We start from the raw sequence: 115,343 nt of genomic DNA on the forward strand, positions 1-115,343 counted from the left end.
CGAGGGCATGGTTCTATTCACTGGCGAAGATTTCGCATCGTCAAAAAATTGCAGGTCTACAATTCCCTGAGAATTTCCGGTTATTGGTTTTATCTCCGCTTTACGCTTCACAATAACTTCCTTCAAAAGCGTAGTTTGTGCTTCTAAATTGACTACAAACAACGGTTTTGAAAAATCGTTGTCCTGAATCACAATTTTTTTTGACTTGAAAGATGCGCTTGAAACTAACAAGGTGTCTTTGGCTTTCGCCAAAATATCAAAAAAGCCTTGGTCGCTTATAAAGGTTCTTGTTTTTGAATTCAAATTAAAAACATACCCGTTGTCTACCAAAGCAGATTCATTTACAAATTGACCGTGCAAAGACTTTCTGTTTCCATTTTGACCAAAAGAAAGTTGGCAAAAGAAAATCAAACAAAGGATTCTTATTTTAGTTTTCATCTTGGATTATTTTATAAGCATTATTTTTTTTCAATCTAGCAATTGGCTTTAACCATAATAAAAATTCTCCATCACTATTTGTAACGGCTGTTTTTTCATTTACTAAATTTAAGATATTTATTCCACTTATGTAAGCCGAATCGACTCTAATTTTACCATGAAGCAGCTTTTCAGCAGCAGTTTGTCCAAAAGAAATTTGGCACATTAAAAATAAAACTACCCGTAGAATTCTATTTATTTTCACCCGTAATAATTTCATTGTAATTTTCGGCAAGCCTTACAATTAAAAACATAACCATTGTCTTGTTTTTAGATCGCAATGCATTTGCAAAAGCAGCATCATCAATACAGTAATATTGAAAACCTCTAATATAATCTGTGGGAATTTTTAAGTTTTCGATATAATATTTATCTTCAAAAAGAACTTCGATTCTAGCTAATAATTGTTCTTTTTTCTCAATTACAATTTCCTTTTTCAGCATGGCTTTTCGTCCTGAAATGGTATTCAGCAATCCATCGATACCATTACCGGAAGTTGCCGTGTATAATTTCCTTTCGGCTGGTGTATATTTTTTTTGCCCATAAGGTATAATTCCTAAGCTCTCTGCCGTAATGGTAGATTCACTCACTATGACTTCTTTCAAAATAATACTTTTAGGAATCATCTTTACAGTAATAACTTCCTGCAGCATATCCTGCTTGTCAATTTTCATTCGGAGACCTTCTAAATTAACCGCAGTAAACACCAAAACATCACCTTCTTTTACAGCAATAGTAAAGAAACCGTTCACATCCGAAAAAGCAGTTTTATCCGTTGTTACATTCTCAATCGTAATGCGATCAACCGCAACAGAATCGGCGATAATTTTTCCTCGAAGCTCTTTTACGTTGCCCGTTTGAGCAAAAATGACTTGCACGAACAAAAAAACAATAAACTGTAGCGTAATTTTAATTTTCACCGGCGATTATTTCTTTATATTTAGTTGCTAACTCTCCAATTAAGAAAGTAGTCATCGTTACATTTTTAGATTTTAAAATAGTCACAAATCTTTCGTTGTCAACAATATAATATTCAAATCCCTTGACATATTCAGAAGGTATTTTTAATGTATTTACAAAATAATCAATCGTAAACATATTCTCTAATTGCCTCATATACGATTCTTTCTTTTCGACTTCAACTTCTTTTTTAAGCATTTTAGTCCTTCCTGAAAACCAATTCAATAATGGATCCGCTGAGATTGAACCACCCATCATCGAGCCTGCATTAGCAGTGGCATTAAGATTACTGGCAGTATATAACTTTCGTTCTGCTGGAGTGTATATTTTTTGTCCCTTTGGAATTATCCCCATTGACACTGCATTGATACCGCTTCTTACAATAACTTCGCGCAATTGATTTACTATCGGCATCATTTTCACAGAAAGCATTTCTTGTTCAAAATCCTTTTGGGTTAAGCTAATTCTAATCTCTTTGAACTGCCCTTCAGTAAATAGTAATGTGTCCCCTACTTTAGCCAATATCGAAAAATTTCCCTCTTTATCTGTGACTAAAGCTTGCTCGCTTTTTAAGTTTATCACATAAATTCCTTCTAAAACAGAAACATCAGAAGTCACTTTCCCTTTCAATCTTATTCTAGAAGTTTCCTGTGCTACAACATTCGTTGTTACAAAAGCCAAATACAAGTACACAATTCTAATCATCCCTTTTTAAATCCGTTATTCACACCTCGTAAAAGTATCTTAATGCGTTCCAAATTAATTACTAATGGGTTGGTAAAAAAATGTTAATTAAAAATGTGAAATCAAAAAGACTGATTTAATACCTTTAGCACAAATTATTCACTAAAAAATGAAAAATATACTAATCGCAAGCACTTCTACTCTTGCAAACCAGAATTATCTGGACTATTTATTACCTGAATTGCAATTGCATTTTAAAGACTGTAATACTATTCTTTTCATTCCTTACGCAAGACCCGGAGGTATTTCTCATGAGGAATACACTGCAATGGTTAGCTTGGCTTTTGCCAAAATAAATAAAAAAGTAATCGGAATCCATGAATTTGAAGACGCCACTCAAGCTTTGAAAAATGCCGAAGGAATTTTTACCGGAGGTGGAAGCACCTTTGTTTTGGTTTCCCAATTATACAAAAATAACAGTATAGAAATCCTCTCTGAAGTTCTAAAAAATGGAACTCCGTATTTAGGAACAAGCGCCGGAAGTAACATTTGTGGATTAACGATGCAAACGACAAATGACATGCCAATTGTTTATCCTCCAAGTTTTAAAACTCTGGGATTAATTCCTTTCAATTTGAACCCACATTATTTAGATCCCGAAATCAATTCAAAACACATGGGAGAAACTCGCGAAACCAGAATAAAAGAGTTTCATGCTTATAATTCAGTACCCGTTTTAGGATTAAGAGAAGGAAGTTGGCTGGATGTAAAAGGAGACAAAATAACTTTGAAAGGCGATTTGACTGCACGCCTGTTTAGACAAAATCAAGCACCTGAAGAACTGGAAAGTGGAACTGATTTAAGTTTTTTAAAGTAATCCTAAAATAAATTACAAAAAAAAGCCGAAACAATTAAGTTTCGGCTTTGAAGAGCGAAAGACGAGGCTTCCCGTATCTCTTCATTCACGGGATATCCCGAAGCTTCGGGACTCGCATAACCTTAAAATAAAAAACCTCAAACTTTTGTTTGAGGTTTTTGGAGCGAAAGACGAGGCTCGAACTCGCGACAACCAGCTTGGAAGGCTGGAGCTCTACCAACTGAGCTACTTTCGCATTAAAACAGTAAAATAAAAAACCTCAAACCTAAATTTGAGGCTTAGAGCGAAAGACGAGGCTCGAACTCGCGACAACCAGCTTGGAAGGCTGGAGCTCTACCAACTGAGCTACTTTCGCATTAACAACGGTGCAAATATAATTAATAAGTTTGCTTCAATGCAAGTTTTTTTCTTAAAAAATCACAAACTTACCCATGCGATCTTTTTTAATAAAGCATATAAAAATCATAAAGAATTTAATATGAAATTATTATACCTTTATTACGCTTAAAAAAACAATCTAAAATATCAAAAAAATTATCGTTTTTTGAAGTATTTTCAGTAAGACATCCCGTACTTCGGGCAGAAAACAGTTCCGAATTCAGGAAATAGCAGTCTTAAAACAGCATCAAAAAAGGGTTTTGGAGAAAAACTCATTCAAAATTCTGAAAAATTCGCACGAAAAGAAGCATTGGATTCCATGAAAAAATGGAATATCAAGTCAAAATATTACCTTTTAAAATAAAAGGAGTTGAAGAACACATTATCATGTTTAAAAAAACGAATAATGAAGACGTTGGTTCTAATATTGTTAATCTGTGTAACTATTAGTTGCAAAAAGGAAGTACTAAAAAGTGAGGTAATCTTGAAAAATGATATTTCAAACCCTCCTGTTTTACCTGAAGATAAATCCGTTAGAATTGACTCCATCCTACTAACTTCTTTTAACAACAAAACACTTTTCAATTTTTATAAAGCGACTAACTACAGAACAATTTGGCAATCTGAGGATAGTAGAAAAATAATTTTAACAGAACTCCTTAAATCTGATGAGGAGGGATTAAATCCGGAGGACTACAAAGTAAAAACATTAAGTGATTTTGAAAAAAAATCAGCAACACTAAACGATTTTGATTTAGCCAAATACGACATTTTACTGACCGAAAGTTTTCAAAAATACATTTCACATTTGACAAACGGAACATTAAACCCAAGAAAACTATATAAAAACTGGGATTTAAAAGAAAACTACATTGACCTAAACGAGACTTTGACAAATTTACTGGACAGCGATTCCTTAGCAGACAAAATAGAACAATTGAAACCCAATCATATTGTTTACAAAAGATTAAAAAAAGCATTAAAACTGATTAATACCTTTCCTAAAGATGATTTCAAAGCGTTAAAAATCGCAGAAATAATTGCTCCAAACGATACCAATCCTTCCATAATTGATATTAAAAAAAGATTGACTTACTGGAAAGAATTGCAACCGCAAGACAGCTTAACGACTATCTATGACCCAGAAACCATACTTGCAATAAAGAAATTTCAAAATCGTCATGGTTTAGCTATCGATGGAATAATTGGACCTGCAACAATTTCCTCACTCAATTTTTCCAAAAAACAACGAATGCAACAAATTATAGTAAATCTTGAGCGCTGGAAATGGTATCCTAAAGAAATGGGAAAAGAATATATAATCATTAATATTCCCGACTACAGATTGACGCTAATAAAAGAGAAAGACACGTTGAGAACGCACAGAGTAATAGTGGGAAGAGCGAAAAGAAAAACACCAATCTTATCGTCTAAATTAACTCAGGTTGTCTTTAACCCAACTTGGACTGTCCCTCCCACAATTTTGCGGGAAGATGTTATTCCTGCCATTTTAAAAAACCGCAGTTATTTATCGGAATCAAATATTAAGATCTATGATCGCAATGGGAAAATCGTAAGTCCTTACGAATGGCAATTATCGCAAGCCAAAAGTTATCGTTATGTGCAAAGTCCAGGAACTTTTAATTCGCTGGGAATGGTTAAAATTATTTTTCCAAACCGCTTCTCTGTTTATTTACACGATACCAATCACAGGGATTATTTCGACAAAATAGATCGTTCGTTGAGTTCGGGTTGTGTCAGAGTTGACAATCCATTAGAATTAACAGAATATTTATTGAACGATGCCGTCAATTGGAATCTGGAAAAAATTACAACAATCTTGCAAAATGAAAAAACAAAATTTGTAAAAATCAAAAAAGAAGTTTCATTTCACCTACTATATTGGACTGCTTGGAGCGAAAACAACAAACTGATTTTCAGAGATGATATTTACAATCTAGATAATGATTTATACACTAAATTAAGAAATTGATTCTGTTCCAAATTTAGAAGCCCTTGACGGATGGTAAATAAAAAAACATGACTTGTTTTTTATGGCACTGATGATATCTTTAGACAATTCTACCGGCACAGCAGGACAACCTTGGCTTCTGCCTAACCTGTGATTATTTTTGATAAATGAATTAGAAACATAGTCGGCTGCATGCATCACTACACCTCTTGCTCTCGCATTGTCATTAACTCCTTTTTCCAGACCATCCAGTTTAAGTGACATCCCATGTTTACCATTATAAATTTCACCTGTGGCATAAAAACCTAAACTGCTTTTATACGATTCAGCTGAATTTGAAAAATTAGAAGCAAATTCATTTCCTGTATTTCTGCCATGTGCCACAAGAGAATGAAACAATATATCTCCAGTTAGTAGGTCAATTACCCAAAGTCTTTTGGTATTCGAGGACAAGCTAAAATCAATTAAGGTGAGAATATCTTTCTTAATTAATCCTTTTTCTTTCAACGAATAATACCCTTTTAAAGCTTCAGCAAAACTTTCTAATTTTGGCAAAGCAAATTTATCAGAATGCAAATTATTGTAAGCCAATTCAATTTTAGCCTCAACACTAGATTCTACCGCTTTGGCATAAACTACTGGTTTAACATCACTTGGCTCTGAAAGGTTTGTTTTGCTTGTAGAGAAAGAAAACAGCATAAACAAAATAATAGGAAATAGATTATAAATCATTGATTATCTTTAAGTTATAAATAAATTCGGGATTGCAAACCTACGTTAAAAAATCAAAATCGAAACATTTTTAACAAAATTTTAGTCCATTAATAACGTATTACTTGGTGAAATATTGAGTGAAAAATCATAAAAAACACAATTTCTATGTTAATTTTGTTATTTTTGTTTAGAATCAATCCCAATTTATGTCAAAGTTACATTCGATAGCTATATTTTGTTTAATTTTCTTTAGTTATACTGCTTACAGCCAAAAAAAAACGCTTCAAGCAAAATCCATCACTGAAAACATAACAATTGATGGAAAGATAAATGAAGAAATTTGGGAATCTGCCTCAGTTGCTACCAATTTTGTAATGTTTGAACCTGACAACGGAAAACCAATAAGCAACGATAAAAGGACAGAAGTAAAAGTACTCTACGATAACAATGCCATCTACATAGCGGCATTACTTTATGACAATGAACCTGAAAAAATTCAACGTGAAATAACAAAACGAGATGTTTTTGGGGTTTCAGATCACTTTTCAGTTTACATCAACGGATTCAATGATGGCCAACAAGATTTTAGGTTTTTTGTAAGCGCTGCAGGAGTCCAAATGGATTGTTTAGCAATTGAAGATTCTGAAGATTTTACTTGGGATGCCATTTGGGACAGTGAAGTAACAGTAACGGAATTTGGTTGGGTTGTTGAAATGAAAATTCCTTATGCTGCCTTACGATTTTCAAAAGCTGATAAACAAACTTGGGGCTTGAACTTCATGCGTGAAATCAAACGCGATGTACAAAAATATACTTGGAACAGGATTGACACTAAAATTGGCGCTGTTATTCCACAAGCAGGAATTCTTCAAGGAATTGAAAGTATACAAACTCCTACCCGACTTTTCTTGATTCCATATTCATCCGCATACTATCAACAAAGTAATATTGGTTCTGACACTACTTTAAAAGCTGGGTTAGATATAAAATACGGCATAAACGACTCCTTTACATTAGATGCTATTTTGGTACCTGATTTTGGACAGACAAAATTTGACAATGCGATTTTGAATTTAGAACCTTTCGAACAACAGTTGGAAGAAAATAGACCTTTTTTTACCGAAGGAACTGATTTATTCAACAAAGGAGGTTTGTTTTATTCCCGAAGAATTGGTGGGGCTCCAAGCACTGAACCCGCTACGGCAGCAAATGAAGAAATAACCAATTATCCAAGCACGGTAGATTTACTGAATGCCGTAAAAATATCCGGCCGTACTGAAAAAGGATTCGGAATTGGATTCTTGAATGCCGTTACTGAGAGAACTAAAGCTACTATTTTAAATAATGAGACAGGCGAAGTTAGAAAAGAAGTAATCGAACCATTGACTAATTATAATATGTTAGTTTTGGATCAACGTTTTAACCAAAACTCATCTGTTTCTTTTGTAAATGCGAACACTACTAGAAATGGAGGTTTTAGAGATGCGAATGCTTCGGCATTATTGTTTGATTTGAATACAAAAGAAAATACGTATAATTTATATGGAGATTTCAAATACAGTTCCATCAATACAGTTGAAGATTACGATGGATTTAAGACCGAAATAGGATTTGCAAAAACAAGCGGGAAATATCGTTATGGATTTTCCGGAAAATATGTTTCAGAAAACTATGATGTAAATGATTTAGGGATTAATTTTTATTCCAATTATCACAATGCTTATGCGAATGGAAGCTACAGAATAGTAAATCCGACTAAAGTTTTTAATACTTTCAAAATCAATCAATATATTAATTTTGAGATTGACAACACCTCAAAAAAACTACAAACTGGTGCATTTGGAACAGAAATAAAAGCAACAACATTACAAAACGATTACTTAGAATTTGTAGTTGAATTTTCACCATTTAAAACTTTTGATTTTTATGAACCTCGTGAATATGGCAAATATGTGTTCCTTCCTGAAAAAGTTTTTACTGCAATAAATTTTGCCACTAACGACAATAACCCTTTTACATTAGTTGTGCAACCTTCATTGTCCAAATTCAATGAGAATGACCGAAATGTTTATGGTTTTTATATAAGTCCAAAATACCGATTTAACGACAGGCTTTCTATTGCATACGTATTAGATTATTTTAACGAAACTAATGATCGCGGCTGGGTTGATTCTGACAATACAGGGATAATTTTTGCTGAACGCAATAGGGAAACAGCTCAAAATGATTTTACCGGAAAATATGCCTTGAATAATAGAATGACAATAAACCTGACCGCACGTTATTACTGGTCCTATTCTAAAAATCATCAATTTTTCACCTTACAAAACAGCGGTTATTTAACTCCAAACAATACTTACTCACAAAACAAAGACAGGAATTTTAATTCTTGGAACTTCGATTTGTCTTATTCTTGGTGGTTTGCACCTGGAAGCGAAATATCCATTTTGTACCGTAACTATGGATTAGAAAGAGCGAGTATAGTCGAAAAAGATTTATCTAAAAATCTAAAAAGTATTTTTAATAGCGACTTAACCAATGTGCTTTCCATAAGCATTCGCTATTTCATTGATTACAATGCCGTGAAAAATAAATTTTAATTTTTCGATCAAACTGTAACATTCAATTGAAAAGGGAGTCTATTAATTCAAACTATTCAGTGGATTGGTGATTGTTGCCTTTGAAACTTTTTTGGTTTTTCTAAATTTTGCATCAATCACCAATCAATCAATCGTTTCATGAAAAATCAGTTATTACTTTGTTTTCTATTCCTATCTGCTTTTGGCTACAGCCAAAAAAAAGTCTTACAAACTAAATTCATTTCGGAAAAAATTGAAATCGATGGAAGATTAGACGAGAATACATGGCAGACAGCTGCAATAGCCAATGATTTCATCATGTTTGACCCAGACAATGGCAAAGCGATTCCAGAAAACAAGAGAACTGAAGTAAAAGTTTTATATGATAATGACGCCATATATATTGGAGCCATTATGTATGATGAAAATCCGGGGAAAATTTTAAGAGAAATTACCCAGCGGGATAATTTTGGTACTTCTGACCTTTTTGGTGTTTTTATAAATGGCTTTAACGATGGACAACAAGATTTTCAGTTTTTTGTCAACGCAGCAGATGGACAAGCCGATTGCATTACCACCGATACCAATGGTGAGGATTATTCTTGGGACGCCGTTTGGAAAAGCAAAGCCGTGATTACGGATAAAGGCTGGGTTGTAGAAATGAGAATTCCATACGCCGCATTGCGTTTTTCTGGCGAGAATAAACAAACCTGGGGACTTAATTTTTTCAGGGAAATTAGACGGGATCGTCATAAATACACTTGGAATTTCATTGATTCAAAATTGGGAACTTTCACCCAACAAACAGGGGTTTTAGAAGGAATTGAAAATATAAAACCTCCCACCCGACTCTTCCTTTTGCCGTATTCTTCTTTTTATGTTAATGCAAATGCGCAACAAAAAACGTACGGAACTCTCAAAGGCGGATTAGATTTGAAATACGGAATAAACGATGCTTTTACGCTGGATATGATTCTTATTCCTGATTTTGGACAAACAAAATACGATGATCAAATTCTGAATTTAGGACCATTTGAACAACAATTTAACGAGAACAGACCTTTTTTTACAGAGGGAACCGATTTATTTAGTAAAGGAAATTTAGTTTATTCGAGACGAATTGGAGGAAACCCAATCAATTATCCGACCGCTGAAGCCAATGAAGAAATTATTGACAACCCGGCAAGTGTCAATCTTATCAATGCATTAAAAGTTTCCGGAAGAACCAAAAATGGATTGGGAATAGGAATATTGAATGCCGTTACCGAAAAAACTTCAGCATCTATTCGAAATAATGACACACAAGAAGTAAGAAAAGAAGTAGTCGAACCTCTTGCAAACTACAATGTTTTGGTATTGGATCAACGCTTTCGCAAAAATTCCTCAGTTGCGTTTGTAAACACTAATGTGACTCGAAACGGAAGTTTTAGAGATGGAAACGTTACAGCTTTAGCTTGGGATTTGAATACTAAGAAAAACACCTACAACCTTTCGGGAGATTTTAAATACAGTTATATCAATGACGTTGAAAATAAAAAAGGAATTAATTCACAATTAAATTTCTCTGAAACCAGTGGAAAATACCGTTATGGTTTTGGTGGTAACATTGTTACCAAAGATTTCGACAACAATGATTTGGGAATCAATTTTGAAACTAATTATTACAGTTTATATGGTAATACGAGTTATAGAATCCTTAATCCAACTAAGGTGTTTAACAGCTTTAATGCCTACCTTAATCTTTACTCACAGTTTCAAAAAGAAACGGGTAAAATTCAATCCAGTAATATCAATCTTGAGATAAATTCTAAAAACAAAAAAAATCACTTTTTCGGACTTGGGATTGATGCCAATGCGGTAGAAACATATGATTATTATGAACCAAGAACGGCCGACAGATACGTAATAAAACCAACGAAAATTGGAGGTTATTTATATGTTTCGACCAATTATAATAATAGTTTTGCCATTGACGTAAATCCTTCTTATGCATTTTTTGATGAAGCAGGAAGAAATTCCTATGGTTTTTCTATAGGTCCAAGATATCGTTTTAATGATAAATTATCGCTGAATTACAACTTCAATTTTTTCAGACAAAACAATAATAAAGGATACATTGACAGCATTAATGATGACATGAATTCGGCAACGCCAAACACGATAGTTTTTGCCAATAGAAATGTAATTACCTATTCAAATACGCTTTCTGGGAAATATTCTCTGAACAGCCAAATGACGTTTAATATTTCGTTGCGTCAATATTGGTCGTACGCCGAAAATAAAAATACTTTATCATTAGAACAAAACGGAAGACTCGCTGATTTTGCAGGATATACAACTAATAAAAACTCGAGTTTCTATTCTTGGAATGCTGATTTGTCTTATTCTTGGTGGTTTGCTCCCGGAAGTCAAGTTTCTGTTTTATATCGTAATAATGCTGGTGCCTTTGGAAGAGACATCAATAAAGAGTTTAAGGACAATGTCACTAATCTTTTGAATAACGATGCATTGAGCCATGTTTTCTCAATAAGTGTGCGTTATTTTATAGATTACAATCAAGTTAAGAATAAATTCTAAATGCATTAATTTTAAAAAAGACAACTTTCCACAACAAAATAATCATTATTTGTTATTGTTAGCCTCCGAATGTATAATAGTGATTTCCATTCATTCGAACATTTTTAGAAATGCTTTATCTTTGCTTAAAATAAATTTGCAATGAACAAAAAAGTAATTCTTATGATTTTGGACGGTTGGGGAAAATCTCCTGACCCTAAAGTATCAGCAATTGATAATGCCAATGTGCCATTTATTAACAGTTTATATAGAAATTATCCAAGCGCCCAGCTTCGAACTGACGGATTAAATGTTGGACTTCCTGAGGGGCAAATGGGAAACAGCGAAGTAGGACACATGAATCTTGGTGCCGGTAGAATTGTCTATCAGGATTTAGCCAAAATTAACCTTGCCGTTGCACACGACACTTTGGCAAAGGAGCAAGTTTTAGTTGACGCCTTTACTTATGCCAGAATAAACAATAAAAAAGTACACTTTTTAGGTCTGGTTTCAGATGGAGGTGTACACTCTCATACTTCTCATCTACGCGGCTTGATTAACGCGACACAACAACACGGATTACAGAAAGTTTTCGTTCACGCTTTTACTGACGGTCGTGATGTAGATCCAAAATCTGGTAAACATTATATTCAGGATTTACAGGATTATATAGCTAATACTACCGTGAAACTGGCTTCGGTTGTGGGACGTTATTATGCAATGGACCGTGACAAACGTTGGGAAAGAGTAAAACTTGCTTACGATTTATTGGTAAACGGAATTGGAACTCATTCAACAAATGCAGTTACTTCCATCGAAGAAAGTTATGAGGTTAATGTAACCGATGAATTTATTCATCCAACGGTTATAGTAGATGAATATGACAAACCATTGGCCACAATTGAAGAAGACGATGTGGTTATCTTTTTCAATTTCAGAACAGACAGAGGAAGAGAATTAACCGAAGCACTCTCACAACAAGATTTTCATGAGGAGAACATGCACAAGTTAAACTTGTATTATGTAACCCTTACTAATTATGACGAAACTTACCAAAATGTAAAAGTCGTTTATAATAAAGATAATATTACTGAAACTCTTGGTGAGGTTTTAGAAAAAGCGCATAAAAAGCAAATTCGTATAGCCGAAACGGAGAAATATCCTCACGTTACTTTCTTCTTTTCCGGTGGAAGAGAACAACCGTTTATTGGCGAAAGCCGCATTTTGAAAAATTCTCCAAAGGTTGCCACTTATGACTTACAGCCAGAAATGAGTGCCTTTGAATTGACAGATGCTTTGGTTTCGGAATTGGAGAAAGAAGAAGTAGATTTTGTTTGTCTTAATTTTGCTAACGGTGACATGGTAGGTCATACCGGGATTATGAGTGCAGCGATACAAGCCTGTGAAGCAGTTGATAAATGCGTTGAAAAAGTAATCACAACTGCATTAGCGCACAATTACACAACTATTGTAATTGCAGATCACGGAAACTGTGAAACTATGATTAATCCTGACGGAAGCCCAAATACAGCACATACAACAAATCCAGTTCCAATTATTTTAGTGGACAAAGACTTAAGAGTGATTCATGATGGCGTTCTTGGCGATATTGCTCCTACTATCTTAGAATTAATGGGAGTAGAAAAACCTGAGGTAATGACTTGTCATTCTTTACTTTAAATAAAACTAACAACCAATATTTGAATTAAAAGCTACTCCATACAAGTAGCTTTTTTTTATAAATAAAAGTTAAAATCTCATTATTGATAGTAATACTATTATATTTGCATAAAATATTATCAATTATGAATACAATACTATCCAATTTAAAAATACAAGTCAACGAGAAAATCTATGTAAAGGATCCGGAAACGTCTCCTTTAGGTAAAAAAATTGTAGAACAAAGTATCCTTTTGATAGACGAAATTGGATTCGATAATTTTACATTCAAAAAGTTGGGAGAAAAAATTGGTTCTAATGAAAGTTCCATTTATCGCTACTTTGAAAACAAACATAAACTATTAGTTTATTTATCCTCTTGGTACTGGAGTTGGATGGAATATAAACTGGTTTTTGCCACGACAAATATTTTGGATCCAGCCGAAAAACTCAGTAAAGCAATCACTATCGTAACTGAAAAAGTTACTGATGACAAAAACACAGAGCACATCAATGAAGCTATTTTGAATAAAATCATCATTGCTGAATTCACAAAAACAGTGCAAACAAAAGAAGTAGATCAGGAAAACAAGGAAGGTTTTTTTCTGATTTACAAAAGAGTAATTAATCGAATTGTAGGCATAGTAAAAGAAGTCAATCCAGAATATCCTTTTGCAAAATCACTAGTTTCTACTATAGTTGAAGGAAATTTGCATCAGCATTTTCTAATGGAACATCTAAAAACGATTACCGATTGTAATGAATCCGTGAGTACCACTGAATTTTACTTGAATCTTGCCAAAAATGTCCTTCGATAAACTAAAAAAACTAACATGACTCCATTAAGACGTTTTTACAACTTACTTCAATTAGACAAAAAAGATGTCTATCAAATATTTTTTTATGCCATTTTTGCTGGATTAATCAGCTTGTCGTTACCGCTGGGAATTCAAGCAATCACGAATTTTATACAATCTGGAAGAGTTAGCGCTTCTTGGATAGTTTTAATTATTTTAGTAGTTTTTGGGGTTGCATTAGTTGGAATTTTATCTTTAATGCAACTCCGAATCACCGAAAATTTACAGCAAAAAATATTTGTTCGTTCCTCCTTTGAATTTGCTGCTCGCTTGCCAAAAATAAAAACAGATCAATTATACAATTCATATCCACCAGAATTAGCCAATCGTTTTTTTGATACGATGACCATCCAAAAAGGAACTTCAAAGCTATTAATCGATTTTTCGGCGGCTCTCTTACAAATTGCTTTCGGCTTGATTTTATTGTCTTTGTACCATCCGTATTTTATTGTATTTGGAGTTTTACTGTTTTTTCTTTTGTACTTTATATTCAAATTTTCCTATAAATCCGGACTGGAAACCAGCTTAAAAGAGTCTAAATTCAAATATAAAGTGGCTGGCTGGTTGCAAGAAATGGCTCGAAATAATTTCAGTTTCAAAAATGACCTCAACTATAATTATGGTTTACAAAAAAACAATAATTTGGTTAGTGATTATTTGAATTATCGCGAAAAACATTTTAAAATCATGCAAAGACAGTTCACACAACTGATTATTTTTAAAATCTTAATCACTGCAAGTTTATTGTCGATTGGAGGATTTTTAGTATTGTCCCAACAAATGAATATTGGGCAATTTGTAGCTGCAGAAATAATCATTTTATTAGTCATCAATTCGGTTGAAAAAATAATACTCGGACTCGAAACATTCTACGATGTACTGACTTCAGTTGAAAAAATTGGTCAAGTAACCGACTTGGAATTAGAGGAAGAAACCACGTTCAAAAGTGATACTTGTTATGCCAATATTTCATTAGAAACAGAAAATCTTAGTTTTAAATTCCCGGATTCAGACAAAGAAATACTGAGCAACATTTCCTTGAAAATTGAGCAAGGGGACAAAATTGCAATAGCAGGAGACAATGGTTCCGGAAAAACAACACTGATTCGAATATTGTCCGGTTTATTGCAGCCTACATCTGGTTCTTTTTTCATCAATGATGATACGTTCAGAAAAATCAACCTGAAACAATACCGCTCCCAAATAGGCAGCATTATTCAAGGCGAAACACCATTTGAAGGAACGCTGTTAGCTAACATCACGTTCAATGACAACTCGGTAAGTACTGAAGATTTAAGATGGGCCATTGAAGGCGTCCAACTTTCGTCATTCATCAAATCATTGCCAAAAGGTCTGGAGACACGCATTTTTCCGGAAGGAAAACAATTATCGTCTTCTAATGCACAAAAAGTGCTACTGGCCAGAAGCATCATCCATAAGCCAAAAGTGCTTTTTTATGAAGATCCAACAGACATGATGGATGAAGAAATAGCTAATGAAGTTATTGACTTCATCACTTCCGAAAAAAACAAATGGACGATTATCGTTTCTTCAAAAAATCCATATTGGAGAACCAAATGTAATAGACGAATCATTATGCAAAATGGGGTGATTCAACTTGATTTAAAAAATAATTAGTCATGCTAAATATATCTGATAACAAAACAAAACTGCAACCGTTAGACCGTTACGAGACCATTAAAAACTTGGCTAACAGACCGCATTACAGAATTTTAAATAAAATTATAGCTGGTGTTTCAATAGTAGCTTTAGTGGCACTTTTTCTCCCTTGGACACAAAACATTTCAGGAACTGGAAGTGTAACAACATTAAAACCGGACCAAAGACCACAATCTATTCAAAGTGTGATTTCTGGCCGACTTGAAAAATGGTATGTCCAAGAAGGTGATTTTGTCAATAAAGGCGATACAATCCTGTTTATCTCTGAAATAAAAGAGGATTATATGGATCCTAATTTAGTGGAAAACACTAGAAACCAAATGAATGCCAAGAAACAATCTTTACAATCGTATGGTTCTAAAGTAAGTACACTTTCCGGCCAAATTCAGAACATTGAAAGGGAAAAGGTCTTAAAACTGGAACAAGCACAAAATAAAATCAAACAATCTCTTTTGAAAATAAAGAGTGACAGTATGGATCTTGTTGCTGTAAAAACCCAGCTGAGAATAGCCAATACACAATATGATCGTTCCGTTCAGCTGAATAAAGAAGGACTAAAACCACTTACCGATATTGAAGAAAAAAGACTAAAATTACAAGAAGTAGAAGCTAAAATTATCACGCAGGAAAACAAATACTTAACAAGCAAAAACGAATTTATCAACGCCAAAGTGGAAATAAACAGAATAAGCGCAGAGTATGCGGAGAAAGTTTCGAAAGCCAATAGTGACAAATACACAGCACTCAGCAGTAAGTACGACACCGATGCACAGGTAAACAAACTCGAAAATCAATATGCAAACTACAGCATTCGCAATGGGATGTATTATATCAAAGCATCGCAAAACGGCTATATCAATAGGGCGCTACAATCCGGTATAGGCGAAACGATAAAAGAAGGAACACCAATTGCAACCATAATGCCTTCAGAATATGATATCGCAGTAGAAACTTTTGTAAACCCAATTGACCTGCCGTTATTAACCAAAGGAGAAAAAGTTCGGGTTTGGTTTGATGGATGGCCTACTATTGTATTTTCAGGATGGCCAAATATGTCTTATGGGACTTTTGGAGGCGAAATTGTAGCCATTGAAAATTTCATTAGTACCAATGGAAAATATCGTGTTTTGATTGCTCCGGATAAAAAAGCAGCCAAATGGCCTGTACAATTGAGCATTGGAGCCGGTGCGCAAACTGTCGCTTTATTAGAGACCGTTCCGGTATGGTTTGAATTATGGAGAACCCTGAATGGATTCCCTCCTAATTATTATAAACCTTCGGTTAAAACAACAACAGAGAAAAAATAATGAAAAAGATATTTTTAGCATTTCTATTTTTGAGTTTTGTTGCAACAGCCCAAGATATCGCATCAAAAGAACTTACCTACACCGAGTTTCTGGGGTATGTGAAAAAATACCATCCGCTGGTAAAGAATGCCAACTTGGAAATCAATAAAGCACAAGCTAATTTGATGATGGCCCGTGGTGGATTTGACCCAAAAGTTGAAGTAGATTTCAGCAAAAAACAATTCAAAGACAAGGAATATTATTCCATTTTAAACAGCAGTTTCAAAATCCCAACTTGGTATGGAATCGAGATTAAAGCAGGATTTGACAATAGTGAAGGTGTTTATTTGAATCCACAAAATACACTTCCTAATCAAGGCTTAACTTCGCTGGGCGTAACCGTTTCGCTAGGACAAGGTTTGTTTATCAATCAAAGGATGGCGGATGTTAGAAAAGCAAAAATGCAAATGCAACTAAGCCAATCCGAAAGAAAACTGCAGGCTATTACAGTTTTATATGATGCTTCTTTGGCTTATTTTAATTGGAAGAAAAACTTCAATGAAGTGCAATTGTATGAAGAATACAACAATAATGCACAAATTAGATTTAAAGGAATTCAGTCGTTAATTAAACAAGGAGATAAACCTGCAATAGACAGTGTGGAAGCAGGAATTATTGTAAAAAACAGGAAACTGAGCTTGGAAGACTCGTACCTAAAATTGGCTAAAGCCAAATTAGAACTTTCTAATTTTCTTTGGTTGGAAAACAACATTCCATTGGAAATATCCAATGAATTGATTCCCGAAACGCAATTGGAATTCACGATTCAGGAAAGTTTAAAAACGAATGATTTATTGAATACAGATTTCTCCATCACCAATCATCCAAAAATCAATGCGCTGCAAAGCAAGGTTGACATGCTCAATGTGGAGAGAAAACTGAAAGCCAACATGCTTTTGCCTAAAATTGATGTGGGTTACTCCTATATATCGGAACCCAGTTATATTGATAATTATCAGTTTGAGGATTATAAAATTGGATTGGATTTTTATTTTCCTTTGTTTCTTCGAAAAGAACGCGGTAGTCTGAAATTAGCAAAGTATAAAGTACAGGAAACCGAATTTATATTGGATTTAGAAAAAGTACAATTGACCAATAAAATCAATGCCCAAAGAATGGAAATTGAATCCTTGCTAAGACAAAAAGAGTTAATAAAAGGTTTAGTAGAAGATAATCTAACGATGCTAAATTCAGAGGAAAGATTGTTTTCTTTTGGTGAAAGTTCCTTGTTTTTAATCAATACTCGAGAGAATAATTTAGTCAGTGCACAGCTTTCTAAGATAGCTTTGGAGAACCGTTTTTACATTTCAAATTCAGAGCTTTTTAAAATAATGGCCAATCCGGATTAAATAATTTATAAAATTGTACTTTTGCAAACTGAAAATTAGAAATTATGATTATTATAAAATCACGTGAAGAAATAGAATTAATGCGTGAAAGTGCGTTAATCGTATCAAAAACATTAGGTATGATTGCTTCTGAAATCAAAGAAGGAGTTACTACTTTATATTTGGATAAATTAGCCGAAACATTCATTCGTGATCATGGAGCTGAACCAAGTTTTCTTGGATTATATGGTTTTCCAAATTCACTTTGCATGAGTCCAAACGCTCAAGTGGTTCATGGAATCCCAAACAACACGCCTTTAAAAAGCGGTGATGTAATCTCTGTAGATTGTGGCGCATATAAAAACGGATACCATGGCGATCATGCCTATTCTTTTGAAGTAGGTGAAGTCGCTCCTGAAACTAAAAAATTATTGCAGATAACAAAAGAATCCTTGTATGTTGGAATCCGCGAATTCAAATTAGGAAATCGTGTAGAAGACGTAGGAAATGCAATTCAAAAATACAATGAAGCACATGGTTATGGTGTAGTTCGTGAATTAGTAGGTCATGGCGTAGGACAAAAAATGCATGAGGCTCCTGAAATGCCTAATTATGGTAAAAAAGGAAGAGGAAAACTTTTTGCAGAAGGAATGGTTGTCGCTATTGAACCGATGATTAACATGGGAACCCGAAACATCAAACAACTAAAAGACGGCTGGACAATCCTTACTGCCGATGGAAAACCAAGTGCCCATTTTGAGCATGACGTTGCGATTATTGATGGGAAACCGGAAATTTTATCGACTTTTGGATACATCTACAAAGCGTTAGGAATTGTGAGTAATGAGGAAGATGAGTTTAGAAGAGAACCTTTAGTATTGTAATGAAAAAACTTTTTAAATTAATACTTAATACCATTCCTCGTCCTTTATTAATCAGGTTGAGTTATGTAGCCCGTCCTATTATCGCTTTTTCATTAAGAGGAACTAATTTCACAGATCCAATCGACGGGAAAAGCTTCAAATCGATGTTGCCTTATGGATACGAAACACAACGAAATAATGTGCTTTCGCCAAGTACCCTTTCCCTGGAAAGACATCGTTTATTATGGTTGTATTTGAATGAAGAAACTGATTTTTTTAAATCTGAACTAGTTTCAGATTCTTCTTTTACGAATACTAAAAGAATTAAATTAAGAGATGCTGAAACAAATTCAGCATTAAAAGTATTGCATTTTGCACCAGAACAAGCTTTTTATAAATTGTTTCGAAATCAAAAAAATCTGGACTACACCACAACCGATTTGTTTTCACCATTGGCGGATGTAAAAGCAGATATTTGTAATTTGCCTTTTGAAGACAATCAATATGATGTTATTCTCTGCAATCATGTTTTAGAACATATTCCGGATGATACGAAAGCCATGCAGGAATTGTATCGGGTTTTGAAACCTGGTGGAATGGCAATTTTACAAATTCCACAGGATTTATCAAGAGCAACAACTTTTGCAGATGATTCCATTACAGATCAAAAAGAACGCGCTAAAATCTTCGGTCAATACGATCATGTCCGTATTTATGGACGCGATTATTTTGATAAATTACGAAGTATCGGTTTTAGAGTAATTGAAGAGGATTACACTAATAAAATTGCACCCGAATTAGTAGAGAAATACTGTTTAGCCAAAGGGGAAATTATCCCTGTTTGTTTTAAATAATTTACACCATAAAAAAACCTGCTAAATTTAATTTTAGCAGGTTTTTAGTTTATAAATGAGTCCCTTTATTTTTTCTCTGGCATCAATATTCCAATTACTTTATCTTTTGTAAGATATTTTTTTGCAATATCTTGAATATCCTTAGCCGTTACTGCATTTACAGTTTCTTCAAATTTCAAGACTTCTTCAGCACTACTTCCATTGGTGTACGATCTAGTGAAATTAGACAACCAATATCTGTTTTCCTTGCTGTCTTTTCTGAAATCAGCTAATTCTCCTTCTTTAAATTTAGCCACATCTTTTTCATCTGGTCCTTTATCAATAATATTTTGAAGTTCTTTTAAGGCAGAAGCTGTTAATTTTTCAGCATTATCTGGTCCACATGGGAAACCAATCGTAAAGCTGTACGATCCATTTGGAACTTTATTCATGCTTCCTCTCGCAGAAACACCATAAACACCACTTTCATTTTCACGCAATTGCTCAATCAGTTTTATAGTCAAAACTTCTCCTAATGCTTGTATACTCATCGCATCTTTAGCAGAATATTTCGCATCTCCATAATACATGATCGTTACGTTACTTTTAGGATCTGTTCCTTTATTAACGACTTTTTTCAAATCTCCTTTTAGCATTCTATAGCCTAAATCTACAGCTTTCTCTTTTTTATCAGTCACAGGTAAAGAAGCTAAATATTTAACCGAATACGCTTCCATAGTTTTATCATCAATGTTTCCAACGAAATAAAACTCAAAATCAGCAGCATTGGCAAAACGCTCTTTGTATTTTTTGTACGCTAATGCATAATCCGTTTCTCCCCAAGTTTTTTCAGAAGGAATTAACCCATTAAATCTAGGATTTTCTTTATTCAAATACGTATAAAATTCTTGCTGAAAATAAAAACTAGGTTGTGAAGCCATATTGTTAAAGAAAGCCGATTGCTTTTGTTTATAGCCTTCAAAAGCGGTCACATCCATATTTAAATCTGTGAAATAAGCATGCGTCATTTGGAACAAATATTCAAGATCTTTAGGAGTAGCATTTCCTCTTAAACCTTCAGTACTTCCACCTATATATGGGTTTACTCTTGCTATTTTACCCGTCATAAATTTATTGATATCATTCAATTTCAATCCTGAGAATCCGGCTTCCGCCAAGGCTCCGTTAGCAAATTGAACTTTTTTCATATCTTCGTTAGAGTATAAATTAGTTCCTCCAAGACTCACTGCCTCAAAAAGAACCTCATCATTTTTGAAATCTGTATTCTTATACGTTACTTTCACACCATTAGACAATACTAATGTTTTTGTTCCAATTTTAGTATTGCTTTCACGACTAACAATTGTACCCGGTTTAACTTCGTTTCTTATCAAACTTGTCGCAACGGCAGCATCTTCGTAAGGCTTAATATCATCCGTATTAATTTTCAAAGCATCAAGAACTTGTTGTTCTGTAACTTTTTTCAAACCTTCTTTTTCAGGGCCAGTAAGGATAATAACACGATTGTCTTCTTTTACATAATCTTTAATTAAGCTATTCACATCCTTTAACTCAATCAAAGGCATCAATTGTTTCATCGTTTGATACGTCCATTCAATTCCGGGAACTGGCTCTTTTTCTAAGAAATTAGCTTGGTATTCTCCAACAAAATTTACTGAATTCGTTTTGTCTCTGTCGTTGTATGCTTTTTCAATAGAAGCAAGAAATTCTAATTTTGAACGATCTAATTCTCCTTGCGTAAATCCAAATTTCTTAGCTCTTTCATTTTCAGTTATCAATACTTTCAAAGCACTTAATTGCTTATCCTCTTGTGACATTGCCACAGACTGATAAGCTTTTTTATTTCTGGCAAAAGTTCCGCCATAATACGAATATCCATAAGTAAATGGAGGTGTAGCTGAATTTGTAAGTTCGTCCAATCGCGTATTTAAAAGCGTAGAGAACAATCCTTCAACAATGTAATTTTTGAAATCTCCAATATTTACGATAGGTTTTGGAGCTCCATAATCTTTGTAAATCAATTGTACTTGAGCACTTGAAGCTTCTTTATCACTTTCAACAGCTACAAAAGTTTCCTTGTGATTGGGAACATCATAAAATTTTCTAGGTTTTTCTTTGGCAGGATTTTTATAACTTGAAAAATGAGAAATGATTTTCTTCTCCATTTCTGCAACATCAATATCACCTACAACAATTACGCTCATCAAATTTGGACGATACCAATCTTTGTAGAAATTAATTAACGATTGGTGTTTGAATTTCTCTAAAATTTCTTTTTGACCAATTGGCAAACGCTCCGCATAATGTGACTCATGCATCATTTTTGAAATGTAGCGACCCAACATTCTTTTTTGAGCACCTAAACCCAATCTGTATTCTTCTAAAACTACGCCTCTTTCTTTATCAATTTCTTCTGGTGTCAAAACGGTATTAAAAGCCCAATCTTCAATAATTTGAAATCCTTTTTCTAATTTTTCAGGACTGTCAGATGGAATTGGTAAAAAATAAACCGTTTCATCAAAACTGGTATACGCATTTAAGTGTTGCCCAAACTTTACACCAATACTTTGCAAATAATCGACTAATTGATTTTTAGGAAAACGCTTGGTTCCGTTAAAACACATGTGCTCCATAAAGTGAGCTAATCCTTGTTGATCATTCTCCTCAAGGATAGAACCTGCATTAACAACCAGCCTAAGATCTACTTTTTTTTCTGGTTTGGCATTTTTCTTGATGTAATAGGTTAAGCCATTTTCAAGCTTGCCTGTTTTTACGCTAGGATCAAAAGGAATTGCTTTTGAGTAATCCATTTGCTGTGCAAAAGCAGCCAATGGAAACAGCATTAATCCAAATACTAAATTGTTGATTTTTTTCATAAGGTTAGATATATTTGAAGTAAAAATAATAAGATAACTCCTAACTTTTAAAAATATTGTATTTTAATTAACAGAAATTACATACAAAATATATTTACTCTTTGAATTACATTATCGGATGAAAACGGGGAGTATTCCTTATATTTACAAAATCTTAAGTGCTGCAAAATGACAAACCCTTTTTTTAAAATTATCACCTTTATTCTTTTGGTATTCACGGCCAATACTTCCTCTGCACAAGCAGAAAAAGAAGTAGCCGCGACTTACAATATCAAAACGATTTCTTTTTTACAGAGTGATCGAAATGTGATTCCAATTTTTAAATTAGGAGAAGGATTTCAATTGCAGTTTGATGACCTTTTTGGCAATGAAGCCAATTATTATTACGAAATAATTCATTGCGATTACAACTGGGTTCCTTCTGCAATTCCAAAAAACGAATACTTACAAGGTTTTGACAATCAAAGAATTCAAGATTACACGAATTCCTTCAATACATTACAAATCTATTCGCATTACAAATTATCAATTCCAAATCAGTTTACACAGCAGTTGCGAATCAGCGGGAATTATATCATTAAAGTTTTAGACGAAAATAAAGAAGTGGTATTTTCCAGAAAATTCATTTTATGTGAAGATCTTGTTACGGTTCCAATGCAAGTCAAGCGAGCACGAACAGTAAGCAATATAGAACTGAAACACAATTTAGAATTCTCAATAAAATCAAGCGTAATTACATTTCAAAATCCAATGAAAAATGTTAGAGTAGTCCTGCTTCAAAACGGACAATTTAACACTGCCATAAAAAACGTAGTTCCGCAATATACTATTGGAAATGATTTGATATACAAATATGACCCAGAAACACAATTTTGGGCAGGAAATGAGTTTTTGTTTTTTGAGAACAAAGACATCCGCTCTGCGAGTAACAATATAGCGCGCATAGATTCAAATACGGCAATTTATGGTTCTTATTTATACACCAATGGGGCACGAACAAATTTCCCTTATTCATTTACCCAAGATGTTAATGGTGATTTCGTTGTTAATAACATAAATGCCACTAATCCCGAAATAGAAGCGGATTATGTTTGGGTTTACTTTAGCCTTTCGGCTCCTACTTTTAGATTGAAAAAGAATATTTATGTTGGCGGAATGTTTAATAATTACAACCTGACCCCAGAATACAAAATGGAGTATAACTCCCAAAAGGCAATTTATGAAAAAGCAATTTTAGTCAAACAGGGATTTACAAACTATCAATATATTGTAGCTGATGACAAAGGTGTTATTGATTATGAAAATGCAATTGACGGGAATTTTTATCAAACAGAAAATGATTACACCGTACTCGTTTATTACAGAGAAAACACAGATCGATACGATAGAGTTGTTGGAAAAGGAATAGCAAATTCCTTAAATATCACCAACTAAAAAAACTTTTCAAAAATTTGGCAAAACGAGTTCAATTTTTTGTAAATTTGTCAATAATAAACACATATTCATCCATTTAATCATGGTTTCTCAAATAACAAGAGGTATAAAAATTTCAGTTTTGACTAGTTTTGAAGGAACCTACTTCAAAAACTACAAGATTCACTTTGCCTTTAGTTATGTAATCACAATTGAGAACCACAGTAAAGATTCCGTTCAGTTGATTTCTCGTCATTGGGAAATTTTTGATTCTCTAAATGCAATAGAAATAGTTGATGGAGAAGGCGTAATTGGGAAAAAACCAGTCTTAAAACCTGGTGAATTTCATACCTACAGTTCTGGCTGTTTACTTTCTTCGCCTTATGGCGCCATGAAAGGATATTTCAACATGATTAACTTCACCTCTACAAAAAACTTCAAAGTTATCGTACCTACTTTTAGGTTATGTGCGCCTTTTGCTTTGAATTAAATTACAACTCTTTTATTAGAATTTTAACTTCCAATCAGATTCTCTGATTGATGAATTATTGTTACCTTTACAGCTCAATTTTTGATTATAATTAAAATCTATTTAATATGCCAAAAGGAATTTACAACGTCCCAAAAGCGTTTAACGAAACCGTTAAGTCCTACGCTCCAGGAAGTCCGGAAAGAGAAGAAGTTCTAGCCACTTTCAATAAAATGTATAATGAAACAGTTGATGTTCCTTTATACATTGGAGGAGAAGAAATCCGTACAGGAAAAACTCAATCAATAAATCCTCCTTTCGACCACAAACACACTGTAGGACAGTATCACGAAGCTGATAAAGAACATATAGAAAAAGCCATTTCAACAGCTCTGGAAGCTAAAAAGAAATGGGCTAATTTAGCTTGGGAACACAGAGCTTCCATCTTTTTAAAAGCTGCTGAATTGCTTGCCGGACCATACCGTGCCAAAATAAATGCAGCAACTATGATTGCTCAGGCAAAAACAGTACACCAAGCTGAAATTGATGCAGCTTGCGAATTTATAGACTTTTTGCGTTATAACGTACAGTTCATGACTCAAATTTATGCCGAACAACCCGCTTCATCAGAAGGTGTTTGGAACAGATTAGAACACAGACCTCTTGAAGGATTTATATATGCCATCACTCCGTTTAACTTTACAGCAATTGCAGGTAATTTACCTGCAGCTCCAGCATTAATGGGGAATGTTGTAGTTTGGAAACCAAGTGCTACACAAATTTACTCTGCAAATGTAATCGTAGAAGTATTCAAACAAGCAGGATTACCAGACGGTGTAATCAATGTAGTTTATGGAGACTCTGCCATGATTTCTGAAACGTTATTAGGAAGTCGTGATTTTGCAGGAATTCACTTTACCGGTTCAACTCGTGTTTTCAATGACATTTGGGGAAAAATTGGACAAAACATCAGCAACTACAAAACATATCCAAGAATCGTAGGAGAAACTGGAGGTAAAGATTTTGTTGTAGCGCATTCATCCGCTATTCCGGCTCAAGTTGCTACGGCACTTTCCAGAGGAGCTTTCGAATACCAAGGTCAAAAATGTTCAGCAGCTTCAAGAGCGTATGTACCAAAATCAATATGGCCAGAAGTAAAAAAATTATTAGTTGCTGATTTAGCTTCCATGAAAATGGGATCGCCAGGAGACACCAATAATTTTGTTTCATCTGTAATTTCAGAAGGTTCATTTGACAAATTAGCCGGTTTTATTGACCAAGCTAAAAAAGACGCTGATGCTGAAATTATTGCAGGAGGAAATTACGACAAGTCTGTTGGTTATTTTATTGAGCCAACCATTATCGTAACTACAAATCCAAAATATAGTACAATGGAAACCGAATTATTCGGACCAGTATTGACAATTTACGTTTACGAAGATGCAAAATGGGAAGAAACTCTTGTATTAGTAGATTCGACTTCTGAGTATGCATTGACAGGAGCTATCTTAAGCCAAGACCGTTATGCCATTGAATATGCGATGAAAGTTTTAGAAAATGCTGCAGGTAATTTCTACATCAACGACAAACCAACAGGTGCTGTTGTAGGACAACAACCATTTGGAGGAGCAAGAGGGTCAGGAACTAATGACAAAGCAGGTTCAGTATTGAATTTATTGCGTTGGGTTTCTCCAAGAACCATCAAAGAAACTTTTGTTACTCCTGAGAATTACAGATATCCGTTTTTAGGATAATAATTTAGTCGTAAAGTTTGAAAGTCGAAAGTCGTAAAGAACACACAAATAGTAAAAAAGCCGAATCTAAAATTTAGATTCGGCTTTTTTTTATATTTTTTCTAATCACTTTTATCTTTCGACCTTATGACTACGATTGAAACTTCAACGGCAAATGCACCACTTTCTTCGTTTCAAAGAATTCATCTTCGAAGAAATCAGCTAAATTATATTCAGTGGCTTTTGGAAAGTCTTTCAACTCTTCAGTCAAATCACCACCTTTAAGGTACAGAATTCCGTTTTTCAATTCGTGTTTGTTGTTCTTTTTGATTTTGGTTTTTACCCAAGAAACAAAATCCGGCATATTCGTCACGGCACGACTCACGATAAAATCGAAATCTCCTTTCACATTTTCGGCACGCATTTGCTCCGCTTTTACATTTTTCAGTTCTAATCCTTCGGCAACAGCCTGAACTACTTTTATTTTCTTGGCAATAACATCAATCAAATAAAAACGCGTTTCAGGAAAAAGAATCGCCAATGGAATTCCAGGAAATCCTCCGCCAGTTCCAACATCCAGAACATACGTTCCTGGTTCAAATTTTATGATTTTGGCAATTCCCAACGAATGTAAAATATGTTTGGTGTACAAAGCATCAATATCTTTTCTCGAAATAACATTGATTTTTTCATTCCAATCATGGTATAAAAAATCCAATTTTTCGAACTGTTCTTTCTGAATATCAGTTAAATTAGGAAAATACTTAAGAATCTCGTCCATCTATTAATTTTTTAACAAAAGTAATACTTTAGAGTTAAAATATTTATCTCAATTTTGTATATCCAAAAATTTATAATAATTACCTTTGAACTTTATTAAAATTATATGAATAATAATGCTCCAACATTTGCTAAGCAAGATAGCCTAAAGTTTTTTAGAACACTTAACTCACGGGTTAACAATTACTTCAAAGAAAACAACATCCAAAAGACCGGCAATTGGAAACTATATTTGAAAACCATAATTCTGTTTTCTGTTTTTCTTGCGCCTTATTTTTTAATTCTGACTCTTGGCATGCCATTTTGGGCACATCTTCTGTTAACAATAGTGATGGGAATTGGAATGGCTGGAGTGGGAATGAATGTGATGCACGATGGAAATCATGGTTCTTATTCCAATAAAACTTGGGTCAACAAATTCATGGGTGGAACTATTTATGTTTTGGCAGGAAATGTATACAACTGGCAAGTGCAACATAATGTTTTACACCACACCTACACAAACATTCCGGGTCACGATGAGGATTTAGATGCCGGACGTGTTATCCGTTTTACTAAAGAAGCAAAATGGTATAATTTCCACCGTTTTCAGCAATATTATTCTGTATTCTTATACGGATTATTAACATTCAACTGGGCTATCACAACTGACTTCAAACAGATGAGAAGCTACTTGAAAAGAAAATTATCTTACGGAGAAGCGAAAAGCCCAAAAATACTTTGGACTACTTTAATTATCACCAAAGTAATTTATGTTTCTATCTGGATCGTATTACCAATCGTTATTGGAATCACTTGGTGGAAAGTATTAATTGGTTTCTTCGTGATGCATTACACTGCTGGATTAATTCTAAGTGTTGTGTTCCAATTGGCACACGTTGTTGAAGAAACGACTAATCCATCTCCAAATGAATTAGGTGAAATGGACAATACTTGGGCTATTCATCAATTGTTTACCACAACTAATTTTGCTCCAAAAAACAAAATCGTTAACTGGTACACAGGCGGATTGAATCACCAAATTGAGCACCATATTTTTCCAAATATCAGCCACATCCATTATGGTAAAATTGCAAAAATTGTGAAAGAAACTGCGCAAGAATGCAACTTGCCGTATTATGAATACAAAACAATGCGAAGCGCTGTTATTGCACATTTTAAGCATTTGAAAGATTTGGGACAAAACCCTGCTCTTACTGTATAATCATAAAAAAACAACGTGTAAAGATGCTGCAGTGCATCTCTACCAACAGAATGAATTTAATAAAAACTAACTACAACCTATTAAAAAATGAATCCATTATCAGATAGAATAAACAATTTATCTACGTCTCAAACATTAGCAATGGCAGCTTTGGCCAGAGAATTAAAATCACAAGGAAAAGACATCATCAGTTTAAGCTTAGGCGAACCTGATTTCAATACGCCTGACTTTATCAAAGAAGCGGCTAAAAAAGCAATTGACGAAAATTACAGCACTTATTCTCCAGTAGAAGGATATTTAGAATTAAAAGAAGCCATCTGTAGAAAATTCAAAAGAGACAATGATTTAGAGTACAAACCGTCTCAAATTGTAGTTTCAACAGGAGCAAAACAATCGTTATACAACATTGCACAAGTAATGCTAAACGATGGTGACGAGGTAATTTTACCGGCTCCTTACTGGGTTTCTTATTTCGAAATCGTAAAATTATCAGGTGGAATTCCTGTAGAAGTTCCTACATCTGTAGATACTGATTTCAAAATCACACCTGAACAATTAGAAGCAGCGATTACACCAAAAACAAAAATGATGTGGTTCAGTTCTCCTTGTAACCCAAGTGGATCTGTATACAGCAGAGAAGAATTAACGGCTCTTGCAAAAGTGCTAGAAAAATACCCTCACGTATATGTTGTTGCTGACGAAATCTACGAGCACATCAATTTCTCAGGGACTTTTTGCAGCATCGCATCTATCCCAGGAATGTTAGAAAGAACAATTACCGTTAACGGAGTTGCCAAAGCTTTTGCCATGACAGGATGGAGAATTGGATATATTGGCGCACCAGAATTCATTGCAAAAGCATGTACAAAAATTCAAGGACAAGTAACAAGTGGTGCTAACAGTATTGCACAACGTGCTACAATTACTGCTGTTGATGCTGATCCAAGTGTTTTAAAACACATGGTTGATGCTTTCCATAGCCGTCGAGATTTAGTGGTTGGATTATTAAAAGACATTCCTGGAATCAAAATCAACGTTCCAGAAGGTGCTTTTTATGTATTCCCTGACGTTTCATCTTTCTTCGGAAAAACATTAAAAGGAACTTTTATCAAAGATGCCAATGATTTCTCTATGTACCTTTTGGGCGAAGCAAATGTAGCAACCGTAACCGGTGACGCATTTGGAAACCCGGACTGTATTCGTTTTTCTTACGCAACAAGCGAAGAATTATTGAAAGAAGCATTACGCAGAATCAAAGAAGCGGTAGCTTTATAGTCAAAAGTCATAAAGACGAAAGTTGGAAAGTCAAAAATCCAATTTCCAATATACAAACAAAGCCTCAAGATTTTCTTGGGGCTTTTTGTATTTGGGCGTGACCACAAGGGTTGGGCTTTACGCTACAATCTTTTTATTTCTCCGTTGTCACTTCAAAAATAAAAAGGATTTTCACTTTAATCCCTCACGCAAAAAAACACTATTTTTGTTTCCGTTTTAAATTGCATTCCTAATCTTACGCAACTTTAAACTTCAAACATTAAACTTTTTTTCATGAAAATACTACTTCTCGGCTCAGGCGAATTAGGAAAAGAATTTACAATCGCAGCACAACGCATCGGACAAACCGTAATTGCGGTTGACAGTTACGAAAATGCGCCCGCCATGCAAGTTGCCCATGATTTTGAAGTTATCAATATGCTGGATGGTGACGCTTTAGATAGAATCGTTGCCAAACACAAACCTGATTTTATTGTTCCGGAAATTGAAGCAATACGTACCGAGCGTTTTTATGATTACGAAAAGCAAGGAATTACCGTAGTTCCCTCTGCGAAAGCGGCAAACTTCACCATGAATAGAAAAGCGATTCGGGATTTGGCTGCCAAAGAATTAGGTTTAAAAACTGCCAATTATCGCTACGCCACAACTGCCGAGGAATTACAAAAAGGTGTTGAGACAGTTGGAATGCCCTGCGTGGTAAAACCATTAATGTCATCGTCCGGAAAAGGACAATCTACCATAAAAACTGAAGCCGATATTGAAAAAGCATGGAATTATGCCGTTGAAGGTTCCCGTGGCGATGTGGTAGAAGTTATTGTAGAAGCATTTGTCAAATTCAATTCGGAGATTACTTTATTAACGGTTGTTCAAAACAATAATCCGACACTTTTTTGCGCGCCAATTGGCCATAGACAAGAACGTGGCGATTATCAAGAAAGCTGGCAACCCGCCAGAATATCCGACAAGGATTTATACGAAGCACAAGACATGGCCGAAAAAGTAACTGAAGCTTTGGGTGGCGCAGGACTTTTTGGAGTAGAATTTTTCTTGGCTAATGACGGCGTTTATTTCTCGGAACTATCACCTCGTCCGCATGATACTGGAATGGTAACATTAGCTGGAACACAAAACTTCAATGAATTCGAATTGCATTTAAGAGCCATTTTGAGTTTGCCCATTTTCGAAATTACATTAGAAAAAGTGGGAGCAAGTGCCGTAATTTTAGCTTCGGAAAACTCAACAAACCCAACGTATTCCGGCATCGAAAACATTGCTTCCTTCCCTAAAACTGATTTCAGAATCTTTGGAAAACCAACTTCAAGACCATATAGACGAATGGGAGTGGCTTTAGTCAGTGATACATTAGAAACTCCAATTGAGGAAGTGGTAGAAAAAGCGAAAAAAGCAGCCAGTTTAGTTACCGTAAATTCGTAATTTACTATCTATAGTATTGTCAAGTCGAGCGCAGTCGAGACTAACCGTTGAGTCTCGACTGCGCTCGACTTGACAAACGTCTTAAGGAAATGACATTGATTCCCCATTACTTTTTAGAAATACGAAAATCTTTTGGAGTCATTCGGGTATGTTTTTTAAACAATCGTGTAAAATAAGAATAATCATCATAGCCTAATTCCGTTGCAATTTCATTAACGGTAAACTTTTTATCCATCAGCATGCGTTTCGCTTCGAGTATAATTCTATCTGTAATTACCTCGGTTGTGGTTTTTTGCAACATTTCATTGCAAATCCTGTTCAAATGTTTTAAAGTAATAGCAAGTTGCGAGGCATAGAAAGAAGGTGCTTTTTCTTTTTTAAAATTATGTTCTAAAACCAATTCAAATGTTTTGATTTTCACATTATACGAATGGGCTTCGTGGAGATGTGTTTCACTATATTTTCTGGCAATTTCAATGTGAATAATGTCTAACAGATTCATGATTTTATCCTGTTTCAACAGCTGATTTGCCTGAGTTTCTAAAATTAAACTCTCAAAATAAGGGAGAATAGCTTTCGATTCGGCTGTATCAAAAACCATTTCTGGCTTATTGTCCACCGAAGAATAAAAAGGATAATCGCCAATGGTTTTTTGTCCAAAATAAAGATTATACATTTCCTGCGAATAGAAAATCACAAAACCTTCTACATCATCGGATAAATTCCAATGGTGCATCTGTCCGGGTTGCAAGAAAAACATACTTCCCGGCTGAATCGTAAATACATCAAAATCGATTTCATGCGTTCCGGAACCTTTGGTAAAAAAAACCAGAACATACGAATTATGGCGGTGTGGTTCCTCAACAAAACTATGGTCGATTAAGTGATTTTTAAAAGTATTAATATACAAATCACTATTCACTGAATTACAGTTAAACCGCTGGATGTTATAAATCGGATATTTTTTCATCTCGCTCTAAATGTCTTTATTGTGCTATAATAAGCGAATATAGAAAACATCCATGACATGAATAAGAAATACCTTTGATAAAAATAATAACGATGTCAAATTCTATTGTACACATCCTGAATAATGATTGCCCTCACTGTCTTAAAGGCAAAGTTTTCAATGAAAAGAATATTTTCTTAAACATTGGATTTCCTAAAATGAACCAGTATTGCTCGAATTGCCAGTTTAAATTCGAAAAAGAACCTGGCTATTTCTTTGGCGCCATGTATGTCAATTATGGCTTAACTGTAGCGCAAGGTATAGCGACTTATGCTGTAGCCCAATTCTTCTTTATCGAAAATTTTGATTTGAGAATCATTCCAATTATTGCTGTTGTCATTATTGCAATGTCTTCGTTTAACATTCGTTTTTCCAGATTATTGTGGATTTATATGTTTAAAAATTATTCGATATAAAAAAACGAGTATCTTAGCTGAAGTAAAAAATTTAATCATTTATGAAAAAGTTACTATACTTAGCTATTTTGTTCTCTGCAACACTTGCAAGCGCTCAGGATAAGAAAGAAGAACCAAAAAAACCTCAAATTGTAGAAGCTTCATGCGGACAATGCCAATTTGGGATGGAAGGACACGGTTGCGAATTAGCCGTTCGCATTGACGGAAAATCCTATTTTGTTGACGGAAGTTCTATCGACTCTCATGGTGATGCGCATGCCAGCGATGGTTTTTGTTCTGCCATTAGAAAAGCGGAAGTGGTTGGTAAAGTGGTTGACAATAAATTCAAAGTCACCTCATTCAAATTACTGCCAAAAAAATAAAAAAAGGGCCTAAAGAAATTTCTTTAGGCCCTTTTTAATTATTTCGTTTTCATGCTCATTTTCAGATTGATATTGTCAAAACTCGAAACATCAATTACTTCTTCTAAGTCTACATCAAAAGAAATTTTTATACTGTCACCCACCATTGTTACTGGCAATTGATTGGATATTTGTGAAGAACCCACAAAAATATTAGGATAATCTTTTACTTTAAAATAATAAAAACTATTCCCATTTTTCACATCTTTCTGGATTCGGGTCACCACTGATTTCAGCGATTTTTTATTGGAAACACTGTTCGGATTTATTTTATTATCAGCCATATTATAGACGTTTTTAAATGAAGTCAACGTTTCTCGCATCGTATTGCCTACGCCCACAATCGTATAATCTGAGATGGCAACCATCGCAAACATTTTAACTAATCCACCGTCATCTTTAAGTGTCATTACATACGTGGGAATGTTATTGATATTATACGGAATAGGCAACGAAGCCTTATAGCCTTTTTCCTGAACTTTCCCTTGTGCGGAGCTTTGAGCAGCAAATTCTGTTGCGCCACCTTGCTTATAAAAGGTAGTTTCTTTGGTTCTGGTATCTACCAATACAAAACCTACTGCTGATTCTTCTTTCCCCACCGAAGTCAATCCCGTATACCAATAGGATTTATTGTCTTTTCCGTACACCAGCGTCAATCCTTCCGTGATTTGAAGTTTATCCGCATTAGAAAAATTCCAATACCCGTGAACATATTCTCCCCAATCGTTCAATTGATCTTCTATGAAATCCAAAGGCTGAATTCGATCTACCCATTTTGGTGTTTCAGCAATCGAATATTCTTTTATAGCTCCAGATTGCGCATCAACAACAATAACACCAGTCGCTTCTTTTCCTGAGAAACCAATTTTTTTCACATATTTAGTGACAATCCAAAATGGATTTCCAGCATCATCAATTTCAAAACTAAAATCAGCCAGACCAACCGTAGCGTTTCCATTAAAATAAACATGTCTGTGAATATCACTTTGAAAATAAGCCCCTTGCTGGTACTTAATCTTAATAGCTTTCCCTCCCACACTCTGAACTAATTTCACATCGCGTTCATTGGTTGCAGAAACCATAACATATCCCGCAGTTCCTTCTTGATTGTTAAACCATTTTAAAAAACCAGAATGCAATAATGGCGCTACCCAGTACAAGTTGTTATTTACTTTTTGGATACAAAAATCACCTAATTCTACTTGACTTCCCAAAGCTGGTTGTGAACCTAAAATTTTCTCTCCTAAAAGATGGGCTAGTTCCTCATCAACCACACGGATTTTATCAATAGAAATTGGAGCAATATGATTGGTTATTTTTTGGCCGTTTTTAACCTCGCCTATTAATTTTTGATACGAATCGCTTCTGAACATTTTTAAGCTTGTTACAAAAGGAAGCGCGATACAATACACTAAAAGTATTCCTGCCAGAATATACAAAACCTTGCTCGGTCTGGAAACAATCTTGACTTGCTTGGTTTGCTGTGAGACTGTGAGCCCAAGAGAAAATAATGTCCCAAGAATAACTAACAATAATAAAATTATTGCAAAACCCGTAAATCCATAATTAATAACCGGTAGGTTGATATAAAAAAGTAAAAACCCAAAAAGGAGTAAGAAAACAATGGAGAATATTTTTTTCATAAAGCTGTTTTTTATACTGCATTAGTAACCAAGAAACAAAAAATGTTACAAAACAAAATCGCAATAAATTAATAATGAACGCTAAAACAATTCTATGATTTGGAAATAATAACACAAAATAAAACTTTCAACAGATTATAAGATTTTGTTAATATTAGTTTAGCTACAGTTTTTTGGAGAAAAAATAAAAGTTTAAACATTAGATTTGTAGAAATAGTATTCTTAATGAAGTTATTAATCGTTGAAGATGAACCCAATCTTTCGTCAATAATCCGCAAAGGGTTTTCAGAAAAAAATCATGAAGTAAGTGTTGCACTTGATGGTACCACAGCGTTAGATTTACTCTCTAATCATAATTTTGATGTGGTGATTCTAGACGTAATGCTACCTGACATCAATGGTATTGAAATTTGCAGACGTTTGAGAGCTGCTAAAAACTTTGTTCCCATTTTGTTATTAACCGCATTGGGAAGTACTGAAAATATAATAAACGGATTGAATTCCGGAGCAGATGACTACTTATTAAAACCGTTCAAATTCCTTGAACTTGACGCAAGAGTCAATGCCCTTTCCAGAAGAGCCGGTCAAATACAAAAACCAAATGAAATCATCACTATTGCCGATCTTCAAATTAATTCAAAAACAAAATCGGTAACCAGAAATGGAGATGCCATTGTTTTAACAGCCAAAGAATTTAAACTCTTACATTATTTAGCCATCAACTCTGAGACTATTTTATCCCGCGAACAACTTTTAGACAATGTTTGGGATATTAATTTTGACATGAATACAAATGTAATTGATGTCTACATTAACTATTTGAGAAAAAAAATTGACAAACCGTACGACACTAAATTAATTCACACCATGAAAGGCTTGGGTTATGTACTGAAACCATAAAAAATGCAGATTAAGAAAAAAATTACCTTTACCTATATTGCACTTTCAACCCTCAGCACCCTTTTATTGAGTTTGGTGGTTTTCTTTTTGTTCAAACAAAATAATCAATATCATTTTTTGAAACGATTACAAGATAGGGCTAAAATTGTAGCATCTATTCATTATCAAAACGACCCTGTAAAAACCCGTTATTTCAAAGAATTTAAAGCTAATGGACTGGAAGAACTGATTGATGAACAAGATTTTGTTCTTAAAGTTAGCGGAAAAAACACATTTGAATACAATACCGATCTTAATTTACCAGCTGATTTTTATACAAAAGTAATGGCTAATGGTTCTAATTGGATAGAAAACAGCAATCGTTATTTTTATGCCCAGACTTTTACGGAATCCAATCAAAAATATATCGTAATCATCACCGCAATAGACCGAAGGGGAAATGTCAGTAGCATTTACATTATTCAAATTCTCTTTTTCGGAGGATTGGCTTTTGTATTATTGGCTTATTTTCTTGGTAGATTTTTGGCAAGAAGAGTGATCAATCCAGTAGCCCGAATTACGGATGAAGTAAAAATAATAAGCGCATCAAACCTTCACAATAGACTTCCCGAGACCAACAGCACTGATGAAATTGCCGATTTGACAAAGACATTTAATAACATGCTGGACCGTCTGGAAACCTCCTTTGAAATTCAGGCAAACTTCATCAATAATGCTTCTCATGAGCTAAAAACACCCGTGACAACTATTATTGCCGAAGCAGAAATCATGCTTTTAAAAGAACGAAATGTTTCGGAATATATCTCTTCATTAGAAAACATTCACAGTCAGGCATCAAGATTAGGAGATCTTACGGAAAGTCTTTTAAAACTGACACAAACCGGTTATGACGGCAAAAAACAATTATTAGATATTGTCAGGATTGATGAACTTCTAATGGATGTAAAATCAGATGTTGATAAAATTTACCCTAATAACAGAGTAACAATCAAAATCAAGAAAATCCCAACTGACCCAAGTTTTCTGGAAATCCCTTGTAACAAATCCTTACTGGAACTTTCATTGAATAATATTATCGCTAATGGTGTCAAATATTCTGATAACGAGACTGTTTTTGTTACTTTATTCGTAAACAGTTCAAGCATCAAAATTTCTATTACTGATATTGGCATTGGTATTCCGGCAGAAGATATTCCACATCTTTATGAGCCGTTTTTTCGAGGCAAAAAAGCATCAAAATACAATGGCTATGGATTAGGGCTTCCTCTAGCCATGAAAATAATCAGGATGCACAATGGAGAACTTCAAATACAATCTGAACCTGACAAAGGCACTATTGTAAATATTACTTTTAATACCGCCAAGATTAGAAATTCTAATGTGAATTCTTAGAATATTCTAATTTTAATTTAAGGTTGCTATAAACTGGGTACTGTTATTTTGTATGTATAAATAAATCAAATTTAATACATATGAAAAATATTCTTATCCCATCGACATTACAAAGTGACACCATCAATGCGGTAAAAACTGCTATAAACTCATCTCATGGCACTCAATGCCAGCTCGTATTGATGTTACTTGCAGATATTCCTGACACCTTTTCTTCTGCCAGTTTATTACGAAACATCCATAAAGGTTTAAGCACTTCGCAAGAAAATGTTTTGCAGATGTGCCGACAAATTATTTCAGAATCTAAAAATTGCAGCTTAAAAATTCACCATCAATATGGTATTTCTTCTCCTGTTTTTAAAAATCTAATGGAGCATTTTACAATTGGACTAACAATTATTACTCCTTCTTTTAAAGCTTCAAAAAAGAAAATCAACACTTATTGTGTCCAAATTATCTCTAACAGCAAATGCCCCATTTTACATACAAACGCAAACTTTGAAGAAGAAATCTTAAGCCAAGCATTGTATATTAAAAATTCAGATTCAAACCTTCATGCAGAAGATCTGCAAACGTACATTAATACAATTCTTTCCTTGAAAATTGTAGGTGAAACCAAAACAAACGAAAACAAACCTTTTTTGACGGATACGATATCAAAAAACAACATTGATATTTTGATTGAAACCAGAAAACCTAAAAAATTAAAATTACTTAAAACAGAAAAAAAAGCACTTAACGAAACCTTAGGCCTGCCGGTTCTTTCTCTGTACGAAGAGATTTCTTAGTAAAACAAATAATTGTTTAAAATTTAAACCTAAAACATATGTTACTAAAAAAGAAAATTCCCATGAAATATGTACTGGGTAAGATAAAAACTGAATTGACATTGGTCATTTTGTTTTGTTTTGCATTCCAAATTTTTCATTACTCTTTCGAAACGATATCAATCAACATTCCTATAGCGATTCCTACAATAATTGGTACTATTATTTCATTATTACTAGCATTCAAATCCAACCAAGCTTATGACCGTTGGTGGGAAGCAAGAATAATATGGGGCGCAATTGTAAATGATTCCAGAACACTATTACGCCAAATTATTATTTTTTATAACGACCCTAATTTCTCCGTAGAGGCAAACGATTTCAAGGAAAAGTTTGCAAAAAGACAAGCTGCCTGGTGTTACAGTCTTGGACAAGCACTTCGAGAAAAAGATCCTATTAAACCAATAAGAGATTTACTAGACGAAGATGAGTTACGCTTTGTGAAAAAACACAAACATGTACCAAATGCCATTTTAATGCTGCACGCCAAAGATTTAAAAAAAGCACTTAATGCGGATAAAATTAATGTTTACCAACAAGTAGAAATAGACAATACATTATCGCGACTGTGTGATTCAATGGGCAAATGTGAGCGTATAAAAAACACCATTTTCCCAACAACATATAGCATGTACATTAGATTTGCGCTGTGTTTATTTATAATTCTATTGCCTTTTGGATTAATTAATATTATTGGCTGGCTTCAAATTCCATTGGTGACAACCATTGCCGCCGCTTTTTTCTTAATCGAAAAAATGGCCATTCATTTGCAAGATCCATTTGAAAACAGACCTACAGATACTCCTGTAAGTGCGATTTCGAATACAATTGAAAAAAACCTTATGCAAATGGTTAACGAATATCGAGATGAATTTGATGAAGAACTACCAGTTTATGGAGCAAAAGCACATCATATACAACCTTTAAACAATGCTTATTTCGTTCTTTAGTTTTTGATTTTGGTGAAAATCCACTCATTAATTTGAGTGGATTTTTTTTTGGATTGAATCTACTATTTTATAAATGGACCATCCCTTCAATAGAAAAAGGAACCCTAACAGATAGTTTCAAATACCGCAAAAAATAGTATTTTTGCATTCCGATTGAAACTAATATTTCAATCCTTACATTTTTCAATCTTTAAATTAGACACATGAAAGCATACGTATTTCCAGGTCAAGGCGCACAATTCACAGGAATGGGTAAAGACTTATATGAAAATTCTGCTCTTGCAAAAGAATTATTCGAGAAAGCAAACGAAATTTTAGGTTTCCGCATCACAGACATCATGTTTGAAGGAACTGCCGAGGAATTGAAAGAAACCAAAGTGACACAACCGGCAGTTTTCTTGCATTCTGTGATTTTGGCAAAAACGCTTGGTAAAGATTTCAAACCAGAAATGGTAGCGGGACATTCATTGGGTGAATTTTCAGCTTTAGTAGCAAATGGTGCTTTGTCTTTTGAAGACGGATTAAAACTGGTTTCACAAAGAGCCTTGGCAATGCAAAAAGCCTGCGAAATAAAACCATCTACAATGGCAGCAGTTTTAGGGTTGGCTGACAATATCGTAGAAGAAGTTTGCGCTTCTATCGACGGAATTGTAGTAGCTGCAAATTACAACTGCCCAGGACAATTAGTAATTTCAGGAGAAACATCAGCAGTAGAAAAAGCATGTGAAGCGATGAAAGCCGCTGGTGCAAAACGTGCTTTATTGTTACCTGTTGGAGGTGCTTTTCACTCTCCAATGATGGAGCCGGCTCGTGAAGAACTGGCTGCAGCTATTGAAGCAACTACGTTTTCTGCTCCTATTTGTCCGGTATATCAAAATGTAACGGCTAGCGCAGTTTCAAATCCGGCCGAAATCAAGAAAAACCTAATCATTCAATTGACAGCTCCAGTAAAATGGACACAATCTGTACAACAAATGATAAAAGACGGAGCAACTTTATTTACTGAAGTTGGTCCTGGAAAAGTATTAGCAGGATTGATTGGAAAAATTGATAAAGAAGCGGTTACTGCAAATGCATAATTAGCATTTAGTGTTCAAAATAGTATCCTCATAAACTCTTGTTTATGAGGATTTTTTTTATCTTTATAAAATGAGTTAAAATCAATTTTAATTTTTAAAATGAAAAAAATGAAAAAAGCACTTTTAGGATTAGCATGTATTGCAACTTTAATGACTTCTTGCAAAAAAGAAACAAAAGACGAAGTAAAAGAGGCTACCGAAGCCGTTGGTAATGAAATGGAAGAAGCTATAGACACAGCAGCTGTAAAAGTGGATGCTGCAGCTGATTCTACCAAGGTTAAAGCAGGAGAAGTTCTTGAAAAAGGAGCTGACAAAATGAATCAAGCCGCTGAAAAATTGAAAGAAGCAGCAAAAAAATAATTTTAAAAAAAAGGGCTATCAATGACAGCCCTTTTTTTATTTTCTAATTTTCTGTTCCCATTTCCAGGCACTAGCCATTGCTTCTTCAAGCGTGGATTGTGCTTTCCATCCCAGAACAGTATTGGCTTTATCCGTATTGGCGTAAGCCGAAGTAATATCTCCTTCTCTACGTCCTACAATTTTGTAAGGCAATTTTTTACCGCTTACCTTTTCGAAAGTATGTATCACTTCTAAAACAGAACTTCCGGTTCCCGTTCCCAAATTAAATGTTTCTACTTTGGCAGTATTTTTTTTGTTCAATAAGCGTTGCAAAGCGATTACATGGGCTTTCGCCAAATCTACTACGTGAATATAATCGCGTACCGCTGTCCCATCTGGAGTTGGGTAATCATCTCCATAAACTGCTAATTCTTTACGCAATCCAAAACCAGTCTGCGTAATAAACGGCACTAAATTCTGAGGAACTCCAATAGGCAATTCTCCAATTTCAGTGGATGGATGCGCCCCAATTGGATTAAAATAACGCAATAAAATTGCATTGACATTGGTTACTTTGGCAGTATCAGTAATGATTTCTTCTCCTATTTGTTTTGTGTTTCCATAAGGAGACATAGCTGTTTGAATTGAAGCATTTTCAGTAATTGGCATTGTTTCAGCTTGACCATAAACCGTACAAGAGGAACTGAAAATAAAATTCGCTTCTGGTTTTTGCTGTAATTCCTGCAAAATATAAACTAACGCATTGATGTTATTTTCATAATACAACAACGGATTTTCTACGCTTTCACCCACTGCTTTTGAAGCTGCAAAATGTATAACACCAGAAATATCATGATGTCTTTTAAAAAAGTCTTGAACCTTATCCTTTTCGCGCAAATCTAGCTTTTCGAAAGCGGGAATTTTTCCGGTAATATTCTGAATTCCATCCAACACACTCAATGATGTATTCGATAAATTATCTACAATTACTACTTCAAAACCCTCATTTTGTAATTCGACAACAGTATGCGAACCAATAAAACCCAAACCTCCTGTAACTAATATTTTCATGATTACTTTTTTGTACAGACGCGATTTATAGCATCTCTTAATATTTATACCACATAAAAAAGACGCAATAAATTGCGTCTTTCTATTATTTTAAAAACTCTAAAACGCTATCCGTAATGAATTTAATTTGTTCATCATCTAATTCTGTATGCATCGGTAACGAAATCACTTCTTTAACCAACTGATTGGTAACTGGGAAATCTTCCTCTTTATATCTGGAATCCAAATATGCTTTTTGCGAATGCAATGGAATTGGATAATAAATAGCACATGGAATTCCTTTGTCCAACAAATGTTGCATTAAACCATTTCTGTCGGCATCAACAATTCGCAATGTATATTGATGAAAAACGTGACAATCACAGATATCACAAATACTTGGTGCAATTATATTTTTATGTCCTTCAAAAGCAGTTGAATATTTTCTGGCTGCATCTTGTCTGGCTTTACTATACTCGTCTAACAAAGGCAATTTAGCATTCAAAACTGCTGCTTGAATACTGTCTAAACGTGAATTTACACCTACGACATCATGATGATATCGTTCGTACATTCCGTGGTTTACAATCCCGCGAAGTTTGTGGGCCAATGCATCGTCATTTGTAAAAATGGCTCCACCGTCTCCGTAACATCCAAGGTTTTTGGAAGGAAAAAAGGATGTAGCCCCTACATGTCCAATCGTTCCTGCTTTCTTTTTTGTTCCGTCAGAAAATTTACAATTGGCACCAATCGCTTGCGCATTATCTTCAATAACGTATAAATTATATTCTTTGGCGATAGCCATAATAGCTTCCATATTGGCGGCACGGCCAAACAAATGTACTGGAACTATTGCTTTTGTTTTTGGCGTAATCGCTTTTTTAATTCCTTCAATAGAAATATTCATGTTATACATATCCACATCGACTAAAACTGGTGTCAATTGCAGTAAAGCAATAACTTCTACTGTCGCTGCAAAAGTAAAATCGGCAGTAATTACCTCATCTCCTGGTTTTAAATCCAATCCCATCATAGCAATTTGCAATGCATCGGTTCCATTAGCACATGGAATTACGTGTTTTACGTCAAGATATTCTTCTAAAGATTTTTGAAACTGATGAACTTGAGGCCCATTAATGTAAGTATTTGTGTCCAGAACCTGCTGAATAGAAGCATTTACAGTGGTTGCAATTTTATCATATTGACTTTTCAAGTCAACCATTTGGATTTTTTTCATTGAAATTTTTGTTAAAGTTCGAAAGTTTATGGTTTCCAGAAACCACAAACACTTTCTTAAAACGAAGAACAAAAATAGTTATTTATGAGTTTAAACCAATGCAACCCACATTAAAAAACGATATTATTCCAATGAAATAAAAAGTGGATTCCTGACAACCAAAATTTATATATTACTGCCGAAACAAAAAACCTAAAGAAAACGTATTTTAGCCCAAAATTTCAACGATGCTTTTTCTCTATAATCTAATTGTTCAAATAGCTGGTTTTTTATTAAAAATCGCAGCTGTTTTCAGCCCAAAAATGAAACTTTTTGTAGAAGGCCGCAAACTGGTTTTTCCTTTTTTGGAACAAAAAATAAAACCTGCCGATAAAACAATCTGGTTTCATGCTGCTTCCTTAGGCGAGTATGAGCAAGGCTTGCCCGTAATTGAAAAAATAAAAGAGCAATTCCCTTCTCACAAAATTGTACTTACTTTTTTTTCGCCTTCGGGTTATGAAGTTCGTAAAAACAATACCGTTGCTGATGTTACGGTTTATTTACCTTTGGACACCCAGAAAAATGCTCAGAACTTTTTAAAAATCGTTCATCCGGATTTGGTATTTTTTATTAAATATGAATACTGGCCCAATTATTTATACGAACTCAAAAAACGGAACACCAAAACCTATTTAATTTCTGGAATTCTTAGAAAAAATCAACTGTTTTTCAAATGGTACGGCGGCTTTTACAGAGAAGCATTAAATACATTCACTTACTTTTTTGTACAAAATGAAACTTCAAAAAAATTACTGCAAGAAGTAGGCAAAACGAATGTTTCGGTTTCTGGAGACACTCGATTTGACCGAGTTGCCGCAATTTTAGAAAAAGACAATTCCTTGGATTTTATTACTCAGTTTAAAAACAACACATTAACGATTGTCGTGGGAAGTTCGTGGCCGAAAGACGAAAATTTATTAGTGGATTTCATTAATTCGAATACCTTAAATGTCAAGTTTATAATTGCGCCACACAATATCAAAGAAGAACAAATTCAACAATTAAAAAATAGTATTGCCAAAAAAACCGTTTTATTCTCTGAAAAAGAAGGACAAAATCTCGCAGATTTCGATGTTTTTATCATTGACACAATTGGGATTCTGACAAAAATCTACAGTTATGCGGATATTGCATATGTGGGCGGTGGTTTTGGGAATCCCGGAGTTCATAATTTACTGGAACCGGCAACTTTTGGCGTTCCAATACTCATTGGCCCCAACTATTCACATTTTGCAGAAGCAACGGCATTGGTAAATATGGAAGCGTGTATTTCTATCAACAATAACAAAGAGCTAGACGAAGCATTTAAAAACCTCATCCAGAACGATGACATCAGGCACGAAAAAGGACATATGTGCAGCACTTTTGTACAAATGAATAAAGGAGCTACAGCCATTATTCTGAAACACATCTTGAATGATTCAATTTAAATCGTTAGTAATTTCTGATATCGAAACGATTGTGTCCATGATGCAAGAGTTTTATGCGATTGATAATTATCCTATTGACATTGAAATTTCCAAAGCTTTATTTCGGGAATTTATTTCCAATGAAAATTTAGGGAAATCATGGCTCCTTTTATCCGATAATGAAATTGTAGGCTATGTTATCCTAACCTTTGTTTTTAGTTTTGAATACCAAGGAAAAATTGCTTTTTTAGACGAATTGTATTTGACCGAAAAAACTAGAGGTAAAGGAATTGGTAGTAAAACCATTGCATTCATTCAAAATGAAAGTCATAAACTATCGTTAAAACTTATTTATCTGGAAGTGGAACAACACAACGAAAAAGCACAAAAATTGTACCTTGCGCACGATTTTGAGATGCACAACAGAAAATTGATGCGATACAAAATCAAATAAAATTACACCCTAAATTTAATACCATGAAATTTTTAAAACTATTCTTATTATTATTTGTCATCCAGATGCAAGCGCAGCAGGGCGGCATGTGGATTCCTTCACTTTTGAAAGGAATGAATGAAACAGAAATGAAAAATTTAGGCATGAAAATGTCTGCGAAAGAGATTTACGATGTGAATCAATCGAGCATGAAAGATGCCGTTCCGCATTTTAATGGCGGTTGTACCTCTGAAGTTATTTCTCCAAAAGGATTGATTTTAACGAATCATCATTGCGGATTTTCACAAATTCAATCGCACTCTACGGTAGATCATGATTACCTGACTGATGGATTTTGGGCTTACAAAATGGAAGACGAATTGCCTAATAAAAACTTAACCGTCGCTTTTATTGTAAAAATCGAAGATGTGACCACATTAGTTTTAGAGGGAACTGCTGCTCTAACCAGCGAATCAGAAAAACAAAACAAAATTCAAGAAAACATTACGGCACTTACTAATTCTTTACCAAAAGAAAATTGGCAGGAAAATAAAATCCGTACGTTTTACGAAGGCAATCAATACATGCTTTTTGTAACAGAAACTTTTACCGATGTACGATTGGTAGGTGCTCCGCCTTCCTCAATAGGGAAATTTGGTTCTGATACTGATAATTGGGTTTGGCCGCGTCATACGGGAGATTTTTCCTTGTTTAGAATTTATGCTGACAAGAACAATCGTCCAGCTGCGTATTCAAAAGACAATGTTCCTTACACCCCTAAACACTTCTTGCCGATTTCACTTGACGGCGTAGCCGAAGATGATTTCACATTGGTTTTTGGTTATCCAGGAAAAACAAATGAATATTTACCTTCTGTTGCGATTGAGCAAATTGTAAACGAATTAAATCCGGCAAAAATCGAAATCAGAGACAAAGCCTTGAAAGTGGCTGATGGCTTCATGAGAAAAGACAATACCATTAAAATTCAATACGCCTCTAAATATGCCAGAATTGCTAATAATTGGAAAAAATGGATTGGTGAAACCCAAGGATTAAAAAAATCAAATGCCGTTGCTATTAAAAGAGAATCTGAAAAAGCCTTTCAGCAAAAAATAACAAAAGCAGGCAAAGAAAAAGAATACGGAACACTTTTAGTCGATTTCGAAAAAAACTACGCAGAAATAGCCCCATACACTTCCGCAAGAGATTATTTTACAGAAGTTGTGCAACTTAACACCGAATTATTAAGTGTTGGTTACAAATTGTATCAGCTGGAGCAAGTTTACAAAACCAAAGGAGAGCAATCTTTTACTGACCGAAAAAACAATTTGTTAACTGGTCAGGAAGCTTTTTACAAAGATTTTAATGCAACTGTTGATGAAAAAATTTTTGAACAATTGATTGAATTGTATGCTGCCAAATCTCCAAAACAATTTTTACCCCAAAGTTTAATGAATATAAACGCTAAAAATTTAGCTTCGGAAATTTACAGTAAATCCAGACTTAAAAATTATACTGGTCTGAAAGAATTATTAACTGGCGATACGCGAACCGTTTTAACGAGTTTAAACAATGATCCAGGTTTTCTGTTGGTAAAAGAATTAGCTGATAAATATTTGAAAGAAGTCGCGCCAAAATACGACGAAATCAATTTAAAGATTACTGCGCTGCAACGCACGTACATGAAAGCGCAATTGGAATTGAACAAAGACAGCCGAATTTTTCCAGATGCCAATAGCACATTACGAGTTACTTATGGAAAAGTAAAAGGATACGAACCTAAAGACGCTACTCTTTATACGCCAATAACTTATTTAGATGGGGTAATGGAGAAATACATTCCCGGAGATTATGAATTTGATGTTCCAGCTAAATTGTTAGACTTATATAAAACTAAAGATTACGGTCCATATGGTGAAAACGGAAAAATGCCAGTTAACTTTATTGGCACAAATCACACCACAGGAGGCAATTCAGGTAGCCCGGTGATAGACGCAAACGGAAACTTAATAGGGCTTAATTTTGACAGGGTTTGGGAAGGAACCATGAGTGATATCTATTATGACCCAAGTATTTGTAGAAATATTATGGTTGACATACGCTACGTCCTGTTTATTATGGATAAATATGCTGGTGCAAAAAACTTGATAAGTGAGCTAAAACTGGTTCACCCCAAGAAAAGCAAACCTCTGAAAAAGAAAAACTTAAAGTAAAACCAAGGACTCAACAACGATATAAAGCATTTATTAATTATTTAGCTGTATTGGCACAATAATTGTTATTTGTTTCGGCGTTGACAAAAAATATTATTTTTTAAAAAAAAAATAAAAAAATATTTTACATATTAAAAAATTTATATCTTTGCCACGAATTAATAATTAACCTTTTATATTAAATTAAGATGAAAAAAGTATTTTTAAGTTTAGCTGCTGTTGCTGTTTTGACTGTTGTATCATGTAAAAAAGCTGACGCTCCTGCTGAGGACGCTGCTGCTGTTGTTGATTCTGCTGCTGCTGTAGTTGATTCTGCTGCTGCTGTAGTTGATTCTGCTGCTGTTGTTGTTGATTCTGCTGCTGCTGTTGCTACTGAAGCTGCTGCAACTGCTACTGAAGCTGCAAAAAAATAATTAGAACTCAAATTCTAAAAATTTTAAAGCCATCCGCTATGCGAGATGGCTTTTTTAATTTATGACATTTCCATTCCTTTAAGAATAGATATACAAATAAAAAAGAGAGTCGCGAAAATTTAATTTTCGCGACTCTCTTTTTTATTTACGAATTAATTCAAAAAACTTTAATCAGAAAAAATAAAATCATTTCCTGAGAAATCCAACACCTCTGAATTTGATCCATACCGAACAATTTCATCGATTCCTTTTTGCAAACGCAACGAAGTGGTATATTTTCTACTTGTAGCAAAATGATTCCCTTCCAGCATTAATTTAAAATAAAATTTCCCGCCGGAAGATTTAAATTTTAAAAAGTCAGCGGTTTCAATTGTCGCTTTAAACTTTTCAATATCTTCTTCGCACTCAAACTTGAGCTCATAACTTAAACTCGTAAAAACAACTTTCCCTTTTCTGGAAGTAAAAACAAATTTATACTCATCATTATACCTTTTACTAATTACGAAAGCGCCCATTGTTTATTAAAATAACAAAAATTAAAATTACAAATCACAAAAAAAGTTGATATTGGTTTAGACAGATTTAGTTTTATACAAAAACCATAAAAACAAAAAAAGCCTCTTCAATTGAAGAGGCTTTAGTACTCAGAGCGGGACTTGAACCCGCACGAACATTGCTGTTCACTGGATTTTAAGTCCAGCGTGTCTACCAATTTCACCATCCGAGCATTATGTGGTGTGGAGCGAAAAACGGGGCTCGAACCCGCGACCTCGACCTTGGCAAGGTCGCGCTCTACCAACTGAGCTATTTTCGCATTTTCAATTCTTAGAAAGAACCGCGATACTTGTTCTGTATTGCGGATGCAAATTTAGGACATTTATTGAATTACACAAGCCTTTTTCATAAAAAAATCACACATCAGGGTTAACATTCTGATAACGTAATCTTTAAAATAAAATAAATTATTTTCTGGTCAACATTCTTTTAATTTCATTGAGTTTCATCAGCGCTTCCATAGGCGTAATGGTATTTATATCCAGACTTATAATCTCTTCTTTGATTTCTTCCAATAAAGGATCATCCAGATTAAAGAAACTCATTTGCATTTCGTCTTTAGCGGCTTTAATTCCGTTCAGCGCATCGCTGGAATGATTTTTTTCTAATTTCTTCAAAAGCTTTTGCGCTTTCAAAATTACAATTTGGGGCATTCCGGCCATCTTCGCCACATGTATTCCAAAACTATGCGCACTTCCTCCTTTTACTAATTTTCGAATAAAAAGCACGGTATCTTTCAATTCTTTGACGGCCACATTATAATTCTGAATTCTAGGCAATGATTCACTCATTTCATTCAACTCATGGTAATGCGTAGCAAATAATGTCTTTGGTTGCGAAGGATGTTCATGCAAAAACTCTGCAATTGCCCATGCGATGGAAATCCCATCATAGGTGCTCGTCCCTCTTCCAATTTCATCCAAAAGCACTAAACTTCTATCGGAAATATTATTCAAGATAGAAGCCGTTTCATTCATTTCGACCATAAAAGTAGATTCACCCATCGAAATATTATCGCTGGCTCCTACTCTAGTGAATATTTTATCTACAATTCCCATTCTCACGCTGTCTGCAGGGACAAAACTCCCCATTTGAGACAAGAGTACAATCAGCGCCGTTTGACGCAAAATAGCGGACTTTCCAGACATATTTGGACCCGTAATCATAATCAACTGCTGTGTTTCTCTATCCAAGAAAACATCATTGGCTATATAAGGCATTCCAACAGGCAATTGTTTTTCGATAACAGGATGCCTTCCGTTTTTAATTTCCAGTTCGAATGTTTCGTCTAGTTCCGGACAGATATATTTATTTTCGATAGCCAATTGCGTAAAAGAACACAAACAATCGAGTTGCGCCACCAAATTAGCATTCATTTGAACCGGCTTGATATACGTAGCAATCCAACTCACTAATTGCTCGAATAATTCTACTTCAATTTTATGAATTTTTTCTTCGGCACCCAGAATTTTAGTTTCATATTCTTTTAATTCCTCCGTAATATAACGTTCCGCATTAACCAAAGTTTGTTTTCGAATCCATTCCGCAGGAACTTTATCCTTGTGCATATTCCTAACTTCGATGTAATATCCAAAAACGTTATTAAAGGATATTTTCAATGATGAAATTCCCGTCAGTTGTGATTCTCTTTTTTCAATTCCTTCTAGAAATTCTTTCCCAGAATTGGATATCGCACGTAAATCATCTAGCTCAGCATTGATTCCTTTGGCAATAGCATTTCCTTTGGCAATAGCCACAGGAGCATCTTGATTTAAAACCGTTTTGATTTTTTCACGCAACAATTCGCAACTATGCAAACTATCACCAATTACTTTTACTGCTTCTTGCGGACTTTCTAAAGCCAAGGTTTTTATTGGAATAATAGCATCCAATGATTCTTTCAGATAAACCACTTCGCGAGGCGATACTTTCCCGGCTGCAATTTTTGAAATCAAACGTTCCAAGTCGGAAATTTGCTTGATTTGATTCTGAATATTTTTCAGCACAACCTGATTTTCTTTTAAATAAGAAACCACTTGGTGACGGCCTTTTATTTTAGCACTGTCTTTCAACGGCAATGCCAACCATCTTTTTAACAAACGACCACCCATTGGCGAAAGCGTTTTATCAATAACATCAAGAAGCGTCACCGCGTTTGGATTGTAACTGTGATACAATTCCAGATTGCGAATGGTGAATCTATCCATCCACACATAAGCATCTTCAGCAATACGCTGAATCGCTGTTATATGCTGTACTTTATTGTGTTGTGTTTCGGATAAATAATACAAAATTGCTCCCGAAGCAATGATTCCTTCTTTCAATTCTTCGATTCCAAATCCTTTCAAAGAAACCGTCTGAAAATGCTTGGTTAAGGTTTCGAATGCGTAATCTTCTTTGTAAATCCAATCTTCCAAGTAAAAACTATGATAATCCTCTCCGAAAATTTCCCTGAAATCATTTTTATTATTTTTTGGAATTAGAACCTCACTTGGATTAAAATTCTGTAACAGTTTATCAATATATTCTGCATTGCCTTGCGCCGTTAAAAACTCTCCTGTAGAAACGTCCAAAAATGAAATTCCTATGGATTTATTGGCAAAGAAAATGGATGCTAGAAAGTTATTGGTTTTTGATTGTAAAACCTCATCATTCATAGAAACACCAGGAGTCACCAGTTCAGTAACACCGCGTTTAACAATAGTCTTAGTCATTTTTGGATCTTCGAGCTGGTCACAAATTGCTACACGAAGTCCTGCTTTGACTAATTTTGGTAAATATGTGTTCAAGGAATGATGCGGAAAACCAGCCAGTGCCGTTTCGGTTTCAGAACCTGCTCCACGCTTCGTTAAGACAATTCCTAATATTTTTGAAGCACGAACTGCGTCCTCTCCAAATGTCTCATAAAAATCTCCAACGCGAAATAAAAGACAAGCATCAGGATACTTTCTTTTTATCTCATTGTATTGCTTCATTAACGGAGTTTCCTTAACTACTTTATCTTTAGATGCCAATTGTATTTATGTTTAAAAAATGAAAAAATATCAGCGAATTTATATATTTTAAAACAAATAAATAAGGAGTTCAAAAAATTAAACTATTTTAAGAAAGATTTAAGGCATAATTTCTATTTTTTATTTAGATTTGTAAATACTTTTAAATTGAAATAGATATGAAAAAAATAATTACCCTAGCTATGCTAGTTGTTTTAGGAGTTGCTACTTCTACTGCACAAGAAACTTCAAAAAAACTGAAAGCAACAAATACTAAAGTAGCTACTGCAAAAGTAAATGGTGCAGGAATGGTTTTCGTAAGTGAAACTATTGACTACGGTACAGTTGCCTATAACTCTGATGGTAAACGCGAATTTGTTTTCACGAATAACGGTAACAAACCTTTAATCATTACTAATGCTCAAGGATCTTGTGGTTGCACAGTTCCTACTTATCCTAAAGAACCAATTGCTCCAGGAGCAAAAGGAGTTATTGGAGTAAAATATGACACTTCAAGAGGTGGTCAAGCTTTTACTAAAACAGTAACATTGACAACTAATGCTGTTGTTCCTACCAAAACACTTACAATAAAAGGAAATGTTTTAGCCGCCGAATCATCAAAAAGCTAAATTTTAACTCAATACACAAAAAAAGCTTCCATTAACTTCGGAAGCTTTTTTTTTGAATAATTTATAAAATATGAGAAAGCTAGAAAACAGCGAACTGGATCGAAAATCTATTGAAGCATTTAAACAATCTGAAAAAACACCGCTTATTTTAGTATTAGATGACATCCGCAGTTTACATAATATTGGCTCCGTATTTAGAACAGCAGATGCGTTTCTAATTGAAAAAATATATTTATGTGGTATTACCGCCACTCCACCAAACAAAGAAATTCACAAAACAGCACTTGGCGCAACCGAAACGGTAACTTGGGAACATCACGAAAATGTTCTTGCCGTTATTGAAAAATTAAAAGCCGAAAATGTAATGACGCTTGCCATAGAACAGGTAGAAAGCGCCGTTTTTCTTCAAAATTTTGAAGTTCAAAAGGGAGAAAAATATGCTTTAGTTTTTGGAAACGAAGTATATGGTGTTTCACAAGAAGCAGTTGCGTTATGCGATGGTTGTATTGAAATCCCACAATTAGGCACCAAACATTCTTTGAATATATCCGTGAGCGCAGGAATTGTAGTTTGGGATTTATTTCAAAAACTGAACTGGCCAAAATGATTTTTTTAATAAAATTAAGAATTAAGTAATACTTTTATCATATGAGAATTTATAACTTTTTGAAATTATCTTTAGCTTTTTTATCGCTCGTTCCAATGGCTGAATGTTCCGCCACTTCATTTTATTCGATAAAGAAAAATACTGCCATAATCTCAAAAGGTCCGATAAATCCATCATCTCTTAATTTTATTACAAGTCCAAATCCATTATCTATTGCAGATAATGCGCCACGAATTACAGCAACAGGAAATCAAAGCTATTGCCCCGGAACTTCATTAAAAATTGTAACCGATGTAAGCATCACTAACTCTGACATTACAGATACAGGCACAGAGGCTATTTACATTCAGATTTCTTCGGGTTATGTAAACGGGCAGGATTTAATCCAATTAGCCAACCCTACGTTACACCCAACAATTATTTCTAGTTGGGATGCTCCCTCAGGAAAATTAAAATTATCCAGCCCAACCGGAGCAGATGTTTTATACAGCGACTTTATAAAAGCAATAAAAGACATTGAATTTAGCAATTCATCCGCTTCTCCCTCAGGGATTCGAAATTTCTCAATCACCATAGGACAAGCAAATTATTTACCCAGAAACGGACATTATTATCTATATGTTCCAAACCTTGGGATTAACTGGACAGCAGCCAAAACAGCAGCTGAAACAAGCACTTATTATGGATTGCAAGGCTACTTAGCCACAATCACAGCTGCTGATGAAGCAAAAATATCTGGAGAACAAGCCGCAGGTACCGGATGGATTGGAGGCAGTGATGCCGAAACAGAAGGTATTTGGAAATGGGTAACAGGTCCAGAAAACGGTACTGTTTTTTGGAATGGAGCCGTGAATGGATCAAGCCCTAATTTTGCTTTTTGGAATTCAAACGAACCAAACAATCTTAACAATGAAGACTATGCACATATTACAGCTCCAGGTATTGGAACACCAGGATCATGGAATGATTTACAATTAAATGGCGATCCAACTGGAAACTACCAACCCAAAGGATATATTGTAGAATATGGGGGAATGCCTGGAGACCCAACACTTGAAATTGCAACTAGCACGACCATAACAATATTACAAATAACAGGAACAACTCCAGCATCAAGATGTGATTCAGGCACCGTAACACTTCAAGCAACCGCTTCTAACGGAACCGTAAACTGGTATGATGCCGACAGTGGAGGAACTTTATTAGCAACAGGCAACACTTATACAACACCATTTTTAACAGCCACAACAACTTATTATGTAGATGCCGGATGTGCAACATCTAGAACAGCAGTTACAGCCACTATAAATACAATCCCTACTATTACGGCTACCAATTCTCCTGTTTCCAGATGTGGAGCTGGAACTGTAACGCTAGAAGCAACAGCTTCAACTGGAAGTATAAACTGGTATTCAACTCTAACCGGAAGCACTATCATAGGGACCGGAACAAGCCTGACTATACCCAATGTTACTCAAAACACAACCTATTATACAGAAGCCATCAATAACGGATGCAGTAATGGGAACAGAGTTTCGGTTGAAGTTACTATTTACAACCCACCAGTTGTTACGGATCAAGAATTAACATTATGCAAATCCAGCACTCTTACTCTTGATGCACAAATTCCTAATATGAGGTATCTATGGTCAACAGGAGAAACGACCGAAACAATTACCGTTTCTACTTCTGGTATTTATACCGTTGATATAACAAGTCCTACACCTGAAAATTGTACCAGCAGAAAAAAAATTACTGTTATAGAGCACAATATTCCTGAAATAGACCACGTTGACGTAAACGGAACTACAGTAGTGATTTATTTATTAAAATCCGAGGACTATTTTGAATATTCTGTTGACGGAATCAATTATCAAAGTTCGAACGTATTTTTCAATGTACCCAGCGGCTTGCAAACGGCGTATGCAAGAGAAGTTAATTCTTGCGGGGCAGACAGTAAAACATTTGTGATTTTAATCGCTCCAAAATTCTTTACCCCAAACAACGACTCTTATAATGACGTATGGGAAATAAAAGGATTAATTAATTATCCTGAAGCAGAGGTGACTATTTTTGATCGGTATGGAAAACTGATTACTAAACTAAGCGCAACCAACCAATCATGGAATGGAACATTTAACAAAAATCTGATGCCTGCCTCCGATTATTGGTATGTCTTGAAAATTGACAACACAAGACCTGTAATGAAAGGACATTTTTCTCTAAAAAGATAACGATCATTAACTTAATCGTTTAAAACAGCAGCTTATTTATTGATTAATTTTCTTTTGAATTTCTTCCAGAATATAGAGATAATCTTCTTGATTTTTCACAAAATCTTTATCTGAAACATCAATGATGAGAACATTCAAATCGGTTTGGGATTTAATATAATCCAAATAACCGCTATTGATTTTATCCAAATATTCAGCCGGTATTTTTTGTTCGTAACTTCTGCCTCGTTTCTTTATATTTTGCAACAGCCTTTCTGAATTTTGATACAAATAAATGTACAAATCCGGTTTTGGCATTTCTCTGTAAATGATATCAAAGAGATTGCGATACAAACGATATTCATCTTCAGCCAGTGTGATTTTGGCAAAAATCAAAGATTTAAAAATATGATAATCAGCAACTAGAAAGTCTTTGAACAAATCAAACTGCGCTAAATCATCTGATAATTGTTGGTATCTATCAGCCAGAAACGACATTTCAAGCGGAAATGCATATCGGTTTTGATCTTTATAAAATTTGGGTAAAAAAGGATTATCAGCAAAACGTTCTAATACTGTTTTTGCATTAAAATCCTCAGAAATTTTCATGGCCAAAGTGGTTTTTCCTGCTCCGATATTCCCTTCAAAAGCAACATAATTAAATTGCTCCAAAGAAATATTCTGCAAAGGATTAACTAAATTCTGAACTACTTTACAAACACTGTCATCTGGCGATATTGCCAATAATTCTGAAATATTTTTTTGAAGAATGGGATGTTCCCAATCTAAATTCAAATCCTGAATGGGTAACAAAACAAAATTTCTGTTTTGCATCAAAGGATGTGGAATCTGCAGTTTTTCGGTAGTAATAATTTCTGAATCGAAAGCAATCAAATCAATATCAATCGTACGTGATTGGTATTCTTGAGTTTTGCTTCGCAAACGACCCAATCGTTTTTCGATTTTTAAAACCTGAGTCAGAATTTTATGTGCAGAGGAAAAAGTATGCAAAACCAAAGCGCAATTATAAAAAGCATCACTTTCAAAACCCCAGGCTGGTGTTTCATATAATCTGGAAACTTTGATTACAGTACCAATTTCTTGATGTATCAACTCCAAGCAACGCTCGATATTTTCCAAACGATTGCCTTGATTACTGCCTATAGATAAAATGACCTGATGTTGTGATTTCATAATTAGGTGCAAATTAACTAAAACAATTTTAGAATTAGCAATATATTTGTATCCTGTGTTGATAATTAAACTCGGAAATACGAAACAATTGTTTGTAACATTTCTATCTTTTTTGCGACATATTAAAAAAATATAATTATGAGATTTTTAGGAAATGTATTAGCGACCATTATAGGTGTTTTTGTTTTTTTCATGTTGTTCTTTTTTGGAATCATCCTCATCGGAGCCATTTTTGGTGGTGAATCTGAAGGCGTTACGGTGAAAAACAATTCTGTTATTGAATTGAATTTGGAAGACATCAGAAACGATTATGCCGGAAAATATAAAGATCCTTGGGTAACGATTTTTTCAGAAAACAAAAAAGTAGGTTTATCAGACATTATCAACGCCATTGAAGAAGCAAAAACGGATACTGACATTAAAGGTATTTCTATTCTAAACAACGATTCCTCACTGGGAATGGCACAAAGCAAGGCATTGAGAGATGCTTTGGAAAGCTTTAAAAAATCAGGGAAATTCGTCATGGCTTATGCCAATTCGTATTCACAAAAAGAATATTACCTAAATTCTGTTGCCAGCCCAATTTACTTAAATCCTGTTGGAGATATGGATTTCAAAGGACTTTCTGCTGAACTTATGTTTTTTAAAGATTTTCAGGAAAAATCAGGGTTGAAAATGGAAGTAATCCGTCACGGAAAATACAAAAGTGCTGTTGAGCCATTTTTAGAAAATAAAATGAGTGATGCCAACAGAGAACAAACTACTGCATTATTAAATTCAGTTTGGAATTCTATTACTGCTGATATTTCTAAAAGCCGAAATATATCTGTAGCTAAATTGAATGAAATTGCCAATGGACTACTTGCTCGAACTCCAGAAATGGCAAAATCACAAAAATTAGTTGACATTATTGCCTATGAAGATGTGTATCACAATGCCATCCGAAAAGCACTTAAAGTAGCCAATGACGAAGATTACAACAAAGTATCTGTTGTAGATTATGCTCAAAAAATTGCTACGACTTCACAAAATTTTGACAGTAATGACGAAATCGCCATTATTTATGCCCAAGGAGAAATTATGGGCGGTGAAGGCGATGTGAACGTTATTGGCGAAGGTTCTATGCGTCGTTCCTTTCAAGAGGCTCGAAAAAACAAAAATGTAAAAGCCATTGTACTTCGAATTGATAGTCCAGGCGGAAGTGCTTTGACTTCTGATTTAATTTGGAGAGAAATTGAATTGACTAAAAAAGTAAAACCAGTAGTTGTTTCTATGGGTAATTATGCGGCTTCTGGTGGGTATTACATTGCGTGTAACGCCAACACCATTTTTGCCGAAGAAAACACAATCACGGGTTCTATCGGTGTTTTTGGAATACTACCTAATTTCACACCATTGGCCACTAAAATTGGAATTCATACCGAGCAAGTTAAAACACATCAAAACTCAGCAAATTACAGTCCTTTTGTTCCAATCGATGAAAATTTCAAAGCAGTTACCTTAGAAGGTGTTGAACACATTTACAAAACATTTGTTACACATGTAGCACAAGGTCGCAAAATGACATTTGCACAAGTAGATGCCATTGCACAAGGAAGAGTCTGGACCGGTTCCGAAGCATTGAAAATTGGACTTGTAGATAAAATTGGAGGTTTAGATGATGCTATTGCAAAAGCGGCTTCTTTGGCAAAAATAAAAAGCTACAGTACCCAAAATTACCCGGAATACGAAAAAAACTTCGATGATCTTTTAGCTAATCTTCCTTTTGCAAAATCTAAAGAAGACTTTATAAAAGAGGAAATAGGAGAAGAAAACTATAGAATTATGCAACAAATAAAAAAATTGCAAGCACAAAAAGGAGTTCAGGCCCTAATGCCTTTTGAAATTAATATTCATTAAAACTTTTATAACCCATCAAAAAATCCGTTTTAGAAATTGCTAAAACGGATTTTTTTATACTATAAAGTTAAATTATTGTTTATAAAAAACGTCAAAAAAATCACTCTGTCCTAAAAATACTATTTTTGTAAAAGAATAGAAGGCATTATTTTTGTTACACTAATAGAATCTAAAGAAATTAAATTATGGTAAAGAAAGTTTTAAAAATCATTGGAGTTCTGATTGTCCTGCTCGTCGTGACTTTATTTGCTGCGCCTTATCTATTTAAAGATCAAATAAAAGCTAAAATTTCTGAAGCCATCAATGCCAAAGTAGATGCCAAAGTCTCTTTTGCAGAAGCAGATTTAAGCTTATTCAAAAATTTTCCAAATGCGAATGTGACATTGGAAAAATTAGTCATTATAAACAAAGCTCCTTTTGAAGGCGATACTTTGATTTCACTGGGAGAATTGAATTTAAAAATGTCTATCAAGGAACTTTTTAAAGGTAAAGACGAAGCGATGTCTATTGACGGAATCACTTCGAAAAATGGATTAATCAATATCATTTTTAATAAAGACGGAATCGGGAATTACGACATTGCATTGAAAGATGACAAAGCCAAAGACGATGGAAAAAGCAGTCCGTTATCCTTAAAAATCCAAGAGTATAAAATCGAGAATTTCAAGTTTCGCTATTTTGACGAAAGTTCAAAAATAAAAATGGTAATCGACAGTCTAAACCATGAAGGAACAGGAGATTTTGCAGCCCAAAAATTAGATTTGGTTACCAAATCAACTGCAAAAGTATCGCTGGACATGGACAAAGTCAATTACATGAATAATGTCGCCTTGACGCTGGACGCGGTTTTGGGAATCGATTTAGAAAAAAGCAAATACACCTTCAAAGAAAATAAAGCATTAATCAATCAGTTGCCGCTGGAATTTGATGGTTTTATTCAAATGGTGGAAACGGGCCAACAATATGATTTGAAATTTAAAACCCCAACTTCATCTTTCAAAAATTTCTTGGGAATTATTCCCGCAGCGTATGCATCGAGTTTGGACAACGTAAAAACCACCGGAGATTTTACTGTAGTGGGTTTTGCAAAAGGCTTGTATTCAGACACAACGGTGCCAAAATTTAATATTGAAATTGCTTCCAATAACGCTTCATTTCAATACCCTAATTTACCCAAATCAGTTCAAAACATCGTTATTGATACTAAAATTATCAATGAAACAGGAATTCTGAACGACACTTATGTCAACTTGGATAAGCTCTCTTTCAAAATTGACCAAGATGTTTTTAATGCGAAAGCAAACATTAGAAACATCACTCAAAATGCGATTGTTGATGCCGCTTTAAAAGGAACTATAAATTTAGCCAACCTTTCGAAAGCCTATCCTATAAAGCTTGACAAGCCATTGTCAGGGATTTTAAAAGCCGATGTGACAACGAAATTTGACATGCAATCTGTAGAGAAAAGTCAGTATCAAAACATCAATAATGCGGGAACCATGAGTTTGTCCGGTTTCAACTATGTGGATGAGAATGGCAAAACAATGAACATTAGCAATGCTTTGGTACAATTTAATCCTAGTCAGGTCAATTTGAAAGAACTGAACGCGACTACAGGAAAAAGCGACATTAGTGTAACGGGAATTTTAGAGAATTTTTACGGGTTTATTTTTAGAAACCAAGAATTGAAAGGAAATTTCAACATGAATTCTAAACAATTGGCCGTTGATGATTTTATGACAACCGGAGAAACTACTAAAACAGCAACTAAAAAAGCAGAAGCCATGAAGATTCCTGCTTTCTTAAATTGTACGCTTACCGCAAAAGCGACTACGGTTTTATACGATAATTTAACCTTGAAAGATGTATCGGGAAAACTGATTGTGAAAGACGAAAAAGTAACTTTAGAAAATGTAAAAACATCTATTTTCGGAGGAACAATTGGCGTGAATGGGGCTGTTTCCACAAAAGGAAAAACACCAGTCTTCAATATGGATTTAAAATTAAATCAAGTCGATATCGCACAGTCTTTCACTCAACTGGACATGCTGAAAAAAATCGCGCCAATTGCCGGAATCATCAACGGAAAATTAAATTCAAGTATCAAATTGAACGGAAATCTTGATGCAACAGAACTGACTCCTGATTTGAAAACGCTTACCGGAGATTTATTGGGACAATTGCTTTCTACGACAGTAAATTCTGCTAATTCGACTTTACTGACTGCATTAGGATCTAACTTGAAATTCATTGATGTGAGTAAAATCAATTTGAATGATTTGAAAGCGGCAGTTACGTTCAAAGATGGGAAAGTAAATGTAAAACCATTTGATATCAAGTACAAAGACATCAAAGCCACTATTGGAGGAACGCATGGTTTTGACCAAAGCATGAATTACAATTTAAAATTTGATGTTCCCGCAAAATATTTGGGTTCAGAAGCGAATGCGCTAATTGCAAAATTATCTCCTGCAGATGCTGCTAAAGTGCAAAGCATTCCTATAAATGCGATATTAGTTGGGAATTTCACGAATCCAAAAATCACAACTGACATCAACAGTGCTGTAACCAAATTGACGACTCAATTAGTAAACCAACAAAAAGACAGATTGGTAAAACAAGGAACCTCGGCTTTGACTGATTTCATTAATAAAAACAAGAAACCGGGAGATACCACAAAAACGGCGACTCCTACAACTCCTGCAACTAAGGAAGAGGTAAAAACTAAGGCTAAAGATTTATTAAATGGATTTTTAAATAAAAAGAAAAAAGCAGAAGAGCCTAAAGTGCAACAAGAATAACTAAAGTAAAAACAGTTGTTTTTTATCATAAAAAAAGCAGGAATTTCTAACATGAGATTCCTGCTTTTTTATTGAATTTTATACATTAATCTGTACTACATATCCTTCTGAACCGCGGATATTGAAAACTGTTCCGTCTTCAAAAAGTAAATATTGTCCTTTTATTCCGGTGAGCTTTCCTTGAAATTGTGGTTTTTTATCCAAGCTCAAACTGTTTACTTTATTTGGATACTGTAAAACGGGATAATGCATCTCGTACAAATCATTTTTCTGCGAATAAAAGTATTCCTGAACTTCTGCTGGAATCAAATTTTCTACTTTCAATCGTTCTGCAACCAAGTCAATTTGCTCCACATTGTTGGTCAACATTTTTCTCCAATTGGTTTTATCAGCATAATGATTTTTCAGTGCCACCTCGGTAATTCCAGCTAAATATCGGTTAGGAACTTCCACAATTGAAATGGCTTGGGTTGCGCCTTGATCAATCCATCGTGTTGGCATCTGCGTTTTTCTGGTCACTCCTACTTTGACTTCGCTCGACAAAGCCAAATATACAATGTGCGGTTGCAATTGTACTTTTTCTTCATACGCTAAATCCCTGTCCTGAATCCCAAGATGAGCCGTACTTAACTCCGGTTTCATAATCCAATCTCCAACAGCCGCACTAGAATAGAAGCAATCATAACAAAATCCCTGACGGAATATTTTTTTCTTCTTGCCACAATTCAAACATTGGTATCCCACAAAATTGATTTCGAGTTCTTTATTCAGCAACTGATTCACATTCAAAAAACTATTCTCAAAAACCAAATAATATTGAATCGGATTTCCAAATTCCGTTTGCATTTTTGTAAGTACACCTTCGTATGTCATTGCGATTTTAGATTGTTGATTAACGATTTATGATTTTAGATTAACGCTACCCATTTTAGAATTCCGATTATTAGAAACCCATTTCTGAGTTAAAATCTTTACTACAATATAGAATTGTTTTTTATAAAAAAACACTATTTTTGATACTTTGACAAAGTTAGTATTTGTCAATCGATATTCAAATCTTAAATTTCAACCTTTTTACAATAGAAAAAAATCTGAAATTTAAAATCGTTAATCAACAATCTGAAATCTATATGCCTCTAACCATAATCAATTCGTTTGCCTCTTGGGTTCTAAAACAAAGAATCCATCAGATTGAACTTTTCCTAAAATACCCGAATGAGGTTCAGGAAGAATTGCTTATGAATTTAATTCAGTCATCAAAAAACACTGCATTAGGCAAAGAATATGAGTATGCTTCGATACATTCCTATGCGACTTTTGCCGAAAGAATCCCTATTTCGACCTACGAAGAATTACAGCCGTTGATTGAAAGAACCCGCAAAGGAGAGCAAAATGTTTTTTGGGAAACACCTATAAAATGGTTTGCAAAATCAAGCGGAACAACCAACGCCAAAAGTAAATTTATTCCAGTGAGCAATGAAGCGCTGGAAGATTGTCATTATAAAGGAAGTAAGGATTTGTTATGCTTGTATCTAAATAACAACGAAGATTCAGAACTGTTTCTTGGAAAAAGTCTGCGTCTTGGCGGAAGTTCCCAAATCTATGAAGACAACAATACGTTCTTTGGTGATTTATCCGCAATACTAATCGAAAACATGCCTATTTGGGCGGAGTTCAGTAGTACGCCAAGCAACAAAATTTCTTTGATGAGCGAATGGGAAACTAAAATTGCTGCGATTATAAACGAAACAAAAAATGAAAATGTAACCAGTTTTGCCGGAGTTCCTTCCTGGATGTTGGTTTTAATGAATAAAATGCTGGAAGAAACCGGAAAGGGAAATTTATTTGAACTTTGGCCTAATTTGGAAGTGTACTTTCATGGAGGTGTAAATTTTGAACCCTACCGAGACCAATACAAAAAAATACTCCCGAAAAAAGATTTTAAATATTACGAGATATACAATGCCTCCGAAGGCTTTTTTGCCATTCAGGATTTAAATTATTCCAGTGATTTATTATTAATGTTGGATTACGGAATTTTCTATGAATTTATTCCAATGGATACTTTTGGAACACCAGAACAAAAAGTAATTCGATTGGCAGATGTGGAACTGTTCAAAAATTATGCTTTGGTGATTACAACCAATTCTGGTTTGTGGCGCTATTTGATTGGCGACACCGTTCGTTTCACCTCATTAAGTCCATACCGAATTCGGGTAACGGGAAGAACCAAGCATCACATCAATGTTTTTGGAGAAGAATTGATGGTCGAAAATACAGATCAGGCAATTGCCAAAGCGTGTAAAATGACCCAAATGGAAGTAGTTGATTACACTGTTGCCCCTATATTTATGGAAGGTAAAGAAAAAGGCGCCCATGAATGGATGATTGAATTCAAAGACAATCCAGCGGATGTATCTCAATTCCAGAAAGCATTGGATGAATCCATACAATCTTTAAATTCAGATTACGAAGCAAAGCGCTACAACAACATGACACTAAACCCGTTAGTAATAAATGTAGCCCGGAAAAATTTGTTTTATGATTGGTTAAAAGACAAAGACAAACTGGGCGGACAACATAAAATTCCAAGATTATCAAACCAAAGAGATTACCTGGAACAACTGAAAACCATGCAGTTTCAAACCGTATAAAAAACGAGAAGATGAAAAATACTTTCTACATCTTGATTACACTTTTTATAATAAGTTCCTGTGGACCGCACAGAATGAGTTGTGGAGCCAGAGGAATCTGAAAATCTCCCGACCAACAAACATGACTAAAACCTGAAAAAGGGTTTACCGTTAAAGCATAAAAAAGGCTGTCAGAAAATCACTTTTCGGACAGCCTTTTTTTATAATTATTGGAATCTTTTATTCCTCCTCCATCATATCAATATGTCTGTCGTGATACCCTAACAGGTATAAAACACCATCGAGTCCTAAACTGGAAATAGAACTTTCTGCTTTTTCTTTTACCGTAGGTTTGGCATGAAAAGCAATTCCTAAACCGGCTAAATTCAACATTGGTAAATCATTGGCTCCATCACCCACAGCAATAGTTTGATTGATGTGAATGCCTTCTTTTAATGCTATGGCTTTTAGATATTCTGCTTTCTTTTTACCATCGACAATTTCGCCTATATAGTTGCCCGTTAATTTACCGTCTTTAATTTCCAATTCATTGGCGTGAACGTAATCAATTCCTAGTTCTTTTTGCAAATAATGACCAAAATAGGTAAATCCACCTGATAAAATAGCAGTTTTATAGCCGTAATATTTCAAGGCCTTCATCAAGCGATGCGCTCCTTTTGTTATAGGCAGATTTTCAGCAACGCTTTGCAGTACCTCTTCACTCAAACCTTCTAACAAAGCCATACGTTGTTTGAAACTTTCGCTAAAATCAATTTCTCCATTCATCGCTGCTTCCGTGATGGCTTTTACTTGCTCACCCACACCCGCTAACTCAGCCAATTCATCAATTACTTCCGTTTGTATCAAGGTCGAATCCATATCAAAACACACCAAACGCCTGTTTCTTCTATACATATTGTCTTCTTGAAAAGAAATATCCACATCCAATGTTCTGGAAATCTCCATAAAACTAGCCGTCATGAACGTTTTATCGACAATCGTTCCCGTTACCGATAATTGTATGCATGAACGGGGAAACTCTTCTTTATCAATGATAGAAACCCTACCCGTTAATCTTTTGATAGCGTCAATATTTAAATTTTGATTGGACAAAATTCTAGTCACAGCCGCTAATTGTACCGCTGTTAATGTTTCTCCCAAAACATTGATGATATAGCGTTGTTTGCGTTGTGCTTTTACCCAAATTTCGTAATCAGCAATAGAAATCGGAATAAACTTAACTTTAACACCTAATTCATAGGCTTTAAACAATAAATCTTTTAAAACAGGTCCAGAGGAAGACCCCGCTTTTATTTCAAATAAAATACCTAAAGATAGCGTATCATGAATATCTGCTTGTCCAATATCTAAAATAATGGCATCATAAGTCGCCAAGATGGATGTTAAACCAGCTGTTACCCCTGGTTTATCCTGACCAGAAACTTTTAATAAAATAACCTCTATGTCTTGTACCTGCATTTTATAATTATTTGATTTAGAATGGACAAAAATCGTCAATCTGACGTTGATAAAAAAAAATAATGTTCCTTTTTTTAAACAATAACAAATAGTTTAAATTACCTATAAAAAAACCTGTCCAAATGAATGAACAGGTTTATTTTTATGAGAAAAACGCAATCCAAGAGTACGCCCGAATTTGTTTTAACGCTAATTATTTTTCATTTTCGTCAAAATTCACCATCCAATTGATTCCAAATTTATCAGCAAACATTCCAAAATAAGCACCCCAAAAGGTTTGATTCATTGGCATGGTAACCGTTCCTCCTGCCGAAAGTCCGTTAAACAATTTATCCGCCTCTTCTTTACTCGCAGTATTAATTGAAAGTGAAATATTTTGTCCAAAAGCAACTTCGCCACTTGCCGAATTACTGTCGCTTCCCATCAGGATTGTCCCGTCACCGATAGGTAAAGTAACATGCATAATCTTATTGCCTTCCGCTTCAGAAAGCACGGGATTCCCTTCTGCCGACGGCATGTCTTTAAATTTTCCAATATAAGGGAATTCCCCACCAAATACTGATTTATAAAATAGAAATGCTTCTTCGCAGTTTCCATTAAAAACTAAGTACGGATTAATTGCTGCCATGATTGTGATTTTTAAATTAATATATTATTTTTCTTCTGAAAGTTTCTTTACCAAATCTAATGCTTTTGGCCATGTCGTTTTGAAATAATCGATATACTTTTCGACTGCATCCATTTTTGCTTCTAAAACAGTAACTCCATTGTCTTCGGTCAAACGGTACATTTCCATGGCACCCGTCCATTCTTGAGTCGCATCATCAACAGGCATTTCCTGAAATTTTTTGATTTCACTCAAATGTTTAAAAGCCATGTATTCATTATCAATTTTCTTGAAAATAATGCTGTTCATCCCGTCCCCGTTTGGAGATAAAAAATGAATTTTACTGCCTTCTTTCCAATCGCTTTCTGCATAAGACCCCTCACAAAAAATGGAGGTCCATTGTTTGTATGTTTCTTCATTCCATAAAACGTCCCAAACTTTTTCTTTGGGAGCATTTATCTCGATTTTAAATTCCAGTGTTGTCATTTTGTTTGTTTTTTAAATTGACTTAAATCCTACTGTTTGGGCATTTTACTAAAATCCATGTATAACATATTCCAGCGATGCCCGTCTAAATCCGCAAACCCACAGCCGTACATCCACCCTTGAATTTCGGCTGGCTTGTCAAAAACTATACCTCCGGCTTCTTCTACTTTCTTGGCGAATTCATCCACTTCCTCCCTGCTTTCTGCATCAATTGAAATTAATACTTCAGAACTTGATTGTGTATCTGTAATTTTATTTCGCACAAAACCTTCAAATACCGCTTCCTCAAAAAGCATGACTGCAAAATGAGTAGTTCCAACTGACAAGCATGTTGATTGCGGAGTAGCGTATTGTTCATTAAAAGAAAAACCTATTTTAGCGAAAAATGCTTTTGATCTCGCCACCTCTTTTACCGGCAAATTAAGCCATATTTGCTTTGTCATTTTGTACGTTTTTAAAGGGTTGCATTTTCAACATATTTTTTAAAATTATCCAAAATTGCCTGCCAGCCATTTTTCTGCATTTCTTCAGGATTTACTGTTTCCGGATCAAAACTTTCTATTACTTTTATGCCTTCTGCATCTTTTTCAAAAACAATTTTCACTTTTCTCCCATCAGCCATTTCGTATTCTATTAAAGAAGGATTCACCACATTAGTATAAACTCCTTCGAAATCAAAACGCATTGTACCGTCTGTTGAAGCCATAGTGTATTTAAATTTTCCACCCACTTTCAAGTCATTTTCCGCAAAAGGAGTATGCCAATCCTCTGAGGCATTGTTCCACATCATGACATGTTCCGGAGCAGTCCATAATTCCCAGACTTTCTCCATTGAAGCGTTTATTGTGCTTTGTACTGTTATCATTTAAAGTTCCTTTTTTTAATTTCCGACTATAAATTTACAAAATATTTAAAGTCGGTTCTCTTTTATAATCAACAATATAACTTTAAAATAATCCATAAAAAAACCTGTTCAAATGAATGAACAGGTTTAGTATTTTTAGAAAAGATTACAATTAATCTTTATCAGAATTCAAATTACGAAGCAATTTCCAAACGTTTCAATAAATTTTTATTCAACGTTTCTTTGGCATATTCTCTGTCAATTTCTAAGATTTTATCATCAGAACTTGGCAATTCATACATCGCATCAGTTAAGATGGCTTCACATAAAGAACGCAATCCACGAGCACCTAATTTATATTCTAATGCTTTATCCACAATAAAATCTAAGGCTTCGTCTGTGATGGTAAAAGTTACCTCATCCATCAAAAACAATTTTTCGTATTGTTTGATTAACGCATTTTTAGGTTGTGTCAATATCGCACGCAAGGTTTCTCTGTCTAAAGGATCCATGTGTGTCAATACTGGCAAACGACCAATAATCTCCGGAATCAATCCAAAATCTTTGATGTCTTTTGGGATAATGTATTGCAACAAATTGTCTTTGTCAATATTATCCACATTTTTTGAAGTCGAATAACCTACAGCCTGACGGTTCAATCGTTTCGAAATAATTCTTTCGATTCCGTCAAAAGCACCACCGGCAATAAACAAAATGTTTTGTGTATTGACCTCAACAAATTTTTGGTCCGGGTGCTTGCGTCCTCCTTTTGGTGGCACATTCACAACCGTTCCTTCCAATAATTTCAATAATGCTTGTTGCACCCCTTCACCGGAAACGTCACGCGTAATAGACGGATTGTCACTTTTACGAGCAATTTTATCTATTTCGTCAATGAATACAATTCCGCGTTCCGCTTTGGCAACATCATAATCAGCAGCTTGCAAAAGACGCGTCAAAATACTTTCGACATCTTCTCCTACATAACCTGCTTCAGTTAATACCGTTGCATCAACAATAGCCAAAGGTACATCCAACATTTTTGCAATGGTTTTAGCCACCAATGTTTTTCCTGTTCCTGTTTGTCCCACCATGATGATGTTACTTTTTTCAATCTCAACCTCATCGTCTAATTGCTGTTGCATCAAACGTTTGTAGTGATTGTAAACTGCAACCGACATTACTTTTTTAGTTTGGTCTTGTCCAATTACATATTGATCTAAGAACGCTCTGATTTCTTTTGGTTTTTTCAAAATCAAATCTCCAACCAGTTTTGAACTCCCGCTGGATTTTAATTCCTCTAAAACAATTCCGTGTGCTTGTTCGATACATTTATCACAAATATGTGCATTGATACCAGCAATCAATAAATTGGTCTCTGGCTTCTTTCTTCCACAAAACGAACACTCTAATACTACTTTTGCCATTCTTTTTTTGTTTAAAGTTTAAAAAGTTTAAAGTTTAAAGTTCCCGCAGCAACCTTAAACCTCAAACCTTAAACTTGTAACTATTTTTATCCTCTTATTAAAACTTCATCAATCATTCCGTATGCTTTTGCTTCTTCGGCAATCATCCAATAATCACGCTCGCTGTCATTGTGTACTTTCTCGAAAGTTTGTCCAGAGTGGTGAGAGATAATTTTGTATAACTCATCTTTCAGTTTCAACATTTCGCGTAAGTTGATTTCCATATCTGTTGCTACTCCTTGAGCTCCACCTGATGGTTGGTGAATCATTACTCTTGAATGTGGCAATGCCGAACGTTTCCCTGCTGCTCCTGCACATAAAAGCACTGCTCCCATAGAAGCTGCCATTCCTGTACAAATAGTTGCTACATCTGGTTTGATGTATTGCATGGTGTCATAAATCCCTAATCCTGCGTAAACGCTTCCTCCTGGAGAATTCAAATAAATTTGAATATCCTTAGAAGCATCAGCGCTTTCAAGGAACAATAACTGTGCTTGAACGATGTTTGCGATTTGGTCATCAATTCCTGTTCCAAGGAAAATAATTCTGTCCATCATCAATCTGGAGAAAACGTCTAATTGTGAAATATTCAACTGACGTTCTTCAATGATATATGGAGTCATGTTTTTAGGAGTCATTGCGCCTACGATTTTATCGTAATACATGGAGTTTACGCCGTGGTCCTTTGTAGCAAATTTTTTAAATTCTTTACCGTAGTTCATATTTTTTTGTTCTAAGTTTTACGTAATATCTTGTGATTCGATTTAATGCAAAGGTCATACCTATTTACAAATGATGTCAATATGTCTTATTTTTAGCCCAGATGGGAGTAAAAAGCTTTTTGAATTCCGTTTTTTAGTTTTTTTATTCTTGCAAAGCGACTGGAAGAAGCTCTTGCAGGAATTTAAAAAACAGAAACGGAAGAAAAAACTTGAAACGTACAGCTGGATTAGCTCCTGAAATTAATTCAAACAAAAGAGCGCCAAAAAATATTTTTTCTGACGCTCAAATATAACTATTTTTTATTGTTTCGTATCTGTAATCAAATCATAAAATTTTAATAATCACTTGCGCTCTTAGGGCTTTTGACTTTATGACTTTTGACTTTACGACAATACTTTATTCTCCGTAAGAAGCAGCAATAAATTCTTCGTAAGTCACTTCTTTAGTAGTAGGATTTGCTTTCTCTTTGAACAATTCCAATAATTTCTCAGCAACAACTTGGTCAGAAAGTCTTTTTACTTCGTCTTGGTTAGACAAAACTCTAGCTACAATTCCTTGAACTTCTTCGTCAGTAGGATTTGTTTGCCCGAATTGCGCCATTTGTTGACGGATATTTTTTGTAGTGAATGATTTCAAGTCTTCGAAAGTGATTTTGATGTCAGACTGAGCCATTGCTCTACCTTCGATCAATTGAAAACGCAATCCTTTTTCAGAACGTGCATATTCCACTTCAGCTTCCTCAGGGGATAATTTTTTCTCACCAACAGTTTGCAACCATTTTTTAAGGAATTCAGCTGGTAAATCAAATTTTGTGCTTTCGATTAAGAACTCAGTTACATCACCTAATAATTTTTGGTCAGCTTGTTGTGCAAATTGAGTTTCAGCATCTTCTTTGATTTTAGCTTTCAATTCTTCTAGAGAAGAAACTGCTCCAGCTCCAAACAATTTGTCGAACAATTCTTGGTTCAATTCTGCTAATTCAGCAGTGTTGATTGCTTCGATTGTGAAGTTTACATCAACATCTAAACCGTGAACGTCATCATGACTTACTTTCATCACGTCCATCAATTGGTGGTCGTCTTCAAATAAACCTTTCGTATTTACAGTCACTACATCACCTACTTTTTTACCAATGAACAAGTCAAAAGTCGCTTTGTCTTTGAAAAGATCAGCAGCAATAGTAGTAGCGTTATTAATTCCTTTTTCTTCGTTAGTGAATGTTCCTGTTACATCTGAATCTGCAGCAACAACCTCTTGAGGAATTGCAGTTCCAAATTGTTTTTGGATTCTTTCCACTTGACCGTCGATTAATTTATCGTCAGCAGTAACCACATATTTTACGATGTCGTTTTTAGCATCTAAGTCTAAAGTGAAGTTTGGAACCAATCCAATTTCATATTCAAAAACCAATTCTTCAGCATCCCAAGAAAAATCTTCGTTTACTTTAGGAAGTGGCGTTCCAAGAAGGTTTAATCTTTCAGATTGTACGAAACGCTCTAGAGCCAAATCAACAACTTTCTGAACTTCTTCTTGTTTAATCCCTTTACCGTATTGTTTTTCAACAAGATCTTTAGGCACCGCTCCTTTTCTAAATCCCTTAACAGTTGCCAAAGGCATTTTTTCGTTTATTCTTTTTGCAACTTGTCCTTTGTAATCCATGTGAACAACAGTCATTACAATTGTTTCATTCACAGCGTCTATTGCTACTCTTTTGATATCCATCTTCTTCTTTAATTTACATAATAAAATTGGGTTGCAAAATTATAAAATTTTTGCAACCCAAACAAGCTTTTTATTCACGATCCCGAAGCTTCGGGACGGGATTGAATTTTAGGCTGTTATTTGACAAAATCACAGGCTGGAAAGGAAAATAATTTGGGCGTGTCCCTGCAGATTGCATCGTCGTTCCTCCTTGCAACTTTGGGTCTGGCTGTTCGTTACAATCTTTTATTGCGCTGCGCTTCATAAAAGGATTTTCACTGCCATCCTTCACGCTAAACTCAGATTAACAAGACGAACCTATTAAACCTCGGATTCAATTTTATAAGTTTATTTTAAATATATTTGAAAAACAGCAACTAAACAAAGCTTCGCTAATCCAACCCACATTAAGGCGTAAATAAACTAATTTGTACCTGACGTAAATAAGATTTATGAATCCTTAAAAAAAATTCCTTTAAAACTATACAGACAATTAAGTCTATCTATCGGCTTTTATGATTTTTAAATTAAATAAAAATAACAAATAAATTCTGACTTATAATCATTTTATTAAATCTAAAATATTAAATTTGTTTGTTTTATAAAAAACTTAAAGTTTTTAAAATGATAGATGAAATATCAAAATACACTATAGATATGTTAACCCCTGCCTCTATTTTTCAAATTTTATCAAATGCTATTTTATCTGGTGGAATATTTTATTGGATACAAAGAAAACATAAAATAAATGATGACTTTATTATAGAAAAAAATAAATGTGTTGCTCAAAAACATATTACTTGTGAATCTGAAATTTTTGATATTATGATTACAGTAAATTCACAATATGATATTAATAGTGATGTTTTAGTTGAGTTATCAAACAATATAAATAAATTAAGAATGATTAATTATTTATACATTTCCGAAAGTTTACTTAAAGTAAGTAGCGAGTTTTCTGATTATTTATTATTGGTTTCCGCGGATAATCTTCAAAGAAACAAATTTACCGAAGATAAATTAATTAAGAAATTTAAATCTGAATTTAAAAAATAGATGCCAAAAATTGAGGTAAATGGTAAATATGATGAAAATAATATAAGCCAATTAATAGGTAAATTAAATTTTATATTTGATTTAAAAAATAAAAAAGTTAACGATTACAATTTTTCAATAAATATTAATACTGAAGATTTCACTTCAATAGCTTCATTAGTTATTTATAAATCATTAGCTTATGCTATAGATGAGTTTTGTTTACTAAATCCATCTGTTAATAAAGAAACTTTTACAGATTTATTTGCTAAGTATCATCTTCAAGAATTAATGCTAGCATATTTATATGAAAAAGATAGAGATAAAATATATGCTAATATAAAACCTGTTGTTAAAAACGATTTTTTTATTGCACCTCACCCTATAAGCAGAGTAGATTTTAAAAATTTAGATGACATTGAAGCTAAATATTATAAAACTATTAAAGACTACTATAAAAATTCTAATGATGGAATTGTAGATTGTATTAAAACGTGTATTGTAGAGATTTCCTCAAATTTTCATTACCATGCAACTGACAAAAAATCAATTTTAATGGCAGAGGGAAATGCTAATAGAATCGAAATAATTTCTGTAGACACTTCAGAAGGTATTATTGGAACAATGAAAAAAGAGTATAAAAACGTGACAGATAAAGATTTGATATTAAATGCATTTAAAAGAAGAGTTTCGTCAAAAATAAATAAAGGACATTGTGGAACTGGTTTATGGCTGGTAAATGAAATGGTCACCAAACTTAAAGGAAAGTTAATTTTACATACTGGTGGTTATATTTATAGAAATATTCAAGGAAAAGTAACTATCTTTGCATCAAGTAAGTGGAAAGGAACAGTTTTATATGTTAAAATCCCAATCAGCAATGATATGGATAATTTAATAGAAGATCTTTTTACTAACGAAAAAAAATATATATAAAATGGAACTAATACTTTCAAATTACGGAGCTGTTATAGCAACTGATCCTAAAAGTGAAGAGATCTATAATAAAATAAAATCTGCATTAAAAAATAATGAAGAAATTATTATAGATGCTAAAGATGTCACTATTTCAACAAAATCAGCTAGATTAATATTCGGAAGATTATATAGAGAATTAAAAGATCTTTTTATAGAAAAAATAAAATTTAAAAATAATTCTTCTTTATTTACTTTTTCTGTAAACGAAGGAATATCTACTGAATTAGAAAGCATTAAAAAATAAACTATAATCACAAAACAATAAAAAGCTTACACGAAAGTGTAGGCTTTTTTTTTGAAGGAATAGCCCAGCTCCGCAAAGTGTTCTTTAAAAGAAAAAATTTATCATTAATGCTGCGCAAATGTCTCTGACTTTTCTCTACATAAAAATGCCTCCAAATAGCTTTTGACTTTTTTGGAGGCATTTCATTTTAACCAATAAAAATTGCTTTTTTTTAAAGCGATCAGTTGAACTGTGCAGCCACATATTCAATTAAACTTTCATCATCCATTTTATTAGAAGTACTTTCTTTAGTCGCAACATTTTTATACTGTGGAGTCTCATTCAAATATTTAATAAATTGTTCTTGAGCAGTACCAGTTCCTGTTACATGCAATTCATCAACATTTTGCATATGAGCCGTAATGTTTTTGAATAGTTTATGAAGTAAATCTCTTTCAGCATTGTTTGCTACGTTTTCGCTTGAATTACGACCTTGTCCGTCAACTTTTTCGTGACCTAATATTACGAACTCACCTGAATCTACATTTTCTCTTCCTACAATAGTTGCATGATGTAAATCCATCCAAACACCAAATTGTTTTTTGTTTTTTTCTGACATTATTATATGTTTTTATATTAATACTTGTTTCTCATCCTAGCATATTTAAACTCCTTTTACAGTTGTTCCTACTGCCAAAACAAAGAAACCAACAAGCAATAGTGTGTAATTATGTTCTGTTAAAACTTGAACATCTATGAAATGTCCAATAATTCCAAGTATACCGCAAATCAATCCTATAATCCAAGTTATTTTCTTTGGTGCTGAGGGGTTATTCATGTAAATAGTTTTAAATGATGGTTCAAATAATTTGTTACTAAGAAGCAAAAATACCCCTATACATTGGCAAAAATGTAATACAATTTTTAGCAATAATTGTATAATTCACGCATTTTCAATGAACAAGCTGCGCAATCGTCTCTTTGCGCCCACAATAAAGAGCGAATAATACAAAAAGAACAGCCAAATCCAATAACAAAAAAAGCCTCGAAAAATAATTTTCGAGGCTTTTTAAGATTGTAATTTAGAATTGTAGCCCGTAGCGGAATCGAACCGCTCTTACATGGATGAAAACCATGCGTCCTAACCGATAGACGAACGGGCCTTGTTTTTCTATTTCGGGTGCAAAAATAGCACTATTTTTGAGATGCTCAAAGCCAAACCCAAAAACCTTCAAATAAAAACAGCTTGTATTGAACTTGTAAATTGTAATCAATTCAGAACTAACAGCTACCACAAATAAGTTTTTTTTAAAACAAGCTGATTTTTCAAGAACAAATCTAAACTCTAATGAAAGACAACGCTTGTAAACACAAATAATAAAAAAATAGTCCTTAATTCAACGTTACTTTTGTACTTTTGAAAGTTTTAATTAAAACTAAATAGATTGACAAAGTATCTAAAATATCTCCTTTCTCTCTTTCTGGCTTTTGGCCTGATGGTGAATGATGGTACTTTAGATTCTCCATCAAATTCAGCAGATTATTACCAATTCTCGAACGTAATTCTAAGAAGAGAATTAAACCATAAGCGTTCGAAATTATACGTGTTCCATCAGACAAATCCGTCTGAAAAAACGGCATTCTTATTTCACTTAATTTATCTCCAATTTCAAGATAGTTACGCTCTTCAAATTCCAGTTCTTCTAAAATTACAAACGCTGCTTTATCAAAAAGTATGTTCATTTACATCTCAATACATTTTTATAAATGAGATGATTACTTCCCGAAATTCCTATAAAAGTTTATACACAGCCTAGAAAATTCTTTCTACGCATTTATGCAATTCCATGCATAAAGAGGATACCAAATGTCTAATCATTTATCATTTACAAAATGTATAAACACAAAACTAAAACACGTTTAGAGGAATCTAAACGCCCTATTCATTGGGCAAAAAGAAAAATTATGCTAATTATTACCGCCTTTATGATCGGGATGTCAAACGGAATGAATGTGGGAGACCATACGATTCACGGAAATCAAAATCATACGGAACAACATAAAAAAGATTGATTTGATTGCTTGTACATACGTTGCAACACACAACTATAAACGAGAATAGTATTAAAAGTCGGGTTGCGCTACGGCGTCTCCCGACTTTTTTAGCTATTTCAAAAAGCTATAAATTTGAGTAAGAAATTAGGAAACTTAAATAGAAATCAAAACAGCAATAGCATCACCAACAGCAACAAGACCAGTTCCAGAACCTATCAAGTTTTGCCCAAACAACACGCTATTCCCTACTGTTCTGTATTTTGCCAAAGTCCGTAAAGGATCTTTTCCTGAGGTTACTCCTTTTTCTTGGTCAATAGTTGTCATTACACATCTTCCGCAAGGTTTTACGCCAAAAAAAGTTAGTTCACCTATTGTAAATTCTTTCCAAGATTCCTCTTCATAAGCGTCACCGCCTGTACAAACAAAATTAGGTCGAAACCGATTCATAGGCAATGCTTCCTTCATACGCGAATTCAAATCATCCAATGACGATTGACCAATCAACAAAAAAGGATAGCCATCCGAAAAAGAATTAATATCAGCCTCCGTAACGGCATATTTAGCCTCTACTTTTCGGTGACTTTCTTCGGGCATGTAAACCAAACGAGCCGAAAATCCCAATATTCGGGAAAACCAATCTGAAATAACCGAATCGACTTCATACGCCTGAATGGAGTCCTCCCAAACCATCACATCAATTTTAGTTTTGGTCTCCGAAAAAGATTGATGCAACGGAAGTTGTATTGTTTCTAATTGTACGCGATGTGTAATATTCAGAAAATCCCCTGCAATTTCAGGTTGAAAAAGAGCTAATTCCGAATGTTCCCTTTGCGACAGAAACAATCCGTTTTCATCAATCAACAACCAACGGCGGTCGTGTTCCAAACCACGATCGGTCACTTGAGCTTCTTGCAATTTAATTCCACCTAATGATTTTACAGGATAAATCCAGATTTCTGAAAGTTGTACCATAGCACTATATTTTTTCCAAAATTACAAAAACAAAGTATTCCGTTTTTAATAATTCAAACTCAATCCAAAACCCATTCCCATATCACTGTCGTAATGCGTGGTAATTCCGAAATTTCTCTTGACAATATAGCGCAAACCCGCCATGTATTCTTTGTCCGTATTCCACATTAAATTCATGCGCAATCTTTTGGAAACCGGAATATCCATGCGTTCAAATTGCAATCTGAAATTCCCGTCTGTAAATACTTCGGCTTGTGCTTTAATGAGCATCGGTAACGTATATTCGACTCCGGCACTGAAAACAGCGCGATTGTCTTTGGTATTGGCTTGACCAAAAAGATTCTCTTCCATTTCTCCCATTTCCATTTTTCGATACCTCCAATCAAAACCAATGAACGGCATCAGCCATTGCATTTTCCCGATGTAACGTCCAATGTGCGTTTCGGTTTCATACCCGTGGTGATTGGTGTAGCCCAAACGCCATTCGGTACCAATACTCCAACGTGTGTTTTGAATCATCAACATTCCATCGTTTCCATTGGTGGCAAAATCATTTTCGGCCATCACATGAAAAGCTCTGTCATCAGCAAACAATTTGCGTTGCGCTAATTTTGGATTTGGAATCAAAGGATTTGGCTCTTGATTTTCATAACTAAAAACCCTGCCCATTCCCGCCATCATGTGATAGAGAATGTGACAATGAAAAAACCAATCGCCTTTAACATTCGCATTAAACTCAATCGTATCCGTTTCCATCGGCATAATGTCAATGATGTTTTTCAGCGGTGCGTATGCCTCTTTTCCGTTCAGCACTCTAAAATCGTGTCCGTGTAAATGCATCGGGTGGCGCATCATGGAGCCATTGAAGAGTACAATTCGAACATTCTCTCCTTTTTTAATTAGAATTTTATCGGCTTCCGAAACTACTTTATTGTCCAGACTCCAAACATAGCGATTCATGTTTCCTGATAATTCAAACCGCAATTCTTTTACGGTTGCGTCAGTTGGCAAAGTTGTTTTCGTGGGTGATTTAAGCATCGCATAATTCAATGTCATGATATCCGAAAGTGCATTAGAATCGTACTGATTGTGATTGGCATGTTCATCATTTTTCTGACCTTCGACTTTCGACTTTTGGCTATTTCCAGTAATTTCAGGATACATCACCACATTCATGTCCATTTGATTCAACGACATTTGCATGCCCATATCATCTAAATTGCCATTCATTTTCATCATGCCGTTCATCATTTTCATCCCTTCAAAATACTTTAATTTTGGCAAAGGTGAAATCAGTTGCTTGATACCATCTCCTAAATACAACGAAGCCGATTTGGTTCGGTCCTCTGAAGTTACTAAAAACTCATACGCCGTTTTATCGGCAGGAATCGTTACAACAACATCATACGTTTCAGAAACAGCAACGATTAATCGGTCGACTTCAGCAGGCTCCACATCATTTCCATCACTGGCAACCACGGTGATTTTTCCTCCGGCATAATTCAACCAAAAATAGGTAGAAGCTCCACCATTGGAAATCCGCAATCGGACTTTATCTCCCGCCTTAAACTGCGAAAGCTGGCTTTCATTTTTCCCGTTGATCAGGAATTTATTGTAATACACATCACTTACATCCATGGCGTTCATTCGTTTCCATTCGTTGGTGACTTTTGTCTTGAAATGTCCCGCTTTTATAGCTTCAAAATAGCTTTGCGTAGTTCCTTTTTGAATCGCAAACCAGTCCGTCGCATTGTGTAGCATTCGATGCACATTTTCCGGTTTCATATCCGTCCATTCACTCAGAATAATTGGAACGGTTGGCAAATCATCAATTCCTTTTCTAAAGGTTGGATCATCCGATTTTTTATTCATTACAAAAGAACCATACATCCCAATTTGTTCCTGCAAACCCGTGTGACTGTGATACCAATGCGTTCCGTGCTGGATAATTGGGAACGTATATTTATGTGTAGTATGTGGTTTGATTGGCATTTGTGTCAAATTAGGCACGCCGTCTTCTTTATTGGGCAAAAATAATCCGTGCCAATGCAACGAAGTATCTTCATTTAATTCATTATGCACATAAATTTCGGCAATATCGCCTTCGGTAAATGTGAGTGTTGGCATGGGAATTTGTCCGTTTACGGCAATTGCTCTTTTGGGTTTATCACCAAAAGTGACAATCGTATCCCGAACATATAAATCGTAACGGACAATTTTTTGTGCATTTGCATTTAATGCAAAAAGTAATATTGTAATTATGATAATGATTTTATTTTTCATTTTCTTATTTTTTTAATAGTAATTCCAACGCTAAAATTTGTTTTTTCAATGCTTCTGCACTTTTCATTTTTTTTAATTCAGCTATCGATAAAGCTTTTTTTGCTGCTTCAATTGCATTAGGATAGTCTTTTAGTTCCGTAGCTATTTTTTGTCTTAAATTAGGATAATAAAAATTCTCTGGATCTAATTTCTCGGCTTCTAAAAGCCAAACTATTGCTTGCTTGGAATCTCTATTAGTACCGTAATAATAGTTTGCCGCTTGAAACAATAAATTAGCATCAAGGTTTTTTTCTTTAATGATGTTTTTATCTATTACTGCTAAAATAGTTTCATCTGCTTTACTTTTTAATGGAATTTTCATCATCGAATTTTCCCATATTATTTTTAGAAACCCTTCCCCTTTGCTGTTAATGTCATTTATCTCGATTGTAAATGTTTCATAAAAATTGGGTATGCTTTCTACTGGAACTGTAAAACGAAAAACATCTTTTTTGGCATCATATCCAGTTTCGCCATGTAATGTAGTATCTGTATTTACAATTATTGTCCACTCCTTTTTTGAAGGTATTGTTAATATTGAGTAACTACCCATTTTTAAAGTAGTATTTCCGAACACAATATCTTCATTAGTGGTTATTGAAGTACAATCACTGGCACCAGTTCGCCAGAGCTTTTCAAAAGGGACTAATTCCCCAAATATTTTTCTGCCTCTTGCTAGTGGTCTGCTGTAAGAAACTTTGATCATTGTGCTACCCAATTCTTGTTCAAATGATGCGGATGGACTTGCAGAAGTTAGTTTTATTTGAACTTTTTCTTGTGCCGAAATTACTAAAGCTTGTAAAATGAAGAAGTGTATTAGAATTACTTTTTTCATAGTTTTTGATTTTTAAATTGATTTTACTGTTTTTTAACAACATTTGTCTCCTGCCTGAATTGGTGGACATTTTACAGTTCCATAGCTACAATAAACACAGCAATCGCCTTGTTTAGGTCTTAAAACTGTTTTACAATTCTCGCATTCGTAAAAGAATTGACAAGCATCGGTAGGCATTATTTCGTCTTTTTTATAGCTGCAATTTGGACAAGTCAACGTTGATTTTAGTTCTACTGACTTACCGTTATAGATTGCGCAAGTATCGCACATACCGTGTAATTTATTTCTGTAATAATTAATTCCAGTTGCTAATAATAAACCAAACATCCCCATGTAAATAAAATAAGTATTGCTGTTAAAATAATACTCGTAATAAATTAATACAACCGATGGCATGGCAATTAATAGCGAAAAAATATTTCGATGCTTTTGATAAGAAATAATTAAACCTACAATAGAAATTAAAACCATGGAGAGAAATACCCACATTGTCCATCCTCCAAACAATTCAAAACTACCCAATCCAAATGTCGATGCTCCAAATGCAAAAAGTGGGAAACAACAAGGTGAAAAAAGCGCTGTCGTAAAGAGACCAATTGTCCCTAATTTATCTACATTATTTATTATTTTCATTTTAAAGTTTTAAATTTCGTAATCGCAACGCATTTGCAATTACGGAAACGGAGCTGAAACTCATCGCCAAAGCCGCAATCATTGGCGAAAGCAACACTCCAAAAAACGGATACAAAACGCCCGCAGCAATTGGAATTCCCAAGACATTATAGAAAAAGGCAAAGAATAAATTTTGCTTGATATTTTTCATCACGGCGTGACTTAAGTTTTTCGCTTTGACTATGCCTTGTAAATCACCTTTTACCAACGTTATTTTCGCGCTTTCAATAGCCACATCAGTTCCGGTTCCCATCGCAATTCCAATGTCGGCTTGCGCCAAAGCGGGAGCGTCGTTGATTCCGTCACCTGCCATAGCCACAATTTTCCCTTCGGATTGCAATCGTTTTATTTCTTTCAGCTTGTCTTCGGGCAAACAACTGGCTTTAAACGAACTTAAACTCAATTGTGTCGCCACTGCTTTTGCTGTATTTTCATTATCGCCCGTTAGCATAATCACCTCAACTCCTTGGCGCATAAGTTCTTTTATTGCTTCGACACTTGTTGCTTTTATGGCATCAGTTATCGATACAAATCCTACGGCGATTCCTTCCACTGAAATATAAGAAACCGTTTTTCCCAGTTTTTGTTCGGCTGTGATTTTATTTTCTAATTCATCCGAAACCGTGACATTCAACTGCTCCATCAATTTTTTATTACCGAGCGCCACTTTTTTGTTGGTTACTGTCCCAATGACTCCTTTGCCTGAAATAGCTTCAAAATCCTTGACTTCGATTAATGAAACTGCTTTCGCTTTCGCAAAATTGACTACGGCTTGCGCCAAAGGATGTTCGCTGTATTGATTTAAAGATGCAATGCTTTGCAACAAAGAATCTTCGTCATTATTTATTGCAAATACTTTTTCAACAGAAGGTTTTCCTTCCGTGATTGTTCCTGTTTTATCGGTAATCAGAACATTTACTTTGTTCATGTTTTCCAGTGCTTCGGCATTTTTTATCAAAACTCCCGATTGGGCTCCTTTCCCAACACCAACCATCACCGACATGGGTGTAGCCAATCCCAAAGCGCACGGACAGGCAATTATCAATACGGCAATCGCATTGATAAACCCATAAACCATTGCGGGTTCAGGACCAAATTGTGCCCAAACAAAAAAAGTAATTGCAGATACAAAAACCACAATTGGCACAAAATATTTAGCGATTTTATCCGCTAGCTTCTGAATCGGTGCTTTAGAACGACTGGCGGTATTGACCATTTGTATAATTTGCGAAAGCAAGGTTTCCGAACCTACTTTTTCAGCAATCATCACAAAGGACTTATTACTGTTTATCGTTCCGGAACTAATGCTGTCGCCTATTTTTTTATCAACAGGAATAGGTTCTCCCGTAATCATCGATTCATCAATGGTACTTTCGCCATCGGTAATTTTTCCATCCACCGGGATTTTATCTCCAGGTTTTACCCGCAATAAATCGCCTTTTTTGATGTCGTGAATCGAGATGACCGTATCTTTTCCATCGCGTACCAAAACGGCTTCGGTCGGCGCTAATTTCAACAATTCCTTTATCGCCCCACTTGTTTGGCTGTGTGCTCTGGCTTCTAACAATTGTCCTAATAAAACCAATGTTAATATGACTGTTGTTGCTTCAAAATAGAGTGAAACCGTTCCGTTGTGCGTTTTAAATTCATTGGGAAAAACAGCTGGAAAAAACATTCCGACTAAACTAAATAAAAACGCCACGCCTGTACCAATTCCGATAAGGGTAAACATATTGAGATTCCAAGTAACAATGGATTTCAAAGCGCGCTCAAAAAACATCCAACACGCATAAAAGACGACTGGAAGCGAGAGTATTAATTGCACCCAATTCCAGTTTTGTGTATCCATAATTTTCATTAATGGATTATTCGGAATCATATCTGACATGGCAATAATAAAAATAGGAACTGTACAGACTACCGCTATTTTCATTTTGCGCACCAAATCATTGTACACCTTATTTTCTTCAGAATCGGTAGGTTCCATTGGCACTAAATCCATCCCGCAAATGGGACACGAACCAGGACCGTCTTTGATAACTTCAGGATGCATGGGACACGTGTACATTGTTTTTGCGGCACTTAATTCTGGTACTTTTTCCAAATTCATTCCGCACACCGGGCAACTTCCCGGTTTATCATACACTTTTTCGCCCTCACAATGCATCGGGCAATAGTATTTTCCTTGCGCATTAGTGGGCAAAATTACGATTGGTTTCTCTTGTTGTTTATTCGAACTGCAACACGATTTCTCGATTGGCTTTTCGGTAGCGTGATGAGAATCAACCGCATTATTCATGGCAATTGTATAGTTTCCGGCTGCAGTTAAGGTCTCTTGTAATTTAGCCGTGGGAAGGTGCTCATCCATTGTTATCGTCGCTATTGGCGGATCCAAAGTAACTGTCGCATTAATTCCATCGATAGCATTCAATGTTTTTTCGACCTTAGAACGACAACCGTCGCAAGACATTCCAGTGATTGTATAGGTATGTTTCATAATGTTGAATTAAAAAAAATCGGTTCTATAAAAAGTATAGAACCGATTTTAAAAAATTTTAATGTTGATGATTCTCTTCTTTTCTGTCACTTTTTTTTGGAGTCATTTGCATACCACATTTGGGACATTTAGCTGGTTTATCACTCATTTCTTTCGGGTGCATTGGACAAGAATAGACCGGTTTCTGAACGTCCTGAGGAGTCATTTTCATTCCACATTTAGAGCATTTTCCTGGTTTATCAGCAGTTGTGCCGTCCATTTTGCAAACGTATTTTGTAACAACTTCTGTTTTTTTCCCTTTACCTGAGGTGTCGTGTTTTAGTGTTTTTACTAATTTCATTCCACATTTACTGCACTCTCCTTCTTTACTGCTCATCTCTTTTGGGTGCATGGGACACGAATACATTTCTTTATGCATTTCCTTTTGGGAAGATTTCACCGCTTCTTGAGCTGATGCCATTGAATTTACTGCTAAGAACACGCTTAGTACGATAATTAATGTTTTCATTTTTTCTATTATTAAAATATTAAACTAAAGATTCATTTCTACTGTTCAAAGGTACTCGACCTTATATTTTGACTTGTTGTAGAATTTTGGAAATGATTTGTAAATTTTACAATCCATCAATTTGCAATCTGTTATTTTCTTTTAATTGTTTAAAATGAGTTGGCGTTACGCCCGTGATTTTTTTAAACTGATTACTCAAATGTGCTACATCGCTGTAATTCAATTTAATTGCAATTTCACTTAAAGTTAATTCTTTATACATTAATAACTCCTTTACTTTTTCAATTTTTTGAGCAATAAAATAATGCTCAATAGTTGTGCCTTGAACTTCTGAAAATAAATTACTCAAAGTGCTGTAATCTTGCCCTAATTGCCCTGACAAATAGTGCGATAAATTGGTTTTTAATTCATTATTTTGATGGTGTACCAAATCAATAATTAGGCATTTGATTTTTTCTATAAGTATCGTTGTTTTATCTTCTAACAATTCAAATCCAAGCGATTGCAATTTAACTTCCAACTCTTGCTTTTGATTCTCCTTGAAATTTTCCAATAGTTCCACTTCCCCCAACTCCACCGAAACAGGAAAAATTCCAATCTTTTCGAGTTCGGATTTCACAACCATTTTACAGCGATCGCATACCATATTTTTGATGTAGAATTTCATCGTTATTAAATTGCTTCCACCATTCGGCCACAAGTTAACATCTCAGAACCATAATATGGATTTTTAACTTCTTTGGTTTCGCTTATCCAATAGCCATCTTTCCCTTCATTGTACATTGGGCAATAATCCTGATATAATTTTTGGTCTGTTCCAAAGGTTTTTATCAAATCATGTACATCTTTGCTCAACAGCGCAAAATATTCTCTTTGATGATCTATTTTCCCGGCGTTATCACCAATATGTTTCACATTTTTTTTAGCATTCTCGGCAATGTCATTGTACTTGTTTTTCAATTTTACATTTGAAATAGTATTCGAATTTACTTTGTCAAACGTGGCATACAACCCTTTTCCAGCATTAGCTGCGGCTTTAGAATCATCTTTCACCAATGCGTTTTTAAGCTTTAAATAACTGCTTACTATTTCATTAATTGTAAACGAATTTGCAGCAACAGTTTTAGTGGTTGCTACCGTATTTTCTGTTTCAACATCAGTCGTTACGGCATCATTTTTTTCCGCCTTTGGCATTTGCGCCACTTTCTCTGATAGTTCCATTCCACATTCCGAACATTCTGCTCCTTTTTCACCGGTAACTTCAGGATGCATTGGACACGAATACAATTCCGATGTCGTTTTGGTTGCAAGTGGTTTGTCAGCTTCCGTTTCTTTATTTTTTTGGTTACAAGAAACCGACACTAATGCTAATGTGATTATTGATAAGATTGTATTTTTCATTTAATGAATTATTAATTGTTAATTATTGTAGCAAATTGCTGTATTATTTGACGACTGCTTTTTTGAAAATTCAAATGAGAATGATTATCATTTGTATCATTTTGAAACATTGAAAAAGTTATATTCTAAGTTCAGATAAAATCCATTGGGCGCAGAACGCAGCATAGAACTGTATAATTCTTGTCTGTATGCCACATCAATCCGTGCTTGACTGTTTACAATAAATTGAATGGAAGGCACAATATCCAAATATGATTTCCCATTTTCGTTTAATGTCTGCCCAACAAACTCAAGCATTGTATTAATATTTGTTTGCTTAAAATTAGTGTATTTTTTTGGATACATCAATCTTCCTAACGATACTGTATAATTGGTAGCGTTATCACTTTGTGTTGTTGGAAATCTGTAATCCGGTTTATTATCGAATGCTTTTTCAAAACTGACAGAAGCACTTATGGCTACCTTTTTTATAAGCTGGGTAGCAACAATTCCCGTTTCAAAACCAGTATTATGCCCAATGATTTCTATCTGTTCCTGATGGATATCGGCATTATTAAAACTATATCTTCCAAATGCTGCCATCCTGAAATGACTATGCAAATCATCCGTGGACAGGAAACGATATTTAGTATAAAAACTGGCGCCTTCAGTAACCAATTGATTGCTTCTATTACTAACAAACATTGATGTTCTCACCATCAAATTTTTATTGATGCCCCACGTAACTTCGGGCATGAGATGATAACTATATCCTGATTTCATTTGTTCCTTAAAAATGGATTGTCCCAAACGAATTCCTAATGAACCCGCAGGAACATTGCTTGCCGGATCAGTAACCACAAAAAGTTCCTGAGCCGATATTCCTTGAATAAGAAAAAACGAAAATGCGATTAAAAACTTCCTCATTAAATTACAGTTTTGATATGGTAATCATCTTCGTTATCCAATGGATATGACGCTGTTTTTGAAAACGTTTTAAGCAGTTTTTTATGCTCTTTTTGAGTTACATATCCTTTGTCATAAACCTTCAATTTGGTTTCACCGTTACTGTTTTTAAGTTCTTCATTCAATAAAACGAAAGTGGAACCGTTTAATGAAATGGTTTTATCTCCTTCGATCTTTAAGTTCTCTGTAGGTACCGTAATTACTAATGAACCAATAAAAAAACCTGCTTTTTCAACACCTTCTTTCAGTACTCTGGGCATTATTTTACTTTCTTTTTTAAAATAAACCGTGAAGGTATTTGTGTTCAAATCAGTACTCACACTGTCCACACCAACGGTTGCTTTCAGTTGTTTGTTTATCGCATTGGAACACATAGAACACGTTAAACCTGTAGCAATTATTTCCGCTTTTGAGATTTGAGAATAAGATTTTATACTTGTTATTAAAAACAAACAAGCGATACTAATGAATTTTAAATTTATATTTTTCATTTTACTTTATTTTTTTATTTTCATTATTATTTCTTGCTCCGTTGGATTGATGGCAACTAATTTTCCTGATGCATCAAATAGATACGAATTAGGTAATGCTTCTACTCCAAAAAGCAGCGCAGATTTAGCATCAAAACCTTTAGCATCGATTAATTGCTCGTATGCCAATTTATCTTTTTGAATAGCATTCATCCACTTGGTTTTGTCCGTATCCAGCGATATTCCAACAATTTCGAAGTTGTCATTTTTATATTGATTGTATAAAGGAGCCAGCTTTTTATTAGCCAGTCTACAAGGCGCACACCAAGAAGCCCAAAAATCAATTAAGACCGTTTTACCTTTGAAAGAAGTCAAATTTATTGTTGCTTCTTTATTATTTTTAAGTTGAAAATTAGGCAGGCTGTCTCCAATTTTCATTTGTGCAGTTGCAGTTGAAATACTGATTATTAAACTGAATAGTAGCATTATCTTTCTCATTTTATATTCCTTTTATACAGTTATTGAATCGTTTCAACCGTTTTTCCGCAAGTCATCATTTGTGAACCATAATAGGGATTTTTAACCGCGTTCTCTTTACTCAACCAGTTTGCGCCTTTACCGTCATTAGCCATCGGACAAAACTGAAGGTAAACCGGAGTTTCGTACTTAGCCACTTTTATCAATTCGTACATTGATTTTGAAAAAGGAATAAAAATTTCTCTTTGACGTTTGATGTCTTGTGTTTCCGAAATATTCTTGGCTCCAGCCCTTAAACCGTTCATTTCTTTCATCCAAACGATGTGAACATCCATAGCAAGATTGTTCATTTTCACTCCATTTAATGCTGTCAAAAGGTCTTTCGCAACAGTAGCGGCAGCTTTTCCGTCTGTTTTTACCAAAGCATCTTTCAATAAGAAATAGGTATCAAAAACAACTTTTAATTCCGTATCCACTTGTTGTTTTACAACTGCAGCGTGGTTTGCATGATTTTCTGCAGTAGCGCTTTCCATCTTCATCTCTGTTGAAACGGCTACTTTTGCTTCTCTTTCATATTGACAACAGCCATGTAATGCATCGTAAGTATCATCCGGGGCAAGAAATTTATCGCTGTCGTAACCGGCTAAAGCAATGCGTTTCAAGATTTCGTCCTGACTCGTTTTGGTCGAATCATACGTAAGTGTTGCTATTTTGGAATCTTTATCCCACTCGACTTTCGCTACTTTTTTCAGGGTTCCGGCAGTTTCTATCTTGTTTTTACACATGTCACAGTTTCCGTATATTTTTACTGTTTCTGTTGTAGCATTTTTAATTTGCGCGCTTGCAATTGTAACTGAAAGCAATAGTGTTATTGCCATCAATATTTTTTTTATTGAGTTCATTGTATGAATAATTTTGAGGTGAATTAGTCGCAAAAACATTGAAAACAATAGCGCATTTCGCTACATTTCAAATTGTATTCGACTAAAATTTAATGATTGTAAAAGCATAAAATGCTTTGAAATAGACAGTCTTTTGGCTGTCAGAGAAAGGAATTTAGCTTATTTTAGGTGGAAGCCAAATAGAACGGAAATCTGAAGAAATAAAGATTTCTGAGTAATAGTAATTTTGTTTTTCAGTAGAAAAACTAAAAAGTTGATTATTTAATTCTGTATAAGATAACGAAGTCATCCCTAAATAGACGGTTGAACTGCTGCAAGTAACATTTTTACAAGCACCATTACAACCTTCATGAGATTTCTCTTTTGAAGACTGTTCTTTTTTACAACATTCTTTTTTATCCTTTTTTGAAGAGGATTCTTTTTTGCAACACGCCTTCTCCGTTTTTGTTCCACATGCAAAAGCCACGCTTGGTATCATAAAGAAACCAAGCATAACTAATAGCACTATGTAAAACTTTTTCGACATTGTTTATCTTATATAGAAGCACAAAGGTATAAAATTATACAAATACTGTAAATTAATTCATTCACAAATACATGTTAAAACAATTCCTTATTTTCCTTCACCTAATATTCCATTCATTATGGACTGTAATAATGACAAGATGATACTAAAGAATAAAGCGGTCCAAAAGGTATCTACACTAAATCCGCCCACAATTTTCGTACACAACAAAATCATTAATGCATTAATTACCAATAAAAACAATCCTAAAGTAATGATGGTAACCGGCAATGTAAGTATTACCAATATTGGCTTGATAAATATATTAAGTAACCCCAGAACAATTGCTACGATTAATGCTGTAGTAAATCCTGCTACATGAACCCCCGGCATAAAATTCGCAATTAGCAATACTAAGCCCGAAGTGATAAGAATTTTGATCAGTAAATTCATAGATTTTTGTTTTAAAATTTTAATAAATGTAGTGAAAATTTAAAATTATCACGTTTATTTCAAAAAAGAACTTACTTTTTGGTAAAACTCAGTTGGGTTTTCGGCATGAAGCCAATGCCCTACATTCGGAATCGTTTCGATGCTTGAATCAGGAAAATGTTGTTTTATATTTTCGAAATCACTGTCCAAAATATAATTAGATTTTCCTCCGCGAATAAAAAGAGTTGGCTTTTCAAAAATTGAATTCTCCGGTAACGGAACTCCTATTTCATCCATTTTATGATTAAATACTGCCAAATTGAATCGGAAAGCAAGTTGTCCCGGCTCTAGCCAAAATAAATTTTTCATTAAGAATTGTCTGGTTCCAAAATCAGGAATATACTTTTCCATAATTTCTTCGACATCACTTCGGCTTGGTTTTTTTGAAAAATCAACGGCGTTCAATCCTGCCAAAATATCCTGATGATGTTGCGGATAAAATTTTGGTCCAATATCAGCCACAATTAATTTACTTACTAATTCCGGATGCGCCGTTGCCAAAAGCATCGCTACTTTTCCACCCATCGAATGACCAATGATGTTGATGTTTTCTAAATTATGAGCTTGGCAATACTCGTAAACATCCTGCGCCATGATTTCATAACTGAACTCTTCTGAATGCAAACTTCGGCCGTGGTTGCGTAAATCGAGAATATGAACTTGAAAATCAGTCGCAAATTGCGTTCCGAGTGTTTTCCAATTATCGGACATTCCCAAGAATCCGTGGAGGATTAAAAGCGGTTGCCCTGAGCCTTCTATTTTTGAAAAAAGCATATGGTTTTAGATTTTAACGTTATAATTTAAATTACAAACCATTAAGAAATTAAGGTCATGAAGCTTTTGACTTCATCTATCTTAATTTCTTAATGGTTTAAAAAACTATTTTAATTTTTGCAAATACATATTCACCACATTATCCAATCCCAGATAAATGGCTTCAGAAATTAACGCGTGACCGATAGAAACTTCGAGTAATCCCGGAATATTTTGTTTAAAAAACTGAATGTTATCCAAACTCAAGTCGTGACCTGCGTTGATTCCTAATCCAAGTTCGTTTGCCAAAACTGCTGATTGTGTGTACGGCAAAATTCCGTTTTGATTTCCTAAACTGTATTGATGTGCAAATGATTCGGTGTACAATTCGATTCTTTCAGTTCCAATTTTCTTCGCGCCTTCAATCATTTCGAGAATAGGATCCACAAAAATGGAAGTTCTGATTCCGTTGCGTTGAAATTCCTGAACGATTTCGGTTAAATAAGAAGCGTGTTTTATGGTATCCCAACCCGCATTAGAGGTTATGGCATCGATTGCATCCGGCACCAAAGTGACTTGAGTTGGTTTTATTTCGAGAACAAGATCGATAAATGTTTGCTCTGGATTTCCTTCAATATTATATTCGGTGTAAACGATAGACTTTAAATCTCGCGCATCTTGATAGCGAATGTGACGCTCATCCGGACGGGGATGAATGGTAATTCCTTCGGCACCAAACTTTTGAATATCGGTGGCTACTTTTAATAAATCGGGAACATTTCCTCCGCGAGCATTTCGCAAAGTAGCTATTTTATTGATGTTTACACTTAACTTTGTCATTAGAACACTTTTTGATTTAGATACTAGTATTTACTTGGAGCAAAAATACAAAGTAAAACTTAGGAGATTTTGCTTATTTTTGATTATTTTGCATGAAATATTGCCGATTGATTTATGACAGAAATTACAGAATATATTACCAATGACTTTAAAGCGATTGACAGCCACGATTCTATTGCGGCTATTCAAGACTTTTTTAGTGAGTTACACTTTTCACATTTTCCAATTGTTGAAGAGGGCGTTTATATTGGCAGTATAGCATCCGAAGATATAGAGACTTTTGACAGTGATAAAAAAGTAGGGGATTATCGCTTTACTCTTGAAGGATTTTTTACCAGAACAAATACGATGTGGCTGGATGTTTTAGAAGTTTTTGCAAAAAACCACACCAATTTAGTTCCCGTTTTGGACGAAAACAATACCTATGTAGGATATTATGAAATAGAGGACATCATGAAATTTTTTCATGAAACCCCTTTTTTAAAAGAACCTGGCGGAATCATTGTTGTTAAAAAAGGAGTTTTGGATTATTCGATGAGTCAAATTACTCAAATTATAGAAAGCAATAACGGAAAACTTTTAGGACTTTTCATATCGGAAGCGGATGTTGAGAGTGTTGAAGTTACTTTGAAAATAACTTTGGGCGCCATGAATGAAATCATACAAACTTTTAGAAGATACAATTATGAAATCATATCAGAACATCAAGAAGACAATTATATCAATAATTTAAAAGAGCGCTCTGACTATTTAGACAAATACCTTAATATATAGTTTTGGTTTAACCGATTATTTGTTTAATCGATTAAATGCTAAAATAAACATATCAACATTAAACGATTAAACAAAAAGATGAAAGTAGCTATCTACGGTCAATATTATCAAAACAGTACAGAACCCATCATAAATGACATCTTTGTTTTTTTTAACAAAAACAATGTAGAGATGATTATTGAATCTCATTTTTTGTTGATGCTTAATGAACGGAAGATTGTAGAAAAAAAATACAAAACTTTTACATCCCATACGGAACTTGACTCCAGTTTTGATATGCTGATAAGTATCGGCGGAGACGGAACCATACTAAGAGCCGCAACATTGGTAAGAGATTCCGGCATTCCCATTTTAGGTATAAATGCTGGAAGATTAGGTTTCTTAGCCTCTGTACAAAAAGAGAATATTGCCTCGTTTATGCAATTTGTTCTCGATAAAAAATACACGATTTCTAAACGAACTTTACTGAGTTTAACGTGTACTCCACCAAATGAATCCATTGACGCCATTAATTTTGCCATGAATGAAATTACGGTCAGTCGAAAAGACACTACTTCGATGATTACGATTGACACGTACTTAAATGAAGAATATTTGAATTCCTATTGGGCCGATGGTTTAATCATTTCAACACCAACAGGATCTACAGGATATTCCCTCAGCTGCGGCGGTCCCATTTTGACACCTGACGTAAAAAGCCTGGTTATTACTCCTATTGCCCCTCACAATCTTACCGCAAGACCACTTGTAGTTCCCGATGAAACTGAAATCCGACTGAAAGTTTCGGGAAGAGAGGAATACTATTTAGTTTCCTTAGATTCCAGAGTTACCTCGGTAAAAAATGAATCAATTCTGACTTTAAAGAAAACTCCTTTTCAAATTAATATGGTAGAAATTACCGAAGAGACCTTTTTGAAAACACTTCGCAAGAAATTACTTTGGGGAGAAGACAAAAGGAATTAAATCATTTTAATCAAGCGCTATACGATTTTATCAATTTTCCCCGTTTTAGTTAAACTAATACTTAATTAGTGTAGGTTTAGTAGTTAATTATTAAAAAAACACACATTTAACTGAATGGGTATTGAATCGAATTGATAATTATTATATTTGCACGCAATTTTTGATTAAATGAACAAAATTTTTTATTTATTTTTTTGCTTTTTCCCTTTAATGGTTACCAACGCTCAGATACATGAGGTCGGTGTTTTTATAGGCGGAAGTAATTTTATAGGAGATGTTGGCCCTACTACATATGTTTCGCCAAACGAACCTGCATTTGGATTGCTATATAAGTGGAATAAAAGTGCCAGACATGCTTACCGATTTTCTTACACGCAATCAAAAATCGTTTCAAATGATTTAGATTCAAAAGAAGCCGGCAGAAACCAAAGAGGCTATCGCTTTGAAAACGGCGTAAAAGAAGTATCTTTAGGCCTTGAATTCAACTTTTTTGATTTTAATCTTCATGAATCCAGTACTAAAATAAGTCCTTATGTGTATTCCGGCGTAAGTTATTTTAGACACGATGAATTGTATGTATTGGACGGAGAAACTAAAAAAGATAAAAGCACAGGTTCATTTGCAATACCAATGACTATAGGAATAAAATCGAACATTAGTCCTCGTATAATATTGGGTGCAGAAGTTGGTGCAAGATATACTTTGACAGACAACATAGATGGAAATAATCCAGAAAATAAAAATCTAGAATCGCTTCGATTTGGAAATATAAATAATAACGATTGGTATGTTTTTTCAGGAGTTACTTTAACTTATACCTTTGGGAATAAACCCTGTTATTGTGCAGAATAAAAAAATGAATTTACTAGAGACTATCAACAAGAATAACTTGCCAAAACATTTAGCTATTATAATGGATGGTAATGGCCGTTGGGCAAAGCAACAGGGTCTTTTAAGAGCCTTAGGCCATGAAAGCGGAACAAAATCAGTTAAAGTGATAATCGAAGCGAGTGCTAAACTCGGCATCGAATTTCTTACTTTATATGCATTTTCGACTGAAAACTGGAACAGACCAAAACTAGAAGTTGAAACTTTAATGAAAGTACTCATCAACTCCTTGAAAAAAGAACTTGTAACACTCCAAAAAAACAACATCAAACTGAATGCTATCGGTAATTTAGAAAAATTACCAAAATCAGCGCAAAAAGAACTACTTGATGTTATTGATAAAACTAAAGACAACACACAAATGACATTGACTCTGGCGTTAAGCTACGGGTCCAGAGAAGAAATTGTCAGTGCAGTCAGAAACATCTGTAATAAAGTTAAAAATAATATAATTTCAATAGACACTATTGACGATTCCATTATTAATGAGCATCTTTACACGCAAAATTTACCTGACGTAGATTTATTAATACGAACAAGCGGAGAACATAGGATAAGTAACTTTTTGTTGTGGCAGATTGCCTATGCAGAATTATATTTTACTGACATATTGTGGCCAGACTTTAAAGAACAAGATTTATATGAGGCTATCATTAGTTATCAAAAAAGAGAGCGTAGATTTGGAAAAACAAGTGAACAAATTAAATAATTTTTTAGTGTTAAATAAAAGCATAAAAATAGTCCTTACCGTTTTGATTTTTGGAAGTTTTTCACAAGTTAAAGCTCAAGAAAGAGTTCCTTTTGATCAAGGAAAAAAATACATTTTAGCCGATGTAGCGGTGGTTGGAGATATCAGTTTCAACTCTCAAACCGTAGTTACTTTTTCAGGTTTACAAAAAGGACAAGAAATAACAATACCTGGCGAAGAAATTAGTGCTGCTATAAAAAAACTTGGAAAACTGGGTCTCTTTGATGAAATTTCATTTTATGTAAATAAAGTGCAGAATGACAGTATTTATCTTGATTTAAACATTGTAGAGTTACCTAAATTAAACCAAGTAAAATTTGTAGGCGTTAAGAAAACGAAGACAGAAGGTTTAATAAAAGACAACAGCTTAAATAAAGGTAAAGTAGTCAATGAAAACTTGATTACCACCACAAAAAACTACATCGAAAATAAATATAAAAAAGACGGTTTTTACAATACTAAGGTAAACATAAACACGGTTAAAGATACGTCAACCGTAAACTCTGTAAATATGCTTGTCAGTATTGACAAGGGTGAAAAGGTAAAAATTCAAAAAATTGATTTTGTAGGAAATACAAAAATGTCAGACAAAGCTTTGCGAAAAGCGATGAAGGATACGAAACAAAAAAATCCTATTCGAATTCTAAAAGCATCTAAATTTATAAAAGACAAATACAAAACCGATTTAGAAAAAGTAATTTCGGCTTATAAAGAAAAAGGATATAGAGATGCCCGAATACTTTCGGATTCGGTTACTTTTGACAAAGAAAAAAACGCACTATCCATTAAAATAAACGTAGAAGAAGGGAACAAATATTACTTTGGAGACATTAAATTTTTAGGAAATACAGTATACACGGATCAAGGATTAAGCCGAGTATTAGGTGTTAAGAAAGGAGAAACTTATAACGGTGTTTTGCTACAAAAAAGAATTGCAGACGCCTCAAAACCTGACGGAGAAGACATTGACAACTTATATAAAAATAATGGTTATTTATTTTCTAACATAAATGCGGTTGAGGTAAGAACAGCAAATGACACTATTGATTTTGAAATACGAATCACTGAAGGGCCAATTGCTTATTTTAACAAAATTACTGTTGTAGGAAATGACAAAACAAATGACCGTGTAATTTATCGTGAATTAAGAACAAAACCAGGAGAAAAATACAGCAAAGAAGAATTAGTAAGAACCATTCGTGAAATTGGGCAACTAGGATTTTTTGACCCTGAAGCTATCGATCCAAAGTTCAAAAATGTTGATTCAGGAGCAGGAACTGTTGATATTGAATACAATCTTGTAGAAAAAGGTTCGAGTCAAATTGAGCTTCAAGGTGGTTATGGCGGAGGTGGTTTCATAGGTACCCTTGGACTATCTTTCAACAACTTTTCTGCACGAAATATGTTCAACAAAGATGCTTACAAACCATTACCGATGGGAGATGGTCAAAAAGTTTCTTTACGTTTGCAAGCCAGTACATTCTTTCAGACTTATAGTGTTTCATTTTCAGAACCTTGGTTCGGAGGAAAAAAACCAGTACAATTTAGTAGCTCTATATCGTACAGTAAACAATTTTTAAATAATTTTGTTACACAAAGAGCTGATAAAACCAAAAGTTTTAACATCATGACATTGTCTGTTGGTTTAGCAAAAAGATTGACTGTTCCAGATGATTTCTTTGTATTGTCACAATCGTTAAGTTACCAACATTATGATTTGAATAATTACAATACCGGATTATTTACTTTTGGAGATGGTACATCTAGAAACTTTGCCTACACTGTTGGATTAACAAGAAGCAATAAAGGTGTGAATCCAATATTCCCAACATACGGATCGGAGTTTAGCATTTCAGCTAAATTAACCCCTCCTTATTCATTGTTAAACGGAATTAATTATTCGACATTAGGAGATAAAGAAGAATACAAATTAAAAAATACTGTTGACCGTTTAAATGTTCCAGATGCAAATGGTAACATTGTTCAAATAGGAGATTATATTGATACCGATGGAAATAAAGTAACTGACTTCAATCTTGCTGCTACAGACGTAAGTAAAGTAGATCAAGAGCGTTTTAAATGGTTGGAATATTACAAAATAAAGTTCAAAGCAGACTGGTATACAAAAATTTATGGTAAATTAGTACTAAGAACCTTAGCAGAATTTGGGTTCCTTGGAGCATACAATCAAGAAAGAGGAGTTGTTCCTTTTGAACGATTCTATCTTGGTGGTGACGGACTGGCAAATTACTCCATGGATGGAAGAGAAACAGTACAGTTGAGAGGATATCCTAATAACTCATTAACACCAGTAAATGAGGCAGGAGATCAAATTGGAGCTACTGTTTTTAATAAATTCTCAATGGAATTACGTTATCCGATAACATTAAAATCATCGGCTTCAATTTATGCATTGGCATTTATGGAAGCAGGATCATCGTTTAGGGATTTCAAAAGCTATAATCCTTTTGCCTTAAATCGTTCTGCTGGAATTGGATTGCGTGTATTTATGCCGGCATTTGGTTTATTGGGAATTGATTTTGGTCACGGTTTTGATACATTACCAGGACAAGCAAAAGCTAATGGATGGGAAACCCATTTTATCATTGGGCAACAATTCTAAAAAAATTGGTTTTAAATTTTCTAATACAGTACCGTTATGAGAAAACAATTTTTATATCTATTTTTAGCGCTAGTTGTTGTACAAACAGCTGATGCGCAAACCAGAGGGACTAAGCTAGGCTACATTGATATGGAATACATTTTACAAAATGTACCCGATTACACTGAAGCTAAAGCTCAATTAGAGCAAAAAGCTGAGAAATGGAAACTGGAGATTGATACTAAGAAAATTGAAATCAATAAATTGAAGGATGCCTTAAAAGCAGAAAGAGCTTTATTGACGAAAGAGTTAATTGACGAAAGAGAAACAGAAATTAATTTTCTTGAAAATGAAAATCTGGATTACCAACAAAAAAGATTTGGTGCCAACGGAGATTTGATGATACAAAAATCTGTTTTGGTAAAACCAATACAAGATCAAGTTTTTACTGCAGTTCAAGATATTGCAGAAAGATTAAAATATGATTTTATCTTTGACAAAACTTCTGACTTGACCATGTTATTTGCAGCGAAAAGATTTGACATCAGTGATCAAATTTTACGCACATTGAACAGGACAGAAAAAAGAGAGCAGTTGACTAAAAAACAACAGAAAGAAGAAGAGGCTAAAGAAAATAAAGAAGATGCATTGGATGAAAATCCAGCGTTGGCAGATAGACAAAAACTCTTGGATGATAAAAAAGCAATAAGAGATAAAGTAATCGCTGATAGAAAATTGCTTCAGGAGCAAAAGAAAAAAGAATTTGACGATAAAAGGAAACAAATTGCTGCTGACAGAGAGGCTAAAAAAAATGGCACGGTTTCTGCAAATGTTAAAATAGATGGCACAGCAACAGCCGCAAGTAACGATGCTGCTAAAGACAGTACGAAGCTAGCAGTTGAAGATGCCAAAGAAAAACAAGCGGCCGCAAAAGCAAAAACATTAGAAGATCGCAAGAAAGTTTTAGAGGATCGCAAGAAAGCATTAGACGAGAAAAGAAAAAAAATACTGGAAGACAGAGAGGCGATTAGAAAAGCTAAAGAAGAAAAATTAAAAGAAAATACAAACAAAAATTAATTATTAAATATTTTAAAAACGATGAAACAAATTAAAACTCTATTTATTGCTGCAATTTTTATTTTAGGAGCAAGCCAAACAATTAATGCACAAGCAAAAACTGCTCATGTTGATGTAAGTGAGATTATGACAAAAATGCCAGCAATGCTAGATGCTCAAAAACAATTGGATAAATTGAGTACTACGTATGATGCTGACTACAAAAAAATGGTTGAAGAATACCAAGCAAAATTGAAAAAATACGAAGCTGAAGCTGCTACAGTTACTGAAGCTGTAAATACTGAGCGTTCTAAAGAAGTTCAAGATATGCAAAAAAGAATTGTTGACTTTAGAGACAATGCTCAAAAAGAATTGCAACAAAAAGAATCTGATATCGTAAAACCATTAATGGAAAAAGTAAGAGCTTCTATTCAAAAAGTAGGAAAAGCTAAAGGATTCCAATATGTTCTTGATGGTTCTAGTCTTTTACTTGCTGATGGTCCAAACTTGACTATTGATGTAAAAAAAGATTTAGGTTTCTAAAAAAAATAGATACTCGCATAAAACTGCTCACCTTATCATAGGCTTGAGCAGTTTTTTTGTTTAAAATAAATTTTAGGAAATTCAAATTCCAGCATGTAACTTTGTTTTTATGAACAGCAATAATCAACCAATAGGAATTTTTGACTCAGGGATTGGCGGAACTTCCATTTGGAAAGCAATCCATCAATTACTGCCCAATGAAAAAACCATATATCTGGCAGACAGTAAAAATGCCCCTTATGGACAAAAATCTAAACAAGAGATTATTGCATTGAGTATGAAAAATACTGATTTCCTACTGGAGATGAACTGCAAATTAATTGTTGTAGCTTGTAATACCGCAACCACTAATGCAATACAAGAATTAAGAGCAAAATATGACGTTCCTATTATAGGCATTGAACCTGCTATAAAACCCGCAGTTACGCATTCTAAAACACAAATAATAGGAATCCTGGCTACTAAGGGAACCTTGAACAGTGAACTGTTCAACAAGACTACAGAGAAATACCAAGACACAAAAATAATTGAGCAAGTAGGTCACGGATTAGTGCAACTAATTGAAAATGGAGATATCGATTCACCAGAGATGACTGAACTACTTCACTCCTACCTGACTCCAATGATTGAAGCCAATATTGATTATTTAGTATTAGGTTGCAGTCATTATCCTTATCTGATTCCTCAAATCAAAAAAATTCTTCCGGAACACATTCAAATTATAGATTCTGGCGAAGCTGTTGCAAAACAAACACGAAATATATTACGTGACAAAGTAGGTTTTTCATCCGCAGAAAACAGTGAACCGGTTTTTTACACTAATACAAATCCCAAAGTTTTGACTGAAATTTTGGAAAATAAATATCTGGTTGAAGAAATAGCGTTTTAAGCTACTCAAATTTTCTTTTGACAAACCAAATACCGTCTAAACTTAAATTAAGAGACAATTTATGATAATTTTCTTTGATTAGTCCATCACTGATTCTACCTTTTTGACCAAAAGAATAGCTGATATTCAGTGCTGAAAACGTATTTTCAATGGGAAGTGAAACTCCAACCGAAAATGACATAGCATTAATTCTCTTATTATCAACTTCGAGGTAACCGGTATCATAATTGAATCCTGTTGAATATTGAATCCTATCAGAGTAGCTTCTTATATTATTTGGCTTACAGTAAGAAAACCCCAATGCAAACTTATCCTGGTTTACAAAATTTCCATACAAATCAGATTGATTGGTGCTATTCCACAACCCTTTTCCGTAATCAAGTGTCAGATTTAAGTTATTCTTAAAAACCTTGCTTAAACCCACTCCTATCTCTAATGGCATATAGTAATCATACGTATCCGATGCAACCTCTGACTCAATAGCCAAAGATCCTGAATTAAAAACTGAAGTTACGGATTGTACTTTAGTTGCATTTATTTTTGTGGGTGATTTCAAATTCATTCCCAAAGTAAAAGTAGAATCAACTTTGAACTGGCCTCCCAGAGATGCCCTGACGCCATTGTAATTTGTCTTTTTATAAATATTCGTTACCGAATTAGCAATACTATAATCTCTATCATCTGTAGTATTTCCAAAGAGAACAGAAGTAGAAAGCCCTAATGCTATTTTTTTACCAATTCTATAGCCATAGGAAACATCAAAATCATTCAATCCACCTGTTCCGGTAGCATTCAAAGTATAGTTTTCCTGGCTATCCTGAATTGGCAATGATAAATTAGATATTTTGAATGTAGAACTCGAATAAGGCTTCAGTGCCAAACTAAAAGCTGATTTTGGCGACACTGGAAAAGCAAAAGCAATATGTGAAAATTGAAGGTTATTCCGACTTTCTTTTTTTGAATTGTTTTCGTAACTCGACAAGATAGCTTTCCCTCCTATGTCAAACAAAAAGTGGTTTTGATACATGAACCCTAAAGAAGCTGGATTTAAATTGTTGATAAATCGATTTGAAGGCAGAGCTATACCCGAAGAACCTATTCCAGGAATCGAACCAAAATCTGAATCATATAAACTTCCTAAACCATACAATGAATATGGAGAACTGGAAATACTTTGTGAAAACGAAACTGTTGTTATAAAAAGAAACAAACCTAAGAATGCTATTTTATTTTTCATCTAATAAGAAATATAATAAATTTTCAATTGAATTTTGTTGTTGGCATTTTTCCGATCACCTAAAACCAGTCTGTCAACCGCTTTTGAAATACTGGGTAATGTGAGAATTAAGGAAGATCTAGCGTCTGATTCCTTTAGCATTTCAGCTTGTAAAAAAGCGCCAATCGAAATTTTATACCCAATATTCTCATTGAATTCATCACTTGTAGCATTTAAAAGTCCATAAACAGCCGATCCATCTACTGTATTTAGCGTTCCTTTGATTCTATTTAATTTATCCCCTACAAAAACACGCAAAGAATCCACTAAAGGATAAGCAATTGAATAGGTGTTAATTACTGGTTTTATGATTAATTCAGCATTTACAAGTGCCCCTTTTTCAGAGAGGTATTTCAATTGTTTTATGTTAGGAAAATCTACTCGGCATGCAAGTCCTGTCCCTGATTGAATGAAAGCTTTATTCCCCGTTTGTAAACTGGACAGCTTACTGGATGAAACAGGTAAATCCTGAATTTGTGTTCCAGTTCTATTCAAAGTAATATTATTAAATTGCTTGGAGACATCCAAAATAGAGAAGTTTTTAATCAATGAAGTTTCTGAATCGCCCTGGTATTTTGAATAATACAACCGCAGTACGCTAGACATATTGAAACCGACTATACTAGAAGAAGTTCCCGATGTTGACTTGATAACAAATCCTTTGAGATATTCTGTAAACTCATCAAAATCTGATATTTCAAGTTTTTTCAATTTTAGAAAAAGAGCATTCCCAAATTCATTATTCAGTTTCACAACTACGGAGTCCTTACTATTGGGTTTTGGTTTAAATGAAATGCTACCGAGACTTTGAACATCATAACTTAAGCTGGAATTATTGTAAAAACTATCATCTTCTGAGTTTGGTTTAACCTTTTGTGTCAATCTATGAATGCTGAGAGATTGCACTTTTGTTGTGTCTCCGTAGAAATACTTATCTTCTTTTAAAACCATTCTAATGGAATCGAACACATAATTTGGAGCATCAGTATCTGAACTCTCATTATACAGACTGTAACTTGTAGCTGACATTTGAAAATAACTGTCTGATTTTACTTTTCCAAAAACAGGATCGTCATAATTCCCTACCAAAATCCTACTCTGACTGGAGGTCACTAATGAATCATAATTAATGGTAGCAACATCAACAGTTACAGTATCAATCAATATCACTTTATTACTAACCGATAAATAATCAGAACCAACAACAAATTCTCCAGCGTCAACATCAGAATTACACGAAGTTATTATAAGTCCAAAAACCAGCAACAACAATACCTTATACATAAATGTTTTTTGAACAAATATATAGGAGACCACTTTATACCGCATAATAACATATACCGCCAGAAGTTTTGTGTCTATAAAATGGCGATTCTGGTCTACAATTAAGATCCTGTAGGTAATAATTCATTCGACCCTACAAATGCCCAGTTAGTCTATGAATTTGGGCGGTACATATATCTTCTTTTTTTTAATTGGATAACGTATCTACTTTTGAATCAATAAAAAAATTATGAGAATAAAGACTTTAGCAAATCTGTTGTTTATGATTACAATTCTTAATGTATCGGCCCAAAGCGGATATTCCTTAGAGTTAAATATAAAAACACAACCAACGGAGAAAATTACAATACATGAAACTGGAATTGGAGTAACTTTTTTTAAAAATATTGATTCGAAAAATAAAATAACCAACACCTTCAAGTACAAAAATATTGGAGTCGATTATTCATTAGAAAATTATGATTTACAAAATAGTCTGAATCAGTTTAACGGTTTCGAAAATGAATTTAAACTATCTCATCAACTAAACGGTGCTACAAAACTGAATTTAGAAATCAATCCAACAGTTAATTTTGAGAGTAATATTGGACTTTCTGATGTATCTCTTTTAGGTGGCTTAGAAATAACTCATTCTTTCAATCGCTCAAATGCAATCAGCATTGGAGTAAAAAGGATGATACTTTTTGGCAAACCGGAAACACTGCCTACTTTTTCTTTTTATCATCAAATCAGCCCTAATGCGTTTGTTGAAGTTGGCTTTCCAAACTCCACATTCTCGTATTCAAATAACACACGAAATAGTTTCAGTTTGACAAATAGTTTCAATGGAAATTTTTACAACCTAGACAAACCTGAAGTTCTTGACCATTTGAATGCAGCTACAAAAGTGAGCTTTTCACAAATGACTTCGGCATTGGAATATGAAAGAAATATGGATTCAAACTGGTTTGTTAGTTTAAAAGGAGGCTATGAATTTAACAAAAAATACAATCTAACAAACAACAGTGGCGACTCAAAACTTGATTTTAACAGCACTAACGGCTACATTTTTAACATTGGAATAAAATACAAACATTAATAAATACACTAAATTATGAATAGTTTTAAAAAAGGAATATTGTTCACTACACTTTTTGCAAGTTTGGTATTTACGGGCTGCAGTAATGATGATGACTCCGACGATTTAATTGGAAACTGGATTAAAAAATCTTCTTTTGACGGACCAGCCAGATCAAGCGCCACGAGTTTTGTAATTGGCACTTATGCCTTTGTAACTACAGGATATACCGGAGATGAATTTTTAAAAGACCTTTGGACTTACAATTCGACAGGCGATTATTGGGAGCAAAAAGCTGATTTTATAGGAGTTGCAAGAAGTTCGGCTTCAGGATTTGAGTTAAACGAAAAAGGCTACATAGGTCTTGGTTATGATGGTACTAATAAATTAAAGGATTTTTATGAATATGACCCTAGTAGCAATACTTGGATGCAAAAAACTGATTTTGCAGGAACAGCGCGCTATTCGGCTGTAGGATTTCAAGTGGGTGGTAAAGCGTATTTTGGAACCGGTTATGATGGGAATTATCTGAAAGACTTTTATCAATACGACCCAACTACAGATTCTTGGTCATTGGCAAATGGTTTTAGCGGAAATAAAAGACGAAATGCAACTGTTTTTGTAATTGACGATAAAGCTTATTTTGGGACAGGAATAAATAACGGAGCTTACCAAGCCGATTTTTGGATGTTTGATCCAGCAACTGATGTATGGACAAGAAAACGAGATATTGACCAAGACACTGATGACGATAATGATTACAATGATGACTATGTAATTTTGCGTTCTAATGCAACCAGTTTTTCTATGAATGGATTAGGATATGTAGCCTGTGGAGAAAGCTCAAAATCGATTTGGGAATACAATCCAACAACTGATATTTGGTTAGAAAGAACTCCGCTTGAAGGATCAGCCAGAACAGATGCAATAGGTTTCTCTATTAACCAACGAGGATTTGTGATGCTGGGAAGAACCGGAACCTCTTATTTTGATGATTCATGGGAATTTAAACCTTTAGAAGAACAAAACGATGACGACAATTAATACAACCAATATATTCTTCTGGGCTACAATCCAGAAGAATTTTTCTTTAGTAAACACAAAAAACAAAGTACTTTTTCTATTGGGTTTGTTCCTATTTATTTGTTGTAACAAAAGTGAAAACTTAAACGTACAATCTTTAAAAACGGCTACAGGCTGGGGTTATTGCATAACTAACAATGAGAAAATTATAATAAAACAAACTATAATTCCTGTTATCAGCGAAAACAAAAGCTTCAAAACGGAAGAAGAAGCGCTGAAAGTTGGAAACTTAGTGTTACAAAAATTGAAAGACGATTTATCGCCTACGGTAACAAAAAAAGATTTATTTTTATTAGCTGTAAAAATCTAGATGAACATAGAAGGAATTAAAAATAACAATTTAAACCAAATACTTTTTCATAGTATGATTTGGTGTTTCTTCATTGTTGCCTCACTAATTCAGTTTTACGAAAGTCCTTTTAGCATTGGTATTGATTTCTATGTCCAGTGGACTACCGGAATCCTATTATTTTATCTGAATTATTTATACCTAGTCCCTTTATTGCTTTTGCAAAAGAAATACTGGCAATATTTCACGATTGTAATTGCATTAATAACCCTTTTTATGATTGTTCGGTTTAATTTCTTTATGCCCGAATTTCAAAACATGAGGCCTTTCAGAATGATTAATTCATCCGGGAAAGAGATTTTATTAAACCCGAATTTCAAAAGGAAACAACCGTTTTTTTTTAAAATTGTGCCTTCTTTTTTCTATATATTAATCATTACAATTAGTACAATTATTAAAACTTTGTCTGAGTTATACAACAATCAGCAAAACAAGTTAATTGCCGAAACGCACAGGACTTCAACAGAATTAAATTATCTAAGAAAACAGACCAATCCCCATTTTTTATTTAATTCCTTGAATAGCATTTATTCATTAGCCTATAAAAAATCCGATTTAGTTCCGGATGCAATTGTAACTTTGTCAGAAATGATGCGGTATATGTTGTATGAAACCGATAATAAATCGGTGTTTTTAGAAAAAGAAATCAATTACATTAAAAACTATCTTGAGCTGCAAAAACTGCGCTTGAATAATATTGAAAATATCACCATCAATATTCATGGCGAGACAAAAAACAAATACATTGAGCCGTTGCTTTTAATTTCATTTATTGAAAATGCTTTCAAATATGGTACTGATTATAAAGGAGCTGCTTTTGTAAAAATTAAAATAACAATTGAAGAAAATATTTTAGATTTTTGGGTAGAAAACAAAATCGAAAATCACCGAAAAGATCCGGAAAATTCAGGAATAGGAATGACCAATATTGAAAGTCGTCTGAATCTCCTTTATCCTAATGCACACCAGCTCACTATCATTGAAACCGACAGTAATTACAGTGTTCATTTAAATTTAAAACTAGACCAGATTCAAACTTCTTTTAATTAGGAAACTTGATATTAATTTTAGTTGTTCCAAATTTTAAATAAAAAACAGAAAAGATGAAATGTGTAATTATAGATGACGAACCATTAGCGGTTGATTTGCTTAAAGAATTTGTGAGCAAAGTAGATTCTCTTGAACTGGTAAACACATTCACAAACGCGATTGATGCCATTTCGATAATCAATCAGTCTAATGTTGATTTGATTTTTTTAGACATAGAAATGCCTCATTTTTCAGGAATTGATTTTATTAATGCCATAGAAAAAAAGCCGTTAATCATATTTACGACAGCGTATTCTAATTATGCTGTTGAAGGATTTAATCTTGGCGCAGTCGATTATTTAGTAAAGCCTATTCCGTTTCATCGGTTTTTAAAATCCGTTTTACGGGCACAACAAATTTTCAATCCACAAATTTTACCCGCAAATAACAATCCCATTTCTACTCCTGAAATCGAACAAGATTTTATGTTTGTAAGAGCCGAATATGAAAATGTAAAATTGAATTTTTCGGATATTTTATTTATCGAAGGATTGAAAGATTATGTCAAAATATACACCACTGATAATAAGTTTACGCTAACATTAATCAGCCTTATAAAACTGGAGAATTTGCTTTCATCCAAAGGATTTGCGAGAATTCACAGATCGTATATCATCAATATAAAACACGTGAAATCAATCCAGAAAAATAAAGTAATCATTGCCGAAAAAAGAATCCCGATTAGTGAAAGCTACAAGAACTCTTTCTTTGAGAAAATTAATTTATAGTTTCTTGAATTCATTAGAAACCATTATTTAATAATATTCAGGGTAATCAACATTGTGATAATAAGCAAAGAGAAAAGTCCTGTCAAAAAAATTATATCTGCAGTCTTTTCCATTTTCTCACTAGGCTTTTTAGTATTTCGCATCGATAAAAAAGAAAGAATACTACTGATCATAAACATAACAATAGATACTGCGATGAGTTGATCAACTATAGTAGTTTCTTTAATATCATTCAAATGGATTGAGGTAAGAACTATAAAACAAATTCCAAGTAGCGTTGCCGAAGTATTTAATATGTGTGAAGCTTTGTCTTTTTTCTTGCCCATTCTTTTAATTATTGAAAAGTGAAATAGATTACTCTTCGTCTTTAAACCAACTGGAATACATCACATAATTATTCGAAATGCGTTCGATTTCGCCAGCAAAATCAGATTGGTCAATATCTTTCACTTTTTTAGCAGGAACTCCTGCCCAAATTGTACCCGAAGCTACAACTGTATTTTGGGTAATAACCGCACCGGCAGCCACAATAGAATTACTTTCGATAACACAATTGTCCATAACAATCGCTCCCATTCCTATAAGCACATTATCGTGAACTGTACAACCGTGCACAATGGCATTATGACCAATGGAAACATTATTCCCTATAATTGTTGGGTATTTTTTATAGGTACAATGAATAACTGCACCATCTTGTATGTTTACTTTATTGCCAATTTTGATGAAATTTACATCTCCTCTAATTACGGCGTTAAACCAAACGCTACAATTTTCTCCAAAAGAAACATCGCCTACAATAGTGGCATTTTCCGCAACATAACAATCCTCAGGAATTGAAGGTGACTTACCGTTAACAGATTTAATTAGCATGAAAAAAGGATAAATATTAATTAATTGCCGGGCAGTTGCAATCGTATTTTACAGGTTTGCAGAACAAATCGATTCCTAAAGTAATTTGGTGATAACCACCATTATCGAATTTAACCGCACCCGTTAATTGAGAATACGTGTAGGCAAACATAAATTTGTCAAAGTTAACACCAACTATTGGAGTAATATATTGGAGCTTTTGTTTCGAAACAGAATTTCCATTCATATATTCTGCACCATCAAAACTTCTTCTATAGGATAATCCACCCCAAAGCTTTCCAAAATCTAACGTCTTGTAGGCTTTAAAGTTAATATCAATGGATTTTTCTTTCGTTTGGTCTACCATTTGGAATAAAATAGAAGGTTCCCATAATATTTTGTCTCTGTCACCAAAGATATAACCGGCACTCAACAAGTACTTTCTTAAATTATCACTTTCATATTCCGTGTAAATATCTCTTCTGGTTTCTATAGCATTTTTTACCGTAGCATGAGCGTAAAAATCCAAGTAGTTGTATGATGCTCCGATATCTACATTAAAATAAGAATCCTTTTGCACGACAGTTCCATCAATAATTGGATCAAAATCACCCGATTGCATGAACTCCGTTTCGTCTAATTGACTTTGAATTAATCCCGCACTGATTCCAAAAGACAGTTGGTTCAAATCAATTTCATTTCTTGAAAACATCAAATGATAGGCATAAGTAAATTTGACTCCTTTTTGAGAATGATATCCATTTTTATCATTGAAAAGTATAATTCCGGCACCTGCTTTTTCCCCTACTCTTCCATTAAAACTTAATGTTTGAAGCTCTGGTGCATCTTGCTGATCAAACCATTGCTTACGACCTGTCAACCTAATTTTGGCACAATTTGAAGCACCAGCCATTGAAGGGTGAATTAAGTAATAGTTATCTGAAAGGTAATCTGAATAAACTGGGATTCCTTCCTGCGAAAAGGAATAAAAGGATATAAAAAAAAGAGCAGATAAAAATTTAATTTTATTATACATTTAATTACTTTTTAATAAGAATGAATAATTCTAAATCAATAAAAGTTTTATAGAAACAAGGAAAAACAGTTTATCTAAAAATTAAACTAAAGTTAATTTATTCATTAAAAACTCAAATATAGTTATTCATAGAAAATAACTTTAGTAAATTTGTAAAAATTTAAAAGTCATGAACAAAGTTAGCATAAAAGAAACACAAAACCCAACTATATTAAAGTTTGAATTTCAAGATTTTATAACTCAAAATGAAAGTTTTGAATTCAAAAACATTGATGAAGCAAAAACGTCTCCACTAGCGCAACAATTATTTTATCTTCCGTTTGTAAAAACAATTTACATCTCAGGAAATTTTATAGCAATCGAAAAATATAGTATTGTTGAATGGGACGATGTCAAGGATGCCGTAGCGGAACAAATGGAAACATTTATAAACAATGGCGGAACAATCATTACTATTGACGAAAACAAAACCAAGAAACAGCCTGTGACCGTTTATGGAGAAACCACTCCAAATCCAGCGGCATTGAAGTTTGTAGTGAGCAAAATGTTGACTAAGAATGCTATTGAATTCAAAAACATCGATCAAACTGGCGCATCACCATTAGCAAAAGAGCTTTTTAAATTTCCTTATGTAAAAGAGATTTTCATTGATGAAAACTACATCTCAGTTACTAAATATGAAATCAATGAATGGCAGGAAATAACATTGGAATTGAGAAGCTTCATCAAGCAATATATTGAAAACGGCGGGACAGTCCTAGATGAAAATTTCATTCAAGCAGCAACAGCTGAAGAAGATACCAAAGCTAAAGAGTTTGATAATCTGGATGTGACTTCACAACAAATCATCAACATATTAGAGGAATATGTAAAACCTGCCGTACAAGCTGACGGTGGAAATATTGCATTCGATTCGTATAACGAAACTGACAAGACCGTAAAGGTAATCCTTCAAGGAGCTTGCAGCGGTTGTCCGTCATCAACATTTACTCTAAAAAGCGGTATCGAAAACATGCTGAAAAGTATGCTGAACGACGAGGGAATTAAAGTGGAAGCTGTAAACGCATAAATAAAACAAAAAAAATACATATTCAATTGACAATGTTATAGTTACATTAAAATAATTACCTTTTTAAATTGAAATTTTAAATAAAATAGGTACATTTAATCTTTAACTTAACAAATAGAAATTATGTCAGTATTAAAAGTAATTGAAGTGCTTTCCAGTTCAGATATAAGTTGGGAAGATGCAGCTCGAAAAGGAGTTGCAAAGGCAGCTAAAACCATAAACCACATACGTTCTGTGTACATTAAAGACCACAGTGCAGCCGTAAGTGGAGGTGAAATCACAGAATATAGAGTAAACCTAAAATTAACTTTCGAACTCGAATAGATTAATTTGACCGATTCATTTAAGCGTTCGCCGTGGCGAACGTTTTTTTTATTTTTAGCGGTTATTACAGTTATTTGTTGCAATACTTTCTAGCATCAGATATTCATTTGTATTTTCAAACTGGATGGTAACTGGCTGGAACCAAAAAATATCAAGTATTCCTTTTTTATTTGTACGCCAAATACACAAACGTTGTTTTATGTTTACCAAAACTGGACACAGTTAATGCCAAATACTGATTTTCAGCAAATTATTAATGGTTTAATAAAGTAATCCTAGAAAAAATTGTTTAATATTGTAAGACTAATCAAATAAAAATACCATGGGACTATCTTCATTTTTTAAAAATTTCTTTGGCTCAGCCAAAGAAACTGCCAGCGAATTAGCTGACAAAGCCGAAACTACTTTTGAGCAAGCAAAAGAAACTGCTGCGCCATACCTAGAAAAAGCGGAAACATTTGCAGAAGAAACATTTGAAAAAGCAAAAGAAACTGCAACTCCTTACCTTGAAAAAGCCGAAACTTTTGTTGAAGAAACATTTGAAAAAGTAAAAGAAACTGCAGCTCCAATTATAGATAAAGTAGAAGATTTTGCTGGTCATGCAAAAGAAACTGTCACTGAACATTCTGAGAAAGCAGTAGAATCCGTAAAAGAAAAAACGGCTACAGCAACAGAAAAAGTAGAAGAAATAGCAAATGAAACTAAAACTATAGCTACTGATGCTGTCGAAACTGTTTCTGAAAAAGCAAGTGAATTAGCAAATGACGGTGATGCAGACGCCACTGAAAAAGCTAAAGAAACTATAAATAAAATAGAAGAAGACGCAGATTAATTTATAAAAAAATAATTTATTTGTATTTTTGCACTTCAAACTTAACCTTCTCTTTTGGGAAGGTTTTTTATTAAATAAAAAATGAACTTAAATCCAAATCAGTTAACTGATTATGCCAATACATTTATCACTGTACTGGTTGATTATTCGCCAAAAATTATTTCTGCCTTTGTCATTTTATTTATTGGTCTTTACGCCATTCGGCTTATCAACAGATTCATTAGAAAACTAATGATAAAAAGAGATTTAGATCCTACTTTGACAAAGTTCCTTGCCGATATTTTACTTTGGGTTTTGAGAGTACTTTTGTTTGTGACTTTCATTTCAAATCTAGGAATAGAAACTTCGTCATTTGTTGCTATTCTTGGTGCAATGGGACTTGCAGTAGGCTTATCACTTCAAGGTTCGTTATCAAATTTTGCTGGTGGTATGTTGATTATTCTCTTCAAACCTTTCAAGGTACATGATACCATTGAAGCACAAGGGGTAATTGGAACCGTGAGTGAAATACAAATATTTGTAACCAAACTAATTACAGCTAATAATCAAACTATTTTTGTGCCGAACGGAGCTTTGTCAAATGGAAACATTATCAATTATTCTTTGCAAAAAATCAGAAGAGCCGATTTGACCATCGCTATTTCCTATGATACGGATATTAAAAAAGTGAAAGAGATAATTACTGCCATTTTAAAAAACAATCCAAAAGTACTTCAAACTCCTGCTGCCGAAGTTTCTGTAAAAAACTTAACTGACAATGCCATTCAGCTTGCGGTGAGGCCATGGGCAAATAATGAAGATTATGGTGTCGTTTTCTCTGAAACTTTAGAAAGCTGTAAACTGGCATTTGATACTGCCGGAATAGTTATACAGCCATACGTAAGAGAATCATCCCCAGATAATTCTTAATCAAAAATTACTTCTTTGAAGTCGTAATCATAAAGTCTTTCAAATAATACGGTTCAAAATAGGCGACATCTACAGTGTCGCTTTTTTTGAATTTTTCAAAACTTATCGCACTCATTTCTTTGGCAGAAGGATATACAATTTCGTCAAGGAAAATATAATTTTCTTTAGCCAAAACCGACTTGCATTTTTCAGCACAATCACCAACAAAATAAAGTTTTTCCTCCAAATCCTCAAATGAATTCTCTGTAATTATTTCGGCAAGAACTTCTCTTTTTCGCTCGTAATTTGGAGCAAAAACAGCGCTATACACTTCCATTCTTCGAGCATCAATCATAGGGATAATCAATCCGCTGGAAATGGTCACTTGTGACGCCAAAGCCTGCAAAGTATCTACCGCAATTAATGGAATATCCAATGCGTAACAAAGTCCTTTGGCTGCTGAAACTCCTATTCTCAATCCGGTATAAGAACCTGGACCCTGACTCACTGCGATGGCTGATAAATCATTGAGCGTAATTCCCGCCTCCTTTATAACTTCTTCAATAAAAACATGAAGTCGTTCTGCATGAGAATATCCTTCTTCGGCAATTTCTTTGCATACAATAGTTTTTCCGCCTTTTGCAAGAGCAACAGAACAGTTTTTCGTAGCGGTTTCGATGTTGAGAATGTATTCCAATTTTCAGATTTTATTTTAACTTGAAAATCACAATCATGAAATGTATTCCATGATTGTGATTTTTAAAATATTAGTGTATTATTTTATTTCTTGCTTTCTGCTTTATCCTTATCCGTTTTTAGTGTAACCTTATCTCCAGAATTTAAGTCCTTCGAAACGGTACTGTAAGGTCCGGTTATAACAACATCTCCTTTTTTTAGACCTGTTAAAACCTCAATATTTGTATCGTCTTGAATTCCGGTTTTGATGATTCTAATTTTAGCTTTATCACCCACTTTTACAAATACGCATTCAAATTTCTTATCACTTTTTGGCGCAGCTCCTTTTTGCTCCTCATTAGGATCTTCGACTTTAATTTCTTTTACAGCTGTCGTATCTGATTTTACCACAACGGAACTAATCGGCACAGACAACACATTCGTTTTTGTTTCTGTAATGATATCAACAGTTGCCGTCATTCCTGGTCTAAAAGGAGAATACGTATCCGGTTTTCCTTCTAATAAATCTTGATACGATTCTTTAAGGATTCTTACTTTAACTTTAAAATTAGTAACCTGATCTGCTGTCAAAGCGGAACTCGCTGAATTAGAAATACTAGTTACGACACCTTTAAATTGTTTTTTTAGATACGCATCAACTTCAACATTAGCATCATCACCTACTTTTATTTTCACAATATCATTTTCATTAACATCTACTTCAACCTCCATATTATTCAAGTTGGCCACTCTCAAAATCTCCGTCCCGGTCATTTGTTGTGTTCCTAAAACACGCTCTCCTAATTCTACGTTTAGCATCGAAATTGTTCCATCTGCCGGTGCATAGATTGTAGTACGTCCTAAATTGTCTTTGGCTTCATTTACAGTAGCCGAAGCACTTTGAACATTAAAATAAGCCGTTTGCTTTGCAGCTTTAGCCACTTCATAAGAGGCAACTGCTTTATCCCAATCCGACTTTGAAATAATTCCTTTATCGAATAATGTTTTATTTCGGTCGTAACTTGATTTAGATTCCTTAAAAGAAGCATCGGCCTGACTCAAATTTGCTCTGGTTCCTGATAAATTTGAAACTGAACGATTGTAACCCGAAGTATACAAATCTGGATTTATTTTGACCAATAAGTCCCCTTTCTTTACGACTTGTCCTTCTTTTACGTTTAAAGAAATAATCTCCCCTGATACCTCAGATGAAATTTTAACCTCAATTTCTGGTTGAATTTTTCCTGTTGCCGAAACCGTTTCAACAATAGTTGTTGGGATAACTTGGGCGATTTCAACTTCAGTTCCTTTGTCCTTATTTCCGATAACTCCAGATTTTGAAAGTGCTATCAACGCAGCGATAAGTACTATTGCTCCGCCTATTAGGATATAAATTGTTTTCTTTGACATGATAAATTAGTTTTTGATAAGTGGAATTCCAAAATAGAATTCTAATATTTTAATTTTAAAAATATAATCGTATTTCGTTCTAAGAACATCTGATTGTGCATTTGTAAGTAAGGTTTGAGATTGATTAAAATCAAAAGAATTCATCAAACCTACTGCATATTTTTCTTTGGCATAATCATACGCTCCTTGTCTCGATTCAAGTGCTACAACCGAAGATTCGTAAGCATTCAGCGCTCCTTTTGCATCTGCAAATGCCGTAAAAACATTTCTTTGTAAATCTAAATCTTGTTGCTCAACAGCAATTTTTGATCTTTCTAAACTTACTTTAGAACGCTCCACATTATTTTTAGCTGAAAATCCATTAAATATAGGAATTGATAATTGAGCTCCAAAAGATTGTCCTTTATTATCACTGAATTGATCAAAAAATGGCGCTGGACTTCTTGTACCAATTACATTTCCCATACTGTCAAATGCAGGAACATCTGCATACGAAACCCTACTATTAAAACTGTAAAAACCTTGTAAAGTAGGCTGAAAAGCTCCTTTGGCAATTTCTACATTTTTTTGCGCAATCTCTAAATTAGTTCTTGCAATTTTCAATTCAGTTCTACCCTCTTTGGCTTTATCATAAATAGTAGCCGCAGATTGCGCCATAATATTATTTTCATCTTTAACATCAGTATCATCAACAACATCAAAATTTTCAAAGTCTTTCAACTGTAATAATTGCGCTAAACTTAATTTTGAAATCAATAACGCATTGTCAGCAGCAATAACATTTTGGTTGTTTGATGCCACTGTAGCTTTTATGTCCAATAAATCGCCACGTGGAATAGATCCCGCTTTAACTAATTCTTCTGAACGTGCATATTGCTTTTCATTAATCCCCAATTGTTCTTTTTGCACTTTTAAATTTTCTTTATTAAAAAGCACCTGTAAAAAAGCATTGGCAACATTCAATGCGACATCTTCCTGCATTTTAAGCAACTGATACTTCGCCGCAACTATCGAAAGATTGGCTTTACGCAATGTGTTTTGGTTTTGTAAACCTTTATAAATATCCACTCCCACATTTGCTCCAGCAGACGTAAACTGAGTCGTTTGATTACGCAAAAGTCCTGTTGTAATATCCTGATTCAAACCAATATTCCAGGAATGAGAAGCACTGGCGTTCAATGATGGAAGGAAATTTCCAATCGCTCCTTTTTTATCAATGGCCGCCGTTTTAGTATCTAACTCGGATTGTTTGATGGAGATATTATTTTGTATGGCATATTTTACGCATTCTTCCAGAGTCCATTTTTTGGATTGTCCCTGAACGGACAAACCAAACAGCACGATAAAAACGAAACTGATACAACTATTTTTTTTCATATATTTTGAATGAAAGTGTAGCAAAGGTACTACACATATTTAACATTTTTTTAAAAACTAAAATTCTTTTTTGAGTGTATTTTTAAGGCTTCACTTCTTCATTTTTTAGACCTTGATTCCATACTTTTATTTTATCCGAAGCTTTAATTCCGCTCTTAATTTCGACATAAATCCCATCACTGACACCCAAGACTAAATCTTTTCTTGTGAATTTTTGTACTCCGGTTTCAATCTCTACATATGGTTTTTGTGTTTTTTTATCAAATTGAATTAGAGATTCTTTTATCGCTAAAACTTTATCTGCTTTTTCCAAAATAATCGAGGCATTTGCGCTTAAACCTGCTCTGATAAAAGTATCGTCTCTATTGGTCAAAGATGCTTTTATTTCGAATTGAATTGCTCCATTTTCTGTTTTACCTTTTGGGGCAATGTATTGCAGAACCGCATCAAATTTTTTGTTTTCTATGGCACCAACAGTAATTTCGATTGGCAATTTTTCTTTTATTTTACCTACTTCTGATTCGTCAATTTTTCCAACGAATATCATACGCCCAACATCGGCAACACTTGCTATAGTTGTTCCTTCGTTGAAATTATTGCTTTCAATTACTTGGTTTCCTACTTTTACCGGAACATCCAGCACCATTCCATTTACTGTAGAACGAATCAAAGTATTGGCATAACTTCCCAGTCCGGAAGTTGTTCCAGTTTTCACAATATCATACCCTTGTCGAGATGCGCTATAACTCTGTTTAGCTTGTTTATATGCTAATTGAGCCGCATCAAAATCATTAGCCGAAATAACACCTTTATCAAATAAGGTTTTTTGTCTCAAAAACACTTTTTCCTGATTGTCTAAAGCAATTTTGGAGGTTTGAACCTGATTTTGAGAATTACTCAAGTTAGATACATTGGCAACAACTTTAATTTTTGCAATTAAATCACCCGCTTTGATATTTTCACCTGCCTTAATGTAAACCGCCTCAATAATACCTGAAATATTAGGTTTGATAAGCACCTCTTCATCTGGAACAATATTACCGGTTGCAATGGTATTTTTTACAATCGTTTTTATTTCTGCCTTATCGGTTTCAAAAACAATTGGAGATTCCTGATTTTTGGCATACAAATAATACAAAGCACCAAAGAACACTAGTGCGATTGTAATTAAAATAGTTATGGTTAATCCTTTTTTCATTTTGCTTATGTTTAATCGATTAAATAATTTTTGATTGATACTTTATTCTGTTCTTAATGCGTCTACTGGTTTTACATTTATGGCAGTTTGAGCCGGAATTAATCCTGCTAATAAACCTGAACCAATGAGTATGAACAAAGCAATAAATACAACTGTCAAATCTACACTTGGATTCGCGAACATCATTCCTTCACTTGGCATCGACTCTAAAACCATATTTAAAACTGCTAATAATCCTGTGGCCAATGCAATTCCAAACATTCCTGCTATGATAGTCAGAAAAATAGCTTCTGATAATATTTGGGAACGAATCGCACCCGGTGTTGCACCTAAAGCTCTTCGAATTCCTATTTCTTTGGTACGTTCTTTGACAACAATCAACATGATATTAGAAATACCAATTACGCCCGAAAGCAATACCAATGTCCCTACAAAATAAGCAATGAATCTTAGAATAAGAAACAAACCTTGTATTTTACTGAACTCCTGAAACAAATCAAAATTCCCAATCGCCCTGTCATCTTGAGGATGTATCGAATGTCTGGATTTCATGAAGTCTAAAATTTTAGGTTTTAACTCTGTAATTGAAGCATCATCATTAGCTGTAAGCGCCATCCATCCTACTGTATCACCATAATTAAACGCTTGTTGAAAGGTAGTAAATGGCATGAAAATATTTTTTTGAGCAGATTCAGCATCACCATTATTTCTGGATTTTGAATTATAAACACCCACAACCATAAAATTCACTCCGTTAATCTTGATATAAGTTCCAATAACCTCTTCTGCTTTTTCATACATTTCGCTTATTACACCCTGACCAATAACCGCAACTTTACGCTTCAATACAATATCTTGTTGATTTACGAAACGTCCTTTTATAATATCCATCGATTCTTGCTTAATCAACTCTGGGTAATCCCCATAAATAGTATAAGCCGCCGTTTTTGTTCCTCTAACAACGTTATTTGCTCCTTCAAAACCACCCAATTGATTTCTGGGTGAAACGTATAATAAATCTGGAAAATTCTCCTTCAAAGCAGTAACATCGACGTTTTTAAAGTCAAATTGTCTGGTTGCAGGCAATCCTTTGAACGGTTTTGAAGTAGTTTGTGACCACATAAACATGGTATTGGTTGCAATTCCGTCAAACCCTTTTTTAACGCCATTTTCTAATCCATTTCCTGCCGCGAGTAATATTACCAAAATAAATATTCCCCAAAAAACACCAAACGCAGTAAGAATCGTCCTGAATGTATTAGCAGTTAAAGCTTCTAAAATCTCGTTCCATTTATCTCTGTCAAACATAATTATTCGTCTCTAAGTGCTACAATGGGTTTTATTTTGGCGGCTCTGTATGCAGGGAAAAATCCAGCTAAAGCGCCAGCTACAACTAATAATATCAAAGTGGTTAAAGCGATACTAAAATCAACTTCGGGATTCAAGAAATAATCGCTTGATACTAGCGGACCTACTAATTCCAACAATAATAAACTTGATAAAAGCCCCACAAATCCTGCTATTGTCGTAATAAAAATGGATTCGTGCAAAATCATTCCAATAATAGAAACCGGAGATGCTCCAAGTGCTTTTCTAATACCAATTTCTTTGGTTCTTTCTTTTACAATAATCAACATAATATTACTTACTCCTACAACTCCAGCTATTATGGTACAAATTCCAACCCACCAAAAAAACAATCGGATATACAGATTTAAATCATAAAACTGTTTTGCATTTTTTATGGAATTATTAATTCCTATGGCACTTTCATCATCTGGTGCAATTATATTTTTACTTCTCAATAATTGTCCTAACTCTTCCGTAAATTTTGTTGATTGTGCTAAAGCTTCCTCATAAGTGTCTTTTTTTGTGAGCGTAAAATCCAAATTACTGATTTTATCACCTACGCCAAAGGCTTGC

109 protein-coding genes, 5 tRNA genes and 1 pseudogene (2 of these 115 running past the window's edge) are annotated in these 115,343 nt (G+C 34.2%); 56 read left to right on the plus strand and 59 right to left on the minus strand.

The genetic code is table 11. From position 1 onward, the window contains the following. The 4 genes in view from bamP to QLS65_RS01725 are tightly spaced (each overlapping or abutting the next) and all read right to left on the minus strand, a layout consistent with a single transcriptional unit that may run on beyond the window. On the minus strand, positions 1–438 hold the 5' portion of the coding sequence (gene bamP / locus QLS65_RS01710) for a BamP family beta-barrel-assembly machinery protein (RefSeq protein WP_282714829.1). The gene continues 318 nt to the left of window position 1, outside the view; only the first 438 of its 756 coding nucleotides appear in the window; the start codon lies at positions 436–438; its stop codon lies beyond the left edge, outside the window. Next, a complete protein-coding gene (locus tag QLS65_RS01715; RefSeq protein ID WP_282714830.1) occupies positions 428–697 on the minus strand; it encodes a hypothetical protein in 270 nt (89 codons plus the stop codon). Before QLS65_RS01715 ends, bamP begins: the two co-directional genes overlap by 11 nt. Continuing rightward, positions 669–1,397, minus strand: a complete 729-nt coding sequence (locus QLS65_RS01720; RefSeq protein WP_282710737.1) for a hypothetical protein — start codon at positions 1,395–1,397, stop codon at positions 669–671. The genes QLS65_RS01715 and QLS65_RS01720 overlap by 29 nt, the downstream gene beginning before the upstream one ends. Next, positions 1,387–2,142, minus strand: a complete 756-nt coding sequence (locus QLS65_RS01725; RefSeq protein ID WP_282710738.1) for a hypothetical protein — start codon at positions 2,140–2,142, stop codon at positions 1,387–1,389. Before QLS65_RS01725 ends, QLS65_RS01720 begins: the two co-directional genes overlap by 11 nt. Before the next feature lie 148 nt (positions 2,143–2,290). Here QLS65_RS01725 and pepE point away from each other — a divergent pair, with 148 nt between their 5' ends. Next, the gene (gene pepE, locus QLS65_RS01730; protein ID WP_282714833.1) at positions 2,291–2,998 is read left to right on the plus strand and encodes a dipeptidase PepE; all 708 of its coding nucleotides are present in this window, start codon (positions 2,291–2,293) and stop codon (positions 2,996–2,998) included. Positions 2,999–3,157: 159 nt separating this feature from the next. On the opposite strand, the gene QLS65_RS01735 is transcribed toward pepE, so the two are convergent. Further along, a tRNA-Gly gene (locus QLS65_RS01735) sits at positions 3,158–3,233 on the minus strand. Positions 3,234–3,280: 47 nt separating this feature from the next. Then, positions 3,281–3,353 (minus strand) — tRNA-Gly (locus tag QLS65_RS01740). Between the two features lie 507 nt (positions 3,354–3,860). Here QLS65_RS01740 and QLS65_RS01745 point away from each other — a divergent pair. Beyond that, entirely contained in the window at positions 3,861–5,369 is a 1,509-nt protein-coding gene (locus tag QLS65_RS01745) for a L,D-transpeptidase family protein (RefSeq protein WP_282714835.1), read from the plus strand. On the opposite strand, the gene QLS65_RS01750 is transcribed toward QLS65_RS01745, so the two are convergent. Further along, on the minus strand, positions 5,358–6,080 hold the full coding sequence (locus QLS65_RS01750; protein ID WP_282714837.1) for a murein L,D-transpeptidase catalytic domain family protein: 723 nt from the start codon (positions 6,078–6,080) through the stop codon (positions 5,358–5,360). The two genes, QLS65_RS01745 and QLS65_RS01750, sit on opposite strands and share 12 nt — an antisense overlap. A 188-nt stretch (positions 6,081–6,268) precedes the next feature. On the opposite strand from QLS65_RS01750, the gene QLS65_RS01755 reads away from it, so the two are divergent. The 9 genes from QLS65_RS01755 to QLS65_RS01795 all read left to right on the plus strand — a co-directional run bounded on the left by QLS65_RS01755 (position 6,269) and on the right by QLS65_RS01795 (position 19,784). Continuing rightward, positions 6,269–8,662, plus strand: a complete 2,394-nt coding sequence (locus QLS65_RS01755) for a DUF5916 domain-containing protein (RefSeq protein ID WP_282714839.1) — start codon at positions 6,269–6,271, stop codon at positions 8,660–8,662. Between the two features lie 138 nt (positions 8,663–8,800). Further along, positions 8,801–11,218 carry a DUF5916 domain-containing protein gene (locus QLS65_RS01760; RefSeq protein ID WP_282714841.1) on the plus strand — a complete coding sequence of 806 codons (2,418 nt, stop codon included), beginning with the start codon at positions 8,801–8,803 and terminating at the stop codon, positions 11,216–11,218. Between the two features lie 141 nt (positions 11,219–11,359). After that, positions 11,360–12,877, plus strand: a complete 1,518-nt coding sequence (gpmI, locus tag QLS65_RS01765) for a 2,3-bisphosphoglycerate-independent phosphoglycerate mutase (protein ID WP_282714842.1) — start codon at positions 11,360–11,362, stop codon at positions 12,875–12,877. Between the two features lie 125 nt (positions 12,878–13,002). Continuing rightward, a complete protein-coding gene (locus QLS65_RS01770) occupies positions 13,003–13,674 on the plus strand; it encodes a TetR/AcrR family transcriptional regulator (RefSeq protein ID WP_282710745.1) in 672 nt (223 codons plus the stop codon). Positions 13,675–13,689: 15 nt separating this feature from the next. After that, a complete protein-coding gene (locus tag QLS65_RS01775) occupies positions 13,690–15,351 on the plus strand; it encodes a peptidase domain-containing ABC transporter (protein ID WP_282714844.1) in 1,662 nt (553 codons plus the stop codon). 2 nt (positions 15,352–15,353) lie between these two features. Then, positions 15,354–16,700: an HlyD family secretion protein gene (locus QLS65_RS01780; RefSeq protein ID WP_282714846.1), complete on the plus strand. Its 1,347-nt coding sequence runs from the start codon at positions 15,354–15,356 to the stop codon at positions 16,698–16,700. Further along, complete coding sequence (locus tag QLS65_RS01785; protein WP_282714849.1) at positions 16,700–18,088, plus strand: TolC family protein; 1,389 nt, start codon at positions 16,700–16,702, stop codon at positions 18,086–18,088. The genes QLS65_RS01780 and QLS65_RS01785 overlap by 1 nt, the downstream gene beginning before the upstream one ends. Before the next feature lie 44 nt (positions 18,089–18,132). Then, positions 18,133–18,951: a type I methionyl aminopeptidase gene (gene map, locus QLS65_RS01790; protein WP_282714851.1), complete on the plus strand. Its 819-nt coding sequence runs from the start codon at positions 18,133–18,135 to the stop codon at positions 18,949–18,951. After that, complete coding sequence (locus QLS65_RS01795) at positions 18,951–19,784, plus strand: class I SAM-dependent methyltransferase (protein ID WP_282714853.1); 834 nt, start codon at positions 18,951–18,953, stop codon at positions 19,782–19,784. The genes map and QLS65_RS01795 overlap by 1 nt, the downstream gene beginning before the upstream one ends. Positions 19,785–19,849: 65 nt before the next feature. Here the strand turns inward: QLS65_RS01795 and QLS65_RS01800 are convergent, their stop codons facing one another. Beyond that, positions 19,850–22,660 (minus strand): M16 family metallopeptidase, encoded by a 2,811-nt coding sequence (locus QLS65_RS01800; RefSeq protein WP_282714855.1) that lies wholly within the window; start codon positions 22,658–22,660, stop codon positions 19,850–19,852. A 168-nt stretch (positions 22,661–22,828) separates the two neighbouring features. Here QLS65_RS01800 and QLS65_RS01805 point away from each other — a divergent pair, with 168 nt between their 5' ends. The 3 genes from QLS65_RS01805 (at position 22,829) to pruA (ending at position 26,296) form a co-directional block, all read left to right on the plus strand. Continuing rightward, complete coding sequence (locus tag QLS65_RS01805; protein ID WP_282714857.1) at positions 22,829–24,094, plus strand: type IX secretion system plug protein; 1,266 nt, start codon at positions 22,829–22,831, stop codon at positions 24,092–24,094. An 82-nt stretch (positions 24,095–24,176) separates the two neighbouring features. Further along, positions 24,177–24,563, plus strand: coding sequence for a Co2+/Mg2+ efflux protein ApaG (apaG, locus tag QLS65_RS01810; RefSeq protein WP_099714405.1), 387 nt, complete (start codon positions 24,177–24,179; stop codon positions 24,561–24,563). A gap of 107 nt (positions 24,564–24,670) precedes the next feature. Beyond that, entirely contained in the window at positions 24,671–26,296 is a 1,626-nt protein-coding gene (gene pruA, locus QLS65_RS01815) for an L-glutamate gamma-semialdehyde dehydrogenase (RefSeq protein WP_282714858.1), read from the plus strand. A gap of 130 nt (positions 26,297–26,426) precedes the next feature. On the opposite strand, the gene rsmG is transcribed toward pruA, so the two are convergent. Next, entirely contained in the window at positions 26,427–27,056 is a 630-nt protein-coding gene (gene rsmG, locus QLS65_RS01820) for a 16S rRNA (guanine(527)-N(7))-methyltransferase RsmG (RefSeq protein WP_282714861.1), read from the minus strand. A gap of 105 nt (positions 27,057–27,161) precedes the next feature. On the opposite strand from rsmG, the gene QLS65_RS01825 reads away from it, so the two are divergent. From QLS65_RS01825 to purT, 3 genes are all read left to right on the plus strand, one after another. After that, a complete protein-coding gene (locus tag QLS65_RS01825; RefSeq protein ID WP_099714402.1) occupies positions 27,162–28,259 on the plus strand; it encodes a fatty acid desaturase family protein in 1,098 nt (365 codons plus the stop codon). An 87-nt stretch (positions 28,260–28,346) separates the two neighbouring features. Further along, positions 28,347–29,534: a pyridoxal phosphate-dependent aminotransferase gene (locus QLS65_RS01830; RefSeq protein ID WP_282714863.1), complete on the plus strand. Its 1,188-nt coding sequence runs from the start codon at positions 28,347–28,349 to the stop codon at positions 29,532–29,534. A 273-nt stretch (positions 29,535–29,807) separates the two neighbouring features. Then, positions 29,808–30,968 (plus strand): formate-dependent phosphoribosylglycinamide formyltransferase, encoded by a 1,161-nt coding sequence (gene purT, locus QLS65_RS01835; RefSeq protein ID WP_282714865.1) that lies wholly within the window; start codon positions 29,808–29,810, stop codon positions 30,966–30,968. Between the two features lie 106 nt (positions 30,969–31,074). On the opposite strand, the gene QLS65_RS01840 is transcribed toward purT, so the two are convergent. Further along, a complete protein-coding gene (locus QLS65_RS01840) occupies positions 31,075–31,938 on the minus strand; it encodes a helix-turn-helix domain-containing protein (protein WP_282714867.1) in 864 nt (287 codons plus the stop codon). Between the two features lie 92 nt (positions 31,939–32,030). Here QLS65_RS01840 and QLS65_RS01845 point away from each other — a divergent pair, with 92 nt between their 5' ends. Next, entirely contained in the window at positions 32,031–32,393 is a 363-nt protein-coding gene (locus QLS65_RS01845; RefSeq protein ID WP_121342809.1) for a DUF983 domain-containing protein, read from the plus strand. 41 nt (positions 32,394–32,434) lie between these two features. After that, complete coding sequence (locus QLS65_RS01850; RefSeq protein ID WP_099714397.1) at positions 32,435–32,755, plus strand: DUF6370 family protein; 321 nt, start codon at positions 32,435–32,437, stop codon at positions 32,753–32,755. 38 nt (positions 32,756–32,793) lie between these two features. Here QLS65_RS01850 and QLS65_RS01855 read toward each other — a convergent pair whose 3' ends face one another. Then, positions 32,794–34,437: a hypothetical protein gene (locus QLS65_RS01855; protein WP_282714871.1), complete on the minus strand. Its 1,644-nt coding sequence runs from the start codon at positions 34,435–34,437 to the stop codon at positions 32,794–32,796. 225 nt (positions 34,438–34,662) lie between these two features. On the opposite strand from QLS65_RS01855, the gene QLS65_RS01860 reads away from it, so the two are divergent. The 6 genes from QLS65_RS01860 to QLS65_RS01885 all read left to right on the plus strand — a co-directional run bounded on the left by QLS65_RS01860 (position 34,663) and on the right by QLS65_RS01885 (position 39,945). Continuing rightward, a complete protein-coding gene (locus QLS65_RS01860; RefSeq protein ID WP_282710760.1) occupies positions 34,663–35,337 on the plus strand; it encodes a response regulator transcription factor in 675 nt (224 codons plus the stop codon). A 3-nt stretch (positions 35,338–35,340) separates the two neighbouring features. Then, on the plus strand, positions 35,341–36,729 hold the full coding sequence (locus tag QLS65_RS01865; RefSeq protein WP_282714873.1) for a HAMP domain-containing sensor histidine kinase: 1,389 nt from the start codon (positions 35,341–35,343) through the stop codon (positions 36,727–36,729). Between the two features lie 80 nt (positions 36,730–36,809). After that, the gene (locus QLS65_RS01870) at positions 36,810–37,517 is read left to right on the plus strand and encodes a hypothetical protein (protein ID WP_282714875.1); all 708 of its coding nucleotides are present in this window, start codon (positions 36,810–36,812) and stop codon (positions 37,515–37,517) included. A gap of 62 nt (positions 37,518–37,579) precedes the next feature. Then, the gene (locus QLS65_RS01875; protein ID WP_282714877.1) at positions 37,580–38,506 is read left to right on the plus strand and encodes a bestrophin family protein; all 927 of its coding nucleotides are present in this window, start codon (positions 37,580–37,582) and stop codon (positions 38,504–38,506) included. Positions 38,507–38,709: 203 nt separating this feature from the next. Next, positions 38,710–39,585, plus strand: coding sequence for an ACP S-malonyltransferase (gene fabD / locus QLS65_RS01880; RefSeq protein WP_282714878.1), 876 nt, complete (start codon positions 38,710–38,712; stop codon positions 39,583–39,585). Positions 39,586–39,693: 108 nt separating this feature from the next. After that, on the plus strand, positions 39,694–39,945 hold the full coding sequence (locus QLS65_RS01885) for a hypothetical protein (protein WP_121343369.1): 252 nt from the start codon (positions 39,694–39,696) through the stop codon (positions 39,943–39,945). A gap of 36 nt (positions 39,946–39,981) precedes the next feature. Here QLS65_RS01885 and galE read toward each other — a convergent pair whose 3' ends face one another. Together galE and QLS65_RS01895 are read right to left on the minus strand one after the other, a co-directional pair. Next, on the minus strand, positions 39,982–40,995 hold the full coding sequence (galE, locus tag QLS65_RS01890; protein ID WP_282714881.1) for a UDP-glucose 4-epimerase GalE: 1,014 nt from the start codon (positions 40,993–40,995) through the stop codon (positions 39,982–39,984). An 85-nt stretch (positions 40,996–41,080) separates the two neighbouring features. Then, a complete protein-coding gene (locus QLS65_RS01895) occupies positions 41,081–42,211 on the minus strand; it encodes a DegT/DnrJ/EryC1/StrS family aminotransferase (RefSeq protein WP_282714883.1) in 1,131 nt (376 codons plus the stop codon). 227 nt (positions 42,212–42,438) lie between these two features. Between QLS65_RS01895 and QLS65_RS01900 the strand changes: the two genes are divergently transcribed. The 4 genes from QLS65_RS01900 (at position 42,439) to QLS65_RS01915 (ending at position 46,718) form a co-directional block, all read left to right on the plus strand. Beyond that, positions 42,439–43,680: a 3-deoxy-D-manno-octulosonic acid transferase gene (locus QLS65_RS01900; protein WP_282714885.1), complete on the plus strand. Its 1,242-nt coding sequence runs from the start codon at positions 42,439–42,441 to the stop codon at positions 43,678–43,680. Further along, entirely contained in the window at positions 43,667–44,113 is a 447-nt protein-coding gene (locus QLS65_RS01905; RefSeq protein WP_282714887.1) for a GNAT family N-acetyltransferase, read from the plus strand. The genes QLS65_RS01900 and QLS65_RS01905 overlap by 14 nt, the downstream gene beginning before the upstream one ends. 23 nt (positions 44,114–44,136) lie before the next feature. After that, entirely contained in the window at positions 44,137–46,305 is a 2,169-nt protein-coding gene (locus QLS65_RS01910; protein WP_282714889.1) for a S46 family peptidase, read from the plus strand. Between the two features lie 188 nt (positions 46,306–46,493). After that, entirely contained in the window at positions 46,494–46,718 is a 225-nt protein-coding gene (locus QLS65_RS01915; RefSeq protein WP_099714386.1) for a hypothetical protein, read from the plus strand. 167 nt (positions 46,719–46,885) lie between these two features. On the opposite strand, the gene QLS65_RS01920 is transcribed toward QLS65_RS01915, so the two are convergent. The 4 genes from QLS65_RS01920 to mutS all read right to left on the minus strand — a co-directional run bounded on the left by QLS65_RS01920 (position 46,886) and on the right by mutS (position 50,287). After that, the gene (locus QLS65_RS01920) at positions 46,886–47,233 is read right to left on the minus strand and encodes a DUF1508 domain-containing protein (RefSeq protein ID WP_099714385.1); all 348 of its coding nucleotides are present in this window, start codon (positions 47,231–47,233) and stop codon (positions 46,886–46,888) included. A 126-nt stretch (positions 47,234–47,359) separates the two neighbouring features. Then, positions 47,360–47,445, minus strand: a tRNA-Leu gene (locus tag QLS65_RS01925). 11 nt (positions 47,446–47,456) lie between these two features. After that, positions 47,457–47,532: transfer RNA gene (locus tag QLS65_RS01930), tRNA-Gly, on the minus strand. A 148-nt stretch (positions 47,533–47,680) separates the two neighbouring features. Continuing rightward, a complete protein-coding gene (gene mutS / locus QLS65_RS01935; protein WP_282714891.1) occupies positions 47,681–50,287 on the minus strand; it encodes a DNA mismatch repair protein MutS in 2,607 nt (868 codons plus the stop codon). Positions 50,288–50,445: 158 nt separating this feature from the next. Between mutS and QLS65_RS01940 the strand changes: the two genes are divergently transcribed. The 3 genes from QLS65_RS01940 to QLS65_RS01950 all read left to right on the plus strand — a co-directional run bounded on the left by QLS65_RS01940 (position 50,446) and on the right by QLS65_RS01950 (position 53,736). Continuing rightward, positions 50,446–50,895 carry a DUF1573 domain-containing protein gene (locus QLS65_RS01940; protein WP_282710770.1) on the plus strand — a complete coding sequence of 150 codons (450 nt, stop codon included), beginning with the start codon at positions 50,446–50,448 and terminating at the stop codon, positions 50,893–50,895. A gap of 70 nt (positions 50,896–50,965) precedes the next feature. Continuing rightward, on the plus strand, positions 50,966–51,502 hold the full coding sequence (locus QLS65_RS01945) for an RNA methyltransferase (protein WP_282710771.1): 537 nt from the start codon (positions 50,966–50,968) through the stop codon (positions 51,500–51,502). A 41-nt stretch (positions 51,503–51,543) separates the two neighbouring features. Next, complete coding sequence (locus QLS65_RS01950; RefSeq protein WP_282714893.1) at positions 51,544–53,736, plus strand: Ig-like domain-containing protein; 2,193 nt, start codon at positions 51,544–51,546, stop codon at positions 53,734–53,736. 36 nt (positions 53,737–53,772) lie between these two features. Here QLS65_RS01950 and folK read toward each other — a convergent pair whose 3' ends face one another. Next, the gene (gene folK, locus QLS65_RS01955; protein ID WP_282710774.1) at positions 53,773–54,909 is read right to left on the minus strand and encodes a 2-amino-4-hydroxy-6-hydroxymethyldihydropteridine diphosphokinase; all 1,137 of its coding nucleotides are present in this window, start codon (positions 54,907–54,909) and stop codon (positions 53,773–53,775) included. Between the two features lie 138 nt (positions 54,910–55,047). Between folK and sppA the strand changes: the two genes are divergently transcribed. Then, on the plus strand, positions 55,048–56,808 hold the full coding sequence (gene sppA, locus QLS65_RS01960) for a signal peptide peptidase SppA (RefSeq protein WP_282710775.1): 1,761 nt from the start codon (positions 55,048–55,050) through the stop codon (positions 56,806–56,808). 185 nt (positions 56,809–56,993) lie between these two features. Then, complete coding sequence (locus QLS65_RS01965) at positions 56,994–59,609, plus strand: AsmA-like C-terminal region-containing protein (RefSeq protein WP_282714896.1); 2,616 nt, start codon at positions 56,994–56,996, stop codon at positions 59,607–59,609. Between the two features lie 78 nt (positions 59,610–59,687). Here QLS65_RS01965 and QLS65_RS01970 read toward each other — a convergent pair whose 3' ends face one another. Further along, positions 59,688–60,482: a DUF2797 domain-containing protein gene (locus tag QLS65_RS01970; protein ID WP_121342822.1), complete on the minus strand. Its 795-nt coding sequence runs from the start codon at positions 60,480–60,482 to the stop codon at positions 59,688–59,690. Between the two features lie 257 nt (positions 60,483–60,739). On the opposite strand from QLS65_RS01970, the gene QLS65_RS01975 reads away from it, so the two are divergent. After that, positions 60,740–62,263, plus strand: coding sequence for a GH3 auxin-responsive promoter family protein (locus QLS65_RS01975; RefSeq protein WP_282714898.1), 1,524 nt, complete (start codon positions 60,740–60,742; stop codon positions 62,261–62,263). A gap of 219 nt (positions 62,264–62,482) precedes the next feature. On the opposite strand, the gene serB is transcribed toward QLS65_RS01975, so the two are convergent. The 8 genes from serB to QLS65_RS02015 form a co-directional block, all read right to left on the minus strand. Continuing rightward, positions 62,483–63,721: a phosphoserine phosphatase SerB gene (serB, locus tag QLS65_RS01980; RefSeq protein ID WP_121342823.1), complete on the minus strand. Its 1,239-nt coding sequence runs from the start codon at positions 63,719–63,721 to the stop codon at positions 62,483–62,485. Between the two features lie 193 nt (positions 63,722–63,914). After that, complete coding sequence (locus QLS65_RS01985) at positions 63,915–64,349, minus strand: VOC family protein (protein WP_282714900.1); 435 nt, start codon at positions 64,347–64,349, stop codon at positions 63,915–63,917. A 24-nt stretch (positions 64,350–64,373) separates the two neighbouring features. Further along, a complete protein-coding gene (locus QLS65_RS01990; protein ID WP_282714902.1) occupies positions 64,374–64,814 on the minus strand; it encodes an SRPBCC family protein in 441 nt (146 codons plus the stop codon). A 29-nt stretch (positions 64,815–64,843) separates the two neighbouring features. Beyond that, entirely contained in the window at positions 64,844–65,257 is a 414-nt protein-coding gene (locus tag QLS65_RS01995) for a VOC family protein (RefSeq protein WP_282714904.1), read from the minus strand. 11 nt (positions 65,258–65,268) lie between these two features. Beyond that, entirely contained in the window at positions 65,269–65,679 is a 411-nt protein-coding gene (locus QLS65_RS02000; RefSeq protein WP_282714906.1) for an SRPBCC family protein, read from the minus strand. 173 nt (positions 65,680–65,852) lie between these two features. Further along, entirely contained in the window at positions 65,853–67,085 is a 1,233-nt protein-coding gene (gene clpX / locus QLS65_RS02005) for an ATP-dependent Clp protease ATP-binding subunit ClpX (protein WP_099714373.1), read from the minus strand. 86 nt (positions 67,086–67,171) lie between these two features. After that, positions 67,172–67,846: an ATP-dependent Clp endopeptidase proteolytic subunit ClpP gene (clpP, locus tag QLS65_RS02010; protein ID WP_039108847.1), complete on the minus strand. Its 675-nt coding sequence runs from the start codon at positions 67,844–67,846 to the stop codon at positions 67,172–67,174. Positions 67,847–68,243: 397 nt separating this feature from the next. Beyond that, on the minus strand, positions 68,244–69,569 hold the full coding sequence (locus QLS65_RS02015; protein ID WP_282714909.1) for a trigger factor: 1,326 nt from the start codon (positions 69,567–69,569) through the stop codon (positions 68,244–68,246). A 603-nt stretch (positions 69,570–70,172) separates the two neighbouring features. On the opposite strand from QLS65_RS02015, the gene QLS65_RS02020 reads away from it, so the two are divergent. From QLS65_RS02020 to QLS65_RS02030, 3 genes are read left to right on the plus strand one after another with little or no spacing between them, the layout of a single operon-like run. Continuing rightward, positions 70,173–70,604: a hypothetical protein gene (locus tag QLS65_RS02020; RefSeq protein ID WP_282714911.1), complete on the plus strand. Its 432-nt coding sequence runs from the start codon at positions 70,173–70,175 to the stop codon at positions 70,602–70,604. Then, positions 70,605–71,519 carry a hypothetical protein gene (locus QLS65_RS02025; RefSeq protein WP_282714913.1) on the plus strand — a complete coding sequence of 305 codons (915 nt, stop codon included), beginning with the start codon at positions 70,605–70,607 and terminating at the stop codon, positions 71,517–71,519. 1 nt (position 71,520) lies between these two features. Further along, a complete protein-coding gene (locus tag QLS65_RS02030) occupies positions 71,521–71,805 on the plus strand; it encodes an STAS-like domain-containing protein (protein WP_282714915.1) in 285 nt (94 codons plus the stop codon). Positions 71,806–72,025: 220 nt separating this feature from the next. Here the strand turns inward: QLS65_RS02030 and QLS65_RS02035 are convergent, their stop codons facing one another. The 4 genes from QLS65_RS02035 to QLS65_RS02050 all read right to left on the minus strand — a co-directional run bounded on the left by QLS65_RS02035 (position 72,026) and on the right by QLS65_RS02050 (position 73,527). Then, positions 72,026–72,403, minus strand: a complete 378-nt coding sequence (locus QLS65_RS02035) for a hypothetical protein (RefSeq protein ID WP_282714917.1) — start codon at positions 72,401–72,403, stop codon at positions 72,026–72,028. A 45-nt stretch (positions 72,404–72,448) separates the two neighbouring features. Beyond that, positions 72,449–72,622: a hypothetical protein gene (locus QLS65_RS02040; RefSeq protein ID WP_199716384.1), complete on the minus strand. Its 174-nt coding sequence runs from the start codon at positions 72,620–72,622 to the stop codon at positions 72,449–72,451. Positions 72,623–72,875: 253 nt separating this feature from the next. After that, positions 72,876–72,947, minus strand: a tRNA-Glu gene (locus QLS65_RS02045). 229 nt (positions 72,948–73,176) lie between these two features. Beyond that, on the minus strand, positions 73,177–73,527 hold the full coding sequence (locus tag QLS65_RS02050; protein ID WP_282714921.1) for a hypothetical protein: 351 nt from the start codon (positions 73,525–73,527) through the stop codon (positions 73,177–73,179). A gap of 150 nt (positions 73,528–73,677) precedes the next feature. On the opposite strand from QLS65_RS02050, the gene QLS65_RS02055 reads away from it, so the two are divergent. Beyond that, positions 73,678–73,857 carry a hypothetical protein gene (locus QLS65_RS02055; protein ID WP_091165592.1) on the plus strand — a complete coding sequence of 60 codons (180 nt, stop codon included), beginning with the start codon at positions 73,678–73,680 and terminating at the stop codon, positions 73,855–73,857. A gap of 135 nt (positions 73,858–73,992) precedes the next feature. Here the strand turns inward: QLS65_RS02055 and QLS65_RS02060 are convergent, their stop codons facing one another. The 17 genes and pseudogenes from QLS65_RS02060 to QLS65_RS02140 form a co-directional block, all read right to left on the minus strand. After that, entirely contained in the window at positions 73,993–74,811 is an 819-nt protein-coding gene (locus QLS65_RS02060) for an MOSC domain-containing protein (RefSeq protein ID WP_282714923.1), read from the minus strand. 45 nt (positions 74,812–74,856) lie between these two features. Next, complete coding sequence (locus tag QLS65_RS02065; RefSeq protein ID WP_282714925.1) at positions 74,857–77,094, minus strand: multicopper oxidase family protein; 2,238 nt, start codon at positions 77,092–77,094, stop codon at positions 74,857–74,859. Between the two features lie 4 nt (positions 77,095–77,098). Then, the gene (locus QLS65_RS02070; protein ID WP_282710791.1) at positions 77,099–77,968 is read right to left on the minus strand and encodes a DUF2911 domain-containing protein; all 870 of its coding nucleotides are present in this window, start codon (positions 77,966–77,968) and stop codon (positions 77,099–77,101) included. 33 nt (positions 77,969–78,001) lie between these two features. Beyond that, on the minus strand, positions 78,002–78,238 hold the full coding sequence (locus QLS65_RS02075; RefSeq protein WP_282711268.1) for a GDCCVxC domain-containing (seleno)protein: 237 nt from the start codon (positions 78,236–78,238) through the stop codon (positions 78,002–78,004). 33 nt (positions 78,239–78,271) lie between these two features. Next, positions 78,272–78,601, minus strand: a pseudogene (locus QLS65_RS02080) (MerC domain-containing protein); the annotation flags it as partial. A 1-nt stretch (position 78,602) separates the two neighbouring features. Further along, on the minus strand, positions 78,603–81,137 hold the full coding sequence (locus QLS65_RS02085; protein ID WP_282714927.1) for a heavy metal translocating P-type ATPase: 2,535 nt from the start codon (positions 81,135–81,137) through the stop codon (positions 78,603–78,605). A 58-nt stretch (positions 81,138–81,195) separates the two neighbouring features. Then, positions 81,196–81,645 carry a heavy metal-binding domain-containing protein gene (locus QLS65_RS02090; RefSeq protein WP_282710793.1) on the minus strand — a complete coding sequence of 150 codons (450 nt, stop codon included), beginning with the start codon at positions 81,643–81,645 and terminating at the stop codon, positions 81,196–81,198. 106 nt (positions 81,646–81,751) lie between these two features. Then, on the minus strand, positions 81,752–82,270 hold the full coding sequence (locus tag QLS65_RS02095) for a helix-turn-helix domain-containing protein (RefSeq protein WP_428831865.1): 519 nt from the start codon (positions 82,268–82,270) through the stop codon (positions 81,752–81,754). A gap of 47 nt (positions 82,271–82,317) precedes the next feature. Beyond that, a complete protein-coding gene (locus QLS65_RS02100; RefSeq protein ID WP_282714929.1) occupies positions 82,318–83,046 on the minus strand; it encodes a DUF3347 domain-containing protein in 729 nt (242 codons plus the stop codon). A gap of 96 nt (positions 83,047–83,142) precedes the next feature. Beyond that, complete coding sequence (locus QLS65_RS02105; RefSeq protein ID WP_282714930.1) at positions 83,143–83,952, minus strand: hypothetical protein; 810 nt, start codon at positions 83,950–83,952, stop codon at positions 83,143–83,145. Further along, positions 83,952–84,482, minus strand: a complete 531-nt coding sequence (locus tag QLS65_RS02110; protein ID WP_282714931.1) for a heavy-metal-associated domain-containing protein — start codon at positions 84,480–84,482, stop codon at positions 83,952–83,954. The genes QLS65_RS02105 and QLS65_RS02110 overlap by 1 nt, the downstream gene beginning before the upstream one ends. A gap of 6 nt (positions 84,483–84,488) precedes the next feature. After that, positions 84,489–84,959 carry a TlpA family protein disulfide reductase gene (locus tag QLS65_RS02115; protein WP_282714932.1) on the minus strand — a complete coding sequence of 157 codons (471 nt, stop codon included), beginning with the start codon at positions 84,957–84,959 and terminating at the stop codon, positions 84,489–84,491. 20 nt (positions 84,960–84,979) lie between these two features. After that, on the minus strand, positions 84,980–85,840 hold the full coding sequence (locus QLS65_RS02120; RefSeq protein ID WP_282714933.1) for a DUF3347 domain-containing protein: 861 nt from the start codon (positions 85,838–85,840) through the stop codon (positions 84,980–84,982). A 154-nt stretch (positions 85,841–85,994) separates the two neighbouring features. Then, positions 85,995–86,366: a hypothetical protein gene (locus tag QLS65_RS02125; RefSeq protein WP_282714934.1), complete on the minus strand. Its 372-nt coding sequence runs from the start codon at positions 86,364–86,366 to the stop codon at positions 85,995–85,997. A gap of 87 nt (positions 86,367–86,453) precedes the next feature. Further along, entirely contained in the window at positions 86,454–86,798 is a 345-nt protein-coding gene (locus QLS65_RS02130) for a phage holin family protein (protein ID WP_099714356.1), read from the minus strand. A 54-nt stretch (positions 86,799–86,852) separates the two neighbouring features. Then, on the minus strand, positions 86,853–87,611 hold the full coding sequence (locus QLS65_RS02135; protein WP_282714935.1) for an alpha/beta fold hydrolase: 759 nt from the start codon (positions 87,609–87,611) through the stop codon (positions 86,853–86,855). A 105-nt stretch (positions 87,612–87,716) separates the two neighbouring features. Continuing rightward, positions 87,717–88,430 (minus strand): pyridoxine 5'-phosphate synthase, encoded by a 714-nt coding sequence (locus QLS65_RS02140; RefSeq protein ID WP_282714936.1) that lies wholly within the window; start codon positions 88,428–88,430, stop codon positions 87,717–87,719. A gap of 114 nt (positions 88,431–88,544) precedes the next feature. Here QLS65_RS02140 and QLS65_RS02145 point away from each other — a divergent pair, with 114 nt between their 5' ends. From QLS65_RS02145 to murI, 8 genes are all read left to right on the plus strand, one after another. Continuing rightward, a complete protein-coding gene (locus QLS65_RS02145; RefSeq protein ID WP_282714937.1) occupies positions 88,545–89,204 on the plus strand; it encodes a CBS domain-containing protein in 660 nt (219 codons plus the stop codon). A 78-nt stretch (positions 89,205–89,282) separates the two neighbouring features. Beyond that, positions 89,283–90,167, plus strand: a complete 885-nt coding sequence (locus tag QLS65_RS02150) for an NAD kinase (protein WP_099714352.1) — start codon at positions 89,283–89,285, stop codon at positions 90,165–90,167. A gap of 168 nt (positions 90,168–90,335) precedes the next feature. Then, positions 90,336–91,019, plus strand: coding sequence for a type IX secretion system protein PorG (gene porG / locus QLS65_RS02155; protein WP_282714938.1), 684 nt, complete (start codon positions 90,336–90,338; stop codon positions 91,017–91,019). A 4-nt stretch (positions 91,020–91,023) separates the two neighbouring features. After that, entirely contained in the window at positions 91,024–91,764 is a 741-nt protein-coding gene (gene uppS / locus QLS65_RS02160; RefSeq protein WP_282710806.1) for an undecaprenyl pyrophosphate synthase, read from the plus strand. After that, positions 91,697–94,426, plus strand: a complete 2,730-nt coding sequence (locus tag QLS65_RS02165; RefSeq protein WP_282714939.1) for a BamA/OMP85 family outer membrane protein — start codon at positions 91,697–91,699, stop codon at positions 94,424–94,426. Before uppS ends, QLS65_RS02165 begins: the two co-directional genes overlap by 68 nt. Positions 94,427–94,462: 36 nt before the next feature. Beyond that, positions 94,463–95,482: an OmpH/Skp family outer membrane protein gene (locus tag QLS65_RS02170; protein WP_282714940.1), complete on the plus strand. Its 1,020-nt coding sequence runs from the start codon at positions 94,463–94,465 to the stop codon at positions 95,480–95,482. A gap of 21 nt (positions 95,483–95,503) precedes the next feature. Further along, positions 95,504–96,004 carry an OmpH/Skp family outer membrane protein gene (locus QLS65_RS02175; RefSeq protein WP_099714348.1) on the plus strand — a complete coding sequence of 167 codons (501 nt, stop codon included), beginning with the start codon at positions 95,504–95,506 and terminating at the stop codon, positions 96,002–96,004. A gap of 109 nt (positions 96,005–96,113) precedes the next feature. Continuing rightward, positions 96,114–96,893: a glutamate racemase gene (murI, locus tag QLS65_RS02180; RefSeq protein ID WP_282714941.1), complete on the plus strand. Its 780-nt coding sequence runs from the start codon at positions 96,114–96,116 to the stop codon at positions 96,891–96,893. A gap of 1 nt (position 96,894) precedes the next feature. Here murI and bamG read toward each other — a convergent pair whose 3' ends face one another. Together bamG and QLS65_RS02190 are read right to left on the minus strand one after the other, a co-directional pair. Next, positions 96,895–98,130 (minus strand): BamG family beta-barrel-assembly machinery protein, encoded by a 1,236-nt coding sequence (bamG, locus tag QLS65_RS02185; RefSeq protein WP_282714942.1) that lies wholly within the window; start codon positions 98,128–98,130, stop codon positions 96,895–96,897. Next, positions 98,131–99,453 carry a DUF4270 family protein gene (locus QLS65_RS02190; RefSeq protein WP_282714943.1) on the minus strand — a complete coding sequence of 441 codons (1,323 nt, stop codon included), beginning with the start codon at positions 99,451–99,453 and terminating at the stop codon, positions 98,131–98,133. 229 nt (positions 99,454–99,682) lie between these two features. Here QLS65_RS02190 and QLS65_RS02195 point away from each other — a divergent pair, with 229 nt between their 5' ends. Genes QLS65_RS02195 through QLS65_RS02215 form a run of 5 tightly spaced genes read left to right on the plus strand, consistent with a single transcriptional unit; the run spans position 99,683 to position 103,759 of the window. After that, entirely contained in the window at positions 99,683–100,531 is an 849-nt protein-coding gene (locus QLS65_RS02195; protein ID WP_282714944.1) for a DUF6268 family outer membrane beta-barrel protein, read from the plus strand. 15 nt (positions 100,532–100,546) lie between these two features. Beyond that, entirely contained in the window at positions 100,547–101,554 is a 1,008-nt protein-coding gene (locus tag QLS65_RS02200) for a Kelch repeat-containing protein (protein WP_282714945.1), read from the plus strand. Continuing rightward, a complete protein-coding gene (locus tag QLS65_RS02205) occupies positions 101,541–101,903 on the plus strand; it encodes a DUF4907 domain-containing protein (protein ID WP_282714946.1) in 363 nt (120 codons plus the stop codon). Before QLS65_RS02200 ends, QLS65_RS02205 begins: the two co-directional genes overlap by 14 nt. Next, a complete protein-coding gene (locus QLS65_RS02210) occupies positions 101,904–102,992 on the plus strand; it encodes a sensor histidine kinase (protein ID WP_282714947.1) in 1,089 nt (362 codons plus the stop codon). A 53-nt stretch (positions 102,993–103,045) separates the two neighbouring features. After that, positions 103,046–103,759, plus strand: a complete 714-nt coding sequence (locus tag QLS65_RS02215) for a LytR/AlgR family response regulator transcription factor (RefSeq protein ID WP_282714948.1) — start codon at positions 103,046–103,048, stop codon at positions 103,757–103,759. Positions 103,760–103,782: 23 nt separating this feature from the next. Here the strand turns inward: QLS65_RS02215 and QLS65_RS02220 are convergent, their stop codons facing one another. The 3 genes from QLS65_RS02220 to QLS65_RS02230 are packed head-to-tail and all read right to left on the minus strand — an operon-like array spanning position 103,783 to position 105,647. After that, positions 103,783–104,085 carry a hypothetical protein gene (locus QLS65_RS02220; protein WP_121342853.1) on the minus strand — a complete coding sequence of 101 codons (303 nt, stop codon included), beginning with the start codon at positions 104,083–104,085 and terminating at the stop codon, positions 103,783–103,785. 28 nt (positions 104,086–104,113) lie between these two features. Further along, positions 104,114–104,632 (minus strand): gamma carbonic anhydrase family protein, encoded by a 519-nt coding sequence (locus QLS65_RS02225; protein ID WP_282714949.1) that lies wholly within the window; start codon positions 104,630–104,632, stop codon positions 104,114–104,116. 16 nt (positions 104,633–104,648) lie between these two features. Further along, on the minus strand, positions 104,649–105,647 hold the full coding sequence (locus QLS65_RS02230) for a PorP/SprF family type IX secretion system membrane protein (protein ID WP_282710820.1): 999 nt from the start codon (positions 105,645–105,647) through the stop codon (positions 104,649–104,651). Between the two features lie 169 nt (positions 105,648–105,816). Between QLS65_RS02230 and QLS65_RS02235 the strand changes: the two genes are divergently transcribed. The 4 genes from QLS65_RS02235 to QLS65_RS02250 all read left to right on the plus strand — a co-directional run bounded on the left by QLS65_RS02235 (position 105,817) and on the right by QLS65_RS02250 (position 108,781). Then, positions 105,817–106,716: a NifU family protein gene (locus QLS65_RS02235; RefSeq protein WP_282710821.1), complete on the plus strand. Its 900-nt coding sequence runs from the start codon at positions 105,817–105,819 to the stop codon at positions 106,714–106,716. A gap of 123 nt (positions 106,717–106,839) precedes the next feature. Next, complete coding sequence (locus tag QLS65_RS02240) at positions 106,840–107,040, plus strand: dodecin family protein (RefSeq protein WP_282714950.1); 201 nt, start codon at positions 106,840–106,842, stop codon at positions 107,038–107,040. 322 nt (positions 107,041–107,362) lie between these two features. Further along, the gene (locus QLS65_RS02245) at positions 107,363–107,872 is read left to right on the plus strand and encodes a YtxH domain-containing protein (protein WP_282714951.1); all 510 of its coding nucleotides are present in this window, start codon (positions 107,363–107,365) and stop codon (positions 107,870–107,872) included. 81 nt (positions 107,873–107,953) lie between these two features. Next, positions 107,954–108,781, plus strand: coding sequence for a mechanosensitive ion channel family protein (locus QLS65_RS02250; protein WP_099714334.1), 828 nt, complete (start codon positions 107,954–107,956; stop codon positions 108,779–108,781). A 7-nt stretch (positions 108,782–108,788) separates the two neighbouring features. Here QLS65_RS02250 and tsaB read toward each other — a convergent pair whose 3' ends face one another. The 6 genes from tsaB to QLS65_RS02280 all read right to left on the minus strand — a co-directional run. Beyond that, positions 108,789–109,457: a tRNA (adenosine(37)-N6)-threonylcarbamoyltransferase complex dimerization subunit type 1 TsaB gene (gene tsaB / locus QLS65_RS02255; RefSeq protein ID WP_282714953.1), complete on the minus strand. Its 669-nt coding sequence runs from the start codon at positions 109,455–109,457 to the stop codon at positions 108,789–108,791. An 83-nt stretch (positions 109,458–109,540) separates the two neighbouring features. Continuing rightward, positions 109,541–110,845 carry an efflux RND transporter periplasmic adaptor subunit gene (locus tag QLS65_RS02260; protein ID WP_099714332.1) on the minus strand — a complete coding sequence of 435 codons (1,305 nt, stop codon included), beginning with the start codon at positions 110,843–110,845 and terminating at the stop codon, positions 109,541–109,543. 6 nt (positions 110,846–110,851) lie between these two features. Beyond that, complete coding sequence (locus QLS65_RS02265) at positions 110,852–112,222, minus strand: TolC family protein (protein WP_282710825.1); 1,371 nt, start codon at positions 112,220–112,222, stop codon at positions 110,852–110,854. Between the two features lie 82 nt (positions 112,223–112,304). After that, positions 112,305–113,420 carry an efflux RND transporter periplasmic adaptor subunit gene (locus QLS65_RS02270; RefSeq protein ID WP_282714955.1) on the minus strand — a complete coding sequence of 372 codons (1,116 nt, stop codon included), beginning with the start codon at positions 113,418–113,420 and terminating at the stop codon, positions 112,305–112,307. 42 nt (positions 113,421–113,462) lie between these two features. Continuing rightward, entirely contained in the window at positions 113,463–114,728 is a 1,266-nt protein-coding gene (locus tag QLS65_RS02275; RefSeq protein ID WP_099714329.1) for an ABC transporter permease, read from the minus strand. A 2-nt stretch (positions 114,729–114,730) separates the two neighbouring features. Next, a protein-coding gene (locus tag QLS65_RS02280) for an ABC transporter permease (RefSeq protein WP_282714958.1) crosses the window boundary here: on the minus strand, positions 114,731–115,343 show its 3' portion. The gene runs 632 nt beyond the window's last position; 613 of the gene's 1,245 nt are visible here — the last part of the coding sequence; the start codon falls outside the window, past its right edge; its stop codon occupies positions 114,731–114,733.

It is taken from the genome of Flavobacterium algoritolerans (assembly GCF_030010385.1).
GTDB classification, from domain to species: Bacteria; Bacteroidota; Bacteroidia; order Flavobacteriales; family Flavobacteriaceae; genus Flavobacterium; species Flavobacterium algoritolerans.

What these genes read in the sequence shown, in the direction of transcription:
- QLS65_RS01715 (WP_282714830.1), bottom strand. Translation starts at nt 697, where the DNA reads ATGAAATTATTACGGGTGAAAATAAATAGAATTCTACGGGTAGTTTTA.
- QLS65_RS01725 (WP_282710738.1), bottom strand. Translation starts at nt 2,142, where the DNA reads ATGATTAGAATTGTGTACTTGTATTTGGCTTTTGTAACAACGAATGTT.
- pepE (WP_282714833.1), top strand. Translation starts at nt 2,291, where the DNA reads ATGAAAAATATACTAATCGCAAGCACTTCTACTCTTGCAAACCAGAAT.
- QLS65_RS01750 (WP_282714837.1), bottom strand. Translation starts at nt 6,080, where the DNA reads ATGATTTATAATCTATTTCCTATTATTTTGTTTATGCTGTTTTCTTTC.
- QLS65_RS01755 (WP_282714839.1), top strand. Translation starts at nt 6,269, where the DNA reads ATGTCAAAGTTACATTCGATAGCTATATTTTGTTTAATTTTCTTTAGT.
- QLS65_RS01760 (WP_282714841.1), top strand. Translation starts at nt 8,801, where the DNA reads ATGAAAAATCAGTTATTACTTTGTTTTCTATTCCTATCTGCTTTTGGC.
- gpmI (WP_282714842.1), top strand. Translation starts at nt 11,360, where the DNA reads ATGAACAAAAAAGTAATTCTTATGATTTTGGACGGTTGGGGAAAATCT.
- QLS65_RS01770 (WP_282710745.1), top strand. Translation starts at nt 13,003, where the DNA reads ATGAATACAATACTATCCAATTTAAAAATACAAGTCAACGAGAAAATC.
- QLS65_RS01775 (WP_282714844.1), top strand. Translation starts at nt 13,690, where the DNA reads ATGACTCCATTAAGACGTTTTTACAACTTACTTCAATTAGACAAAAAA.
- QLS65_RS01780 (WP_282714846.1), top strand. Translation starts at nt 15,354, where the DNA reads ATGCTAAATATATCTGATAACAAAACAAAACTGCAACCGTTAGACCGT.
- QLS65_RS01785 (WP_282714849.1), top strand. Translation starts at nt 16,700, where the DNA reads ATGAAAAAGATATTTTTAGCATTTCTATTTTTGAGTTTTGTTGCAACA.
- map (WP_282714851.1), top strand. Translation starts at nt 18,133, where the DNA reads ATGATTATTATAAAATCACGTGAAGAAATAGAATTAATGCGTGAAAGT.
- QLS65_RS01795 (WP_282714853.1), top strand. Translation starts at nt 18,951, where the DNA reads ATGAAAAAACTTTTTAAATTAATACTTAATACCATTCCTCGTCCTTTA.
- QLS65_RS01800 (WP_282714855.1), bottom strand. Translation starts at nt 22,660, where the DNA reads ATGAAAAAAATCAACAATTTAGTATTTGGATTAATGCTGTTTCCATTG.
- QLS65_RS01805 (WP_282714857.1), top strand. Translation starts at nt 22,829, where the DNA reads ATGACAAACCCTTTTTTTAAAATTATCACCTTTATTCTTTTGGTATTC.
- apaG (WP_099714405.1), top strand. Translation starts at nt 24,177, where the DNA reads ATGGTTTCTCAAATAACAAGAGGTATAAAAATTTCAGTTTTGACTAGT.
- pruA (WP_282714858.1), top strand. Translation starts at nt 24,671, where the DNA reads ATGCCAAAAGGAATTTACAACGTCCCAAAAGCGTTTAACGAAACCGTT.
- rsmG (WP_282714861.1), bottom strand. Translation starts at nt 27,056, where the DNA reads ATGGACGAGATTCTTAAGTATTTTCCTAATTTAACTGATATTCAGAAA.
- QLS65_RS01825 (WP_099714402.1), top strand. Translation starts at nt 27,162, where the DNA reads ATGAATAATAATGCTCCAACATTTGCTAAGCAAGATAGCCTAAAGTTT.
- QLS65_RS01830 (WP_282714863.1), top strand. Translation starts at nt 28,347, where the DNA reads ATGAATCCATTATCAGATAGAATAAACAATTTATCTACGTCTCAAACA.
- purT (WP_282714865.1), top strand. Translation starts at nt 29,808, where the DNA reads ATGAAAATACTACTTCTCGGCTCAGGCGAATTAGGAAAAGAATTTACA.
- QLS65_RS01840 (WP_282714867.1), bottom strand. Translation starts at nt 31,938, where the DNA reads ATGAAAAAATATCCGATTTATAACATCCAGCGGTTTAACTGTAATTCA.
- QLS65_RS01845 (WP_121342809.1), top strand. Translation starts at nt 32,031, where the DNA reads ATGTCAAATTCTATTGTACACATCCTGAATAATGATTGCCCTCACTGT.
- QLS65_RS01850 (WP_099714397.1), top strand. Translation starts at nt 32,435, where the DNA reads ATGAAAAAGTTACTATACTTAGCTATTTTGTTCTCTGCAACACTTGCA.
- QLS65_RS01855 (WP_282714871.1), bottom strand. Translation starts at nt 34,437, where the DNA reads ATGAAAAAAATATTCTCCATTGTTTTCTTACTCCTTTTTGGGTTTTTA.
- QLS65_RS01860 (WP_282710760.1), top strand. Translation starts at nt 34,663, where the DNA reads ATGAAGTTATTAATCGTTGAAGATGAACCCAATCTTTCGTCAATAATC.
- QLS65_RS01865 (WP_282714873.1), top strand. Translation starts at nt 35,341, where the DNA reads ATGCAGATTAAGAAAAAAATTACCTTTACCTATATTGCACTTTCAACC.
- QLS65_RS01870 (WP_282714875.1), top strand. Translation starts at nt 36,810, where the DNA reads ATGAAAAATATTCTTATCCCATCGACATTACAAAGTGACACCATCAAT.
- QLS65_RS01875 (WP_282714877.1), top strand. Translation starts at nt 37,580, where the DNA reads ATGAAATATGTACTGGGTAAGATAAAAACTGAATTGACATTGGTCATT.
- fabD (WP_282714878.1), top strand. Translation starts at nt 38,710, where the DNA reads ATGAAAGCATACGTATTTCCAGGTCAAGGCGCACAATTCACAGGAATG.
- QLS65_RS01885 (WP_121343369.1), top strand. Translation starts at nt 39,694, where the DNA reads ATGAAAAAAGCACTTTTAGGATTAGCATGTATTGCAACTTTAATGACT.
- galE (WP_282714881.1), bottom strand. Translation starts at nt 40,995, where the DNA reads ATGAAAATATTAGTTACAGGAGGTTTGGGTTTTATTGGTTCGCATACT.
- QLS65_RS01895 (WP_282714883.1), bottom strand. Translation starts at nt 42,211, where the DNA reads ATGAAAAAAATCCAAATGGTTGACTTGAAAAGTCAATATGATAAAATT.
- QLS65_RS01900 (WP_282714885.1), top strand. Translation starts at nt 42,439, where the DNA reads ATGCTTTTTCTCTATAATCTAATTGTTCAAATAGCTGGTTTTTTATTA.
- QLS65_RS01905 (WP_282714887.1), top strand. Translation starts at nt 43,667, where the DNA reads ATGATTCAATTTAAATCGTTAGTAATTTCTGATATCGAAACGATTGTG.
- QLS65_RS01910 (WP_282714889.1), top strand. Translation starts at nt 44,137, where the DNA reads ATGAAATTTTTAAAACTATTCTTATTATTATTTGTCATCCAGATGCAA.
- QLS65_RS01915 (WP_099714386.1), top strand. Translation starts at nt 46,494, where the DNA reads ATGAAAAAAGTATTTTTAAGTTTAGCTGCTGTTGCTGTTTTGACTGTT.
- QLS65_RS01920 (WP_099714385.1), bottom strand. Translation starts at nt 47,233, where the DNA reads ATGGGCGCTTTCGTAATTAGTAAAAGGTATAATGATGAGTATAAATTT.
- QLS65_RS01940 (WP_282710770.1), top strand. Translation starts at nt 50,446, where the DNA reads ATGAAAAAAATAATTACCCTAGCTATGCTAGTTGTTTTAGGAGTTGCT.
- QLS65_RS01945 (WP_282710771.1), top strand. Translation starts at nt 50,966, where the DNA reads ATGAGAAAGCTAGAAAACAGCGAACTGGATCGAAAATCTATTGAAGCA.
- QLS65_RS01950 (WP_282714893.1), top strand. Translation starts at nt 51,544, where the DNA reads ATGAGAATTTATAACTTTTTGAAATTATCTTTAGCTTTTTTATCGCTC.
- folK (WP_282710774.1), bottom strand. Translation starts at nt 54,909, where the DNA reads ATGAAATCACAACATCAGGTCATTTTATCTATAGGCAGTAATCAAGGC.
- sppA (WP_282710775.1), top strand. Translation starts at nt 55,048, where the DNA reads ATGAGATTTTTAGGAAATGTATTAGCGACCATTATAGGTGTTTTTGTT.
- QLS65_RS01965 (WP_282714896.1), top strand. Translation starts at nt 56,994, where the DNA reads ATGGTAAAGAAAGTTTTAAAAATCATTGGAGTTCTGATTGTCCTGCTC.
- QLS65_RS01970 (WP_121342822.1), bottom strand. Translation starts at nt 60,482, where the DNA reads ATGACATACGAAGGTGTACTTACAAAAATGCAAACGGAATTTGGAAAT.
- QLS65_RS01975 (WP_282714898.1), top strand. Translation starts at nt 60,740, where the DNA reads ATGCCTCTAACCATAATCAATTCGTTTGCCTCTTGGGTTCTAAAACAA.
- serB (WP_121342823.1), bottom strand. Translation starts at nt 63,721, where the DNA reads ATGCAGGTACAAGACATAGAGGTTATTTTATTAAAAGTTTCTGGTCAG.
- QLS65_RS01985 (WP_282714900.1), bottom strand. Translation starts at nt 64,349, where the DNA reads ATGGCAGCAATTAATCCGTACTTAGTTTTTAATGGAAACTGCGAAGAA.
- QLS65_RS01990 (WP_282714902.1), bottom strand. Translation starts at nt 64,814, where the DNA reads ATGACAACACTGGAATTTAAAATCGAGATAAATGCTCCCAAAGAAAAA.
- QLS65_RS01995 (WP_282714904.1), bottom strand. Translation starts at nt 65,257, where the DNA reads ATGACAAAGCAAATATGGCTTAATTTGCCGGTAAAAGAGGTGGCGAGA.
- QLS65_RS02000 (WP_282714906.1), bottom strand. Translation starts at nt 65,679, where the DNA reads ATGATAACAGTACAAAGCACAATAAACGCTTCAATGGAGAAAGTCTGG.
- clpX (WP_099714373.1), bottom strand. Translation starts at nt 67,085, where the DNA reads ATGGCAAAAGTAGTATTAGAGTGTTCGTTTTGTGGAAGAAAGAAGCCA.
- clpP (WP_039108847.1), bottom strand. Translation starts at nt 67,846, where the DNA reads ATGAACTACGGTAAAGAATTTAAAAAATTTGCTACAAAGGACCACGGC.
- QLS65_RS02015 (WP_282714909.1), bottom strand. Translation starts at nt 69,569, where the DNA reads ATGGATATCAAAAGAGTAGCAATAGACGCTGTGAATGAAACAATTGTA.
- QLS65_RS02020 (WP_282714911.1), top strand. Translation starts at nt 70,173, where the DNA reads ATGATAGATGAAATATCAAAATACACTATAGATATGTTAACCCCTGCC.
- QLS65_RS02025 (WP_282714913.1), top strand. Translation starts at nt 70,605, where the DNA reads ATGCCAAAAATTGAGGTAAATGGTAAATATGATGAAAATAATATAAGC.
- QLS65_RS02030 (WP_282714915.1), top strand. Translation starts at nt 71,521, where the DNA reads ATGGAACTAATACTTTCAAATTACGGAGCTGTTATAGCAACTGATCCT.
- QLS65_RS02035 (WP_282714917.1), bottom strand. Translation starts at nt 72,403, where the DNA reads ATGTCAGAAAAAAACAAAAAACAATTTGGTGTTTGGATGGATTTACAT.
- QLS65_RS02040 (WP_199716384.1), bottom strand. Translation starts at nt 72,622, where the DNA reads ATGAATAACCCCTCAGCACCAAAGAAAATAACTTGGATTATAGGATTG.
- QLS65_RS02050 (WP_282714921.1), bottom strand. Translation starts at nt 73,527, where the DNA reads ATGAACATACTTTTTGATAAAGCAGCGTTTGTAATTTTAGAAGAACTG.
- QLS65_RS02055 (WP_091165592.1), top strand. Translation starts at nt 73,678, where the DNA reads ATGTATAAACACAAAACTAAAACACGTTTAGAGGAATCTAAACGCCCT.
- QLS65_RS02060 (WP_282714923.1), bottom strand. Translation starts at nt 74,811, where the DNA reads ATGGTACAACTTTCAGAAATCTGGATTTATCCTGTAAAATCATTAGGT.
- QLS65_RS02065 (WP_282714925.1), bottom strand. Translation starts at nt 77,094, where the DNA reads ATGAAAAATAAAATCATTATCATAATTACAATATTACTTTTTGCATTA.
- QLS65_RS02070 (WP_282710791.1), bottom strand. Translation starts at nt 77,968, where the DNA reads ATGAAAAAAGTAATTCTAATACACTTCTTCATTTTACAAGCTTTAGTA.
- QLS65_RS02075 (WP_282711268.1), bottom strand. Translation starts at nt 78,238, where the DNA reads ATGTGCGATACTTGCGCAATCTATAACGGTAAGTCAGTAGAACTAAAA.
- QLS65_RS02085 (WP_282714927.1), bottom strand. Translation starts at nt 81,137, where the DNA reads ATGAAACATACCTATACAATCACTGGAATGTCTTGCGACGGTTGTCGT.
- QLS65_RS02090 (WP_282710793.1), bottom strand. Translation starts at nt 81,645, where the DNA reads ATGAAAACATTAATTATCGTACTAAGCGTGTTCTTAGCAGTAAATTCA.
- QLS65_RS02095 (WP_428831865.1), bottom strand. Translation starts at nt 82,270, where the DNA reads ATGGTTGTGAAATCCGAACTCGAAAAGATTGGAATTTTTCCTGTTTCG.
- QLS65_RS02100 (WP_282714929.1), bottom strand. Translation starts at nt 83,046, where the DNA reads ATGAAAAATACAATCTTATCAATAATCACATTAGCATTAGTGTCGGTT.
- QLS65_RS02105 (WP_282714930.1), bottom strand. Translation starts at nt 83,952, where the DNA reads ATGAGGAAGTTTTTAATCGCATTTTCGTTTTTTCTTATTCAAGGAATA.
- QLS65_RS02110 (WP_282714931.1), bottom strand. Translation starts at nt 84,482, where the DNA reads ATGAAAAATATAAATTTAAAATTCATTAGTATCGCTTGTTTGTTTTTA.
- QLS65_RS02115 (WP_282714932.1), bottom strand. Translation starts at nt 84,959, where the DNA reads ATGAGAAAGATAATGCTACTATTCAGTTTAATAATCAGTATTTCAACT.
- QLS65_RS02120 (WP_282714933.1), bottom strand. Translation starts at nt 85,840, where the DNA reads ATGAACTCAATAAAAAAAATATTGATGGCAATAACACTATTGCTTTCA.
- QLS65_RS02125 (WP_282714934.1), bottom strand. Translation starts at nt 86,366, where the DNA reads ATGTCGAAAAAGTTTTACATAGTGCTATTAGTTATGCTTGGTTTCTTT.
- QLS65_RS02130 (WP_099714356.1), bottom strand. Translation starts at nt 86,798, where the DNA reads ATGAATTTACTGATCAAAATTCTTATCACTTCGGGCTTAGTATTGCTA.
- QLS65_RS02135 (WP_282714935.1), bottom strand. Translation starts at nt 87,611, where the DNA reads ATGCTTTTTTCAAAAATAGAAGGCTCAGGGCAACCGCTTTTAATCCTC.
- QLS65_RS02140 (WP_282714936.1), bottom strand. Translation starts at nt 88,430, where the DNA reads ATGACAAAGTTAAGTGTAAACATCAATAAAATAGCTACTTTGCGAAAT.
- QLS65_RS02145 (WP_282714937.1), top strand. Translation starts at nt 88,545, where the DNA reads ATGACAGAAATTACAGAATATATTACCAATGACTTTAAAGCGATTGAC.
- QLS65_RS02150 (WP_099714352.1), top strand. Translation starts at nt 89,283, where the DNA reads ATGAAAGTAGCTATCTACGGTCAATATTATCAAAACAGTACAGAACCC.
- porG (WP_282714938.1), top strand. Translation starts at nt 90,336, where the DNA reads ATGAACAAAATTTTTTATTTATTTTTTTGCTTTTTCCCTTTAATGGTT.
- uppS (WP_282710806.1), top strand. Translation starts at nt 91,024, where the DNA reads ATGAATTTACTAGAGACTATCAACAAGAATAACTTGCCAAAACATTTA.
- QLS65_RS02165 (WP_282714939.1), top strand. Translation starts at nt 91,697, where the DNA reads ATGAGGCTATCATTAGTTATCAAAAAAGAGAGCGTAGATTTGGAAAAA.
- QLS65_RS02170 (WP_282714940.1), top strand. Translation starts at nt 94,463, where the DNA reads ATGAGAAAACAATTTTTATATCTATTTTTAGCGCTAGTTGTTGTACAA.
- QLS65_RS02175 (WP_099714348.1), top strand. Translation starts at nt 95,504, where the DNA reads ATGAAACAAATTAAAACTCTATTTATTGCTGCAATTTTTATTTTAGGA.
- murI (WP_282714941.1), top strand. Translation starts at nt 96,114, where the DNA reads ATGAACAGCAATAATCAACCAATAGGAATTTTTGACTCAGGGATTGGC.
- bamG (WP_282714942.1), bottom strand. Translation starts at nt 98,130, where the DNA reads ATGAAAAATAAAATAGCATTCTTAGGTTTGTTTCTTTTTATAACAACA.
- QLS65_RS02190 (WP_282714943.1), bottom strand. Translation starts at nt 99,453, where the DNA reads ATGTATAAGGTATTGTTGTTGCTGGTTTTTGGACTTATAATAACTTCG.
- QLS65_RS02195 (WP_282714944.1), top strand. Translation starts at nt 99,683, where the DNA reads ATGAGAATAAAGACTTTAGCAAATCTGTTGTTTATGATTACAATTCTT.
- QLS65_RS02200 (WP_282714945.1), top strand. Translation starts at nt 100,547, where the DNA reads ATGAATAGTTTTAAAAAAGGAATATTGTTCACTACACTTTTTGCAAGT.
- QLS65_RS02205 (WP_282714946.1), top strand. Translation starts at nt 101,541, where the DNA reads ATGACGACAATTAATACAACCAATATATTCTTCTGGGCTACAATCCAG.
- QLS65_RS02210 (WP_282714947.1), top strand. Translation starts at nt 101,904, where the DNA reads ATGAACATAGAAGGAATTAAAAATAACAATTTAAACCAAATACTTTTT.
- QLS65_RS02215 (WP_282714948.1), top strand. Translation starts at nt 103,046, where the DNA reads ATGAAATGTGTAATTATAGATGACGAACCATTAGCGGTTGATTTGCTT.
- QLS65_RS02220 (WP_121342853.1), bottom strand. Translation starts at nt 104,085, where the DNA reads ATGGGCAAGAAAAAAGACAAAGCTTCACACATATTAAATACTTCGGCA.
- QLS65_RS02225 (WP_282714949.1), bottom strand. Translation starts at nt 104,632, where the DNA reads ATGCTAATTAAATCTGTTAACGGTAAGTCACCTTCAATTCCTGAGGAT.
- QLS65_RS02230 (WP_282710820.1), bottom strand. Translation starts at nt 105,647, where the DNA reads ATGTATAATAAAATTAAATTTTTATCTGCTCTTTTTTTTATATCCTTT.
- QLS65_RS02235 (WP_282710821.1), top strand. Translation starts at nt 105,817, where the DNA reads ATGAACAAAGTTAGCATAAAAGAAACACAAAACCCAACTATATTAAAG.
- QLS65_RS02240 (WP_282714950.1), top strand. Translation starts at nt 106,840, where the DNA reads ATGTCAGTATTAAAAGTAATTGAAGTGCTTTCCAGTTCAGATATAAGT.
- QLS65_RS02245 (WP_282714951.1), top strand. Translation starts at nt 107,363, where the DNA reads ATGGGACTATCTTCATTTTTTAAAAATTTCTTTGGCTCAGCCAAAGAA.
- QLS65_RS02250 (WP_099714334.1), top strand. Translation starts at nt 107,954, where the DNA reads ATGAACTTAAATCCAAATCAGTTAACTGATTATGCCAATACATTTATC.
- QLS65_RS02260 (WP_099714332.1), bottom strand. Translation starts at nt 110,845, where the DNA reads ATGTCAAAGAAAACAATTTATATCCTAATAGGCGGAGCAATAGTACTT.
- QLS65_RS02265 (WP_282710825.1), bottom strand. Translation starts at nt 112,222, where the DNA reads ATGAAAAAAAATAGTTGTATCAGTTTCGTTTTTATCGTGCTGTTTGGT.
- QLS65_RS02270 (WP_282714955.1), bottom strand. Translation starts at nt 113,420, where the DNA reads ATGAAAAAAGGATTAACCATAACTATTTTAATTACAATCGCACTAGTG.
- QLS65_RS02275 (WP_099714329.1), bottom strand. Translation starts at nt 114,728, where the DNA reads ATGTTTGACAGAGATAAATGGAACGAGATTTTAGAAGCTTTAACTGCT.